This window comes from Domibacillus enclensis (genome assembly GCF_900156125.1).
Classification (GTDB): Bacteria; Bacillota; Bacilli; order Bacillales; family Domibacillaceae; genus Domibacillus; species Domibacillus enclensis.
In genome coordinates this window covers 113,600-228,942 of sequence record NZ_FTLX01000002.1, presented here as the reverse complement: position 1 = coordinate 228,942, position 115,343 = coordinate 113,600, and the positions used below count along the sequence as shown (strand labels likewise).

Annotated in this window: 91 protein-coding genes (2 of these 91 running past the window's edge); 15 read left to right on the top strand and 76 right to left on the bottom strand. The window is 45.8% G+C overall.

Features of this window, described 5'->3' with window-relative positions; all coding sequences use genetic code 11:
• The 14 genes from BW952_RS05030 to BW952_RS04965 all read right to left on the bottom strand — a co-directional run.
• Nucleotides 1–109, bottom strand: the start of a protein-coding gene (locus BW952_RS05030) for a response regulator transcription factor (RefSeq protein ID WP_045849391.1). Its footprint begins 1,445 nt before the window's first position; 109 of the gene's 1,554 nt are visible here — the first part of the coding sequence; its start codon is at nt 107–109; the stop codon falls past the left edge of the window.
• A gap of 37 nt (nt 110–146) precedes the next feature.
• Nucleotides 147–785 carry a YesL family protein gene (locus BW952_RS05025; protein ID WP_045849390.1) on the bottom strand — a complete coding sequence of 213 codons (639 nt, stop codon included), beginning with the start codon at nt 783–785 and terminating at the stop codon, nt 147–149.
• Between the two features lie 440 nt (nt 786–1,225).
• Nucleotides 1,226–2,530, bottom strand: a complete 1,305-nt coding sequence (locus tag BW952_RS05020; protein ID WP_045849389.1) for an ABC transporter permease — start codon at nt 2,528–2,530, stop codon at nt 1,226–1,228.
• Nucleotides 2,527–3,174: an ABC transporter ATP-binding protein gene (locus BW952_RS05015; RefSeq protein WP_082084531.1), complete on the bottom strand. Its 648-nt coding sequence runs from the start codon at nt 3,172–3,174 to the stop codon at nt 2,527–2,529. The genes BW952_RS05020 and BW952_RS05015 overlap by 4 nt, the downstream gene beginning before the upstream one ends.
• Before the next feature lie 431 nt (nt 3,175–3,605).
• Nucleotides 3,606–5,063, bottom strand: coding sequence for a flagellin N-terminal helical domain-containing protein (locus BW952_RS19555; protein ID WP_045849387.1), 1,458 nt, complete (start codon nt 5,061–5,063; stop codon nt 3,606–3,608).
• Between the two features lie 861 nt (nt 5,064–5,924).
• On the bottom strand, nt 5,925–6,314 hold the full coding sequence (gene gloA2, locus BW952_RS05005) for an SMU1112c/YaeR family gloxylase I-like metalloprotein (RefSeq protein WP_045849386.1): 390 nt from the start codon (nt 6,312–6,314) through the stop codon (nt 5,925–5,927).
• A 3-nt stretch (nt 6,315–6,317) separates the two neighbouring features.
• Nucleotides 6,318–7,268, bottom strand: a complete 951-nt coding sequence (gene manA / locus BW952_RS05000) for a mannose-6-phosphate isomerase, class I (protein ID WP_045849385.1) — start codon at nt 7,266–7,268, stop codon at nt 6,318–6,320.
• Nucleotides 7,269–7,366: 98 nt separating this feature from the next.
• Nucleotides 7,367–9,268, bottom strand: a complete 1,902-nt coding sequence (locus BW952_RS04995; RefSeq protein WP_045849384.1) for a PTS fructose transporter subunit IIABC — start codon at nt 9,266–9,268, stop codon at nt 7,367–7,369.
• 95 nt (nt 9,269–9,363) lie between these two features.
• Nucleotides 9,364–11,259, bottom strand: a complete 1,896-nt coding sequence (locus tag BW952_RS04990) for a BglG family transcription antiterminator (RefSeq protein WP_045849383.1) — start codon at nt 11,257–11,259, stop codon at nt 9,364–9,366.
• 69 nt (nt 11,260–11,328) lie between these two features.
• Entirely contained in the window at nt 11,329–12,189 is an 861-nt protein-coding gene (locus BW952_RS04985) for an ROK family protein (protein WP_045849382.1), read from the bottom strand.
• A 37-nt stretch (nt 12,190–12,226) separates the two neighbouring features.
• Nucleotides 12,227–15,349 carry an alpha-mannosidase gene (locus BW952_RS04980; protein ID WP_045849381.1) on the bottom strand — a complete coding sequence of 1,041 codons (3,123 nt, stop codon included), beginning with the start codon at nt 15,347–15,349 and terminating at the stop codon, nt 12,227–12,229.
• 18 nt (nt 15,350–15,367) lie between these two features.
• Nucleotides 15,368–16,156, bottom strand: a complete 789-nt coding sequence (locus BW952_RS04975; protein WP_045849409.1) for a carbohydrate ABC transporter permease — start codon at nt 16,154–16,156, stop codon at nt 15,368–15,370.
• A gap of 64 nt (nt 16,157–16,220) precedes the next feature.
• Nucleotides 16,221–17,114 (bottom strand): carbohydrate ABC transporter permease, encoded by an 894-nt coding sequence (locus BW952_RS04970; protein ID WP_052698349.1) that lies wholly within the window; start codon nt 17,112–17,114, stop codon nt 16,221–16,223.
• A gap of 100 nt (nt 17,115–17,214) precedes the next feature.
• On the bottom strand, nt 17,215–18,603 hold the full coding sequence (locus BW952_RS04965) for an extracellular solute-binding protein (RefSeq protein ID WP_231581260.1): 1,389 nt from the start codon (nt 18,601–18,603) through the stop codon (nt 17,215–17,217).
• A gap of 233 nt (nt 18,604–18,836) precedes the next feature.
• Here BW952_RS04965 and BW952_RS04960 point away from each other — a divergent pair, with 233 nt between their 5' ends.
• Nucleotides 18,837–19,982, top strand: a complete 1,146-nt coding sequence (locus tag BW952_RS04960) for a GntR family transcriptional regulator (protein ID WP_231581259.1) — start codon at nt 18,837–18,839, stop codon at nt 19,980–19,982.
• 56 nt (nt 19,983–20,038) lie between these two features.
• On the opposite strand, the gene BW952_RS19325 is transcribed toward BW952_RS04960, so the two are convergent.
• The 19 genes from BW952_RS19325 to BW952_RS04870 form a co-directional block, all read right to left on the bottom strand.
• The gene (locus tag BW952_RS19325) at nt 20,039–20,197 is read right to left on the bottom strand and encodes a hypothetical protein (RefSeq protein ID WP_156149404.1); all 159 of its coding nucleotides are present in this window, start codon (nt 20,195–20,197) and stop codon (nt 20,039–20,041) included.
• 123 nt (nt 20,198–20,320) lie between these two features.
• Nucleotides 20,321–21,694, bottom strand: coding sequence for a hypothetical protein (locus BW952_RS04955; protein WP_045849379.1), 1,374 nt, complete (start codon nt 21,692–21,694; stop codon nt 20,321–20,323).
• Between the two features lie 97 nt (nt 21,695–21,791).
• Nucleotides 21,792–23,180: a sugar phosphate nucleotidyltransferase gene (locus tag BW952_RS04950; RefSeq protein WP_045849378.1), complete on the bottom strand. Its 1,389-nt coding sequence runs from the start codon at nt 23,178–23,180 to the stop codon at nt 21,792–21,794.
• Between the two features lie 12 nt (nt 23,181–23,192).
• Nucleotides 23,193–24,524: a UDP-glucose dehydrogenase family protein gene (locus BW952_RS04945; protein ID WP_045849377.1), complete on the bottom strand. Its 1,332-nt coding sequence runs from the start codon at nt 24,522–24,524 to the stop codon at nt 23,193–23,195.
• A gap of 17 nt (nt 24,525–24,541) precedes the next feature.
• On the bottom strand, nt 24,542–25,786 hold the full coding sequence (locus BW952_RS04940) for a glycosyltransferase family 4 protein (protein ID WP_045849376.1): 1,245 nt from the start codon (nt 25,784–25,786) through the stop codon (nt 24,542–24,544).
• A complete protein-coding gene (locus BW952_RS04935) occupies nt 25,776–26,324 on the bottom strand; it encodes a putative colanic acid biosynthesis acetyltransferase (RefSeq protein ID WP_269430718.1) in 549 nt (182 codons plus the stop codon). Before BW952_RS04935 ends, BW952_RS04940 begins: the two co-directional genes overlap by 11 nt.
• A 197-nt stretch (nt 26,325–26,521) precedes the next feature.
• On the bottom strand, nt 26,522–27,769 hold the full coding sequence (locus BW952_RS04930) for an oligosaccharide repeat unit polymerase (protein WP_045849374.1): 1,248 nt from the start codon (nt 27,767–27,769) through the stop codon (nt 26,522–26,524).
• 201 nt (nt 27,770–27,970) lie between these two features.
• Nucleotides 27,971–29,077, bottom strand: a complete 1,107-nt coding sequence (locus BW952_RS04925) for a glycosyltransferase (protein ID WP_045849373.1) — start codon at nt 29,075–29,077, stop codon at nt 27,971–27,973.
• A 24-nt stretch (nt 29,078–29,101) separates the two neighbouring features.
• The gene (locus BW952_RS04920) at nt 29,102–30,034 is read right to left on the bottom strand and encodes a glycosyltransferase (RefSeq protein WP_045849372.1); all 933 of its coding nucleotides are present in this window, start codon (nt 30,032–30,034) and stop codon (nt 29,102–29,104) included.
• A 63-nt stretch (nt 30,035–30,097) separates the two neighbouring features.
• Nucleotides 30,098–31,219, bottom strand: a complete 1,122-nt coding sequence (locus tag BW952_RS04915; protein ID WP_045849371.1) for a glycosyltransferase family 4 protein — start codon at nt 31,217–31,219, stop codon at nt 30,098–30,100.
• Between the two features lie 55 nt (nt 31,220–31,274).
• Nucleotides 31,275–32,714, bottom strand: coding sequence for an oligosaccharide flippase family protein (locus BW952_RS04910; protein ID WP_139325415.1), 1,440 nt, complete (start codon nt 32,712–32,714; stop codon nt 31,275–31,277).
• The gene (locus BW952_RS04905; RefSeq protein WP_045849369.1) at nt 32,698–33,507 is read right to left on the bottom strand and encodes a hypothetical protein; all 810 of its coding nucleotides are present in this window, start codon (nt 33,505–33,507) and stop codon (nt 32,698–32,700) included. The genes BW952_RS04910 and BW952_RS04905 overlap by 17 nt, the downstream gene beginning before the upstream one ends.
• Before the next feature lie 24 nt (nt 33,508–33,531).
• Entirely contained in the window at nt 33,532–34,611 is a 1,080-nt protein-coding gene (gene gmd / locus BW952_RS04900; protein ID WP_045849368.1) for a GDP-mannose 4,6-dehydratase, read from the bottom strand.
• Between the two features lie 28 nt (nt 34,612–34,639).
• Nucleotides 34,640–35,581 carry a GDP-L-fucose synthase gene (fcl, locus tag BW952_RS04895; protein WP_045849406.1) on the bottom strand — a complete coding sequence of 314 codons (942 nt, stop codon included), beginning with the start codon at nt 35,579–35,581 and terminating at the stop codon, nt 34,640–34,642.
• 29 nt (nt 35,582–35,610) lie between these two features.
• Nucleotides 35,611–36,237 carry a sugar transferase gene (locus tag BW952_RS04890; protein ID WP_414735771.1) on the bottom strand — a complete coding sequence of 209 codons (627 nt, stop codon included), beginning with the start codon at nt 36,235–36,237 and terminating at the stop codon, nt 35,611–35,613.
• Between the two features lie 37 nt (nt 36,238–36,274).
• Nucleotides 36,275–37,168 (bottom strand): UTP--glucose-1-phosphate uridylyltransferase GalU, encoded by an 894-nt coding sequence (gene galU, locus BW952_RS04885; RefSeq protein ID WP_045849366.1) that lies wholly within the window; start codon nt 37,166–37,168, stop codon nt 36,275–36,277.
• A gap of 430 nt (nt 37,169–37,598) precedes the next feature.
• The gene (locus BW952_RS04880; RefSeq protein WP_045849365.1) at nt 37,599–38,354 is read right to left on the bottom strand and encodes a tyrosine-protein phosphatase; all 756 of its coding nucleotides are present in this window, start codon (nt 38,352–38,354) and stop codon (nt 37,599–37,601) included.
• Between the two features lie 98 nt (nt 38,355–38,452).
• Entirely contained in the window at nt 38,453–39,160 is a 708-nt protein-coding gene (locus BW952_RS04875) for a CpsD/CapB family tyrosine-protein kinase (protein WP_045849364.1), read from the bottom strand.
• Entirely contained in the window at nt 39,150–39,896 is a 747-nt protein-coding gene (locus BW952_RS04870) for a YveK family protein (protein WP_045849363.1), read from the bottom strand. The genes BW952_RS04875 and BW952_RS04870 overlap by 11 nt, the downstream gene beginning before the upstream one ends.
• Nucleotides 39,897–40,267: 371 nt before the next feature.
• Between BW952_RS04870 and BW952_RS04860 the strand changes: the two genes are divergently transcribed.
• On the top strand, nt 40,268–40,858 hold the full coding sequence (locus tag BW952_RS04860) for a TetR/AcrR family transcriptional regulator (RefSeq protein WP_045849361.1): 591 nt from the start codon (nt 40,268–40,270) through the stop codon (nt 40,856–40,858).
• 233 nt (nt 40,859–41,091) lie between these two features.
• Here the strand turns inward: BW952_RS04860 and BW952_RS04855 are convergent, their stop codons facing one another.
• Entirely contained in the window at nt 41,092–43,230 is a 2,139-nt protein-coding gene (locus BW952_RS04855; RefSeq protein ID WP_045849360.1) for an S-layer homology domain-containing protein, read from the bottom strand.
• A gap of 233 nt (nt 43,231–43,463) precedes the next feature.
• Between BW952_RS04855 and BW952_RS04850 the strand changes: the two genes are divergently transcribed.
• The gene (locus BW952_RS04850) at nt 43,464–44,378 is read left to right on the top strand and encodes a hypothetical protein (RefSeq protein ID WP_052698347.1); all 915 of its coding nucleotides are present in this window, start codon (nt 43,464–43,466) and stop codon (nt 44,376–44,378) included.
• 35 nt (nt 44,379–44,413) lie between these two features.
• On the opposite strand, the gene BW952_RS04845 is transcribed toward BW952_RS04850, so the two are convergent.
• The 5 genes from BW952_RS04845 to BW952_RS19120 form a co-directional block, all read right to left on the bottom strand.
• Nucleotides 44,414–44,761 (bottom strand): DUF2500 domain-containing protein, encoded by a 348-nt coding sequence (locus tag BW952_RS04845; RefSeq protein WP_169714083.1) that lies wholly within the window; start codon nt 44,759–44,761, stop codon nt 44,414–44,416.
• Nucleotides 44,762–45,229: 468 nt separating this feature from the next.
• Nucleotides 45,230–50,506, bottom strand: coding sequence for an InlB B-repeat-containing protein (locus BW952_RS19125; RefSeq protein WP_052698346.1), 5,277 nt, complete (start codon nt 50,504–50,506; stop codon nt 45,230–45,232).
• A gap of 23 nt (nt 50,507–50,529) precedes the next feature.
• On the bottom strand, nt 50,530–51,492 hold the full coding sequence (locus BW952_RS04790; protein WP_045849358.1) for a dockerin type I domain-containing protein: 963 nt from the start codon (nt 51,490–51,492) through the stop codon (nt 50,530–50,532).
• A gap of 62 nt (nt 51,493–51,554) precedes the next feature.
• Nucleotides 51,555–53,552, bottom strand: a complete 1,998-nt coding sequence (locus tag BW952_RS04785; RefSeq protein ID WP_045849357.1) for a cadherin-like beta sandwich domain-containing protein — start codon at nt 53,550–53,552, stop codon at nt 51,555–51,557.
• Nucleotides 53,553–53,647: 95 nt separating this feature from the next.
• Nucleotides 53,648–55,525: a putative Ig domain-containing protein gene (locus tag BW952_RS19120; RefSeq protein WP_052698345.1), complete on the bottom strand. Its 1,878-nt coding sequence runs from the start codon at nt 55,523–55,525 to the stop codon at nt 53,648–53,650.
• A 196-nt stretch (nt 55,526–55,721) separates the two neighbouring features.
• Here BW952_RS19120 and BW952_RS04770 point away from each other — a divergent pair, with 196 nt between their 5' ends.
• From BW952_RS04770 to BW952_RS04745, 6 genes are all read left to right on the top strand, one after another.
• Nucleotides 55,722–56,726 carry an S-layer homology domain-containing protein gene (locus BW952_RS04770; protein ID WP_045849356.1) on the top strand — a complete coding sequence of 335 codons (1,005 nt, stop codon included), beginning with the start codon at nt 55,722–55,724 and terminating at the stop codon, nt 56,724–56,726.
• Nucleotides 56,727–57,074: 348 nt separating this feature from the next.
• Nucleotides 57,075–57,989: an NERD domain-containing protein gene (locus tag BW952_RS04765; RefSeq protein ID WP_045849355.1), complete on the top strand. Its 915-nt coding sequence runs from the start codon at nt 57,075–57,077 to the stop codon at nt 57,987–57,989.
• Between the two features lie 441 nt (nt 57,990–58,430).
• Nucleotides 58,431–59,453 (top strand): S-layer homology domain-containing protein, encoded by a 1,023-nt coding sequence (locus BW952_RS04760; protein ID WP_052698344.1) that lies wholly within the window; start codon nt 58,431–58,433, stop codon nt 59,451–59,453.
• Between the two features lie 47 nt (nt 59,454–59,500).
• Entirely contained in the window at nt 59,501–60,205 is a 705-nt protein-coding gene (locus BW952_RS04755) for an SH3 domain-containing protein (RefSeq protein WP_045849354.1), read from the top strand.
• Between the two features lie 142 nt (nt 60,206–60,347).
• A complete protein-coding gene (locus BW952_RS04750; RefSeq protein ID WP_052698343.1) occupies nt 60,348–60,860 on the top strand; it encodes a hypothetical protein in 513 nt (170 codons plus the stop codon).
• 11 nt (nt 60,861–60,871) lie between these two features.
• The gene (locus tag BW952_RS04745) at nt 60,872–61,123 is read left to right on the top strand and encodes a ribosomal protein L7/L12 (protein ID WP_045849353.1); all 252 of its coding nucleotides are present in this window, start codon (nt 60,872–60,874) and stop codon (nt 61,121–61,123) included.
• A gap of 15 nt (nt 61,124–61,138) precedes the next feature.
• On the opposite strand, the gene BW952_RS04740 is transcribed toward BW952_RS04745, so the two are convergent.
• The 3 genes from BW952_RS04740 to BW952_RS04730 all read right to left on the bottom strand — a co-directional run bounded on the left by BW952_RS04740 (nt 61,139) and on the right by BW952_RS04730 (nt 66,548).
• Complete coding sequence (locus BW952_RS04740; RefSeq protein WP_045849352.1) at nt 61,139–61,855, bottom strand: hypothetical protein; 717 nt, start codon at nt 61,853–61,855, stop codon at nt 61,139–61,141.
• Complete coding sequence (locus BW952_RS04735) at nt 61,848–65,534, bottom strand: DEAD/DEAH box helicase (protein ID WP_045849351.1); 3,687 nt, start codon at nt 65,532–65,534, stop codon at nt 61,848–61,850. The genes BW952_RS04740 and BW952_RS04735 overlap by 8 nt, the downstream gene beginning before the upstream one ends.
• Before the next feature lie 282 nt (nt 65,535–65,816).
• On the bottom strand, nt 65,817–66,548 hold the full coding sequence (locus tag BW952_RS04730) for an HI0074 family nucleotidyltransferase substrate-binding subunit (protein WP_420809993.1): 732 nt from the start codon (nt 66,546–66,548) through the stop codon (nt 65,817–65,819).
• A gap of 189 nt (nt 66,549–66,737) precedes the next feature.
• Here BW952_RS04730 and BW952_RS04725 point away from each other — a divergent pair, with 189 nt between their 5' ends.
• Complete coding sequence (locus tag BW952_RS04725; protein WP_052698342.1) at nt 66,738–68,357, top strand: S-layer homology domain-containing protein; 1,620 nt, start codon at nt 66,738–66,740, stop codon at nt 68,355–68,357.
• A 193-nt stretch (nt 68,358–68,550) separates the two neighbouring features.
• On the opposite strand, the gene BW952_RS04720 is transcribed toward BW952_RS04725, so the two are convergent.
• From BW952_RS04720 to BW952_RS04690, 7 genes are all read right to left on the bottom strand, one after another.
• The gene (locus BW952_RS04720) at nt 68,551–70,617 is read right to left on the bottom strand and encodes a family 10 glycosylhydrolase (protein ID WP_231581258.1); all 2,067 of its coding nucleotides are present in this window, start codon (nt 70,615–70,617) and stop codon (nt 68,551–68,553) included.
• Between the two features lie 238 nt (nt 70,618–70,855).
• Complete coding sequence (locus BW952_RS04715; protein ID WP_045849350.1) at nt 70,856–73,729, bottom strand: S-layer homology domain-containing protein; 2,874 nt, start codon at nt 73,727–73,729, stop codon at nt 70,856–70,858.
• A 738-nt stretch (nt 73,730–74,467) separates the two neighbouring features.
• A complete protein-coding gene (locus tag BW952_RS04710) occupies nt 74,468–75,562 on the bottom strand; it encodes a glycosyltransferase (RefSeq protein ID WP_045849349.1) in 1,095 nt (364 codons plus the stop codon).
• Complete coding sequence (galU, locus tag BW952_RS04705; RefSeq protein WP_045849348.1) at nt 75,559–76,434, bottom strand: UTP--glucose-1-phosphate uridylyltransferase GalU; 876 nt, start codon at nt 76,432–76,434, stop codon at nt 75,559–75,561. The genes BW952_RS04710 and galU (BW952_RS04705) overlap by 4 nt, the downstream gene beginning before the upstream one ends.
• Nucleotides 76,435–76,449: 15 nt before the next feature.
• On the bottom strand, nt 76,450–77,721 hold the full coding sequence (locus BW952_RS04700; RefSeq protein WP_045849347.1) for a nucleotide sugar dehydrogenase: 1,272 nt from the start codon (nt 77,719–77,721) through the stop codon (nt 76,450–76,452).
• A gap of 6 nt (nt 77,722–77,727) precedes the next feature.
• Nucleotides 77,728–78,447 (bottom strand): WecB/TagA/CpsF family glycosyltransferase, encoded by a 720-nt coding sequence (locus tag BW952_RS04695; RefSeq protein WP_045849346.1) that lies wholly within the window; start codon nt 78,445–78,447, stop codon nt 77,728–77,730.
• A gap of 183 nt (nt 78,448–78,630) precedes the next feature.
• Nucleotides 78,631–79,560 carry a nuclease-related domain-containing protein gene (locus BW952_RS04690; protein ID WP_045849345.1) on the bottom strand — a complete coding sequence of 310 codons (930 nt, stop codon included), beginning with the start codon at nt 79,558–79,560 and terminating at the stop codon, nt 78,631–78,633.
• 288 nt (nt 79,561–79,848) lie between these two features.
• On the opposite strand from BW952_RS04690, the gene csaB reads away from it, so the two are divergent.
• Together csaB and BW952_RS04680 are read left to right on the top strand one after the other, a co-directional pair.
• Nucleotides 79,849–80,970 carry a polysaccharide pyruvyl transferase CsaB gene (gene csaB / locus BW952_RS04685; RefSeq protein ID WP_045849344.1) on the top strand — a complete coding sequence of 374 codons (1,122 nt, stop codon included), beginning with the start codon at nt 79,849–79,851 and terminating at the stop codon, nt 80,968–80,970.
• A complete protein-coding gene (locus BW952_RS04680) occupies nt 80,967–82,133 on the top strand; it encodes a glycosyltransferase family 4 protein (RefSeq protein ID WP_045849343.1) in 1,167 nt (388 codons plus the stop codon). Before csaB ends, BW952_RS04680 begins: the two co-directional genes overlap by 4 nt.
• A 142-nt stretch (nt 82,134–82,275) precedes the next feature.
• Here the strand turns inward: BW952_RS04680 and BW952_RS04675 are convergent, their stop codons facing one another.
• The 23 genes from BW952_RS04675 to BW952_RS04565 form a co-directional block, all read right to left on the bottom strand.
• Nucleotides 82,276–82,908 (bottom strand): bifunctional 4-hydroxy-2-oxoglutarate aldolase/2-dehydro-3-deoxy-phosphogluconate aldolase, encoded by a 633-nt coding sequence (locus BW952_RS04675; RefSeq protein WP_045849342.1) that lies wholly within the window; start codon nt 82,906–82,908, stop codon nt 82,276–82,278.
• Nucleotides 82,909–82,923: 15 nt separating this feature from the next.
• Nucleotides 82,924–83,880: a sugar kinase gene (locus BW952_RS04670; protein ID WP_045849341.1), complete on the bottom strand. Its 957-nt coding sequence runs from the start codon at nt 83,878–83,880 to the stop codon at nt 82,924–82,926.
• 20 nt (nt 83,881–83,900) lie between these two features.
• A complete protein-coding gene (locus tag BW952_RS04665; protein ID WP_045849397.1) occupies nt 83,901–84,725 on the bottom strand; it encodes a fumarylacetoacetate hydrolase family protein in 825 nt (274 codons plus the stop codon).
• A gap of 18 nt (nt 84,726–84,743) precedes the next feature.
• Nucleotides 84,744–85,703, bottom strand: a complete 960-nt coding sequence (locus BW952_RS04660) for a C-terminal binding protein (protein ID WP_045849340.1) — start codon at nt 85,701–85,703, stop codon at nt 84,744–84,746.
• An 18-nt stretch (nt 85,704–85,721) separates the two neighbouring features.
• Nucleotides 85,722–86,672, bottom strand: a complete 951-nt coding sequence (locus tag BW952_RS04655; protein WP_045849339.1) for a U32 family peptidase — start codon at nt 86,670–86,672, stop codon at nt 85,722–85,724.
• On the bottom strand, nt 86,669–87,583 hold the full coding sequence (locus BW952_RS04650) for a dihydrodipicolinate synthase family protein (RefSeq protein ID WP_045849338.1): 915 nt from the start codon (nt 87,581–87,583) through the stop codon (nt 86,669–86,671). Before BW952_RS04650 ends, BW952_RS04655 begins: the two co-directional genes overlap by 4 nt.
• 14 nt (nt 87,584–87,597) lie before the next feature.
• Nucleotides 87,598–88,746 (bottom strand): galactonate dehydratase, encoded by a 1,149-nt coding sequence (gene dgoD, locus BW952_RS04645; RefSeq protein WP_045849337.1) that lies wholly within the window; start codon nt 88,744–88,746, stop codon nt 87,598–87,600.
• Between the two features lie 25 nt (nt 88,747–88,771).
• Nucleotides 88,772–90,238, bottom strand: coding sequence for an alpha-ketoglutaric semialdehyde dehydrogenase GucD (gucD, locus tag BW952_RS04640; protein ID WP_045849336.1), 1,467 nt, complete (start codon nt 90,236–90,238; stop codon nt 88,772–88,774).
• A gap of 26 nt (nt 90,239–90,264) precedes the next feature.
• Entirely contained in the window at nt 90,265–91,422 is a 1,158-nt protein-coding gene (locus BW952_RS04635) for a UxaA family hydrolase (protein ID WP_045849396.1), read from the bottom strand.
• A 4-nt stretch (nt 91,423–91,426) separates the two neighbouring features.
• A complete protein-coding gene (locus tag BW952_RS04630; RefSeq protein ID WP_045849335.1) occupies nt 91,427–91,726 on the bottom strand; it encodes a UxaA family hydrolase in 300 nt (99 codons plus the stop codon).
• Nucleotides 91,727–91,738: 12 nt separating this feature from the next.
• A complete protein-coding gene (locus BW952_RS04625) occupies nt 91,739–92,629 on the bottom strand; it encodes a fumarylacetoacetate hydrolase family protein (RefSeq protein ID WP_045849334.1) in 891 nt (296 codons plus the stop codon).
• A gap of 33 nt (nt 92,630–92,662) precedes the next feature.
• On the bottom strand, nt 92,663–93,430 hold the full coding sequence (locus tag BW952_RS04620; RefSeq protein WP_045849333.1) for an IclR family transcriptional regulator: 768 nt from the start codon (nt 93,428–93,430) through the stop codon (nt 92,663–92,665).
• 61 nt (nt 93,431–93,491) lie between these two features.
• Nucleotides 93,492–95,696 carry a dihydroxy-acid dehydratase domain-containing protein gene (locus BW952_RS04615; protein ID WP_045849332.1) on the bottom strand — a complete coding sequence of 735 codons (2,205 nt, stop codon included), beginning with the start codon at nt 95,694–95,696 and terminating at the stop codon, nt 93,492–93,494.
• 18 nt (nt 95,697–95,714) lie between these two features.
• Nucleotides 95,715–96,962: a nickel pincer cofactor-dependent isomerase, group 22 gene (locus BW952_RS04610; protein WP_045849331.1), complete on the bottom strand. Its 1,248-nt coding sequence runs from the start codon at nt 96,960–96,962 to the stop codon at nt 95,715–95,717.
• Nucleotides 96,963–96,977: 15 nt separating this feature from the next.
• Complete coding sequence (locus BW952_RS04605; protein WP_045849330.1) at nt 96,978–98,255, bottom strand: TRAP transporter large permease; 1,278 nt, start codon at nt 98,253–98,255, stop codon at nt 96,978–96,980.
• A gap of 30 nt (nt 98,256–98,285) precedes the next feature.
• Nucleotides 98,286–98,834 (bottom strand): TRAP transporter small permease, encoded by a 549-nt coding sequence (locus tag BW952_RS04600; protein WP_045849329.1) that lies wholly within the window; start codon nt 98,832–98,834, stop codon nt 98,286–98,288.
• 67 nt (nt 98,835–98,901) lie between these two features.
• Nucleotides 98,902–99,930 (bottom strand): TRAP transporter substrate-binding protein, encoded by a 1,029-nt coding sequence (locus BW952_RS04595; protein WP_045849328.1) that lies wholly within the window; start codon nt 99,928–99,930, stop codon nt 98,902–98,904.
• Nucleotides 99,931–100,041: 111 nt separating this feature from the next.
• Nucleotides 100,042–101,307 carry a TRAP transporter large permease gene (locus BW952_RS04590; RefSeq protein WP_045849327.1) on the bottom strand — a complete coding sequence of 422 codons (1,266 nt, stop codon included), beginning with the start codon at nt 101,305–101,307 and terminating at the stop codon, nt 100,042–100,044.
• Between the two features lie 15 nt (nt 101,308–101,322).
• Nucleotides 101,323–101,865 (bottom strand): TRAP transporter small permease, encoded by a 543-nt coding sequence (locus BW952_RS04585; protein WP_045849326.1) that lies wholly within the window; start codon nt 101,863–101,865, stop codon nt 101,323–101,325.
• Nucleotides 101,866–101,932: 67 nt separating this feature from the next.
• Nucleotides 101,933–102,982, bottom strand: a complete 1,050-nt coding sequence (locus BW952_RS04580; protein WP_045849325.1) for a TRAP transporter substrate-binding protein — start codon at nt 102,980–102,982, stop codon at nt 101,933–101,935.
• 695 nt (nt 102,983–103,677) lie between these two features.
• Nucleotides 103,678–104,751, bottom strand: coding sequence for a Gfo/Idh/MocA family protein (locus BW952_RS04575; protein ID WP_045849324.1), 1,074 nt, complete (start codon nt 104,749–104,751; stop codon nt 103,678–103,680).
• Nucleotides 104,744–105,880, bottom strand: a complete 1,137-nt coding sequence (locus BW952_RS04570; protein ID WP_045849323.1) for a Gfo/Idh/MocA family protein — start codon at nt 105,878–105,880, stop codon at nt 104,744–104,746. Before BW952_RS04570 ends, BW952_RS04575 begins: the two co-directional genes overlap by 8 nt.
• Nucleotides 105,881–106,720, bottom strand: a complete 840-nt coding sequence (locus tag BW952_RS04565; protein WP_052698341.1) for an AraC family transcriptional regulator — start codon at nt 106,718–106,720, stop codon at nt 105,881–105,883.
• A 234-nt stretch (nt 106,721–106,954) separates the two neighbouring features.
• Between BW952_RS04565 and BW952_RS04560 the strand changes: the two genes are divergently transcribed.
• A complete protein-coding gene (locus BW952_RS04560; RefSeq protein WP_175607564.1) occupies nt 106,955–108,094 on the top strand; it encodes a Gfo/Idh/MocA family protein in 1,140 nt (379 codons plus the stop codon).
• Entirely contained in the window at nt 108,091–108,939 is an 849-nt protein-coding gene (locus BW952_RS04555; RefSeq protein ID WP_045849321.1) for a sugar phosphate isomerase/epimerase family protein, read from the top strand. The genes BW952_RS04560 and BW952_RS04555 overlap by 4 nt, the downstream gene beginning before the upstream one ends.
• 109 nt (nt 108,940–109,048) lie before the next feature.
• Here the strand turns inward: BW952_RS04555 and BW952_RS04550 are convergent, their stop codons facing one another.
• The gene (locus tag BW952_RS04550; RefSeq protein ID WP_045849320.1) at nt 109,049–109,981 is read right to left on the bottom strand and encodes a nuclease-related domain-containing protein; all 933 of its coding nucleotides are present in this window, start codon (nt 109,979–109,981) and stop codon (nt 109,049–109,051) included.
• 206 nt (nt 109,982–110,187) lie between these two features.
• Nucleotides 110,188–111,972, bottom strand: a complete 1,785-nt coding sequence (uidA, locus tag BW952_RS04545) for a beta-glucuronidase (protein ID WP_045849319.1) — start codon at nt 111,970–111,972, stop codon at nt 110,188–110,190.
• A gap of 116 nt (nt 111,973–112,088) precedes the next feature.
• Between uidA and BW952_RS04540 the strand changes: the two genes are divergently transcribed.
• Nucleotides 112,089–113,225, top strand: a complete 1,137-nt coding sequence (locus tag BW952_RS04540; protein WP_045849318.1) for an AraC family transcriptional regulator — start codon at nt 112,089–112,091, stop codon at nt 113,223–113,225.
• A gap of 148 nt (nt 113,226–113,373) precedes the next feature.
• On the opposite strand, the gene BW952_RS04535 is transcribed toward BW952_RS04540, so the two are convergent.
• Together BW952_RS04535 and BW952_RS04530 are read right to left on the bottom strand one after the other, a co-directional pair.
• A complete protein-coding gene (locus BW952_RS04535) occupies nt 113,374–114,879 on the bottom strand; it encodes an MFS transporter (protein WP_045849317.1) in 1,506 nt (501 codons plus the stop codon).
• 247 nt (nt 114,880–115,126) lie between these two features.
• On the bottom strand, nt 115,127–115,343 hold the final stretch of the coding sequence (locus BW952_RS04530) for a YesL family protein (RefSeq protein ID WP_045849316.1). It continues 416 nt past the right edge of the window; 217 of the gene's 633 nt are visible here — the last part of the coding sequence; its start codon lies beyond the right edge, outside the window; its stop codon occupies nt 115,127–115,129.

The following is a 115,343-nucleotide window of genomic DNA, read 5'->3' as shown; positions in this document are numbered from 1 at the left end:
TGTCTGCTTCCGCACATACTTCAAATCCACAAGCTTCCCAGTCAATGAGGTTAATCAGGCCCTTTCGCACGTACCGGTCATCATCTACTAAAAACACTTTGAAGGCCATTGCAGGCTCCCTCCATTCCATTTAGGATCAACAGGATTTAATTGCTTACCGCCATACGCTGCTTTTGTTCCAGTCTGTGAAAAACGATCAACGCACTGCTCATCAGAATAAAAGCGACCGAGCTTGTCGTAATAAACGGAATCAGGCCAGGGATGGAGACAAGAAGAAGATACAAGCCAGCTAAACCTGCCAGCATTAAAAGCGTGATCACCGGGCTGACGATGCCAATCAACACCGCATGTCTGAAATATTGAAAAAAGCTCAAATCATAATGAACATAAACGGGGACAATGTACAAAAGCGAAATGACATACACGAGGCTGATGAAAATCAATCCGGTAAACAGAATGTAGTAAACAACACCCGACATGTTTTGGATAAACAAAAAATCTAAATAAAGAACTAAGCCCATAGCGGCAACAATAAAGCCAATCAAATTGGACTTTACAAATTCCTTTTTATACATCGAAACAAAGGTATGGAAGATCTTGTTTTCAGAAGAATCTCTTTTCAGCAGCCCGCGGATCACCGCAAACATCGAAACCGTAGCCGGAAACAAACCGAGCACAAACAGCCCCGCTGCCAGTCCCCCCATCCAAAGCAGGTTCAAATAAGCGAGCCACATAATCCATTCCAATAAACTGTAAAACTTACTAGCATTAAAAATCTTGCTCATGTTACCCCTCCTTGATTTTTACCCACTATATAAAGCGCTTTCATTACAGGCTGTGAATTTCCCAGCTCATCTTAATGTCTTTAGACCAAACAAAATTGAATTTTTTAACTGAATGTTAGTTTTTCCATTAAACAAACTTTATAAGGTTATTCTAAATCATTCCAATTTACATTTCAACCTTTTCTGGGGAATTGATGAGAAGCGGCCAATCCAACAGAAAGAGCCTGTTCAAGCGATTTCCTTGAACAGGCTCTTCACTTTGATCCGTTGTACGTGCAAGTTTCACGAAAACAGTGCAACCCCAGCCTAAGCGTGCAACTTTCCAGAAAACTGTGCAACCTCAGTCCAAGCGTGCAACTTCCACGAAAACTGTGCAATCCCAGCCTAAGCGTGCAACTTTCTCGAAAACTGTGCAACTCCACCGCTAAACCGTGCAGCCTTTACTCAAACCGCAACGCTTTACTCGGCTTCATCCGCGCTGCTTTCAACGCCGGATAAACCCCAAAAATCCCACCAATAACAGCCGTCACGCCAAGCCCAAGCTGAACCGCCCACATTGGCAGCGATAGGGCAAAAATAGTCACATTCGCATTCCACAATTCGATAAACGCGTATCCACAAGCAATCCCGATCGCGCCGCCCACAAGACAAAGCAGCAGCGTTTCAAAGAAAAACTGAAGCAAAATCTCAAACGTCGTCGCACCGAGTGCTTTACGGATGCCGATTTCGCGTGTCCGTTCACGAACGGACATGACCATGACGTTCAAAATGCCCATGCCGCTAATGAGTAGTGCAGTCGCTGTAATCCCGGCGAGCATTACCTGCAGCACCGTCGTTACTTTCCCAACTGCGCCGAGCATTTGCTCCTGCTTCACGACGCTGAAGTCGATTTCAGAATGCTGGGCGGCAATGGCGGAGAACACCGCTCCGTCCACTTGATCGATCACGTCCAAACTGTCCGCTTCCACGATCATTTTGTTTAAATACGTCATGTCCGTGTTAGCCAGCGCCGTTTCAATCGGCATCACAACGGTGTTGTCTGTGCTCGACCCGAGTGTCGCATTCGGCTCAAGCACACCGGCTACACTATATTCTGTTTCACCGATCATAATCGTTTTGCCAACAAGCATTGGTTCACTGGCTTCTGCCGTCAAGCCGGACAGCCACTTTTGCCACCACGGCTTGTCCTCTCCGCCAGGCGCAGCTTCTCCGCCGCCGCCATCCTGCTGCGTGATGCCAAGCAGTCCGTCATGCACATTGCGGCCGAGCACCACCACATTTTTCCCTTGATCCTCTTCAGCAAAAAAGGACCCTTCTGCCACCGCGGCGTGCTGCACCTCCGCATAGCCGGTCGTTGTGCCGACGATCATGCCCTGCACACGCGTGTCACCGTAATCGATGTTCGCCACTGTTTCCAGCTGCGGCACAACGCGCTCTACACCAGGCACTGCCCGCACCGCTTCGGCATCCTCATACGTCAGCGTACTCGGCACACTCGTCAGCCCGCTCAATAAATCCTTTTGTCCATTGGCATCATCGAGCACGCGGCCCGGCATGACCAAAATCTGCTCCGCGCCGAGGTTGCCCATTTGCCGCATCAGCATGTCCTTCGCTCCGACCGCAATCGAAATCAGCACCATCACCGCAAACAAACCGATCACAATACCCATCATCGCCGACAGCACCCGGAACTTGTTCGCCCAAAGCCCGAGAATCGCCAGCCAAAACGCTTGAATCACCTTCATTCAAGCACCCCATTTCGCAGATGCACGACCCGCTCCGCACGCGCCGCCACTTCCGGATCATGCGTAATCATCACAATCGTGGTGCCGCGCGCATGCACCTCATCAAACAGCGCCATAATCGTTTCTGTCGTTGATTCATCCAGGCTGCCGGTCGGCTCATCCGCCAGCAGCATCGATGGCTCATTCACAAGCGCCCTCGCAATCGCGACGCGTTGCTTTTCGCCGCCCGACAAGCGGCCCGGCTTCTGTCCTTTTTTCTCAAGCAAGCCAACATCCTCAAGCGCCTTCAGCACACGCCCCCGCTTGCCGCCCAGCTTCTTCCGCCCATACGTCAGCGGCAGCTTCACATTTTGATAAACCGACAAATTCGGAATCAGCTGAAATTGCTGAAACACAAACCCGATCTCCGCATTCCGAAGCGCCGTCCGTTTCCGCGCGCTCATTTTATGTACATAATGGCCGGCGAGCTGATACCGCCCATCGTCCGCATCCTCCATCGCACCCAATATATTCAGCAGCGTGCTCTTCCCCGAGCCCGACTTCCCCATGATCGCCACATACTCACCCGGCGCCACGTGAAGAGAAGCCCCGCGCAGCACATCCTGCTTGCCAAACGCCTTCCGTACCTCCTGAAACTGAATCACCCGCATTCCTCCTCTACTCTCACCTAAACTTTACAGAAATTAGATGAAGCCGTCAAAAAGGTTGTAGATAGAAATCACGAATAGAGCGCCCAACTGTGCAAGTTTTACGGAAACCGTGCAACTTTTGGAGAAACTGTGCAACTCACTACCCAAGCGTGCAGCTTTAGCGAAAAGCGTGCAACTCTCTGCCCAGGTGTGCAACTTTCCCGAAAACTGTGCAACCCACTGTCCTAGCGTGCAACTTTCCGCGAAACCGTGCAACTCCACCGAAAAGTGTGCAACCTTCCTATGAGCGTGAAACGTTAAACAGCCCCCTGCCTAACTTGAGGCGAGGGGCTGACACTGTCATCATTTATTTTTTCTTCATCTCTGACTATAGTCAGAATCAAGGACAACACAATGCAGCAACGTTTACGAAGAAAAAAAATATATTATTTCAAAAGCTGCAAAATCCCCTGCGGCAATTGATTTGACTGAGCGAGCATAGCTTGCCCGGACTGGATAAGAATATTTCTTTTCGTGTACTCTGTCATCTCCAGTGCCATATCTGCATCCGAAATACGGGATTCTGCTGCTGTCGCATTGACACTGGCATTTGTGACATTAGTGAGGATGTACTCGAGCGCATTTTGATAAGCGCCGTACTTAGACCGCTCCTTTGAAACCATGTGAATCGCTTGATCGATTTGAACAAGTGCTGCCACTGCATCCTCCACTACGTCCAAATCCTCGATATTCAAGGCGACTGCTCTGGCGTCTGTTAAGTCCATGTGGAAAACATCTGCCTCATTCGCTCCGACTTGAAGTGTGATAGGCGGCTGCACTATTTCCGTTTCACTCGATGCGTCATCTTTAATACTTTCCGCCAATTCATTCAAACTTGTTCCAAAGTCACTATAAATATCTAAATACATCCCGCCCGTTTCATTAGAAAGCTGGCTCAGCTGTTCACGTTGAATACTGTCTATCATACTACTGACCACAGAAACTTGAACGTCAGATGCATTTAAGGTCGTAGCTACTTCATCTGCCTGATAAGAATAATGACCTGCGTGTTCTGAACCGTCTCCCTTTTCATGTACAGGTGCGTCTGTAATTAACACAAAATGCTTTTTTGCATGATCACGAAAAGAAAATGACATCGCCCCGGTACTCGGGTCCATGATTCCCTCTAAACCCGTTTCAGGTCCATCTCCACCGCCGTACATGTGATTTTCTCTTAGATCTTGAAGGTTGCTTTCAAACATCGCGACATCACTGGTAAATGCCCACTTCTTCATCGGCTCCTCGTATCCTATATCACTGTACTGAACCAATCCAAATTGCGCGTCAACGTCTCCCAGTCCATTCGCAAAATGCTGCAAATTGGCTTTCACATTATCAATAACACCCCCCATGCTGCCGGATGTATCGATGACAAACACCACATCTACTTTTGCTTTTTGTCCATTTGCCGCTTCCTTTTCTGTATAAACGGAAGTAAGCGGATGAGTTCCATTGAAGTCCGTTTCATAAGCGACTGAATCAATTCCTTGCTTTAACTGGTCGACTTCGGCTTGAATGGCTTCCTTGTCCTCTGCCGCTAATGTACCTGTTGCCGCTTGAACAGACAGCTCCCTCATTCGCTGAAGCATCGTGTGAATCTCTCCAAGCCCGCTTTCTGCTGTTTGCACCAGTGAAATGCCGTCCAGTATATTTCGCTCTGCTTGATTGAGTCCTCTAATTTGGCCTCTCATCTTCTGTGAGATGGTTAATCCTGCTGCATCATCCGACGCCCGGTTAATTCGAAGCCCCGACGACAATTTCTCTAACGTTTTGGATAAGTCCGTCTGGTGAGCCGAAACGATTCTCTGTGAATGAAGTGATGCTATATTATGATTAATTCGCATTCCCCAACAACCGCCTTTAACATTCTGACTATACATCTCCACAGCCAAATTCTATATTATGTAAATTATATTATTTCATAGTAACAACATAATTGCCACATAAAAACAGATAAAAACACATAAAGTTTCAAGCCTTTAGTCCTTTTATATGGATGAGAGAAATGCATTGAAGAAGTTACCGAGGATTCATTCTATTAAGGAGAACGATAGTGGAATGTTTTTTTCGTAAAAAACGTGAGGGCATAAATAATTTAATCCCTGAAAAGCTTCCAGCATTTCTCATCATCGACCGGATTTTCTAACTGGTGGACCGGAATACGGGGAAGGATGACCGGATTCTCACTTTTCCGGCTATCTGCATACGGAATTCGGTCATCCACTGGATATTCCGATCATGCATGGTCACTTTTCAGTCAATTTGCGATTACATCAATTTAAAAAGACCCAGCCATTTAAGACTGAGTCCATTTATCATGATTATAAAATTCCTACAAAGAGTTTAATCCAGCCAAAAAAAGAAAGCCAAAGCGGTATACTGAGGCCAATTCCCCATCGCAAGCCTGTCAACAAATCGTTTTCATTGTATAGTTGGTTCATGAGGTATCAACTCCCTCTCAGTTATGAAAGCGTTTTATTTATTATACCCTCATACCCAACAACTATACATTAAATTTTTTTCACACCATTTGTTTAAGTATCCCGACCCAGCCGAAGAAAGAAATCCATAACGGAATACTTAGTAGAACGCCAAGACCGAGCCCTTTTATCAAATTACGGTCTTCATGATCATGATGCATTCTTCTCACCTTCCAGCATATGATTCTGCCAGTATACACTGCAAAAGTGAAAAGAAAATGAAAATTACGCCCGCTCGTACAGCTCTAGCAGAAGGCCGTCTGGATCATTGAAGAACGTGAATCGCCGTCCGGTACCTTCGTCCACTCGAACTTGCTCCACCAAGACACCTTGTTCCTCAAGTTCTTGGACTGCCACTTCAATATCCAACACCTCGAACGCCAGGTGACGCAGCCCTTGGGCCTCTGGGTAGTTCGACCGCGCTGGTGCATTAGGAAACGAAAACAATTCAATTTGATCCCTGTCCCCCACCCGCAGGTCCAGCTTATAAGAATCTCTCTCTGCCCGGTAAGTCTCGGACAGAATTTCTAGCTTTAATACTTCCGTATAAAACTGTTTGGAGCGCTTATAATCTGAGCAAATAATCGCAGCATGATGAATTTTCCGTATATCCATTCTTTACTCCTTCCATGAAGCAATCAATGTCAGCTGACCTTCCAGCGAAAATTCATCAAATCCGTTTGGAAGGATAAAGTGAGCGCCCCTTTTGATTGGAGAATGTTTTCCTTCTTTCTTCAGCACTCCTTCTCCATCGATTACGCTAAATAGCATAAAGGGCTTGTTCTGTTGAAAATCTGCTGTTCCGCTTACTTCCCACTTTTCAACTGAAAAAAAAGAAGAATCAACGAAATGAGTGATCCGAACACCGTTCATTTCCCGAGAAATACTTTCTACTGGTGCATCGACATGCGGAATCGTGCTGACATCAATCGATTTTTCAATGTGAAGCTCGCGTTTGTTGCCTTCTGCGTCTATCCGGTCATAGTCGTACACGCGGTAGGTCGTATCCGAACTTTGCTGTGTCTCAAGCACAAGCGTACCTTCACATAGCGCATGAACAGTTCCGCTTGGCACAAAGAAGAAGTCCCCTGGCTGAATAGGTACTCGGCGAAGCAAACTCGTCCATTCGCCCTTTTCCACCTTGTCAGCAAACTCCTTTTTCGACTGCGCTGTATGTCCGTAAATCATTTCAGCACCTTGTTTACAGTCGATAATGTACCAGCATTCCGTTTTACCAAGTTCCCCGTTTTCATTTATGCGGGCATATTCATCATTTGGGTGAACCTGTACCGATAAGTCTGTACTCGCATCCAAAATTTTGGTTAAAAGCGGAAAGACCTCTCCCTTCATGCCACCAAATAAATCCCGGCGCTCCTCCCAGAGCTCTGCAACTGTTTTGCCGGAAAACGGACCATCTTCAACCACCGATGGTCCATTTGGATGCGCAGAAATCGCCCAGCATTCCCCTGTATGATCCGATGGAATATTATAATCGAATTGATCCCGAAGAGCAGTGCCTCCCCAAATTCGTTCTTGAAAAATAGGTTTTAGAAAAAGTGGCTGATTCATATTGAAAAGTCTCCTTTAGTATTCATTTACGTTATTAAAAAAGAAAGAGGGCTCTCCAAATGTTCATCTAAACGAACGCTTTGGAGTCCCTAATTTCTTTAATGAATGGTATCAAGCAAGCGGTAAGCTTCTTCCTTTGACTTGGAAGCCAGAAGCTGCTCTCTGAATGATTCATCCATCAGCTTTCGTGACAACATTTGCAAAATCTTCAAATGATCATTTCCAGCCCGCTGCTCTGGAACGGCGATCATAAACACTAATTTTGCATCGGTTCCGTCAAAACTGCTCCAGTCTACACCCTTCTGTTGAATCCCAAAGGCTACAGCTGGCTTGATGACAGCATTAGACTTTCCGTGCGGAATCGCAATATTAGTACCAATTCCGGTGGTACTTTCATTTTCACGGTTTAAAATTGTCTGCTTGAACGTTTCTTTTGACGTCAATGCACCCTCGCGATGCAGTTTTTCAATGAGTTCATCTATGACCTCATCACGTGTATCCCCAGATAAATTCACATCAATCAGCTGTTCGTTTGTAATATCTGTAAGCTTGTGAATAGTTATCTCGGTTTGTGCAGCTGGCTTCACTGGTGGAATATCGCCTTCAACTTCAGCATCTTTTTTCACTAGATTTACAAGCAGCGCCGTAACAAACACACCGACAATAACCGCGATAAAAAACATCAACACGTTATCAACCGCTCCGAGAACAGCTACAATCGGACCACCATGTGCTACACGGTCACCTACACCACTTACCATTGCAATTACAGCTCCTGTCATGGACCCTGCCATAATGCTCGGGATCACCCGAAGCGGATCTTGTGCAGCGAATGGAATTGCACCTTCTGTGATCCCAAATAGACCCATCGTAAAAGAGGCTTTTCCAGCTTCCCGTTCAGATGGCTGGTACTTGCGCTTATTTAAAAATGTAGCTACACCCATGCCAATCGGCGGCACACAAATCGCGACCGCAATTGGTCCCATAATTTCATAATTTCCTTCCGCAATCATTGCTGATCCGAATAGAAACGCAACTTTGTTGACAGGTCCGCCCATATCAAAGGAGATCATCGCTCCTAATATAAGCGCCAGCAAAATCGAGCTAGATCCTTGCATGCCTTCAAGCCATCCTGTTAAAGACATAAACACTTGCGCAACCGGGGCGCCGACAATATAAATTAAGATTAGTCCGACTACGAGTGAGGCCAAAATCGGAATAATAATAATCGGCATAATTGGCATAAGCGCTTTTGGGACTTTCACTCGCTTAATAGCCAGTGCCACGTAACCTGCTAAAAAGCCGGCAATAATACCACCGATAAATCCGGCACCTGCTTCACTTCCATAAAAGCTTCCGTTCGCAGCAATATACCCACCGACGATCCCCGGCGCTAGCCCTGGCCGATCCGCAATACTCATCGCAATAAAACCGGCTAAAATCGGCACCATAAATGTAAAAGATGCGCCGCCAATCGCTTCTATATCTTTCCAAAAGGAGCCTTCTGGAATGACAATGCCACCAGGTGTCTTTTCACCGCCAAGTGTTAGCGCAATCGCAATCAACAACCCGCCAATGACGATAAATGGAATCATATAAGATACACCATTCATTAAATGCCGGTAGATTGGATTTTCTTTGTTTTGCCGTTCCCGCTTAATATCCGCCGTGGATCGTTCCTCCGGCTTATACACTGGCACACTTCCGTTGTGAATCTCCTGAATCAGTGCTTCAGGCCGTCGAATGCCATCCTGCACCCCGGTTACAAGCACACGTTTCCCACCAAACCGGTCCTTTGTGACAGTTTTATCCGCTGCAATGATAATGCCATCAGCTTCTCTTATTTCCTGTTCGGTAAATTCATTTTCAACACCGATTGACCCCTGCGTTTCTACTTTCATCTCCACGCCAAGCTGGTCCGCCGCTTTTTGAAGGTTTTCTGCCGCCATATACGTATGGGCGATCCCATTCGGACAAGCAGTAATCGCTAAAATCTTCACTATGCCTTCCTCCTTTTTTCCTCTTGCTTTTACTATAAAGGACAAAGGACTAATGAATAATTTTGTTTTTTACCGATCGTTCCGGCAAAATCAGATTATTTATGCAAGCGTTTTAAAAACGAGGATTGGTCTACGGATTCAGCCAGCTGCTTCACAAGAAAAGGCTTTTCACTAATGAGCGAAAGCTCTTGAAACAGCTGCTTCATCACGCCGTCCTTCTCACCAGAAACGGCCATCAGAAAAACGACTGATACCCATTCATTTTCCCAATCAATTGGCTTGTCCAAAACAGCGACTGCAATACCCGAACGCTTAATATCATTTGGATTCCCATGCGGAATCGCAATGCCCGAGCCAATCGCTGTGCCGGACATCCGTTCACGCAGCAAGGCAGAGTGAGCATATTCTTTTTCAACAAATCCCTGATTATAAAGAGCGTTCGCCAGCTTTTCAATGACTTCATAACGGTGATCAAGCTTCACACCCAGAAAAATGGATGGTTCATTAATAAAATGAAGCAAAGCAGATGATCCTGAAGGAAGTGCTCCTTCTTCATTAATTTCTTTTACCACTTCTCTCACCTTTTCCTTGTCTTGTTCATCAAACAAAGGCGAGACGACCACAACCGGAATCTCTGCCTCCACCTCCACTGTCGATATGATCAAATCCACTTTTTCCGATAGAAGATAGTCCGCAAGATTTGCTTTCGCGATACAATCCACAACATCTAAATGGTTTATATGCTGCTCAAGGCGCGTTCGGAGAAGCTGTGACATGCCAATGCCCATATGGCAAACAACAATTGTTTTTTTCTTTTCATCGCCGATTCTCTGTCTTCGTTCCAGTGCCGCTTGAAAATGCAGCAGCAAATAAGCCGATTCTTCTTCTGGAATCATAAGACCAAAAGATTCCCTGATCTCCTCAAGAGCGAGAATAATTAAGCCAAATAAATGAGGGTACATGCGCTTGATCTCGGTTAAAAGAGGATTGGTCATCGTAAGCCCATACGACACGCGGTGAATGACGGACTGCAAATGAACAGAGAGACCTTCTTGAAGCGTTTCATCCTGACGGAAATTCACACCAGTTAAGCTGCTCATTTTACTCACCAGCTCCAACATGACACTGGCTGTCGCCAGACTATTTTCCTCACTCAATCTTCGCCGCTTCCCACTCATTAAATGCCACGCGAAATAAATCACTTCATCGTCTGGAAATCGCAACAAAAATAACGGTCCTATCTCACTCAGAAGCTTGTTTGCCTGCTCGAATTCCGTCCGCTCCAACACCGCTTCCCGTTCCTGCTCTGTCACTTGAATCGGGCATTTCAGCTTGGTCCGCCTCATCATAATAAGGATATGAACGAGCAGACGGTCCAGCGTATCATCTGTAAATGATTCATCAAGCGCTGAAAGAGCCTTCTTGACCGCTTTCACTTCGTAATCGGGAAATAAGTTCGTAATGGAGTGCTCTCCCAGATCGCCTGTCCCAAGCAGTTGCGGCAAATGTGCAAGGGCGCTCCGTTTTTTCAGTTCGGACCCTTCCAGTATAAAGCCGACCCGCTGCCTTGATTCAATTGACAGCCCAAATGAAGAAAGCCACTCATTAATGCAGTCTATATCCCGCTTAATCTGAGTCCTGCTTACATAGTAACGATCAGCCATTGATTGAATTGTCACGGCTTCTTTTGCCATTAGCAGCGTATAGGCGATCTCCATCGAACGCTCTTGTTCTGAGACTGTTTCTACGTGAAAAAACAAAGAAGAAAGCCTGCGACGCTCTTCCTCCTCCGTTTCAATATAGACGCCTGAACCCGGCTTTCTGACTAGCAGAGCGGTACTGTTCTCAGACAAATAATCCGTTATCGTTTTTAGATCATTGCGGATCGTTTTTTCTGAGCAGCCGAGTTTTTCCGCCAGGGCATTTACTAAAAAGGGACCTTCCAATTCCTGAAGCAATATTTGCAGGAGCTCTTTTTGCCTTTCATTCATCCTTTACACCTACTCATTTTGACTCATTAGGATAATTATAACAAAAAGCGCAACAGAAAACGATTCCACCTATTTCTCTACTTCGTTTTTCGCCAGCATCAGTGCGCCTGTAATCCCAGCGTGGTCACCAAGACCCGGCGGTACAATAAAGGTCTCAAGCTCTGGCAGCGAGATATATCCATTCAGAAGAGTAGCCACTTGCTTTCGAACGAGCGGAAACAGCTGCTTTTGCTTCATTACCCCTCCACCCATGACAATTCGCTTCGGTGATAGAATCAACATATACTGCATAATCGCCTGTGCTAAATAGAAGGCTTCCATCTCCCAGACTTCCTGCTTATCCGCAAGCTCAATACCCTTCTTCTCCCAGCGCCGCTCGATTGCAGGTCCTGCCGCAAGACCTTCCAGACAATCCTTGTGATATGGACAAGTTCCTTCATATGGATCCTCCGGGTGTCGCCGGACCAGAATATGACCCATTTCCGGGTGCGACCAGCCCTGCAAAAGGGAGCCGTTCACAACCGCACCAGCTCCGATCCCTGTACCGACCGTTATATATAAGCAGCTGTCCAGGCCTTTTGCAGCACCAGTGAACGACTCTCCAAGGGCAGCCGCGTTCACATCCGTGTTAAAGCCGATTGGTACATCGAACATTTCTTTCATTACATCGACAATTGGATAATTCGCCCACGTAAGCTTCGGTGTTGAAGTAATTGACCCGTAGTCTGCATGATCTTTATTTACTTCAATGGGTCCAAATGAACCAATTCCGATTGCCTTCACATGATGCTTTTGAAAAAAAGAAATGACTTCTTTCATCGTTTCGTCTGGAACCGTAGTTGGAAACTGTGCCTCATCGATAATATCTCCTCGATCATTTCCAACTGCACAGACAAATTTTGTTCCGCCCGCTTCGATTGCTCCATACATCTTATCCATCCCTCCGATTCGAAAAATGACACAGGGGTTACCCCTGTGTCATATCTAAAATAAATGTTTTTATCTCATATGGCTGTAATTCGAACGACAGCGGATTTCCTTCAACTCGATCCGCCACTGGCTTCTCAAGCAGGTTGCACTCCTGCCACGCTGTAATGGACAGATCGCTGTTTATCGTGGCCTTTTGGCTGCTTCCTGAGAATTCATGGACACGAAGAATCACCTTGTCGCCATCTTCCGCTTTCTTCACCGCATCGATCATTACGTGTTCAGCCGTGCAGCTGAAAAGGGAAAAAGAGGCTTGATCCGAGCTTCCCGCTATAGCGCTCATTGGATTATTCAGCTTCCAGGCTTCCTGAACCGTTTCACCCTTTACCCAGTCGCCTTCATGCGGAAGAAGCGAATACGTAAAGAGATGCTCTCCTTGATCCTGAGCATAGTCAGGGTACACGGATGATTTCAACAAGGACAGTCGCATTACATTCCCTTTAATGTCATACCCATACTTACAATTATTCAACAAGCTTACGCCATATCCTCTTTCTGATAAATCCGCCCATTGATGTCCGACAGATTCAAACCGGGCATAATCCCAGCTTGTATTCCAGTGGTTCGGACGCTTTACATTGCCATATTGAATATCATACGTTGCTTCTGTTGTGCGAATATCCACCGGAAAGGCTGCTTTCAGCAATTGGTTTTGTTCATGCCAGTCCACTTTAGTCTCGAAATCAATCCGACGGCTGTGAGAATAAACAATGAGATCCTGCTGAAGACTGGAGTCTAAAAATGTCCACTTAAACCGGACGACACTTCGAATAGCATTGGATTCTATTAGTTCGACTGATTCGAGATCTGTGATTTCTTTCATCTTTTGCTGGTAATATAAATCGATATCCCAGGCATCAAATCGGAGCGGCTTGTCTTCAAACACTTGAAGAACATTCCCCTTCTCGCCTTCAGCCAGCACTTCCTTTTCCGCTTGACTATCATAAATGGAAACTAGCTGTCCAGCATCATTCCATTTAAGCTGATAGAAAGGCGTATGAAGTTCATTGGATTTGAAATCGAAAACTGCCTGCTCTTCTTTTGCCGATTCCTCTGCACTGAACTGGATTTCACTATAGCCCATCGCGGGAATATTCTTTGCTTCTACCAGCCACTTGCCGTCTTTTTGAACCGCTTTCAGCACATTCCCATCCGGCCCCTTCCAGACGCCCGCTTGCTTTTCGTCAATCTCAATAACATCTGTCCGGCTCCACGGGGAAGAATTCAATACGGTATAAACCGGCTTTTCATTATGCACAAGAACGCCAGCACCATTTGCCCATGAATCAATCATTAGCTGCTCAGACTGCTCGTATTCCAGCTTGCTGTCTTCATACACTTCACGAATGGACGAGCCGGGAATAATGTCGTGGAACTGGTTGCGCAAAATGATTTTCCAGCCGTCACGGATGGCCTGTTGCGGATAGGTGCTCCAGTTTGTTTTCAGCACACTGGCCATCACGTTCAGCCATTCCGTCTCGCGGTATTTCAGCTCCAGGGTCCGATTCATTTTTTTATTATATGCCTGACTCGTGTACGTACCGCGGTGGTATTCAAGATACAATTCTCCATCCCACGTATGTACATACTGATCTGTTTCATCGACCCGTTTATGAAGCTCTTCGAAAAACTCATCTGCCCGTCCTGTTTTCACTTTCGGCAAGCCTGGAATATCATCTAAGCGTCTGCGCATTTCAAGCATTTCACGATTAACGCCGCCCCCGCCATCACCATAGCCATATGAAAGCAGCAGCTCTTGATTAAACGACTTATCGCGGTATCCATCCCAAATGCCCTGCACCGTGTCTGGACGAATCTGGCCATTGTATGTGTAAAACCACCAATCCTGATTCGGCTCAGGTGTTGTAATGAAGTGTGTTAATATTTCCGTTCCGTCGATGCCCTTCCACTTAAACGTGTCATGCGGCATACGATTATACTGATTCCAGCTAATCTTTGTGGTCATAAAGGTTTCAATGCCGGATTTCTTTAGAATTTGCGGAAGAGCCCAACTGTAGCCAAATACATCTGGAAGCCATAAATACTTGCACTCTGTTCCGAATTCATCCCGAAGAAACGCGGTTCCCATCAGCAGCTGGCGCACAAGGGATTCGCCAGACGTCACGTTACAATCCGCTTCAAGCCACATCCCGCCTTCCGCTTCCCATCTGCCTTCTTCCACACGCTTTTTAATTTGCTCATAGATTTCCGGATAATCGGTTTTAATGTATTCATAAAGCTGCGGCTGTGTTTGCAAAAAGACATAATCAGGGTACTTCTCCATCAATCGAAGCACAGTCGAAAATGAGCGGGCTGCTTTTTCTCTCGTATGCTTCAGGCGCCAGAGCCAGGCAACATCAATGTGCGTATGGCCGATGCAGCGGACTGTCACAGGATGGTGCTTCTCCATTTCATTCAAGCCGTCTCTTAAAACTCGCTGTGCTTCGTACACAGATGAATAAAACGTGTCTGTTCCTGGTTTCGACCAGTCAATCAACTGGAAAGACCGGTCCAGCAGCTTCAGCAGCAAATGATATTCTGGACGGTTTTCATCCATTCCTTTGACGGTTTCAACAATGGCTTTTCCAGTAAAAAACAAATCATCTACCGTATGATCCATCCATGCCAGTTCCGCCTGTTTGATCTTATGCTCTTGTATAACAGGCCGGCCTCCGCCTTCAAGACCCGACCATAAGCGAAAAGTAACTTCAAGTGGAGATCCAGCAGTACCATCAGGAAAGAAAACTTCAGTATGATTAGAATCCACACCTTGAAAAGGAGCACCGTTCAAATAAAGAAGAGATTCAAACCCTGAATTATTTCCTTCTCCTGTCCGCCCGAAGTCAAACAAACCGACAATTTCTTTCCCTGCCCATTCAGACGGAACATCCACCGCTGCTTTCAGCCAGGCGTAGACATCCCATCCAGACCAGTACTCTCCTGTTTTAATCGAGTCCCATGAAGCGTTTTCCGGGGGGCGTGTCCCAATCTCGCCCTCTTCATCAAGCAAAAAATGAAAAGAAGGAATCTTAATCCGCTCCCGGTACCGGTATTCTCCTAATTCCTTCACTCGCGCTTCAAGCTTTTCAACAGTCCAAAACATTCTATCGTCCCCTCTCTATTATCCTTTCGACGCGCCGCCCATGCTAAACCCTTCAGACATAAAGCGCTGGCTGAAGATATACAGCACAACGGGCGGAATCGTGTAAATAAGTGAAAATGCTGCTAATTTCCCGTACTCAACCATTCCATACTGACCGAAAAACTGATAAATAGTCACCGACGCTGGCAGCTTTTCCGGACTTTGAATCAAAATATACGGAACGAAAAAATTACCCCAGCTCGCGGTAAAGGTAAAGATCGCTACAGTAAACAGACCCGGTAGCATCAACGGCGCTACGACCTTTCGCAAGCCGGTAAAAACAGAAGCACCATCCACCCAGGCGGACTCTTCTAATTCAACAGAAACGGCGTCCATATAATTCTTCATCATCCAAATCGCATAAGGGAGCGCAGCCGCTGACAAAAAGAGCATCGTCCCCCATAAGGAGTCCTGAAGCTTTAAAATGATAAACAGCTGGTAAACCGGCACCATGACAGCCGTAATCGGAAGTGCCGTCATAAACAGTACCGTATACATGAACGGCTTTTTATACTTCAGCTGATACCTTGATAACGGGTAGGCCGCCAGCCCCGCTACAATAACGGTTAAAAACGCCTGTCCTCCCGACAAAAGCAGTCCGATCACAAAAGCACGCTGGTTCGCCGGATCAGACACAACAGATTGAAAGTTTGACATCGACGCTTTTTCCGGCAGCTGAAGCGATACTTTTGCATTTGGATCGATTGATGCCAGAATGACCCACAAGAGCGGCAAAAGAAACAACACTCCGATCAGCGTTAAGATCATATACGGGATTACTTTCTCTGATGAGAACTTCTTTTTTCTTATCTCCACCTCATTCCAACTCCTTTTAAATTTTCACTTTCAATGCGCGAATATAAAGGACGCTGGCTGTTACACCGATAAGAAGCATAACCAGTGAAATAGCAGTGCCATAGCCAAGCTGATAATTTACAAAGGCCTGATTATACATATAAATAGGAAGTGTCTGCGTATCCATTCCAGGACCTCCGCCAGTCAGCGCATAAATGAGCGTGAACACACCTAATGTTTGAAGAGTAACGAGAATCATGTTTGTCACAATCTGCCCTTTAATCATTGGCACCGTAATCTTCCAAAGACGCTGCCACCGGGAAGCCCCGTCAATAACCGCTGCTTCTTCAACTGATTTCGGAATATTATCAAGAGCCGATTGAAACACAAGCATTGAAAAAGCCGTTCCATGCCATACGTTGGCAATGATCACACTCACCATCGGGAACGTGTACAGCCATGTAATCGGCTCAATGCCGATCATGCCAATAATTGAATTAAGCGTTCCCTGATCGTTAAGAAAAGCGAAAAAAGTAAACGCAACGACAATTTCAGGCGTTACCCAGCCGGCCAGCACGATCATCCCAATCACCCGCCTAAAGGCACGATTCCGCTCCCTCATTAAAATCGCAATGATAAAACCGAGCACCTGCTGTCCGACAACAGCAGAGAAAATGAGGAAGACAATTGTTTTCATGACACTTAAACGGAAATTGGGATCCGCAAACATGGAGGTGAAATTCTGAAAGCCTACAAACTCGACATTTTGAGCAGCCGCACCCGTTAAGGACATATTCGTAAAGGCGAAATAAAAAGTTAATAAGATCGGACCTACAAAGAAAATTAACAGCAAGATCCATGAAGGAAGTAAAAAGAAGATGGCCCGCAGCGATGAATTGTTCCGATTCTTATTAAAAGAAGCCCCGCTCATCTTAGCGGCAGACTTTGTATTCTGAAGACGTGCATTCATAACATACTCCTTTCTTGATCAGAATGTAGCTGCTCTGCCGAAGCAAAGCAGCCCGCTGCCATTACTTCTCCATCACCTTGTCTTCACCTACAAGGCGGGTGACTTCATTCGCATACTGCTCCATCGCTTCTTCCGGGGACTGACTGCCGGTTACAACGGATTCCACAGCTGCCTGGATCTTCGTTGACACAGCTGGATACTGATCCACACTCGGTCTGAAGTGAGTGTTATCAATGAGCGCAGTGGCCTCCTTCGCCACACTGCCCGGCTTATCAACAATTTCCGGATCTTCAGCAAGGTCGGTTCTCGTTGTTAAATCACCCTGCTTCAAGATATACGTTTTGCTGTGCTCTTTATCCGTCGCCATTTGGATGAATTCCCATGCCAGATCCTTGCTGTCCGACTGCTCCGGAATAGAGAGAGCCCACCCGCCAGACATAGAAGTGGAGCCCGGCTCCTGCCCTTCTTGTGTAGGCATCGGCGCTAACTTGTAAACGTCTGTCCCTTCAGGCCAAGGTGCAGGACCGTCTTCACGCCAAACCCCCGGCACCCAGTTTCCATTTAATACAATCCCGACCTGCTCATTCGGCATCATCTCCGTCTGAACGATATCTCCGGCTTTCCCTGTTAATACTTGAGACAGTTCCGGCCCAAGGTCATTTTGGTAAATATCATCAATAAAGGCCAGTGAATCAAGGAAGCCCTGACTTTTGACAATCCACTTCTCGCTTTCCTGATCGTACAGTTCATCCTCTGTTCCATACAAAAGCATCTCAAATGTTTGCATTGTCGTTGCTTCTCCTGTTGCTTTACCGGAATTCGCCCAGAAAGGAACAACCTCCGGCACCTCTGCTTTAATCTTCTCCGCTGCCGACATTACTTCTTCCCATGACTTCGGCTCCCAAGGAACAGGAATTCCTGCCTGCTCGAATAAATTAGTGTTATACCATAATCCACGTGTATCCGTACTGTACGGGACGCCGTATACACTGCCATCACTAGCTGTAACGCCCTGCTTCACCGTTTCATTAAAATTCGACCAGTCTTCCCAGCCTTCTATATACTCATCAAGCGGCGCAATGTTGCCTGCCATCGCATCTGAATTGATCATAAACGTATCTTCTGTCACAACATCCGGCGCTGTTTCGCTGGACTTTACCATCAATGCCAGCTTCGCAAAGAAATCGCCTTCCGATGCCTGAATCGGCATGAAGTCTACTTGAGCATCCGGGTTTTCCTCTTCGAAGTCTGCCTTTACCTCATCCATCCATTCTCTTAAGCCTACATTCGCGCTGCCAAAATCCCGGTATGCAATTTCAATCACTTCTTTGCCATCTTCCGTTTGTGTCTCTCCCCCAGATCCAGATTCACTGCTCCCACAGGCAGACACGACCAGAGTCAAAGGAAGCAACAACCCCATTCCTAACTTCTTGCGCGTTGACTTTTTCAAAAAAATCTCCCCTTTTCGATTTTCTTTCCCATCTTGAACGCAAAAGCTTCCATTGAACATACAACCTAAACAACTTACTACTTGTATGTTCAACTTGTCATACATCGAATATTACCATCTAATTTCAAAAATGTAAACGCTTTATTTTCAAAAAATCAGATTATTTACAAAATAATATTTAAGTTGTATATTTGTTATATTACAACTAGTCATTAATCGAAGGAGGTCATTTCATGATCCGTACTCCCTTATATAAGCAGGTGCAACAGTACATTTTAGATTTTATTCAAGAAAAAGAATGGAAGGCTGATCAAAAGATTCCTTCTGAAAACGAACTGGCCGATAAATTCAGCGTCAGCCGAATCACAGTTAAAAAAGCATTAGACAGCTTAGTAGAAGAAGGACAGATTTATCGGATTCAAGGCAAAGGGTCCTTTATCTCATCCAGTACACTTGGAGAGCCTTCCATTTATGAAGTGACGGCAACAGCTAAAAAAAAGCCGCAATTTAAGTTAATCGCCTGTCTTGTGCCCGTATTGAACAGTGAGTTAACAACAGCGATCTTTGCAAGAATCCAATCGTTGCTTTCAAAAGCAGGCTATCAAATGCTTTTATTTCAGACAGATGATTCACAGGAAAACGAACAGCAGATTGTTAAACGAGCGATGGAAATGGGTGTGGATGGGATCATCATTTACCCGGTTGAAGGAGAAACATACAATGAAGAAGTGCTCAAGCTTACTTTGCAGGATTTTCCACTCGTTTTAATCGACCGGTATTTTCGTGGAATTGAAGCAAACAGTGTGTGCTCTGATAATTTTCTTGGCTCGTATGAGGCCGTTCAATACTTACTAAAGATGGGCCACAGTCAAATCGGTCTGGTATCCACACATCACCTGGGAACAACCAGCATAGAAGACCGGATTCAAGGGTACGAAAAAGCACTCACCGACGCCGGAATTTCCATTGACCATAAACTGCAGCTTCTTGATTTATACCGGTCAGAGGACAGTCCAGAGCAACGAGAAGAAAACAAACGGAAGGTTCAGGACTTTATCGAAAAAAATCCAGAGATGTCCGCCATCTTTTCCGTTTCGCCTCGTCTTGAAATTATAGAGACTGCATCAGAACTCGGTCTCCGTATCCCGGACGACCTGTCTTTAATCCTATTCGACGATTACGCACAAGCCGATCTCTTTGCTACACCACCATCCTGTGTCCAGCAGCAGGGACACTCTATTGGTGAAGAAGCCGTCAAGCTATTAGTGTCTGCTATACAAAACCCGGCTCAAAAGCGCAAAAAAGTCTTTATCTCACCAAAGCTGATCATTCGTAAATCGACCGCTAAAGCAAAGTACTCAGATTCACCACGCGTATAACACAAAAAAAGAAGCGAATCATCAACAGATTCGCTTCTCATGCATTTGAAAACTGGTTACATAGATGAATAGTCCTCGTCGCCTGAATCGTTCTGCTCCGTTGAAATAATATCTTCCGCTTCTCTCTGCGTAATCGTTACACCTACATAGTCATAAATCTCGCGCACACTGATTTTACGGTTTATCCACTTATACAGAAGCTCACCGTATAACATTGGATATCACCTCATTCGTTCTTATAAAAGAATCTTACTGCTTTTTTCATTCTCTAACAAGAACAAGCATTGGGAATGATCTATTTTGCTTCATTTTTATTTCAAAGCCGTTTCTGTGGCTGCTCATTCTTTTTCTTTATACGATAGGTAAGAAGCAATAGACAGCGTAATCAATGATAAACTGACAATCAGCTGGACAATATGGACAACTTCAAACAGAAAAGGGTCACCTGTTGAATAAGATATATTAAACGCTGCCACTGCAATACTGGAAAAGAACTGCTGAAGTGCCATAGTGAAAACCCCCACCGGCTCTAGCATTTGCTTAAGATGGATATATTCAATTGTAAGAGTGTGACCAATTCGGATTACAGTCACAAGAAGAACCATTTCCAGCAAGCTGTGAATAGCCAATGAAAGCCGGTCCTTTCCATCCAGGCTTGTTTCCTTCGTTTCTTTGGATAATACATCCCCAATAAACGCTTTTACAATTTCAAAAGCCCGGGCAAAAAAACGAAGCACCATAAACCAAGTGAAAATATTGAGCACGGTCGTAATAGAAGCCGTAAAGTTCTCTACACTTGTATTTGTATAAACCAGAAAAAAGGCATACATATATAAGCCGGAAAACAGAATCATCAAAAGATAAAATGATAATCTTACGTTTGTCCGATTCCGATATTGAATGTATGAAGCAAGTTTTTTCCTTCTCAACTCATTATTATGTTTAAATTTCATCCTAATTTCTTGTTTTCCTTCTTCTGCACTTTTTAAAGTCAAGCGAAGGGCCGCCATTCCTAATACAAATAGGATGAGTATAAATTCAAGCAATAGAAATACCAGTAACAAAAAAAGGCCAAATAATTCAACCGACCAGTTATCCGAAATCGTCAGGAGGACAGCCCCTATGAGCAGTACAGGAAGATGAATCAAGCGAGTCCAATAAGTCGAACGATTTATTAGAAAGGAAAATCCTTCTTGTTTATAATTTATAAAGAAGATTAAAGCCGTCATACCTAAATAAACTAAAACCAAATAACAAAGTACAGATTCATTTTGGATGAATTGAAACCAGTATCCAACAATAATCATTCTAACCATAAAAAAAAATTCATCTGAAAATAGTCTCAAAACCGCTCCTTCATCAATTTTTGAGAGTCTTTCTTTATTCAAGAATAAGAAAAAACCTATCAGGAAATTGAAAAATACAGCATATAGAACAATAAACAGCAGACGAAAAACCACTTCAGCCATGGAAACGATATAATTCGTTAAAAAGACACTGAATGTTTCATACTTGATACGGTGAGATAAAACCTCTTTTATAAACCCCGAAAAAGCGTCAAGATCTATTGAAGGGAACGCATGAGAGATCCCTGAATTCATTCCGAATAAAATTAATAAGAGAACAATGATATAGACTTTAGAAAATTCAAAAAGAGGTAAGTATATAATGCTTGGTAAATCCCTCAACCACCTTTTCTTCTTCTTGCGCATAATCCACCACCTTCATGTTCAATGATTCACATTCAGTTGTAAACTCTTATCTCCTTTCTATATAGAAAAGAAAGTGAGAGGGGCCTCGCATTCCCTCTCACGTAAAGATTCTAGGCTCAGACTGGTTGATATGCTTAATCACATCGCCCCACTCAAAATAAAGACGGAAAAAGTCTTCATCGCTAATCCCTGATCCTGTCTGCACCTCAATAAACTCTAATTCCTTAATCGCACGAATACCATGCTTCTTTCCTGCTGGAAGATGAACAATATCGCCCGCCTTCACACGGACAAGTGAGTCATCCAGCGCAAGCTCTCCTTCACCGCGCACAATGGTCCAGACTTCATCGCGCAAGTTATGATAATGATACGTCGAATTCTTCCCTTTTAAAATGCAAATACGCTTCGTCACCATTTCTTCGCCATCTTCATACTTTGCATAATCCAGTGTGCGCGACCAGCCCCACAAACGCTCTTCATACATCGGTGGATGGTCAAACGCACTGATCAGCTCTTTGATCTTTGGACTGGATGCTTTATCCGCTACCAGAATTCCATCAGGGCTCGCTGCGACAACGATATCTGTTGTCCCAATCACCGTGACCGGAATATCCAATTCGTTGACCAGATGTGTATTTACCGAATCTTTACTCAGTACACCTTTACCGATCTGAGTTGTTGCCATTTCTTCTGTAAGGGTATTCCAGGTACCAAGGTCCTTCCAATACCCTTCATGAGGGAGCACTGCAATATGCGCAGCCTTCTCGACTACTTCATAATCAAAGCTGATTTTCGGAAGCTCCGCATACATTGCAAGCAGCGCCTCATACTCTACAGGCCATTGTTTGGCTCTTAAAATATCCAGCACATACCCGAGCTTAAACGCAAAAACACCGCAATTCCAAAACGCATTCTGCTCAATCAGAAGCTGCGCCTCTTCTTCACTCGGCTTTTCCGTAAAACAGCTTACTTTATAAAATTCTTCACCAAGCTTTGCTTCTTCCGGAATAATATAACCATATTTAGATGACGGATACGTTGGTGCCACACCAATCAATGCAAGATCTGCACCCGAACGATCCAGTACACCCTCAAGCTCCCTCACGCGGCTAAAAAATGCGTTTTCCACGTAAGGATCAACCGGCAAAATCGCCACCGCTTCTTCCTCGTCCATCTTAACCACAGAGTGCAAATAAGAAGCAGCCAGCGCAATCGCCGGAAACGTATCGCGGCGTTCTGGTTCTATAATTAATGGTGTTTCTTCTCCCACCTGTGCATGAATCATATCCCGCTGCAGCTTCGATGTCGCAATTACACAAGCCTCAGCCAGACCTTCTTCTTCCAGCTGGCTCCATACACGCTGCACCATCGACTGCTTATCTCCATGATTCCCTTCAAGCACCTTTAAGAACTGCTTGGAACGCGTATCATTTGAAAGCGGCCATAGACGTTTGCCAGAGCCCCCAGATAATAAAACAAGTTTCATACTGACGCCTCCTTATTTTACATTTCCTACAGCTTCATAATTTAAAACGGGCTGGCGCCCGATAGAGTGATATTCAATCGAATGCTTTCGAACTTCCTTAAGCGCGTAACAGTTACGGCCATCGAATAACACGGGTGTCTTCATCCACTTAATGTACGAAGCTAAAGGAATTTCTTGAATTTCCTGCCACTCCGTTACAATAAAAACAAAATCCGCCTCTTTTAATGCTTCTTCAGGACTCGAAACAAATTGAACATCCTCTGGAATCACCTTACGAGCGGTGTCCATCGCAACGGGGTCATAGGCTTTTACAGCTACCCCTTGATTTAATAGCTGTTCACATAACACAATGGACGCGGCCTCACGCATATCATCAGTATTCGGCTTAAACGCCAGTCCAAGCACTGCTGCTTGCTTACCAGCCAGCTCACCGAATCTTTCCTTTGCCTGATTCATCATAAACGCCTGCTGATTGTTATTTACTTTAATAACGGACTTCAATAGTTCAAAGTCGTGATCGATATTAGCTGCTATCTGCGTTAACGCTTTTGTATCCTTCGGAAAACAAGATCCACCGTAACCAATTCCCGCATTTAGAAACATGGAGCCGATTCTCTTATCCATACCCATACCATTCGCAACGCTTTCCACATCTGCCCCGAGCTTCCCGCAAATATTTGCAATCTCATTGATAAAACTGATCTTCGTTGCTAAAAAGGCATTGGACGCATATTTAATCATTTCTGCACTTTTAATATCCGTTTTAAAAACCGGCACACCAAATGGCTTATTGATTTCTTCAATTACATCAGCTGCTTCCGAATGATCAGCGCCAATGACAATACGGTCTCCGTTGAATGTATCGTAAACAGATGAGCCTTCCCGCAGGAATTCCGGATTAGACACAACATCAATTCGGACACCTTCTCGAACCTGGTCATCCAGAAGTTCTTTTACATAATGGTTTGTTCCAACCGGCACCGTACTTTTCACCACAACAATTAGGTCATGATCTACATGTGCCGCAATGTCCTTCACAACCTGTTCAATGTACATTAAGTTTGCAGACCCATCTTCTTTTTCTGGTGTGCCGACTGCAATATACACAACCTCTGCTTTAGAGAAGCCTTTAAGATGATCTGTTGTAAAAAACAAGCGTCCGGCTTCCGTATTTTCGACCATTAATTCTTCCAGACCCGGTTCAAAAATTGGTGATATGCCCTGGCGCATTTTTTCTACCTTCATTTCATCAATATCAATACATGTCACAGTATGGCCAATGTGTGAAAGTGCCACTCCCGTCACCAATCCAACATATCCAGTACCAACAACGGAAATGTTCATTCTATCCCTCTCCAGTCTTATAATTCTTTTAATAGCGTTCTATATTTATCAATCGATAATTCTCGCTTTAAGTTTTCTTCTAAATACCTTCTTCCCGAAAGCCCCATCGTTGTCCGTTCTTCCTTCGTCATCTTATAAAAAAGTTCAATAGATCCTTTAATTTCATCGTAGTTTTGCGGTTCAACGACAATACCTGCACCGCTTCGGTCTATCAACATCTGCGCTTCACTTTCTTGCTCAAGCACCCCCAGGATCGGTTTACCCGCAGCCATTACGCCGTAAATTTTACTTGGAACTGAAACACCTTTAATCCCTTTCTGATTGACGACTAAATGAACATCCGCTGCATTCAAAGAGTATTTAATGAATTCCTTCGGCTGATAAGGAAGAAAATGAACATTCGGGATTCCATTGTCCACCACATACTTCTCCATTTCCTTCTTCACCGCGCCTTCTCCGATAAAAACAAAGGCAATGTCAGAGTGCTCCTTAAAATGGTTTGTTACATGAATGATATTTTCCAAGTCGTAATAAAGCCCGATATTCCCCGAATACATAACAATAAATTTGTCATCTATCCCTTGATCAATTAAAAATTGCTTGATCTGCGTCTCTTCTTTTGAAATAGGTACAACTTCTTTTTCATCTGTCCAGTTATTAATGATCGAGTGAGAAGGAACTTGTTGATGGGCAAACCGATTCTTTAATGTTTGAGCCATATCATTTCCCACTACGATAATATGGTCTGCGTAACGACAGTTGAGCTTATCTACCCACTTTGCGGTTTTAAAGATAAATTCCTTATTTGTATAGCTAACCGCCTGCGCCTGCTCTGGATTAAAATCTTGAATATTATACACATGCTTGGAACGTTTAAAGAATTTCCCAATCGTTCCGATTAATCCACCCAATACGGGTGGCTGAGATATCGTATAAATAATATCGGTCTTTTTCTCTTTTAATAAAGCAATATTCGCTAACACAAAATAAGAGAATATATAAGTAGCACGACTTACCTTCGAGGTCTTATCCACCTCTGGCAAACGAATTCGCACTACTTTTATATTCTCCAAGTAATCAGTTTCAAATAGTTTTGATTTTTGTTGTGCTTCCCCTGCATACCCAGGCTGAGCAGCAATAACCGTCAGGTCAAAGTCATGCTGCAGATCCATGCATAGCTCCGTCATAAGCTGGCCGGTGGATGCAAGGTCCGGATAAAAGTAATTAATGACAAATGCAACCTTTTTTTTCTTATTCTTCATACAATACCTCTTCTCCAAACCGCTTCTTCACATACTTCGCAGGAGACCCTGCGTGCACTTCATTAGCTGGGATATCTTTCGTCACTGTACTCCTCGCAGCTATCACTGCCATTTCATGTATGGTTACACCAGGATACACAAAGACATCACTCGCTACCCATGCCCCATCTTTCACTACAATCGGCTTCGTGATTAAGCCAAAGTGAGGATCTTGAATATCATGGCTGCCTGTACATAAGTAGGACTCCTGTGAGATTACACAATTGCTGCCGATTGTAATCTGATCCAATGAATAGAACTTCACATCATCTCCGATCCAGGAATAATCACCGATTGACACTTTCCACGGATAGGTGAATTTGGCAGATGATCGGATTTGAACACCCGTACCAATTTGCGCACCAAAAAGGCGTAATAGAAAGTTACGCCACTTGTACATATTATGGATTGAAAATCTGAATATTGTTCCTTGTAGGAACCACCAAGTCAAAACAACCAAATTAGATCGACCTCTAGAATACTCACTTTGCTTGTATATTTTTATATTAACGATACTTCTAATAATTAGACCCTCCTATCATTATATCAATAACCCAAAATGTATTTTCTCACATCAACAAATAATTAGCCCTAGAAACTATTACTTATCAAATAAATTACGTATTCAAATAATATATAATTATGCTTCAATCATTAGATTATTGACCACCGACAGATTTCGACTATAAGATTCATTTAAGAATTCAAACCAAACCTCAACTTTCTTTTTTGATAGGTATAATTATAAATTCTAAACCAAAGATAAAGAGTTATGAAATTACCCATGCTAAATAACAAGTTCTCGAACATGGAATACATAAGTAAGCTTAAAATACATGAAAAAGTAAAAACTCTATATTGCTTTTCCATGTTTATATTGGCTCGCATAATAATTTGAAGAGAAATTAATAACAAGAATAATAATACTAACGCTAAACCTATAATTCCTGTTTGATAAAACAATGTAACAAATCCATTATCAACCGCTAACCCCAAATTTTGTTGAGAACCGTTAACATAACCGCCAGTGCCACTTAAACCATAGCCAAAGAAGAATCTTACCTTATCCTCAAAAAGTTTACTAAATACAATTATCCAACTATCTAACCTTACGCTAACACTATTAGATTGATCTCCTAACGTAGTGTTAATAATTAAGGAAAAAAATTGATAAATACTGATGCTAAATAATATAAACATAAAATAGAGTTGTATTACCTTAAAGTAACTCAAGTTCTCTCTCATTCTACTGACTAAATGATATATCAAGAAAAATGCGATTAATGTAAATAAAGCAGTTTTAGAATCTGAAATGAGAATGTTAAACACAAAAAAAATTAAGATGAAATAATTCAGGAAATGGATCTTTAATTTTTTCTCTCTCATTTTTCTTAAATTTTCAAATAATACTATCGCGCCTAAAAAGCAAGTCATTGCCATACTATTCGGATGTCTAAATAACCCTTTCACCCTATAACGCCCATCTCCAGTAAAAACATTTATAAAGTTAAGGTACTCCTGAAAAGAAATAATCGTTGAAAATAAAATTACCACAAATATTGAAATATATATAATTTTATTAATTTCAAAGATAGTTAATATTCCTCTAGTAATAATAGTAGACAGTAACATAAAAAAAACAAATGCGAGGACTATAACCGATAGAGTTGCGATACTAGTTAGCTTACCCACAGAAAATAAAATATTAAGAAATGATACAGCGATTATAAATGATATTATACTTAAATTATCATAGGAGTAATTGATAGTAGGCTTTTTAATTCTTAAAAGTAAAATGAATAAGCATACAGTTAGAAACAAAAATATCCATTTCACTGAAGATATCATTGGGTTTTCAAATGCAACATCAAAGTAACTTATAGTATATGAAACACTCAATAAGTACAACATAAGAATAGTTAACGGTTTAGAACGAATGTTCATTTAAAACAAACTCCTCAAAACTCAATAATTTAAAGATTTCACGTCTTTCATTGGACTCAAGCTTTTTAACTATCTAAAACTAAAAACTTCACATTGCAATTCTCACTTCACTCTTAAATAACTATTTAGATATAGCTATTTATAAGAAAATATTTGTGTTAAAAGCCAATCAAAAATTGCGGATGCCCACACTCACACCATTTATTTTAACGTTTGATTGTAAAACACTTCCCATGTATCAGATAGATTGGAAAATTCATAATTATAAAGTTCATTATTGTTTTCACTTTTACAAAAATGGATTATTTCTTTGGCCCACTCATTTGCTGACATAGAATTTACAAATGAAGCCCCTTTATATTTACCAATTACTTCTCGAGAATACTCCTCGTCAGCACATATAATTTTTTTGCTATAGTTAGCGGCTTCAATTAACGGCAAACCAAACGTCTCAATATAACTAGGAAATAAAACAGCATCAGCTTTTGAATAGTTTTTCAAAACCTCAGAAAAAGGTATATTACCCAGAAATTTTATTTTTTGAGTTAACCCCAATCGTTCAGCTTTAATAAATACGTCACTTTTATCATCTAGCGTGAATGTTATTTTAATTTGTCTATACAATTCGCAATCAATATCTTCTATTATTTTCAATGCTTCTAAGAGTACTGTGTGATTTTTATAAACATAATCCATAGCGGGATAAAAAAAAACTTTTGTTTTATTTCCTTTTTTAAAATTAATTATTTTTTCATCCATATTTTTTTCTATTTCAACATTTGGTCGAATAACTTTTATATTCTCTAAATTAATGTTCAATTTCTTGTTTAGGGCTTTTTTTAACCAATTGGTTTGAACTATAAAAAAGGTATTTTGATTCTTATAAAAAGTTATAAAATAAGGGTAAATATTTTTATAAAGCCATAACTTAAGTTCATTTTTTTTGAAAAATTTCCACTTATGATTAACAAAAGGTATAGGAGTATGAAGGTAAACAATTTGCTCCACTTTTTCACTATAATTTACAGTAGTATTTTGTAGGGAAATTATTTTATCTGGTATAATGTCGTTTCTTTCAGACCATCTTTTTAATCCATACGAGTCCCATATTATTCTTTTAATCCACCTTTTTTTATTTACATTAAGAACCTTAATTCCTTTGAAATTAAAATCTATATATTGCTCTGTGCTAACAAATACATAATATGTATTACTATCGTTCTTATTTTTTATGAATGTCAAAAATTGATCTACAATAGTTTTTAAACCGCCTTTGTCAGCAGCAGTAGCGTTTACAAATATGATCATATTCCACTTCCTTTAATTAAACTTTCACGAAATTTTTTTAACAAAACTTTTAACTAATTTGTAAATACCTATTTCTCTAGATAATTGACCTAAATAGTTAATCCATGTTAAATTATATTTTGCTGAAAATTCTTTAATGATACTAGGATTTTGCATTTCATCAACAATCAAGTCAATAGGGTATCTTTTCGCTAAAGTTACTTCAAAATTTCTTGATAGTGAACCGTGAGTGCTGCTATTTTTGAAACCTATATTTTCTATATAGGAATATCTTGGATATATTGTAAGAGAGTTATTTAAAAATTGGTTATAGCACCATCGAATCGCCCATGAATCTATATAGCCTTTCATTTGATTCCTTAGCATAAATGACATGTCATTTCCTTGTCGGTTGAAAGCTTTTTTTTGTTTCTTGTCTTTTTTAAATGAACTATAGTTACTAATATCCCAATCAATTAGTTTCCATCGTGAATTCCATGTAGCCCACCCCCATGAACACGCCCTACCCGTCAAATATAAATCATTGTTATAATCTTCAGGGAAATTTATAGCAGGAGAATACCCTGATATTGACCATATCTTACTATTATCCTCGTATAAATTTAATGTGTCATTCATATATCTCAAAAACCAAGGTGATGTAATTAAATCATCCTCTAAGACAATCACTTTTCCCTGGTTTTCCGCTACCTTTGTCACTCCATCTATTATAGAATTCGCAAGACCTTTATTTTTTTCTTCGATTTTCAAGTGCACATTTTTGAATCCATTTACATCATGTATAATTTTTCTAACTTCATCGACTTTTTTTTTCTGAGACGTGTCTTTTGCAGCATCTGAAAAAATATAAAGCTCACTTTCTTTTGACAACTCATTTTTTATTAATGCTTCAATTGTTTTTTTTGTCGTATCTGGACGGTTGTAGACAAATAAAAGAATTGGAGCTAGGTTTTCCATTTTCATTCCACCTAGATAATTATTGTTAATTTTTATTTTCTAACATTGTGAATGTTAAAAAATCTACCACTGTGAATTTAGAAAGAATTTCTGATATGAATAACTGAAATTCTTAATGTCTATTTCTTTTTGATAATTTTCTGCACCCTCAAAAGTTTGGTTTTTAACATTATTTATATTCGATATTAAAAATTCTATCTTTTCTTGCAAATCATTTTCATTTTCAGAAATGAAAGTAATGCCCAAATTATATTTTTCAATGGTATAGCCTACCTCTCCACTTGAAGGTCCTAATATAACTTTAGATCGATTAGCACCTTCAGTTAGTGGGCCGCTTTGTCCTGAAAAATATTTTCGATAAGGAAGAACCACTACATCAGCAATTGTAAAATAAGCGTCCAACGCTTCTTCATCAATAAACTGGATATCTAGAATGACTTTATGTGATATTTTGTTCGCTTCAACAATTTTAATAATTTCATCTTTTTTAAAATCACTTTCACCACCAGCAATAATTAAAGTAAAAGGTAATTTAACTTTTTTTAATGCCTCTAGTAGTATGTCAATGCCTTTATCACGTCTAAGGCCACCAAACGCTAAAAATATAGGCTTCTCTTTATTTTCTAGTTTGTGTTGTACTCTTTTTAAGGTGCTTGCCTCAGCTTTTTTAGAGTGTAAATATGGGTAAGTAATTGAGAAAACGCTATTTTTTCTTTTAACTAAATTTTCAACTTTTTGTTTAGTATAATTCCCATGGACTACAATTTTTTTAATAACACTTGATTCTATCAAATTTTTCAATAATTTCTCTTTAATTTTTTTATTAGGATACCAATGCATTGTTGCAGTGATATCGATGTCTTTAAAAAAAACCCAAAATACAGGTGCATAAATCAAATCACTATCTAAATAAAATAAATGGAGCTTATTTATTTTATTTTTCTTTAGGTACATTCTTAAATATAGAAGTTCAATAATAAGAGGGAGTCCTCGACTACCTTCAGTTCTAAAGTTCCTATTCACAACATTTAATTGCTCAAGTTGATCAATCTGTAAATCATCGTTGAATTTAGAATAATAATGAACTTCTATACCTTTTTTTTCTATAAGGGTCTTCATCGCTTCTTTATTGTAAATATAGTGATGTCCACTATTAGTTTTGTCGAAAAACAGGATTTTATTCATAAAAACTTATAACCTCATTTCTCATTATCCATAATTCAACTTTAGGAAAAATTATTCATTTAAACACTATCTTTAAAAAGTATTTGATTTTATCTAGTAATATAAAAATTATTTTTTCTTTAAAGATAAATAAAAATACTAAATAAATTAAAATACCTAAAATAATTTCAACTATTAAAGACGAATTCACAAGAAATTTAATTAGCAAATACATTGCAAAACCAGAAAGTATAATTTTGTATTTATTCACATTCAAAAAAAGGTTCTCATAGCCAATTATACCTTTTGCTTTGATGGCACAAAAAGCTAGCAAACAAATTTCACTAATTATATAACCAAGAACAGCAGCAAATACATTTAATTCGTCCACAAATAGAATCAATATCGAAACCCTTATTATTGTGGCTATTAAAAGAGCCTTATTATAAATTTTTTCCAAATTATTCGGAAAAATAATTTGTTGGACAATAATATTTGAAAAACTACCTGTAATAATCAAAATCAAACCAAATTCGAAAAGGAAAACATAATTTAAAAATTCAATTCCATAAAATATAGGCACAAATTCTTCTGATATACCTAGCAAACCAAAGAATATAGGTATACATAATAAAAAAATAAAATTTGAGCTATAATAGACTATCATTTCCTTTTTCTCGCTGGTGTTTGATAATCGAGGCATGAGGATAGTTCCAAGAGATGTTATAGGTGCTAGAAATACACTGTAAGATTTAATAAATTGGCTGTATAATCCAAGTTCATAAATATATTGCTTACTCTCTAAAATTATCTTATCAATATTCATATACACTTGAGTAACAAATCCTATGATCATGAATGGATAAATTCCCCGAAAAAGAATGTTAAAATATTCAATTTTAAAATATTTTTTTTGGGGCATTCCAATTTCTTTAAAGAATAAGATAAGTAAACTAATATTTGGTATAACGATGGTTAATGCGTTTATAGAAACATATATCCATAAATCCTTTTCATCTTTTACACAAATCAAGATCAATCCTAAACCAATGACTTTGATAAATAAGTTTCTAAAGATTATTATTTTAAATTGTTCTTTACCTATAAAATACCATGTGCAATCTAAAAATGTGCTTCCTAAAAGGAAAACGGCCTGAATCAAGAATATGTTTTTATAATCTAGTTCATTGATCGTTATAATAAATAAAAGCATAGATATTATTGAAAGCAGGATTCTTAAAAGAAAAATACAATAAACTTCCTTCTTTAGTCTCTCAATATCATTTTTTATGAAAGCAACTTGTCTCGTTGAATATACGTTAGTACCTGAGTTGACTAATGAAATAAATATACTAGTAATTGATAAAGTATACACTTCTATTCCGATATTACCAGGACCTAATACTCTCGATAAATATGGAATTGAAATGAACGGAATTATTAGTGTTATGAATTGATACCCTAAATTCAAAGTATAATTTTTGAAAATTTCTTTCATTTCATATCCTAATTCCAAAACCTAAGGTATCTTTTATTTTCTCTTTTAAACTAACTTTCCACCATTTTTCTTTCCGATACGACAATGTTATCTGCGGATAATTAGAATTCTTATAATTTTTTATACAGAAGTCTCTCTCTTTTGTAATATATTGAAATGGCCTAATCCCATACTGAGAAATATCTCTAAATCCCTCTATACCTCTTAACTTACAAAGTAGACTCAATAATGACTGATCATGCCGATGAGAAATTAAAAATTTATTATTTTTTTCGTTTTTCACATCATTTAACAGGCTATACCGGTTACATAATTCTATGTAATCCCAAATGAATTTAAGAGTTTTTTTATTCTTTTTAATTAGTATATATGTAGCTTGTATTTGATTAGTATATAAATATTTTTCTTCGTAACAATCCAAAGCTTGAAAGCATTCTTCTTTCGTCCATTGATATTCAAGTAAAGGTACTTCTGTCACAAATAAATCTTTATCTGCTCGTTCCATCTCGTTTATTACATGGTCAATAGTATTTAAAAATAAAGACCCTGAATCGCAGTAAAACACATAATCACCATCTTGTGCATGATTACATAATGCATCCCAAATGATATAAGGCTTCCAGATCCAGTAGCCTCCTCCACGAGGATTACTTTCAATAAAAGACCCGTGCTTTCTTTTAAACTCTTCACTCATTTTATCGGGGCCGTATTCAACTACTTTATCAAACCCCCCTATGGACATACCTGATTTAGAATTTTTTTTTTGTTGTTTAATAAAGTTTGAATCTGAATAATTTATAAGAATCTTCATTTTAATAGTCACCTTATTAACATTTTAATCAAACATTTTTCTGTTAAATAATTCTTTTCCCACTTTTTCAGTGTCGGATTCTACCATTACTTTAACTAAATCTTCAAATGACGTTTTCGTCGGATTCCAGTTGAGCAATGTCTTTGATTTTTCTGGATTCCCTAACAACTGCTCGACTTCTGCAGGACGGAAGAATTTCGGATCTACTTCAACAATGACTTCACCTGTTGCTTTGTTAATTCCCTTCTCCTCTACACCTTCGCCCTGCCACTCGATCTCGATGTCAACATGCTTAAATGCCAGTTCGACAAATTCACGGACAGAGTGCATTTCTCCTGTGGCGATGACGAAGTCTTCCGGCTTGTCGTGCTGCAGGATTAGCCACATGCATTCAACATAGTCTTTTGCGTAGCCCCAGTCACGGAGTGAATCCAGGTTGCCAAGGTACAGTTTGTCTTGCTTTTGCTGGGCAATGCGTGCTGCGGCGAGTGTGATTTTTCGCGTCACGAATGTTTCGCCGCGGCGTTCGGATTCATGATTGAAAAGAATGCCGTTTACGGCGAACATATTATACGATTCACGGTAGTTCTTCGTAATCCAAAAGCCATAAATTTTGGCGACACCATATGGAGAGCGTGGATAGAATGGTGTCGTTTCGGATTGTGGTACTTCCTGTACTTTGCCGAACAGCTCAGACGTAGATGCCTGATACACGCGAGTCTTTTCTGTTAAGCCAAGAATACGAACAGCTTCTAGAATGTTCAGGGTGCCTTTTGCGTCTACATCGAGTGTGTAGCCTGGCATGTCAAACGAAACACGAACGTGCGACTGTGCGGCCAGGTTGTAAATTTCGTCCGGCTTGATTTCTCCGATTAAGCGGGTCACGTTCAATGCATCTGTAACATCTCCATAATGAAGGTGAAAGTTTTCATTGTTTTGAATCGCTTCTGCTTCTTCTGCAGACATGATATCTTCTAATCGTTCCTGGTTATAAGAAGAGCTGCGGCGGATAACGCCGTGTACTTCGTAGCCTTTTTCTAATAGAAATTCTGCAAGGTAAGAGCCATCTTGCCCTGTTACACCGGTAATTAATGCTTTTTTCATCATATCCTCCACTGTCTCTTGATCGTTTTTATTTTGATTTTGCTGTTTCGTTTTCCAGGAACCAGTTGTATGCCTGTACAAGTCCTTCGTTTAATGGTGTTTTTGCTTTCCATCCGAGGCCATTCAACTTGGTGACATCGACTAGTTTGCGCGGAGTGCCGTCCGGCTTGCTTGTATCGAACTGCAGCTTGCCTTCGTAGCCAACCACGTCTTTAATCGTTTCAGCTACTTCTTTAATGGAGATGTCTTCTCCCACTCCAATATTGACCATTTCATTTCCTTCGTATGTATTCATTAAATACACACATGCATCAGCCAAATCGTCTGAATACAAGAATTCCCGTTTCGGTGTGCCTGTTCCCCACACTTCAACAATCGGGGCATTTGTTTCTTTTGCTTCATGGAATTTCCGGATCAAGGCCGGTAGTACGTGAGACGTGTGTAAATCAAAATTGTCGTTCGGTCCGTATAAGTTCGTCGGCATAACAGAAATGTATTTTGTGCCGTACTGGCGGTTATAGGATTCACACATTTTAATGCCCGCGATTTTCGCGATGGCGTATGGCTCATTTGTCGGCTCCAATTCACCCGTCAGCAAGTATTCTTCCTTCAGCGGCTGTGGTGCCAACTTCGGATAGATGCACGTACTGCCAAGGAAAAGCAGCTTTTTTACACCGTTTTTATATGCGGAATCAATCACATTCGTTTGAATTAGCAGGTTGTCACGGATAAAGTCAGCCGGGTATTCATTGTTCGCTACAATTCCTCCTACTTTCGCTGCTGCTAAAAAGACATAATCAATTTTTTCCTGCTCAAAAAAAGAAGCGACCTGATTTGGATCACGCAAATCAAGCTCGCTGCTCGTTCTGTATACTAGGTTTGTATAGCCCTGCTCTTTTAGGTTTTTTAAAATCGCTGACCCAACGAGTCCACGATGGCCAGCGATGTAAATGGTTGATTGTTTATCCATCATAGGAATACATCCTCACTTTATTAAAATTAAAATGCGTTTTTCGATCCGAACAAAACAGCAATGGTTTTAAGAATAATAATGATATCCAATTGAATGCAGCGCTTGCGGATGTATTCAATATCTAATTCAACCATCTCATGAAAGCCGACACTATTTCGGCCGCTTACTTGCCAGGGACCTGTACAACCCGGTATGACCGTCAGGCGCTGCTTATCGTAATCAGTGTACTCGACGACTTCTCTCGGAAGCGGCGGACGCGGACCGACTAAACTCATCTCTCCCTTGACCACATTCCAAAGCTGCGGAAGCTCGTCCAGGCTTGTTCTTCGAATGAACCGACCGATCTTCGTCACACGCGGGTCGTTTTTCATTTTAAACATAGCGCCCGATACTTCGTTTTGTGCCAGCAGTGACGCCAGCAATTCTTCTGCATTAAACACCATCGAACGGAATTTATACATATAAAATTCTTTTCCGTCCTTTCCGACCCGCTTCTGTTTAAAGAAAACAGGTCCCTTTGGATCTTCCAGCTTAATGAGAAATGCGATCATCAGAAAAACGAATGAGAGGAACAGGATGCCAAGTCCGGCACCTGCTACGTCCATCGCACGCTTCATCATGATATAGCTTTTATTCTCCTGTGAATATGCGATGGCACCGGCTTCAACTTTGGATGTTGAGGTTTCCGAATTATCCAATCGTCTCCCTGCCTTTCACTGATTCTACTTTTTCAAGCAAATAGGTTAATAGCTCTTCGTTTATATCGTCATCCTGCAGTGCAAATTCAAGTGTTGTTTTAACGAATCCAAGCTTTTCTCCAACATCGTACCGGTCGCCTTCAAATTCATAAGCGAATACGCGCTGGATTTCATTTAACGCTTGAATGGCGTCGGTCAGCTGAATTTCTCCGCCTGCTCCTGCTTGCTGCTTGTCGAGGAACATGAAGATTTCCGGCCGAAGGATATAGCGCCCCATGATTGCCAGGTTGGAGGGCTGTGTGCCTCGTGCAGGTTTTTCTACGAATTCATTCACCTGGTAGCGCAGACCTTGCTTTGAAGAAGGGTCTACGATTCCATAACGGTATGCTTCGTGCTCAGGCACCTGCTGCACACCAATGATCGATGATTGAGTTTGTTCATACTGGTCAATAAGCTGGCGCAGGCAAGGCGTGTCGCTTTGAACGATGTCGTCGCCTAACAGGACAGCAAACGGCTCATCTCCAATGAACTTCCGTGCACACCAGACAGCGTGGCCAAGTCCCTGCGGCTCTTTCTGACGAATATAATGAATATCAGCGAGATTCGAAGAGTGGCGGACTTTCTCAAGCAGGTCATCTTTTCCCTTGCTCGCCAGATTGCGTTCAAGCTCCGGTGAACCGTCAAAGTGATCTTCAATTGCCCGTTTTCCTTTCCCGGTGACAATGATGATATCTTCAATCCCGGATGCAATGGCTTCTTCTACTATGTATTGGATCGTAGGCTTGTCAACGATCGGCAGCATTTCTTTTGGTAATGCTTTAGTCGCAGGGAGAAAACGTGTCCCGAGTCCCGCTGCTGGTATAATGGCTTTTCTTACTTTTTTCAATGTATTCTCCCCTTTCGATAGTAAATAAGGAATGGAAACACACAGCGGATATATGTGTTTTCATTCATTATTTAATGCACATTGTAGCTAGTTTTTAATAAAACCGGGCATTTAACCCGTCCTCACACCGCGCGCCTGACGACAAGCGTCTAAGCATCCCGTTTCCCGGAACACCACCGCACGGCCGAGTGCCTCAAATGATAACGGTATACGAGACATAACCGATCAGAAAAGCGGAAGGCGTCGTTTATCGGCGACAAGCATAAGATGAGCACTGGCGGAGGCGGGTTATGCCTCCAGAAGTGATTAGCTTATGACCTCGAGCCGATGACGCCTGCAGCTAGACAGATAGAAAAGCAGAGGGCGCTCCGCTTAAATAACAATGAAAATAGATGAAGGACGAGTTAAATCCACAGGTTACTCACAAGTATCAAAAAAGTCCAAGAAACCTTTTTTTTCGGGTGATGTGAATGGGTGCTTCTTTCTGGACATATTGCCCGGCTAAAACGGCTTCTGCGTTTTCTTGGAAGTAGTCCGCGTAGTCCGGATCGATTTCGTTGTAAGCGGCGGCTAAGCCGAAGCCTCTTGAAGTGGTGTTGTGTGCGTCCGTGGCGATAAAGTGGGTCAGGTTGGATTCGATCAGCTGCATCGACAGAGCCTTCGCTTTTTTTCCGAATTTTCCGTTAACGGATGCCGCCGTGACTTGTGAAAGTGCGCCGTTTTTAATGAGCTTGTACAGACGGTTCGGGTCTTCGGCAATCGCTGCGTTGCGCTCCGGATGCACGATGATCGGCGTGATGCCTTTCATCTGAATGTCGAATAACACCTGCTCCGCAAAGGCGGGGATGGTGTTGGACGGGAATTCCACCAGCATGTAGGCAGACTGGTGGATGACGGCCAGACGGTCCTGCTCGTAATCTTCAAGCAGCTCGCCGTACAGGCGGATTTCCTGTCCGGGCACGATCTCCACGTCGATGCCCATGTTCTTGATCTGTTTGTTCAGGACATCCACATCATAGAGGATCGCTGATTTTTCATTTTCGTACGTGCCGTTTTTATGGTGCGGGGTCGCCACGATTGTGTGAATCCCTTCTTCTTGTGCTGCCGCAGCCATCTCAAGGCTTTGCGCTAAATCCTGTGCGCCGTCGTCGATGCCCGGCAAAATGTGACAATGAAGGTCAATCATCGGCTATACCCCTTTCCCCATTTTGATAAACGTAGTATACCATACAAAAGTAGGGTATTGGTGAAAAATTTTGAAGGATTTACACTATTTTTACAGAATCACTCATTTCCGTAATAGTAGTAATAGGCAGAATCCTTCAATTTTTGATTATTTAGGACAACACCGAGCAGCTTGGCTTTCGCTGACTGCAGCAGCTCCTTTGCTTTCTGGGCGCCTTCGATTTCGGTTCTGCCGCTGTCGACAACGAGCACAACCCCGTCGCACTGATTCGCCAGCACCTGCGCATCCGTTACGGCGAGAACAGGCGGTGTATCGAACAGTACGTAATCGAATTGCTCCTGTGCATGAGCGAGGAATTCCTTCATAGACAGCGAGCCTAGCAGCTCAGCCGGGTTTGGCGGAATCGGACCGCTTGAGAGAGCAGACAGATTTTCAATACCGGTTTTCGCTACCGCATCCTCAAGGAGTGTTTGCTTCGTCAGCACGTTGGTCAGCCCAACGGTGTTTTGCAGGCCGAATGTGTAGTGCATGGTCGGCTTGCGCAGATCGGCGTCGACGAGCAGCACCTTTTTACCTTGATTGGCGAACACAACAGCCAGGTTGGAGATGGTCGTTGACTTGCCTTCTCCTGGGCTGGTGGAGGTCACGAGAATCGAGTGCAGCGTTTCATCAACGGATGAAAACAGGATGTTCGTCCGGATCGTCCGGTACTGCTCGGAAATCGGCGACTTCGGGTCCGTATTGGTAATGAGCTTCCGCTTTGTGGAGCCCGGTACGTTTTTTTGCTTATTGCGCTTAAGAGCCAAGCGTTTCACCTCTTACTGCTTTTTTTTGGACGGGTGTTTTTTTAGCCGGGCGGTTCGAGCCTGCTGCAATTGTTGTGACGCCGCCTAATACAGGCAGATCCAGCAGCTTTTCGATATCCTGCTCGGACTTGATTGTGTTATCCAGGTATTCAAGCAGGAAGGCCAGTCCAACGCCTGCCATCAAGCCGACGACAATCGCAATGGCGATGTTCAGAAGCGGCTGCGGCTTTACAGGAGACGGGTTTTCACCGAGTTCGGCCGGTGCAAGAATGCTGACGTTATCGACGTTCATGATCGTCACGATTTCTTCCTGGAAGACGCGGGCGGTTTCATTGGCGATGTCCGCTGCGAGTCCCGGGTTTTCATCCTGAACGGCAATGTTGACGACCTGAGAGTCCTGCTCGCTGGCGACAGTAATCTTAGACGACAGCTGCTCCGGTGTGAGGTCAAGTGCCAGATTCTGAGCGACTTTCTCTAAAATGGCCGGTGACTTCATAATGACGTTATATGTACTGATTAACTGAAGGTTGGTTTGCACTTCAGCCGGATTATACATTTGCTGTTCGGTTTTCGCCTGATTGACGAGAAGCTGTGTTGATGATTGATAGATAGGCGTCAGAACAAAGTAACTGATGATTCCACTGATAAGCGCTGCTGCAATTGTGAGAAGCACAATCAGTTTCAGCCTCTTTTTCAGTGTTTGCGCTAATTCCTTCAGGCTGATCGTTTCTTCCATGCTTTTCCTCCTGTGCCGTAAAGTAGTCTTCGTCATTATAGCACAGCCATTTGTCAAATTTAATGTTAATTTGGTAAATTTTCAGCCAATAATTCCAAAATAAGAAGAAATTTCGACTAAAAATTGGCGCTGCGTCCCTATAATGGTCCTATCGTCGAGTATGAGGGTGTATTTCTCCTTTTTGATAATGTATAAAACATCTATTTTTATCGCATCTATTAAGCTGGCGTAAAGTGGCTCACATTTGGCTGTGACTATATTTCTCGCGAGTAGTATATTATTCCAATTCATAATAATCCTGTTCCCAAGGTATGATATTTTAGTATATAATCAAAAAGATTGGATCATAGCGGTTAGGGGAGATAGAGAACATGGCGCAACGAGGGAGAAAAAAAGGGTCCGACGGCGAACTGAGCCGCGCACTTTTACTAAGGATTGCAGCTGATGAATTTGCAGAGCACGGCTACTATGAAACGAAGATTAGCAATATTGTTAAAAAAGCAAATGTCACACAGCCTACCTTCTACTTGTATTTCAAAAGCAAGGAAGCGATCTTTCAGGAGCTTGAGGAATTGTTCCGCAAAAAACTTGCGTGTTTGACGATCGACAGCCGGCTGGAAGAAGGGCTTGACGAGCAGGCACTGCCAGAGCGGATTGCGGGCGGATTAATTGGCGTCTTTCACTTTTTCACCGAGCATCCGAGCCTCGGGAAAATCGGCTTTTACCTTTCTCCAAGTGCGGCCGACACAAAAGCGGCGATGGCCGCTCAGATCGAGGATAATCTGCTGTCAGAAGTAGAAGCGGGCTATTTCCACCAGAACGTCGACATGAGCATCGTCGCAAACGGCCTCGTCGGCATGATCGACCAGCTCACTGTAGCCAAGCTCTGGACCGGGAAAAACACCGCTGACGAGCTGGCAAAGGAAATCGTGGCAATTGTGCTGAACGGGTTGAAGAAATAAGGACTGGCCTTCTTTTTTTAAGCTCATTTTGTCGATTTTTGGCGAATGATGAGGGGTTGGCGCAATTCTCATGATTAGGGCGCATTTCCCAAGATTACGGCGCATTTCCCAGAAATAGCGCGCAATTCTCGACGTTAACGCGCAAATAAGTCCGAATTGCGCCGTAATGACCATAATTGCGCCAAAAAAAAGCCTCCTCCGGCCGAACCGGAAGAGGCTTTTCTTATTGATTCTTATTTAATGTCCTGCATCAAGTCTGCTTTCATCAAGAACTCAGCAAGGATACGCGCCATTTGATCACGTTTCGTGTAATCATTCGGGTTGAATTCTCCATTGCTCGTGCCTGACATAATGCCCGCTTGAACGACTTTCAATACTTCCGCACGAGTAGATGCACCGATTTCTTTCGCATCTTTAAAGCCTGCAAGTGTTTTCGATGTATCAAGCTGTGACTTATCAAATTCGATAAAGCCAAGCTCCATTGCGCGCCCGATCATTGCGGCTGCTTCCGCACGCGTTACTTTTTCATCCGCACCGAATGTTCCGTCTGTTTTACCAGCGATCACGCCGTATTGCACAGCCGCCATAAATTCGCCGTTCGCATTGAACCACTCGTTGCCTTTTATATCAGAGAAACGTCCGTCATACGCTGTTGTACCTGGAAGACCAAGTGCACGGCTTAACAGAAACGCAAACTGTGAACGCGTCATGTCCTGGTCAGGCTTGTACGTGCCCGCTGTTGTACCAGAGATGATGAACTTAGAAGAAAGAGACTCGATGTACTTCTCTGCCCAGTTTTTGCCGCCGTCGATATCAGGGAATGTTTGGTTCGTTTCAAGTACCGTGTACGTGTCTGCTGAATTGTATAATGTTTTCAAGACAGCAAATTGTGTACCTTCAACTGTTTTAAACGTTGTCGGAATAGCTTTCACCGTACCATCCGCTGCGATCGTCGCGCCTGTTGTACGATTTGTATCCACCGCACCTGTTAACGGGAATTCACGCTCGATGTAAATGTCGCCGAATGTTGTCACCGGCACCGTCTGGCCGCTGATTGTTGCTGAAATGCTTACGTTCGTCGCAGGTGCCGGCATTTTCACGTCACCTACAAGTGCTGCTGCTTTTGTTTCAGATGAAGCTGAACCTGTTCCGCTTCCAAATCCATTAAGTCTATTTGTTACCTGGCTCAATAGACCTGTGCGCTCAGAAAGGGTCGCTGGTTTCATTGTTAGATTAAGGGTTCCGCTGCCGAAACCACTGCCAAAGCCGCCGGCTAGTTGACCAAGAGGAAGATTGATGCTCGCACCGCTAGGACCTGTGACTGTAAGCGTAGCTGATTGTGTAACACCAAGAATTCCTTGAACAAGTCCTCCTGGAATGGCTAGTGTTGCTGCGCCTCCTGAAGTAACTTGAGGAAGTGTAATTGCTACTCGTGGTGTTTGTACGGTAACAGCACTAACGATTTGCGCTTGAAGTGCCTGCGGAATCGTTGCTGTGACGTTGCCGTTGTTTTCTGTTACGATCGCAGGTGTTACTTCTACTTCTGCGCCTGGTGTTGCTGGAGGCGTTACTTCGCCGTTATCTACTGGTGGTGTTACTACGCCGCCACCATTACCATTGCCTGGTTGCGGTGTATATCCATATTTAGTCAACCACTGGGCTCCAAATTGTGCCGCAGCACTCTTAACCTCTGTCGAATCAGCGCCATTTTCTAGCAATCTCAATTTGAGAATTTCGACAGCATCTTGTACAGATTGATCGTCAATTTTAAGCGTCCGGATAATTTCAGGCTTGATTGTTCCACTTGGATCTTCAGCATTTCTCGCTGCAACTAGGACACCTTTTACTAGTTCAAAATCCGGGTTTGAAATTATTGCTGATTGGTTTGCAGAATAATACTCATAGATTTCTTCTTCCACATTTTCAAGGTATTGCAAGTAATCCACTTCTTCAGCTTGGTTGAAGTTGTCTTGCGTAGCTGCAATGAATAGATCAATATTTTCAACCGTTAACACGCCCGTTTGCTTGTTTAGAAGAAGGTTTAAAAGAGCAGCAGCTCCCATCACTTCTTGATCGTCTGAATTTGTATCCATAACAGGACCAGCAATTGCAAACCACTCTGAAGCAGTAATCCCTTTCAATGCAGAAATAGTAGCTACTACATCTTCATCACTTCTAATTGGATCATAAACAGACTTAGCATAATTAATTAAGTTTTGTTTTGAACTAAAGTGCACATCGTACTGTACTTGAGCAGCTTCTACTTTGTCTGCCCCAAAAACGCCTGCAGTTGTTGCTACTGGTGTGAAAGCGATTGTTGCGGCAATCATGGCTTTTGCTGCTTTTGTGCTGAATGGGTATTTTTTTACCAAAATCGTCACCTCTTCTAATTTAGTATTTATATAATTCCGCTAGCGCAGAATTTTTATGTATTCATAGGTAAAATCATACAGAACCCTCCTACTAAAAGCAATAGGTCTTTACAATAATGTAATATTCTATAGACTATTTTCATAATTTATCAGATTATTTTGTGCTATTAATTTCTAAATTTTGCGTGTTATACTACAAATATGAATATATCTGAAAAGGGAGGCCTATTTCTTTGCGAAAGTTTTTTAAGATTGCGATAGCGGTTGTGCTGCTTCTGGCCATTGCAGGCGGCGGAGCGCTTTATTACTTTACGAAGGTTAAAACCTATGATGTGGCGGATGAAGAGGTCGATAAAATTGTCGAAGATCCGTACTCGATTTCCTTCCCGGAAGGAACACCTCTTCCTGAAAATGTGCAAAAGGATGACGAAGGTCTTGTCATTGTAGATGAGCAGGGGGATTTTGTTTTGTCCGACGGATCGACGATGACGACGGATGAATGGTTCAGCTCACCTGATTACCAGCAGGCTGTCACGGCGGCAGGATCTTCTGGCGGAACGGGCGGAGCTGGAACGGGTTCAGCGACTGGCGGTTCAGATGATACAGCGACGGGTGGCACGTCTGGTTCATCCAGCTCAGGAGATACGGCTTCTTCCGGCGGCTCCACTTCTGGCGGCACTGGCACGACGGATTCAACCGGTTCTACTGGCGGTACTGGTGGTGGTTCCACTGGCGGAAATACTGGCGGCTCTTCCGGTTCAGGCAGCGGCGGCGGAACAGATTCAACGGGCGGACGCACAACAGCAGCCGATATTAAGTCACGGTATTCCGGGTCATTCGACAGCCTTCAAGGGCAGGCCAAAAGCCAGCTAAACTCGTTAATCGGCCAGGCGAAAAGCGAATATGACGCGAAAAAAGCATCCGGCGAAACGATCAATCCAGCGTACTTTTACCAAAAATACAGCGGCGCTGCTTCCAGTGTCGAAGCAAAAACCGACTCAGCGTTTAACTCTTTGTACAAATCGATGACGAGCGAGTTGAAGGCGAACGGACTGAGTACAACAGCGGCTGATGAATACAAAGCGCAGTACGAAGCGACAAAAGAAGGCATGCGCAGCGAATTAATGAGCAAGGTTACAGGTGGATAACGAAGGGACCCGTCATTTTTTGAGCGGGTCTTTTTTTATTCTGTCCCTCTCTCAAAATCCTTGTAGCGCGTTCCTTGATAGGTTAGCACACCCTCATCCCGCTCAGCGATCAAGCCGTATGTCCGCGCAGGAACCTTCAGCTCCATCCGCTCCCCTGTTTCCTCCTTTTCAAAAGTGATGAAATAGTTTGTGCGGGACGGCGAATCCCCACCACTGTAGACATGTGTCCGTTTGGCAACTACCCTTGACGGCGTCGACACTACCTCTGAATTGTTGTTATTTACCCAGGTCGCCCCGCCCTTCGCTGCCGAAAATAGAATTAGCCCCGCCACGATACAGAAACCGGCTCCCACGATAAGCGGGATAATCTCAAAAGCATCCATTTTTCTCATCTCCTCTTTCTTATATAGTGTTATACGGTTAAATGGAATATTTTGTTTCAATTAAATTGCTGAGGAGTTGCACACTTGGGCGGGAGGCTACACGCTTTTTCCGAAACTTGCACGCTCAGGCGGGGGTTGCACACTTTTCTCAGAACTTGCACGCCCGGGCAAAGGTTGCACACTTTTCCTGAAACTTGCACGCTCGGACGGAGGCTGCACACTTTTCCTGAAACTTGCACGCCCGGGCGGAGGTTGCACACTTTCCCTGAAACTTGCACGCTCGAGCGGAGGTTGCACACTTTTTCTGAAACTTGCACGCTCGAGCGGAGGTTGCACACTTTTTCTGAAACTTGCACGCTCGAGCGGAGGTTGCACACTTTTTCTGAAAGTTGCACGCTTCTCATCGAAACTTACACACTCCACAGCAAAAAAAAGCAGCCGGAGACCGAATCTCCTGCTGCTTGCTTTTTATGGTAGTAGTTGTTCATTCCCATTTTGGTCAATTTCATAATCATGCGTTGTCGCGGCTTCTTCGATTTCTTTAAACGCCCAGTGACCGGCTGGGACGTCTGAGAATGTTGGCTCGGACACGCCGTTTAGCGGTCCGCGTTCGAAGAGTCGGTTGAGCATGACGACGGCCTGGGCCCGGGTGATGGCTTGCTCTGGCTTGAAGCTGCCGTTTCCGAAGCCGTTGATGATGCCGACGGATGATGCGTGTTTAATGGATGTCGCTGCCCAGTGATCGGCGGCTACGTCTGTAAACGCGGCGGCTTCTTTGGACGGTGTGCAAAGCGCTGAATCCGGATTTTCTTTACATACGTTGCCGACCCAGCGGCTTGCGATAGCGGCAACCTGCGCACGCGTGACGGCCTGATCCGGACGGAAGGTGCCGTCCGAGAAGCCCAAGATCACACCTGCTTCACGTGCCATTTCGATTTCTTTCATTGCAAATGATGCTTTCGTATCTTTGTAGGATACTTTTCCGTTGTACGTCATATCCAGGTTCCGCACGAGCATTGCGGCGATTTGCGCGCGTGTCACGGTTTCGTCTGGACGGAAGGTGCCATCCTTAAAGCCGTGGATGTACAAATCATGCGTGCCTGTTTCTTCTGTTGCTGCTTCTTCAAGGTAGAGCATCGTAAAGGTTGAGAAATGGTCGACGTCAAATTGAACGCCCTTCTGTCCATTTTTCCACTCCACGACTGTGCCGCGAATGACTTGTTTTGTGCCGTTGCTATGTTCAATAAAGATGGCCAGGTTGTCGATCATTTCCTGGGAAACATTCGCCGGCAGCGGCAAGGTTAATGTGACGGGCCGGTTTTGCATATTCGTTTCGATGGTCATTGGACGGCCCAGCACTTGAATCGTCGCTGTGTTATTGCCTGTTACTTCTTTTACTTTTTCTTCTTGCTTGGCGCGTGTTTCAATCGCTTGTTTTTCTTCTTCTTTTTTCACTGGCACGACGCGGAAGTACAGGTCGTCGCCAAATCCTGTGATAGAGTCAGATGGAACGAAAATACGAGCGTTTTCGGTGTCAATTTCAAGGTTGGCCTCGCCGTTCGCCAGTGCGTTCATAGCGGATTGCGGTACGCCAATATTCGTTTCAGATACTTTATCGTTCGCATCCGGAATGACAATACGGGCTGTTTTGTTTTCCGCATCCTTCAGCTTTTCCACGGATTCTGCTGCTTTGTCCGGTGTAAATGTCACGTCGTCGTTCACCGTTCCGTCCGGGTTCGTTGTCCGCTTGATTGGTGTCTGCACAAGCGTTTCGTCACCGGATACCACATCGACGACGATGTCTTCGGTCGTTGGCTGCGGTGCAGGTGACGCGTTCGATGACCAGCGCGCGTAAAGCGTCAGATCGCCTGTAATCGGTGTTGTAAAGTCAAATGTGGTTCGCAGCTGCTCATCGGTATACCAGTTAACAAATGAATAGCCCGGACGCGTCGGATTCTCCGGCTTCGTGATCATTGTGTTGTAAACAGCTGTTGCCGGTGCTACTTCTGAGCCGCGGTTTGCACTGAATGTCACCGTGTAAGAGTTAATGTCCCATTTTGCATAAAGCGTCACATCTTCTGTGACAACATCCTCGTCAAAATTCCATTCCGTTTCCAAGGCTTCATCTGCATACCAGCCGGCGAAGGTATGGCCCGCTTTGGTCGGCTGTGACGGTTGTTGTGCTTTTTCGTTATAGGTAACTTCCTGTGCTTCTACTTCTGATCCATCATTTGAATCAAACGACAGCGTATACTCATTGATTTCCCATCGAGCAGTCAGCGTCATGTTTCCTTTAACGAAGTCCTTGTTAAAATCCCACTCTTCACTGTCCATCAACCAGCCTTTGAACGTATGGCCCGCTTTGGTTGGATCAGATGGTTTCGTGATTTTGTCATCATAGGCAACGGTGTCATCGGCAATGGCAGAACCGCCAGCCGTGTCGAACGTGATGGTTTGCGGGTTCGCTGTCCACTTCGCGTGCAGCGTCAAATCGCCTGTCATCGTATCTTCATCAAAATTCCATTCGTCCGTCAGTGCTTCATTCTGGAACCAGCCGGCGAATGTGTAGCCGGTTTTCGTCAGGTCAGCTGGCTCGGTGATTTTGCTGTCATATGGAACTGTCGCCGGGTCTACTTCTGTATCCGTGTTGGATTCAAATGTGACCGTGTATGGAATCGGCGCCCATTTTGCGTAAACGGCGGTATCAGCTGTGATTTTTGTGTCGAAGCTGAATTCAATTTCACCTTCTGCATCACTGTACCAGCCTTCGAACGTGTAACCTGTTTTTTCAGGAGCTGTCGGTTCGGCTGCCTGCTTGTTGTATTCGATGCTTTGTTTGCCAACGGCCGTGCCGCCATTTACATGGAAAGTCACGTCGTACTCGTTGATCGTCCATTTGGCGTACACGACTGTGTCTTCTGTAATCAATTGATCAAAAGAAAATTCGGTATCGGCATCATCGTACCAGCCGGCAAATGTATAGCCAGTTTTGGTTGGAGCATCAGGCTCTGCTGCTTTTTTGTTGTATTCAATGCTCTGGGCATTTACAGCTGTGCCGCCGTCAGTGTTGAATGTCACGTCATACTTGTTGATGGTCCAGTTCGCGTAAATGACCGTGTCTTGTTTGATCGCTGTGTCAAAATCAAACTCTGTTTCAAACGCGCCGTCGCTGTACCAGCCTTCAAATGTGTAGCCGGTTTTCGTTGGTGCTGACGGTGCTGTCGCTTTTTCATTGTGCACAATACGTTGCGCACTTACCGCTGTTCCGCCGTCTACATCAAACGTGACGTCGTATTCGTTTAGCTCCCATTTTCCGTACAGCGTTTTTGCTGCTTTTACTTGCGTGCTGAAATCATATTCGGTTTCCAGCTGCCCGTCAGTGTACCAGCCCTTGAACGTGTAGCCTTCTTTTTCAGGATCTGCTGGTTTTGTTGCTGTATCCCCGTGGTCAATTGTTTCATCGTTGACGGCTGTGCCGCCATTTGAATCAAACGAAACAATATATTGCTTGATCGTCCATTTGGCGTAAAGCGTAATGTCGCTTGTAACCGATGTGTTGAAATCATACTCGTTTTCAAGTGCAGCTTCTGTAAACCAGCCGCTGAAGATGTACCCTTCTTTTTCAGGAGCATCCGGCTGCGTTGCTTTTTGGTTGTAATCAATGGTTTGATCGTTTACGGCGTCTCCACCGTCTGATTCAAATGAAACGGTGTATTCGTTGATTTTCCATTGCGCGTACAGCGTAGTATTTGCTTCGATGGTGAAGGTGTCCGCTGCTGCGTACGCTGTTCCTGTTCCATCTGCTTTTGTGTTCCACCCGTTGAAGGTGTGGCCTGTTTTCGCCAGTGATCCCGCGTTGCCTGAAACAGTGGCTGTGTCATCCGGATTGTACTTGCCGGCTTTCGGCGCAGCTCCTTCATCCGCTCCATTGGCGTCATATGAAACCGTGTAGCCTGCAAGAGCCGGGAGCGTCAGCGTGAATGTTTTCGTTTCAATTGCCTCTCCCTTTTTGATTGACGCAGTTAACGTAATCGCCTGGTCTCCGTCTGTGAACAGCGGACGTGTGACGGTGCCACTGCTTGAGACAAAATCTTCGTCTGAGCTTTGCCATGTGATCACAGAACCCTTTCCGCCGCTCACTGGCAGTGTGACGTCTTTCGTAACGCTCGATGCGCTGTCACCCTGCGCATAGCCAATCGCCAGCGCTTCTTTATCCTCTGCTGCGAGTGCATCGTCTGACTGGGCTCTTGTAATGGTGATCGTATACGTTTCTGTCGTCACACCATCTTCCGCTGTAACCACAACCGGGATGACGTTTTCACCGACAGACAGTGTAACCTTTTGGGCTTGTCCGCTTACCACGGTTTTCCCTTCAACTGTAACGGTCGCCAGCGCATCGGCTATGGTCGGTGTCACATCCACTTCCGTCACGCTGTACGGCGCATTCAGCGTGTAGCTTGTGGTCCCCGGGTCGAATGTTGATGGTGTCAACGTGGCATTTTGAACTGTCAAATTCGATAATTTAGCGTTTGTTGAATACGCCTGCCACTGCGCATACAGCGTGATGTTTTCCGTTCCGACCGTCAGAGTATCTCCTGCATCGTATGCCTTTCCGGAGCCATCCACTTTTGTATTCCAGCCTGTGAATTTGAAGCCTGTTTTCACTAAGCTGCCTGTATTTCCTTTAACGGCGACTTCAACCGCTTCCTGGTATGTGCCGCCTTCAGGAGCTGTTCCTCCCGTTGAGCCGTTTTCGTCATACGAAACCGTGTAGCCTTGAAGGATTTCGATTTCGCCTGCTGTGTACGTGCTGGCCATTGAATTCAAATCCAAATTAACCGAATACGAATCGTCCTCTATAAAATCAAGGTTCACAACGCCCGCAGCCGCTTCTTCCTTCACCTTGAAATCAATCGTGAACAAATTCTCCGTATAAGCGCCCGTCAGCGGTTTGTCGCCGCCGGTTGAGTCCACCCATGCCGCTGAAACTGTTCCGTTTTTATTGTCGATGTGTGAGACAAAACAGCCTTCCTCAGCCTCTTCATTACATGCATCTGATGCGTCACCGTACATAGGTGTGACGCTGACCGCTTCAAGGACTGTTTGATCGAAGGAAAGTTTGCTTCCATACGCGCCCATGTTTTCTGACAGGCCGTTGTAGGATACAGGAATCGTCGCTGTCTCACCCGGCATCGCTGCATCTGTGCCGGCTTTCCAGTTGATGGTTCCTGGTGCAGGTACTGAAACCGATCCACTCTCATAAGCATCGGTAAGAATTGTATTGTTGACGTCTTTAAAAGAAGAGTCCCCTTGTACAAAATTAATTGATGATGACATACCAGCTTTTACTGAATCTTTAATTTTAAATTTCAATAAAAATATTTCTCCTGGCACACTAAGCAGTTCTTCATAATCATCTCCGATCACTAGGTTCAAACCAAATTCAGTAAAATCCGTTTGAACAAAATTGTCACTATTTTTTTTATTTATAGCTTCAATAAAAGTTAAGCTCTCTATGTCGTATTGAAATGCAAGTACATAATTATCTATCCCAACAGATAATTCATCAATATATACCGGTACTTCAACCGTACTACCTACAGCTCCACTAACAGTCCCAATTGATGCCTTAATATAGCCTTCTGACAGAGGTTCCGCCTTTACAGGAGCAGCATACGGCAGAATCGACGACACAACCAAAAGACAAACCAGCAACAGATTCAGCCACTTTAACCTATTTTTCATTCTCATAGTCTCCTAAACTATTTTTATTTTCCTACAGCAGCTTTCATAATCAGGTTCGCGTCGATGGCATTCACCTGGCCATCGCTGTTCAGATCAAGTACTTTTTTCTGAATAGCAGTCAGCTTCGTTTTGTTGGCGATCGCTTGATAAACCATCAGCGCGTCCGCGGATGTTACCTTGCCATCCCCGTTCCCGTCTCCAGTCAAAAACCAATGCGCATATAACGTTTCATTTGAAGCACCGATGGTAAATGCGGCGCCTTCTTCATGTGCTGTTCCGCTTCCGCTTGCTGCTGTGTTCCAGCCGACAAAGGTAAATCCATTTTTGACGAGTGTTTCTTTACCCGGGAGAGTGATGGATGCCCCTGCTTTTCCAGACATCGAATCAGGGGCTGTCCCTGCGCTTGCACCGTTCGCATCAAACGTCACGGTGAAGTTTGAAACTGGTTCGTCCACGGCAATGTGGTTGATTCCATGCCAGCTGGCACGCTCCGAATAAAGAAAGACGGTATCCACATTATCAAACGTTTCATCGAGCTCAACGTTTTTGGATTCAAATTCGTTTACCCTGTGGTCCGTGTGAAAGGACGCTTCAGCGACCTCCTGGTGATCCCGGTAGCCTTTTACTTGAATCTCAATAGAAGCCCCTTCTCCATAGTTAGAATAAAAAAAGCTGTTCAGTTGAAACTCGCTTCCGTCCGGTGACGTCATGCCCATTCCTGTCCATCCATTGTTTGACAAGTTCTCTTCATAGCTTGAAAGAGCCACAAAACCATCGTCCAAAAATGAATCTCCGTGAACGAGCTGCTTCTCTATGAGCGTCCCGCTTGTATCGCTAATATTGTAAAATTGGAGAGTGAAATCTTGAATATTATCGGAACCCCCATCTCCGTCCTCTGCAATCCCGTCCACCCAAACCGCTTCTTCATTAGAAGAAAAGGAAATCGTTGTCGGTGAAATAGCCTCGGCCGTTTGAACACCTGTCAATAACAGAACGGCACCTATACACATGAATAATTTTTTAATGAAACTCACCTCTCTTGAACGGACTATTTTCCAACAGCAGCTTTCATAATCATGTTTGCGTCGACGGCATTCACCTGGCCGTCGTTGTTCATATCAAGCGCTTTTTTCTGAAGGGCGGTCAGCTGAATTTTTCCTGACGTATACTGGTACACCATTAGCGCATCTGCTGATGTCACCTTGCCATCTCCGTTTCCGTCCCCTTTTAGCAATTCTCTCGTCACGTTGACCGTATAGGTTTTAACGGTTCCGTTTTCCGCTGTCACTTCGACCGCGATCGGGTTGCTTCCAACAGTAAGGCTGACTGGATTTGCTGGCGGCTGGCCATTTACCGTCACGGCTGCATTTGCATCAGACACAGTCGGTGTGACGATGATGCTTGCCTGGCTGTTGTCGACACTGACTGCGTACTCCATTGTTGCCGCATCGAACTGCGGATCTAGTGTCCCTTCGCTTACCGCAAGACTGGTTAAATCAGCGTTTGAAGAGGCCGCTGCCCGGGTAATGGTCACTGTGTATGTTTTAATCGAACCATCTTCTGCTGTTACTGTCACTGTGATGATATTTGCGCCGACTTGAAGTGGAACGCTGGATGAGCTGCCACTCGCCACGCTTGTTCCATTTACCGCTATCGTTGCTTTCGCATCTTCAGCAGAAGGGGTTACGTCAATCGCAGCGACGGAATGACCGACACTTGCTGTATAGCTTGCTGTTGCTTTGTCAAAAGTCGGCGATAATGTGCCATCGCTTAAGGCAAGGCTGGCTAAATCTGCATTGTCTGACAGCGATTGAATTAAGCCGAAATCATTGCTTGTCCCGTAAAGCGTGCTGATATTTCTTAAACCTCCATGCAGCATGGCAAGTGTGAATGACCCTTGCGCATCGACCATATACGTTAATTCATCGGCATAATCTACAATGAGCTGAGAGACTACCTTTTTACTTCCAGTAATCCATCCGCCTCCATAGTTGGCCATTGCGAAAAAATGACCCTCGGCCCAGTCAAGAGACCACGAATCGACTAAAGCATAAAGGGCTGATCCGTTAGAATAAAGACCTGTAAAGTAAAGATCTCTCCCAGCTCCTTCATGAAGCGTCTCCCGTTTCCAGCTGCCTGACTGATTGGAATGAACGTACAGATTGGTTCCTGTTTTTGTATCACCAGAGTAGATTCCCGCATCGTATCCGACATATGCTTTTCCATTTTCATCAACGATTAGAGGTGTGTAGTAGTAGTACTGCTCCTCAGCAATAGCGTCAATTATTTTTTGAGCCGCTGGAAAACTGGCATCATTCAGTGCTTTTTTCGTGTAATAGTAATTTCCATAATAAGTATTCTGATGATCTTCTTTTACATAAGAAAGGTGGACGACATCCTGCCCATCTACTCTTACAATGGGGTCATGAACCTCATCGGTGCCGCTCGTGCCCGTCGCAATCACCTGGGTTTGCCACGATCCAGATTGATTCGTAGCGTATTTCGCGTAATACTGGGTATCGACGTATTTATATACAATGTGCGCATTCCCATTAGAGTCGACAGCAAGTGTCGGATCATAAAAATTCCTCCACCCATTTGGATGGCTGTAGCCCTCTACTTCTGAGAACGTCCATTTCGTTCCATCGTAAACACCGTATTTTACTCCGCGGTGGCTCGTGACTCCTGATCCAATATAATGCTTGTAAACCAGATGAACTTTTCCATCCTTGTCCACTTCCAGGTCCAGCGAGTCACTAAAGCCAGTGTCGCCAGTCAATGCGGTTGTCACACTCGGCAAAGAGTCCCAGCTGCTTCCATTCCACTTTTTCACCGCGATAGCTGTTGCACTTACTTTATGTGTTAAATAAATCTCTCCATTCGGTCCTTCAGCCAGTGCATTCCACGCCCATGTATTCTGGCTGTAGGTATGAACCGGTGATTCTTGAACCGTTCCCGCCGCTTTCGCTTGAAAAGGTACTAGCTGAAGAAGCAGTAAAACAATGAGAGAGATTGATAGTAAATTACTTTTTCTCTTCGACTTCACAATTGATCCTCCTTGTTGACCACCTGAAAAGGAATAGGTCTTTTTTAATATCGGCTGGTTTATTTGAATTATTTAACTTTTCTAATAATAAAGATTTAAGGCGTGTGTCTGCCCATAAATTGAAACGTTCCGCTCGGGTATCGGTCCCATTCCCCAAGAAGCTGGAAGGAGCCGGAGCCCGTTCTGATCCCTAGCTTCCTCGTAATCGTTCCGCCGTTCATGAAAATAGGCGCCGGACCTGTTCCGTTTGGATCGCCGATCACGTCCATCACCTGGCCGTTCTTTTTCAAAACGAAGGCAACTGGGTACTGGCTCGGTCCCCAAAGGTTCCATTCTTCGTTGTAGTACCAGGCACTGGTCAAGTCAAAGTAGTCATAAAAAGTGGAGTTAATGATGTTGTACGTATTTCCCGGCCATGTATCGAATAAGGAGCCCGAATGAACAGTTCGCTTGCCTGCGGTTTGATCCCACAAGTGGGCTTCAAGCGTATATCCAGCCGTTTTTTCTGAAGAACTATTGTAGATTTCCAGTGCAATGCGTCCATTTCCGCCGTCCAAATATTCAGAAAAAAAGAACGAGCTTCCCGTTTGAGCAACTACGTGGATGGTGATGCGCACCGCTTGATGCTCGGATGAAATCACCCAAATTTGTTCAGTACCGGCGGCTCCTGGCAAATAGGTAACGACTTTTCCCGATAGCGCGCTTGATACGCCATTTGATCGCAGTTCAATAGCAGTCGCTTGCGGAAAGTACGGTGAAATATCCACTACAACACTGGAGGCACCCTGCTTGGTTGTTACATCGATCCATCCGCCCGGTACGACCTCCACGGAACGGACGTCTATAAAGGTTTCGGCTGACGCTTTTCCGTCACTGGCGATAACTTTCAGCTTTGTCCTGCCAATGCCTTCCGGCTGAATGGCTACGTCACTTCCGTTTACTGCTGCGGCTGCGATGGATTCATCCAGGGAGACCGCTGTAAACGTTAACGAGTCGCCATCCGGATCACTGAACAAACTGGATAAATCGATGGAATCACCCGGCACGTTCAAAACAGCCAGCTGCTCCGGCACTTGTCCGGTCACTTCCGGTGCTTGATTGACCACTTTTTCTTGAATCGTAAAATCAATAATCGTTTCAGCTGTTTCATTTTCCGCGTCCTTCGCTGTTACTTTCACCTTCAAGGCGCCGGATTCTGCCGGTGTCCCGTGAAAGGTCTGGTTCGTTTCGTCAAACGTAAGCCAATTTGGCAGCGGCTGCCCGTTTTCTAATGAAGCGGAATGGGTGAGTGCATCGGCTTCGTCAATGTCGGCGAATGTATTTTCCGGCAGCGTCCATGAATATTCTTCATCCGTCACTGCCTGCTGCGGATCGGGCGCTGAAATAAGCACAGGTGCATCGTTCACATTGCTCCATTCCACGACGAACTTCGGTGCCAACGACTGCCCACTGCTTCCGCTCGTATACGTTTTCATCATGAGCGAAGCGTCTGCAGCGGTCAGCACACCGTCCCCGTTCATGTCGAGTGCCTTTTTCTGTGTCTCAGTTACCGTAACTTTTCCATTAATCACCTGATACACGAATAAAACATCCGCCGGGGTGATCAAGCCGTCGCCATTGCTGTCACCAAGTTTGGTCACCGTTGCCTGGAAACGGTCGGCTAAGCGGCTCGTTCCATCGTCCCCCTCCACCGTTAAAACCGCAGCACCGCTGGTTTTCGGCTCAAAATGAACTGTAGTGCCTGAAGCAGCAGCCGTTATCACACCGGCATTCGAAGACGAAGCGGTTACCGTCAGCAGCTGCTCGTTTAAAGCAGAGAAATGTGCGGTTACGTCTGCCTCCATCTTCCCATTTTCCTGATGGAGAGAGGATTCCAGCCAGTTCATGTCTGCGGCGTATGAAAGGTTTGGCGCTTGAGTAAGAGTGAAGACGGACAAAAGAGCCATACAAGACGCTAATTTTTTATTTCCCAAATGGTCCTACCTCCATTTTTCTATCTTATAACACATGAAAAAGGGACTATTATCTTTAAACATCCTAACAGAACATTCGACAAATTTCTACAAAATTTTCATGATCCTTTCACTTCATAAATGATCTTGAAAATAAGGTAATGATTGGATGAATATGCTATACTTTTGTGTAACTACAATTAAAGGAGATTATAAAATGACTTTTAAAAAGAAAGCGATGACAGCGGCGATCACACCCGTTCTAGCTGTCTCTATTTTCACCACTTCCGTTTCAGCTGCCCAGTTCCCGGATGTCAAAACGAGCCACCGGGCGTATGAAGCGGTGGAAGCGATGTCGAAATCAGGCATTATTTCCGGATTCCCGGATGGCACATTCAAGCAATATCAAGCCGTCACCCGTGCCGAAAGTGCTATTCTGATTGGCCGCGCGCTCGGTGTCAAAGTAACGACACAAAATGCTGTATACTCCGACCTGCCATCAAGCTCACGCGCTTATCCGTATGTCGCAGAGCTGATGGACCGCGGCATTTTCAGCGAAAGCACTCGTTTTTATCCAGAGCGACCGCTTTCCCGTTCGGAAATGGCGATTATTTTAACACGCGCCTTTGAATTGCCAGCCTCTTCTGCTATGCCGTTCAACGATGTTTCTGCCTCTCACGGTGCCGCATCCTACATTTGCGCACTGGCAGCGGCGGGCATCACGTCCGGTGTCGGCGATGGGAAATATGACCCGAATGGCATCGTAACACGTGGCCAGCTAGCGATCTTTTTGAACAATGCGCTGAACTATGAAGACGTACCAGGCGAGGATGACGGTGAAGTCGTCGATCCAGGAACTCCAGCTCCAGGCCCAGGTACTCCGGGCGGCGGCGAAACAGCGGCTAGCATTAAAGCGGAGTATAGCGATGATTTTGCTGATTTGCAGGCAGAAGCAAAATCGGACTTGGATGTACTGGCTGGTCAAGCGAAAGCAGAGATCGCATCCGGGGCAAGCTTGACAGCAGTTTACGACAAGTACTATCCGCAGGCGCTTCAAGCAGAGCAAGAAACAGATGCTGCGTTTGAAGTGATTTACGCTCAGCTGGTTGCTGACCTGACAGGTGCTGGATTCAACGCAACCGAGGCGCAGTCGTTCCGTACGCAGTATGAAGCGGCGAAGAAACAGTTGAGAGAAGACTTGATTGCTCAAATTTTAGGGTAATTGTTGTTTGCTTTGGTTGGGGGAGTTGCACGCTTTGGCCGGGGGTTGCACTCTTTTCTCGGAAGTTGCACGCTCGAGCCAAAGCTTGCACACTTTTCTCGGAAGTTGCACGCTGGGCCGGGGGTTGCACTCTTTTCGCTGAAGTTGCACCCTCGGCCCGGAGTTGCACACTTTTCCCAGAAGTTGCACGCTCGAGCCAAAGCTTGCACACTTTCTGAAAAATTTGCACAGACATTTACAAAAATTTAACATTTCAGATGAAGGAATTGGAATCCTTGATCAAGAAGTTTATTTTATAGCCTAAAAAGGAGGTAACCTACTATTATTCAGCATCGCGAAAAACCTATTTTGATTGAAAAGCTGGAAATCCTTTTAAGCCGTCTTCCAGCCAGTCACCCCTCCATTCCCTTGATTGAAAGTGAACTTCAGCGGACCCGCGCAGGATTTCAGGGGGAAAAGGATGTTGATTACCACTTGCGCGAACTGAACCGTCCGGGTATTTTTATTCTTCATGATTTGCGATTGAAAACGACGACTGGATCGTTTTTTCAAATGGATACGCTGATTTTGACAGAATCCTGCGCTACTATTTTGGAAATTAAAAATTATGCAGGCCCCATCACGTATGATACTCATACTCGTCAACTGATTCGGGACCACGAAGTCTTGTCCAACCCCTTTCTTCAAGCACGCCGCCAGCAAAATCATCTTCAAAATCTTCTATTAAACGAACACCTTTCACATTTTCCAACCAAGGCATTTGTTATCATAGCGAATCCGCGAACACGGCTTGTCGTTGAACCACCTGATGAGAAAATCTCTCAAATGCTTCTTTATCCTTCAGAAGTTTCTTCCAAAATAACCTCTTCATCAAAACGACTGACCGGAACGGAACTCTCCAGATTCGTGACACGATTGAACAAATTAAACCGTCCTTTTGATATGGATTTATTTTCGCATTTCAAAATTGAGCCCACTGTCATTATAAAAGGAATCCGTTGTCCGCAATGCGGCACCTTTGAGATTCAGCGGGAATATTCCGGTTGGCGGTGCCGAAGCTGTTATTCCAAATCGAAAAGTGCTCATTTCCAGGCACTGTATGATTATTCCCTTTTATTCGGGCAGCCACTGACTGTGAAAAAAACGCTGGATTTTTTACAAATGACCTCACGCTTCACAGCTCAACGGCTGCTTTCAAAAGTAAGCCACCGGGACGGCTATCGCTATTATCTAAATTTGAGTGTTCTGAAGCAGCATAAATAAAAGAAAGTTGCACTCTTTGGCATGGGGTTGCACACTTTCCACGAAACCTGCACGCTCGGGCGGGACTTGCACACTTCCCACGAAACTTGCACGCTCAGGCGGGACTTGCACACTTCCCACGAAACTTGCACGCTCGGGCGAGACTTGCACACTTTCCATGAAACTTGCACGCTCGGGCGGGACTTACACTCTTTCCATGAAACTTGCACACTCGGGCGGGACTTGCACACTTCCCACGAAACTTGCACGCTCGGACGAGACTTGCACACTTTCCACGAAACTTGCACGCTCGGACGAGACTTGCTCACTTCCCACGAAACTTACACGCTCACCCCCGAAACTTGCACACTTTCCTGCCATTTCTTTAACAATCTTCCTCAACTCCCTATTTTCCGCCAAAACCACATGCTATTATAGTAGAAAAAGAAATGGGGAGATTGTGTGAGAAAACATTTTGCGATTGCGACGGCGCTGCTTTTATCGGCTTCGCTTTGGAGCGGTTCTGCGGAGGCGGCGGCTTTTCCGGATGTGCATCCGAATGAGAAGGCTTACGATGCGGTGGAGGAAATGGCGGCGCGCGGATTAATTTCGGGCTTTCCGGATGGTACGTTTCGTCAGAATGAGCCAGTGACACGGGCGCAGAATACGATTTTTCTTGGGCGCGTTCAGGGTGTGAGCGGCTATGAGAAGGTGGAGCTGCCGTATTCGGATGTGGCGCCGAGCCAGGCGGCGTTTCCGTATATTGCGTTTTATGCGTACAACAATGTGTATGAACTCGGCAGCCGTTTTTATCCGGATACGGTGGTGACGCGGGCGGAAATGGCGCGGACGGTTGTGAAGGCGCTGTATTTAAACGGTACGCCTGAAACGGGCTTTTCGGATGTTCCGGCTTCTCATCCGGATGCGGTTTACATTAACGCGCTGGCGGCGAATGGGCTGACGTCCGGCGTCGGCAATGGTAAATATGACCCGAACGGGATTGTCACACGCGGGCAAATGGCGATTTTCATGCTGAATATTGATGAGTTTATTGGCGAGCCGGAACCGGTGGAAGAGCCGGAGCAGCTGTATGACATTGACCCTACCTTTGAGCCGAGCGCGATTGAACGTGAAATTTGGACTATTGTTAACGAGGAGCGGGCAAAAGAAGGACTGGCTCCGCTAAAGCTGGCAAAGGATCTCAGCTATGTGGCACGTGTAAAGTCTCAGGATATGAAGGATCTTAATTACTTTGACCATCAGTCGCCGACGTACGGAAGTCCCTTCAGCATGATGAGCGATTTTGGTCTGACCTTTTCCCTTGCAGGTGAAAATATTGCCGGGGGCTACACGGACGCAGAGGATGTTATGAACGGCTGGATGAACAGCCCCGGTCACCGAACGAATATTTTAACGCCAGAATACGAGGAAATCGGCATTGGTGTATACGGGCGCTATTACACACAAATGTTTATTACGCGGTAAGAAAACTATAGTATAATAGACCCGAATCTATTGAAGGGGGAATTTTTTTGAAAAGCAGCAAAGTTCTTTATGTACTCATCTCTTTTATTGTGGCATTCTGTTTCATTTCTCCTGTCCAAACGGAAGCAGCGCCGAGCGTCGGCTATGTGGCGATTGACAGCGGCTCGCTAAATGTCCGCAGCGCACCGAGCACGAAAGCAAAGGTGATCGGCTCGCTGAAAAACAATGTGTCGGTTTCCGTGTATTCTCAGTCGAAAACAGGCTGGAGCGAAATCGGCTACAAGGGAAAACGCGCGTATGTTGCGTCTCAATATTTGCGCATGTACAGCTTCCTGCCGGACAAAACGAAAGCGTACACGTATAAAGCAGACGGGGAGCTGTCAACAAACGTTTACGTTGGCAAGTACAACGGCTGGGATGAGTGGATGGACGTCGACAGTGAAGAATCGTATCTTCTGTATGAAAATCAAAAGGGCCTTTATGTCGGCTGGCCGGAATCTGAATACTACACAGATATTGCGTACCCGGTGAAAATCGGCAAAAAGTGGACGGATGCCTTTGACGAATCACTCACGTATACGATTACCGGATCCGGAAACGTGCTGACGACAGCAGCCGGCCGGTTCTCAGGCGTTGTGACGGTGAAATCATCAGACGGGTACATCAGCTACTACGCGAAAAATCATGGCTTTATCAAGGGCACCTACAAAGGAAAAACAACCTCTGAGCTTGTGAAGATCACCAAAAAGTAATCGGAGAGCCGCTTTCGTAACGGAAGCGGCTTTCTTGCGTTTATATTTCAAAATATGACATTTTATACATTTTAACAACATCCCTTTCTTTCTATATTTATCCTGTTATACTGTCACTAAATTGGGTAAAGGAGGAAAAAAGATGCAAAAAACTATATGGGCTCGTTTTATTGCCATAACAACTGCCATTGTGATGGCGCTGCTTCCCTTTCACTCCCCGGCGGTTCAGGCAGCAGAAGCCCCAACGATTTCGGAGGAGCGGGCAGATGAGCTGGCGCCGATTTTAAAAGCGATTGAGGACATTCCGGATGAATTATTGGAGAAGGAAGATCCGGACGCGATTAAAGCATATTTTTTGGAGAAGGATATTGACATGAATGTGGTCGAGCAGGCACCGCCGGCAACTGATGGCATGGTGGAAACACAGGGTGCCTGGGACTGTTCCCTCGCCATTGCGGAGATTGTCGTGCTGAACGCCATTCCGGTGGCACGCATTGCCAAAATTAAAAAGTATATTAAGGATTTAGGCGGCTATTACGAAACAGCAAAACTGCTCGTCGGTGCGACCAATGCCGGGGAAAAGTTCGCCGCTTTGTCTGCACTGATTGCTGAATTATCCGGCTTTACGAAGGTGAAAAAAGACTGTAACTTATAGGAGGAATGAACATGTCCAGTGCGGTTCTGTCATTTGTAATTATTGCAGCCCTGGTCGCGATCATCGGTGTGCTGCTCAGCCGCCGTCAAAAAACGCATCCGACGGTGTTGACGGATGCGGGGCTTGAACAAAAGGTGCAGGCGATGCTCCAGCAAGGCGGCAACAAAGTGCCGATCGTGAAATTTGTCCGTGAACAAACGGGCGCCGGCCTGGTAGAAGCCAAGCAGTTTGTCGACCGGGTTGAACAGGAGCATACGCATTAACAGTGAATGGCCGGGTCAATGCGACCCGGCCATTTTTCGCCAGTCCAGCTGTTCGTGCTCTTCGATTTCACCCTCAAGTACACGGTCCCATTCACGCAGCGCGGTATTCCAGACGCGGCAGTAATACACATCCTGTTCCTGGTTGTAAAGCTGGTACTCCTGGCAAAGAACGCGGGCTGTATCTTTTTTCTCGGCAGCGATTATGTCGGATACGACCGTTTGCAGGCCGTCTTCTAACCGGCCTTCCTCCCGTTCCGCCAGCACCTGAAGCATCGTTTCCATATTTGGCGCCCGGTCCTCGGCATAGCGGTACGTGTCTCCTTCCGCCTCACCTGCTTCCGGCCAAAATCGATCATGTGCCGGGCTGTAGATCAGCTCCGTCTGCTCGTCATCGAGTTCTTCTTCAAAAATTCCTTCGTTTAACTGGGTCTGTCCTTTTGGCGTCAGCTTTACGCTTCCCTTTTCCATCCGGATCAGGCCCATTCGCAGCATTTTCTCCATTAAATCTGCGATAAATAACTCTTCTACTAACAGCATTTCTGCCAAATTCGCTGCCCGGCGAATCTCGGTTTCCTGAAAGGTCAGCAGCATCATTTTCATTAAAATGTCCATTTGGGCGCGCTTGACCCGCTTAAAAGACACCGCGTACCGGTGAACGGGCAAGACCCATTCTGCCGAGTGCTTCAGCTCCACGGCTGGGTTCTCGAGCAGCTGCTTGAGCCGTTTATCCATGCAGACTCACCTCCCGCAGTCCATTGTGTGTTTTCACCGTGCGGAGGACATGCTTGTACATGTCCGCCTGCTTTGTCCGCTCGGTAAACATGGTTGTGCTGCCGATCAACACGAGCAGCTCCTTCGCCCGTGACAGCGCGACGTTCAGCCGGCGGTAGTCCTTTGCAAAGCCGATGTCTTCGTTCCGGTTGGCGTGATTGCGCACCATGCTCAGCAAAATGACGTCCATTTCCATTCCTTGAAACCGGTCCACAGTTCCAGTGCGGACGGTTAAATGAGGCAGCCGCAGCTCCTGGCTCAGCAGCCGGTCAATCCGCTTCACCTGCTCGCCGTAAAAGCTGATGACGCCGACACTTTTCACGATGCCGGCTTTTTCGGCTGCCGCATTCAGTTCCGTCAGCATTCCACTCACCTCGCGCAGCTCCGCCGGGTTAAACAGACTTTTGCCGCCCTTCATTTTTTCTTCAAAAAAAGCAGGCTCATTCGGCATATCCACCCAGACTAGATGATCGCCGCGCTTGATGGTGGGCGACTCGAGCTTATGGTCACGGTCGGCATCAGAGTCCGTCAACCCGCATTGCAGGCGGTCTTTTTCCCCTTCGTAAAACGGGCTAATCGTTTCCATAATGTCCTCGTGCATCCGGTATTGAATCGCGAGCATTTGCTTGTGCGTATCGGGCAGCGTGTGAAACAGCCGTTCAAACAGCGATTCCTTCAGCAAATTCTTCAGCTCCGCTTTTCCGTCAAAATCGTCGCTTTCCTTGACGACCTCCTGAAGCGTTTCCTCCAGCGTATCGTTTCCAAACAAAGGCGGCAGCTGGTGATGATCCCCGACTAAAATGACTTTTTTCCCCTTCAGCATCGGCAGCAACAGCTCCGGCGGGGTCGCTTTTGACACTTCATCAATGATGACGACGTCAAACACCGGATACTGCTCGATAAAATCTTTCCGGGCGGAGGCAACACAGGTCGTGCCGATGACGTTCGCATGCTTCACATACAGCTTGCGGATTTCATCAAGGTCGTGATCACTTGCGTCTTTCAGCATCGACAGCCATTTTTCCTGTACAGACTGCAGCAGCGGCCAGCGTTTTTTCTCCTGCTTCAGCGTTTCTCTCTGAAACGAAAGCCGGGCCATTTTTTTCAAAAGCGCTTCGTGCTCCTGCTCGGGGCTTCCGGAAAGAATCTCCTGCAGCACAGCGAGTGCTTCTTCTTGTTCGCGAATATTTTTTTGTACGGTTTCAAGCTCGATATCCAGCTGCGTCCGCTTTTGCTCGGCCGTCCCGATCTGTGCGTGCTGCTTTGCTTTTTCTTCCCGGTTTGTGTCGAGCTGCTGCTTTAATTTCTTTACGTGCTCTGCGTTTCTTTTCCATTCGGCCAGAGATGCTTCTGCTTTCTTCAGCTGCTCCGCGGCATCCGGTACGTATGACACAGCCGCGGCCAGTTCATTGTGCTGCGCCTGCAATGCCTGCAGCTCCGTCTGCGCCTGTTGAATCGACTGCTTCGCCTTTTGGCACGATGTTTCATGAGCGTACTGCTTTTGCCAGAGCTGCTCGGTGACCTCCTGCTTCAGCGACTGAAACGTATCGCGCGCCCGCTCCTTCACCGCATCGGAGGCTTTGACGCGCTTTGCCCGCTGCCAGACGAAATATTTCCGGCTGTACAAGCCGCTGAGATACGACGTGAGCGTACGCGGATCGATATGGCGAATATTTTCACGCAGATCGTTCAAAAAGTGATCAATCTCTTCTGATGTATAGGAAGCGGGGGTGCTGACAGCGCGCTGCTTCAGCTGCACGAGCGGCACCCGGTGCGGCACCAGCAGCTTTTCCACATAGTCAATCGCCTTGCTCAGCTGGTCATTGTAAGTGCGCAGCCTGGCCGACTGGTCCAGCTCCGTGCGCAGGTCGTCTAGTTCATTCATAAAATACACAATCCGTGACGTGCGTTCAATGTTTTGCTCCAGCATGAGCCACTTTAATCCGTCGATCCGCTTGACGCCCGCTGCTTTTTCAGCAATAAGCCCGGTTTGCTGGAGGGCTTCGGACTTCTGTTCGTACGCTTCTGTTTCACGTGCGATCGCGTCTTTCTTCTTATTCATATGCTCCTTTATTTCATCCAGCTTTAACGATTGGTTTAACCGATTGATCGTCTCTTGCAGCTGTTCACCAGTGGCTTCATCGTCCGGCTGTTCCCGGAGAAAAGCTTCGTCCTTTTTTATTTGTGCCGTCAGCGATTCATACGACTGCTCCATTTCCGTAATCTGCTGGTGCAGAAGTGCTCGAGCCTGTTCTGCGGCTTGCTTTTGCTTGTTCAGCTCCTGCAGCATCGGCTCCATTTCCTGCTGCTCGCGTTCGGCTTGTTTTTTCGCCTCTACAGCTTCTTCTGACTGCTTGAGGAGCGGCTCGGTTTCTTCGTACGCTGCTTCATTCGCTGTCCATTCCGCATCCATCGCTTCCTTGCGCTTAGCCCGCGCATCGAATTGCTCGGACACTTCCTCCAGCGTATGATCCTTCCAGTACTGACCGACGTTTTCCTCAATAAACTTTTTGCCTTCTTCTTCAATACTTTCCGTCCGGCCGACGCGGAGAATGCGAATATCCTTATGGGCCAGCAGGCGGCTCAACGCGTTATCCACCGCAAGATTCGACTGCGATGCAACAAGCGTCCGAAGTCCGGCTCGTGCATTTTGCAGGCAAATTTCCGAAATGACCGTCGTTTTTCCCGTTCCCGGCGGCCCTTGAATCACATACAAATCCTCCGCTGCCATCGCACCGGTAACGGCTTTTTGCTGAAATTCGTTCAGCCGGTTGTGAAACGGCAGCTGGACGTTTTTTTTCGGCTCCTGCACCGGCGGCTTGTGTTCAAACAGCAGCTTTTCCAGTGCCGGATTCGCTGCCAGCCCGTCTTCCAGCTGCTTGAACCCTTGCCGGAGCCGCTTTACCTGGCTTAATGCCGCAAAGTTACTGAAGGTGACTTCCTTTTGTGCGGTATCGAACCCTTGCTTCCGCGCACGGTCTGCCATCTGTACACTCAGCTCGACCTCCACCGTGCCGGCCACCCAGTTCGCCTTCAGCACCTTGCCAATTTCCTTGTCGATGCCCTTTAGTTTTACACTTAAATCCTTGAGGGACTTCCATTCTTGTTCCTTTAGCTGACAGCCCGTTAACGTCGCCCGGCTGAAACTGCTATTAAAGGTGATGCCGCCAAAGCGCGCCGTCATATCGGGAATATCCGCGTGGCGCTCCTGGATTTTCAAATAGCCTTCCCAGCTCGCGATCCGTTTTTTCACATAATCCGAGCTTTCCTGCGCCACCGGCATGTCCTGGATAAACTGGAGAAGTCCAGCTGGGACCTGATACAGCTTCTGGTCAATGGTGAGATCAAGCGGCCGCCGCCAGTTGGTGCCCACCGCCGCATGCGCAGCCCTTGCCGTCACATTCACCACAATCAGCTGGGTGCGCTCCACCGCGCAGTGCAGCACAAGCGTCCGTCCATCCGGCAACTGATTTTCGAAAAACAGCGCCACGGACGGGGGAAGACCCGGATACTTTTCCATCCAAACCGAATAAGACGTCTCTAACGAAAAAAAAGAGCGCTCCTCCAACCCGAGCTCTCGCCATTTCCCCTTTGCTTTTTTCGTCAGCGTCAACGGGCTGCGAAATGTTGTTTTGTTCATGTGTTCACCTATCCTCAAGCAAATTGTATCATATTTTCCGGTGTTTTTTACGAGCCGGACACTTCTACAGCTAGTATGTGAATATATCGAAGATCAGAGCCAGTTTTACAAACAAAATAACATTCCTTCTAAAAGAGACGGCTCATTTTCGGCGCAATTATCTCTCGTATGGCGCAATTCGGCTTTTATTGCGCCGTAACTCTGGGAAATGCGCCAACTTCACCGTAATTGCGCCGTATTCCCGATAATTGCGCCAACTTCAAAAATGACTATTTCCAAGGTTCAACTGCCTTCATCAGCTAACCGCTGCCCCAACTCCTTCTGTAAGCTGTCGAAAAGGTGAATGTATCTACTCTTAATGTTTTCATATATGGCAAGCGCAGTTTCGTGATCATACGTATGCGAAGTCCGGTTGCGGTCTTCCAACATATGTATCCATTCTGTTCCCTGTTCAATCAGCTCTTCTTTAAAAGCTGTTTTCACCGTTTGTCTTGGGCTCGTAACGGACTGGTGGCCATTGTATTCCAAATAAGCCTTCATTAATTTCCAGGATAGCTCGTACGTGAACTCAAAACGCTGTATGACACCATCCAGCACGAGGTCATCTGTTGCCGCATCCCTTTTCAAACTCTCGTGGAGCTTTGTCAGTGCTTTTTTAAAATCATCAAATTTATAAATGATTTTATTCATGTTATCGATCACCTTTCCAGAGGAATCGGTCAAAAATATAGTTTTTCCTTCTTCATCAATTTTTTTCTTTAACAAAGCGTTTGAAATCTGATCGTAGTCAATTAAATCCACCGTGTAAATGAACGGAAGTTGATCCATTTCATCTTTTAACGAAAGCAAAAAAGAAGGATCTTTTAATAGAACGGCCAGATCAATATCAGACGTATGTTCAAAATCTCCTCTTGCCCGGGAGCCAAATAAGATCACTTTCCGAACCACTTCTCGATGCTTTTTAAATAAATTGACCAGCCCGTAAAATTCAGCTTCTTTTAATCCGTACAGCACCATGGTTCCTCCCATCTTTTTCTTTTTATTTTTATTTTAACATAAAACAAAGGGCGTCAGTCCGTTCCTATAAAAAGGAAAAACCTATGCCGATGTGCTTCTTTTTAGAAAAACGCTTTCTAACTTTCATATCCGTGACGATAAAAGAGTTGTAGGATTACGATGATAGTCAAGGAGGAGCTTTTACACATGAAAAAATGGACCCCGCCCGCTGCAGCAGTTTTGGCCACAAGTGTTTTATTCTCAGGCGTTACTTTCGCAGGAGCCGCCCCGTCCGAAACCAGCGCTGTACCGTTTAATGTACTCGCTGAACAGCCGGAAGCAAAGGCCTTTGCTCGTATCGACAGCCAGCTCGCAAAAATCGAAGAAAAGCTCGCCTTCTACCAGGCAAAGCTCGCAAAAATCGAGCAGGAAGAGCTAGATGATGATGACGACGATTTGGATGACGAAGATGATTCAGATGATGACAACGACGACTCGGACGACGATGATAATTCAGATGATGACAACGATGACTCGGACGACGATGATAATTCAGATGATGACAATGACGACTCGGATGACGATGATTCTGATGATGTGGACGATGATCAAATTTTCAGAAGCGCAGATTCGGATGATGACGACGATAACGATTCAGATGATGACTCGGACGAAGACGATGATGATTCCGACGATTCAGATGATGACTCGGACGAAGACGATGATGACGACCTCGACGATGATTTAGATGATGAGCCGGGCTACCGGGGCAAGTTCAATGCGCTTCAAAACCGCTTGAACGCTGTTTCCCTTCAGCTCGACAAGCTTGAAGCTAAAGGCGGTGACGCAGCAGCGATTGATTCGCGCCGCGCTCGGCTAACTGCGACAAGCGGCCAGGTCACCGAGGCGCTCGCCGCACTTGGACAAATTGAGCAGGAGGTCCGCCGCGATTTTGAAGACGATGACGTTGAGGAAAAAGCAGCAAAACTGGGCGTGTCCCTTGCGAAGGATTGGACCATCACCTTTAACAAAAAACTTGATGAAGCGGCTTTGTCCACGCTCGACATTGTTGTTCTGAATGCAGCGGGCAATCTCGTTGAAACCGAGTTTGTTTACAATGACGCCACGAAAGCCATTTCCATGCAGCCTTTGCAGCCGTATACACCGGGTGAAACGTATACGCTGTACGTAAGCAAAGGGGTGGCCAGTACAGATGGCGCCCGTCTGCAAAGCGCAGTGAAAATGACCTTTACCGTAACCGCCAGCACAACAGCCGCAGCGGCAGCACCTGCTTTCGGAGATGTGCCGGACCGGTATAAAGATGCGGTAGATCAGCTGGTTGGCCGCGGCATTACGTCCGGTGTGGGCGGCGGCCGCTTCGGCATCGACCAGCAGATCAAGCGCGTGGATGCCGCTGTGATGCTGGCCAAAATGCTGAACTTGCCACTGAACGCGCCGGATGCCGGATTTAAAGACGTGCCGCAACGTGCCCAATCGGCTGTAAATGCACTCGTGAAAGCCGGGGTTGTATCAGGCAAGACAGCTGTCACATTCGGCTCCGATCAAACATTGACACGCGGCGAGCTGGCGATCATTTTGACCCGCGCACTGAAGCTGGAAGGAAGCGGCTCAACCACGTTCACCGATGTGCCGGACCGCTATAAAACGGCTGTTCAAGCACTCGTTTCGAACGGCATTACAAATGGAAAATCAGCTTCAGCCTTTGGTACAGCTGACTCGATCAAGCGCGGCGACTTCGCTATTTTCCTGCACCGTTCAAATAGCGGCTCAGACAGCAGCTCGCTGAAGGTACTCGATATTTATTAAAACAAAAGCCGTCCTCACACCGAGGACGGCTTTACCTTGTCTACTATTTATGGCGCAATTATCTCTCGTATGGCGCAATTCGGCTTTTATTGCGCGGTAATCCCGGGAAATGCGCCGTATTCTCGGGAAATGCGCCAACCACATCGTAATTGCGCCGTAATCCCGATAATTGCGCCAACCTCAAGCTGAAGGGTTACTTCTGAACCCGCAAGCTCGGATCAAGTGCCCGTGCCAGGAACACCGCAAAGTCTGCACGAATGATGCTGTACTGCGCACCAAACTGGCCGTCCGACATCCCGAGTGCAATGCCTCTGGACATTAACGCCTGCTGGGCAGCGGACGCGGAATTGTTGTATTCATAGCCAAACGCCCGGCTGATCATGAGCGCCATTTCGCCGCGTGTAATATGACCGTATGGCTTAAACGAGCCGTCTTTATAGCCGGAGAAAATTCCACGGTCCACCGCTGACTGAATGTAGCCTGAGGCAAACATGCCCGGTCCGACATCCGTAAACACGCTGTCCCGCTTCGTTCCATTCAAATTCAGTGCCCGTCCGAGCATCGCCGCTGCTTCTGCCCGCGTCACCGTCTGTCCCGGAAGGAAAAGACCGTTCGCATCTCCCTGTGTAATGCCCTCTTTTGCTAAAAAGCTGACTTCCTTGTACGCACGGTGCGAGGTCGTCACATCCGCAAACGAGCCATCACCCGCTTCTCTCACGACAAATGCGGTGCTGCTTTCCACACCTGTTGCCGAAAGTGACCGGATGCCGTACGTGTAGCTGCTTCCAGCCGAAGCTGTTTTGTCCGTAAACACGGTTTGGCCTCCAGTATTGTACACGACATCGACAATATTGCGCGGATCTTCATAAGAGCCTTCCGCATTGCCGTTAAACCGGTAAATCACATATTTTCGCGCCTGCGTAACATTTTGATCCGTAATCGAAATCGTTCTGCCCGCCGTTTCTTTTTTCACTTGAACAGCTGTCGGCTTCGCGGGCACAGAGCCATTTTTCCACGGAACCGCCGGCGTCACCGCTTTTGTATTGTACAGCTGCTGTTTGATGATCGACATATAGCCGAGCTTGTTTGCTTGAATGCTTCGGGTAGAAAAATGCATCTGCCCGTCCGCTGTGCCGTTTGCGCGGTTGGAGGAAATCTGATTCGGCAGCTCCATCTTGTCGTTCCACGTCTTATCGACCGTATCCGTCGCGACCTTATAATCCGCCACCCCAAGGTACAAATTGACCGGGTGGGTGTTCGCGTACGTGTTTACTTCCTTGCTCCACCAGTTCAAAAGCGTATTGTAGCGCGCCGCCGCCATGTTTTTGGACCAGTAAACCTGCGGCGTAATGTAATCAATCGTTCCATTTTTAATCCACGTTCTCGTGTCCGCGTACAAATCATCGTAATTGTTCACGCCAGCTGTCGTCGCACTGCCCGTCGGATCAAGCGACTGGTTGCGCCATACACCAAACGGCGAAATCCCGAACTGCACGTGCGGCTTGGTCGCTTTAATGCCATTATACAAATTCTTCACCAGCTGATTCACATTATTCCGGCGCCAGTCGGCAACGTTCTTATAAGAGCCGCCGTACTGCTTGAACGCCGCTTGATCTGGAAACGTTTCATTCGCAATTTTGTACGGATAAAAATAATCATCCATGTGCACCGCATCCACATCATACTTCGCCACTAATTCCTTCACCGAATCTACCAAATAATTTTGTACAGCCGGAAGACCCGGGTTTAAATAATACTGCTTTCCGTACTTCACAACCCAGCCCGGATTTTTCCGCGCTGCATTGTTCGCCGCCAAATCCGGCAAGCTCTGGCTCGGCATCGTCACACGGTACGGATTCATCCACGCGTGAAGCTCCATCCCGCGCTTATGTGCCTCATCAATCATGATCTTCAGCGGATCGTAGCCCGGATTCGTCCCCTGCTTTTTCCCCGTAATGTAAGAAGACCACGGCGCCAAATTGGACTCATACAGCGCATCACTCGTCGGCTTCACCTGAAAAATGACCGCATTAAATCCATTTCCTTTTAAGCCATCTAATGTCTGACGCGCCCATGCCGTGTACTGTGACGCCGTCATGCCCGCCTTCATATCTCCATTGCCAACCGTCACAATCCACGCCGCCCGCATCTCCCGTTTTGGAAGCGGAGCTGCTGCTTCTGATTTCTGCGGAAGCAGCGATATACATAAAATTGCGATCATCATCATTGCCAGTATTGCTTTTACTCTAGTACTCTTCACACCTGCACCCCTGTTAGTTTAATATTTTCCTTCATTTCTCTTTTTCTATTATACAATAAATCACATGGAAATATGAAAGAATTGTAAACCATTTATAGTTTGATATGAAGCTATAGAGTAAATCTAGTTCCAAGTGTTCTTTAAGTCCTTTCTTACTTTCTCATTAAATTAGGTTATTGAACAATTAAAAAAAGGGAAAATCCTATTGGATTTTCCCTTTTAAAGATACATTTATATTTTAGCGTTCTTTAGTTGTAGCTGTTACAGAACCAGCTGTTAATTTGTTATTCAATGTGCTTGCATCCGTAACATTAATTGTTGGATTCAATGTTGTATCAGTTTCCACTGTAATAGTTGCAACTTGCGCAACATTTACAGACTCACCTAATGTAAGCTCTAATACATTATCTCCATCAATGTCAGTAATATTTGTAACAGCAATCTTTTTGCCATTTACTACTACTGCAAAGTCATCACGGTGAGCCGCATCATCTACAGCCAATACGTTCTCAGTGAATGTCAAACGGAGATTATTAGAAGTCGTTGCATCATTACTTGGAACTACATAAGCAGCTGAAGAAAGCTTAGGTTCAATGTTATCATTGATGTCAGTAGCACCGAGTTTGATTACATTCTCATCTCCAGTATTTGCATTAGCATATACTTTTTTACCTGAATCAGTTTTCACTTCACTAGAAATAGTGATTAAAGCTGTTGTATCAATTGAGAATGTATTATCCGGCAATGTGATTTCTACAGTTTGTTTGTCAGTACCCCACCCAATAGATGTACCTGCTGGGAAAGCACTACCATTGAACTTGTAATTCGCTAATTGAATTGCACTTGAGTCCATGATCTGACCATAATCGATTGTGATTACATTATTTGCAATCGACAATTGACGGTCTCCAGCTGGAGTAGCACTATAAACAACTGGCAAACTAACACCGTCAGCTACCGATGTAGTAACTTTTGAAGTCAATGTCCCTGTGTTTTTGTTTCCATATGCATCTTGGATAGCACCTGCTGCAAATTCTACAGTATATTCAGTAGAGCCAAGTGTAGGAAGATCTGCACGAACATACTCAGTTGTCCCTGTTTCACCTTTACCTTGTGATACACCATAAGAATTTGGAACTATGCGTACGCCTTCTTTATCACGAACAGTAATTTTAGTAGCATCCGCAATTGTAACATTCTCATCGAATTTAACGAAAAGATCTGAATTATTTGAATCAGCATACGCTAAACGATTGTCTTCTAACTTAGGAGCAGTTACATCTTTAGTTAGAGTTACAGATCCAGTAAATGCATTACCAATATAACCAGCAGCATCACGGTAATCTTTAATTTCTACTGAAAGGTTCGCTGAATTTTCATTAGTTTTGTATAGCGGGTTTAAAGTATCTGTTCCCGCGGCATTAGTATCTACTGTTACCGTATAAGATTTTTCAGTTGCATTATATGCACCTAGAGAAATATCATTTGTAGAGTTAAAAGTGTATCCACCTTTACTTACTGTGATATTTCCTGCGGTAAAGCCAGCAAGTGGTTCAGATACAAAGATTTTAAATTGATCTTGCTCTTTAGCCTCTAGTTTAGAAATTGATGGTGCTTGAGTGTCATTTGAAACAACGTATTGTGTAGCAGAATACGTTGTAGAGTTGCCTGCTGCATCATTTACGAAATAAACTTCCACTTTATGTGTTCCAACTTTACCAAGGTCTGTTGCTTCTCCACCAGTTAAATCCAACTCGTACTCATAGTTACCAAGGCTATAAGAGCTTGCTTGCGCTAGAGTTACATCAGTAATTTTTACACCATCAACGTAAAATTCAGTAGTGCCAGTGTTTGAAACTGGTTCGTTAAAAATAACTTTTAACTTTGTTCCATTTACTTCAGCGCTTAATAACGAAGCAGCAATTTTATCGTTAAAGACTTGAGCTGATGATTCATATTTAGGAACGTCTTGTAGATCTGAAGTTCTAACTTTATCAACAATTACTTTGAATGAGTTTCCATTGGCTAATGACGCATTCAATGGAACGATTACTGTCTTTTTATCTTCTTGTAATTCAGGTGTTCCTGTAGCAACATCAACGCCAGTAACACCGTTAACATTTACTACATAGTTAGCAGCGTCTTCTGCAGATGTTTCAGATAGTTCTTTGTTGAAAACTACTTGAATTTCATTAGCATTAAGCGCTGTAACACTCTGAACTGCTGCAGGAATTACTGATACCGTAAAGTTTGTTTGTGCACTTTCTTCTCCCACAGTTACTTTTGCAGTGTGTGTACCAGCTGGCAATTCATTGAATGTCGCATTAACTTTTCCATCTACAACAGCTACCTCTTGAGTAGCTGCTACAGTTGAACCACCATTTGCGAAAATTTCAACTTTTGCATTTGCACCAGCTTCAGCATTTGCAACATCTGCAGTTACTGTTGCAGACTGTTGGTTTACCGCTACAGATACATTAGAAACTTTTAGCTCATCGCCAGTTTCTGCACGGTATAAGAATAGTGCGAATTCACCGCGAGTAATTTCTTGTGTTGTACCAAAAGAAGTTGCTGTTTTACCAAAAGTAATCCCAGCATCAACTAGAGCTGCAACTGCATCTTGGTAACGTGGAGCTACATCTGTAAATGGAAGGTCGCTTCCGTCGCCTGTTAAATCATAAGCTTTAGCAACAATCAAAGCCATTTCGCCACGAGTAATGTTCTCAGCGGCACCAAATTCAGTAGCAGATTTACCGTTGACAATACCTTCCGCTTTCAAAGCATCAACGTATACTGCTGCACGCTCAGGCACGTCAGAAAAACCAGATGCTGGACGATCAGAAAGATCAAGATCAAGTGCTTTTGCAATCATCACGGCTGCATCAACACGTTTAATGCTCATAGTTGTACCAAATTGAGTATCAGTATAGCCGTTTGTAACCTGATTTTCTAAAAGGTAATCAACTGCTGTTTGGTAACGCTCAGGTACATCTGTGAAAGTTGCTGCTGCGCCAGTTTCTGCTGCGAATGCAGGAGTTACTGCTGATGCCACTAGAGTAGCTGTTGCTGCTGTTGCAACGAATTTACGGTAAGACTTTGGTTGGTAAGCCATGTAATAAGTTCCTCCTGTTTTGTATAGGTTGTGGTTTTTTTATGAAAACAAACAGCGGGTAGCTGATTGTTCCGTATAACGTGATGTTGAGTTCCTAGCTGCATTTTCCTTTAGATGAAACGTTATGTATTGCAAGGAGAATTTAACAGGTTTGTAACTCAAGTAATATTCTATCAAACAAGGGGTTTTTTTCAACCGTTTTTTAACTTTTTCCATAAATTATTCAAAACGTAATGTTTGTAACACTGACGTAAAAATAGTGGAAATGTTTTCATCGGTTGATGCCGTTTGTTTCATAGCTTATTCATTATATACCATATGCTAGACAAAATTAAAGTTTTTTCCGGAATAAATTTTGTCATATTTGTCGCATAACTGGTTTTACTGCTTGTACAGGCGATTCTGAATCATTACAAATAGATTTCATCCGTCTTGATTCTGTTCATATATCGGCTCCTGCTACTAAACTTTAAGGTTATTTTAACAATTGAGCCTTTCTCCTCATCTATTTGTCTTTGCTTCTTAATCGATCTCCTTCTAATCCACTATTCTTTTTTATATTCTTTGTCGACTATTGAAGAACGCATACAAAATTAGGATGAAAATCAGAGAGAAAAGTCACTGATTTGTTATTTTATGAAAGAGCAGCACTTTTTCTAGTTCTCTCTTATTCAAAGGATGCCGCTTTTCTTGCAACAAAAAACACCCCGGCCGTTTCGAAACGGTCAGGGTGCAGGTTTAGTTTTCGTTAAAAATCGAAATCAGCTTCGGCTGAATCGCGGATTCTTCGTACTCAAGCGCCGTCTGATAAGCGGCTTCAGCAACGGCATCGCGCTCAGCGTCAGACAATTGGTCAAAGGCGATGAGCTGGTTCTTGAGTGCTTCGGCGCTGCCGGGCTCGAACAGCCAGCTGTTTTCGCCTGGCTTCACGTAGTCGAGAATGCCGCCGATGGCACTGGCGATGATCGGTGTGCGGCAGGCCATCGCTTCCAAGCCGACTAAGCCGAGGCTTTCCCCTTTACGGGTGGTCGGGAACACAAAGGCGTCGATCGCGTTGTACACGCTGGCGAGGCCCGACTGCTGCATGAGACCGTAATGAATAAGAACGTCTTCGATGCCGAGTTCGGCTGCGAGCTGCTTGAAGGCGGCTTCGTCCTTGCCGGAGCCGACTGCGATGAATTTCGTCCGGTGCGACGGGTTTTCATCAGTGTACAGCTTGATGGCGCGCAGGTAATGATCCCAGCCCTTGCCGACGTCGAGACGGCCGACGTAGCCGATGTAGCGGTACGACGGGTCAAGCTGGAGCTCTTTACGTGCTGCGGCTTTTTCTTTCGGATGAAAAACAGCCTGATTGACGCCTCCTGACGGGAAAACAGCAATGGGTGTGTCGACGCCGTATTTTTCTTTTACGAGTGATTCGTAATAGTGCGAAGGCGTGATAATGAGCGATGACTGCTCGAGCAGCTGCTTCACATACGGCTGGTATTTTTCCTGAGAAGCCACTTCCGGCACGACGTCACTTCCGTGCACGTTGGTGACGATGCGGACGGTCGGCTTCATTCGCTTCAGCATGAGCAGCGGCAGCGCGTTGTGCGAGGCGTAGTGAACGTAAATCGCATCGTAATGGCCGTACAGCCCTTTTCGAAGCAAATTCGCATAATACGTAGCATAGCCGATTGCTTTCGCCGGCTTGGATGTTTTTTTCTCCAGCACGACGCGATCAACTGAGAAGCCGCCGTTTGTCAGGATGCGCTCGGTGTTCTGGACAAACACGCCATAGCTCGGGAATTGCTTGTTCGGGTACATGTTGGCAGCAAGCAGAATTCGCTTCATTTCCGGTACTCCCGCAGCTTTTCTTCCATATAAGTAAGCAGTCCTTCGCGAAGATCCGGACGCTGAAGGGCAAATTCGATTGTCGTTTCAACAAAGCCCTGCTTTTCGCCCACGTCATACCGGTTGCCATCAATCTCGTAGCCGTAAACGGACTGAATCGTGTTCAGCTTTTCGATCGCGTCGGTCAGCTGAATTTCGCCGCCTGCGCCGATTTCCATTTCACTCAAGTATTGGAAGATTTCCGGCGTGAAAATGTAGCGGCCGATGATCGCCATGTTGGATGGTGCAGTGCCCTGCTTCGGCTTTTCGACAAATTTGCGGACTTTGTAGCGGCGTCCTTCCTGCTCGGACGGGTCAATGATGCCATACCGGTGTGTTTCCGATGGCGGCACTTCCATAACCCCGATCACAGAGGATTCGATCGCTTCGTACTGGTTGATCATTTGCTTTAAGCACGGTGTATCTGCCTGCACGATGTCGTCTCCGAGCAGGACTGCAAACGGCTCGTCGCCGATAAATTTACGCGCGGTCCAAACGGCGTGGCCGAGACCGAGCGGCGCTTTTTGGCGTATGTAATGAATATCGACCTTGCCGGAGTTTTTCACTTCCTGCAAGAGCTCGAATTTCTGCTTTTCTTCTAATGTATGTTCAAGAAGCGGCGCCGAATCAAAATGGTCCTCGATGGCACGCTTGTCCTTACCGGTGACGATGATGATGTCCTCGATGCCCGATGCAATCGCTTCATCGACGATATACTGGATCGTCGGCTTATCGACGATCGGCAGCATTTCTTTCGGCATCGCTTTTGTTGCCGGCAGGAAGCGGGTGCCGAGACCCGCGGCCGGAATGATGGCTTTCCGTACTTTTTTCATATGGCACCCTCCCCTTTAATTTTTCGAATCGCCGAGCACGTAAACGTCAAAGCCCGCTGCTTCCCACTTGGCGCGGTCAATGCAGTTTTTCGTATCGATGACAACCTTATCCTTCATGTTTGAAATCGAGGAAGGATCGAGGTCCTTGAATTTATTATGGCTCGTTAAAATTAAGATCGCGGACGCATCCTGCAGCGCTTCTTCTTGAGACTGCGTTTGTTCGTCGATGTTGTTTTGCTTAATGTGCGGGTCAAAGGCGCTCAAGTTCACCTGACGGCCGCGCAGCGCTTCGATTACGTCCATCGACGGACTTTCGCGCATGTCATCGATATTGCCTTTGAACGCGAGGCCAAACACCGCCACTTTCGGGTCTTTAATGCCTTTTGCGTCTAAAATGCTCGCCGTCATTTGGGCTGTGTACGCCGGCATACCATCGTTTGTCTGGCGGGCGAGGTGAATCATTTTTGCCGTTTCCGGTGCAAGCTCGACTAAAAACCATGGATCAACCGCGATGCAGTGACCGCCGACACCAGGACCTGGCTCGTGCACATTCACACGCGGATGATAGTTCGCAAGCTTAATTGCTTCCCAAATGTTCACGCCGAGCGAGCCGGCAAGCTTGGCAAGCTCATTCGCAAACGCGATGTTAATGTCGCGGTACGTGTTTTCCATGACTTTGACCAGCTCGGCTGTTGTTGCATCGGTTTCATGCATTTGCCCCTGGACGAATGATTGATACAGCTCCGTTGTCTGGCGCGCAGATTCCGGCGTGTAGCCGCCGATGATGCGGTCGTTTGACACAAGCTCTTCAAACACACGGCCCGGGATAACGCGCTCCGGTGAATGGGACACAAATAAATCTGTGCCGATTTCAAGACCCGCTTTTTCAAGCTCCGGCAGCATCACGTCCTGCACGGTGCGCGGCGGTACGGTTGATTCAAGAATGACAAGATTGCCCTTTTCAAGGTATGGCACAACGGATGCCGTTGCCTGGCGAACGTATTCAAGGTTCGCTGTTTTGTCCGGCATAATCGGGGACGGTACCGCGATGATGAAGACGTCTGCTTTTTGCGGTGTGGTTGAAACCGTGAACGCGCCGGAGTCGATCGCTTTGTCGAGACGCTCCTGCAAGCCGTTTTCTTCGATATGCAACTGCTTTTCACTAATCATGCTGACTGCTTTTTCATTGACGTCCACGCCGTGTACAGAATGGCCGTGGTTCGCGAACATAACCGCTGTCGGAAGACCGATGTAGCCAAGACCGACAACACAGATTGATTTTTTCATGACAAATTATCTCCCTTTATTTAATAACACGCGGACTAAAAAGCGTGGTAAATTCATTTGGCGTTTAATTCGTTTCGGGTCCGAGCCGAGCCGGTAGAGCCACTCAAGCCCCGCTTTGCGGAATGCGGCAGGCGCCCGTTTGACCGTACCGGAAAACACATCAAAGCTGCCGCCGACGCCTTGAAAGACAAGCACGTTCGGCACATTCGGCATGTTGCGCTGAATCCACAGCTCCTGCTTCGGGCTGCCGAGCGCAACGAACAGCAGACGCGCCCCGCTTTCGTGAATGCGGCGGACGAGTGCCTGCTCGTCTTTTTCATAGCCGTTCGTGTACCCCGCGACGACAAGTCCCGGGTTTGCTTCCTTTATATTCGCGATCGCTTTCGTCACCACTTCTTCCTTGGCTCCATAAAAATAAACCGGATGGCCTTCGGAAGCAGCGAATGTGAGCAGGCGCGCCATCATATCAACGCCGGTAACGCGTGACGTGATGCGCCCCTTTTGCAGCTTGGACGCAAGCAAAATGCCAACCCCGTCCGCAATCTGGAACGTGGACGAATTGATCAGCTGCTTCACCTGCTCGTCCTTGTTCGCCGTGATCACCTTTTCCGGGTTTACGGCAATGATCGTGGACTGCTCGTTTTCGCTCATCCGCTCGCGCAGTGACGCAATAATTTGTTCATATGTTAAAGGCGACACATCGACGCCAAGATACGTTTCCTTCATCGTTTTAACCAGCCTCTATTCGTATGCTTTCAATTTTCTTAGTATAGCAGATTTTTGGGAGCGGTGCATACTTTCCTATTGCCTGTGATGTGACCGGTAAACTGTGTGATTTGACCGGTATTGGAGTTGATCCGACCGGTAAAATCGAATTACCGGTCAGATCTTTGTGTTTACCGGTCACTTTTACTCCCTCATCCACTGCTCCGGCATCTGGTACGTCCTTATTTTGAATTCCCCCGTATGAGATACGGCCCATTTTTGAAGCAGCTTTTTAGCAATCGTTTCAGAATGAATGCCAGCGAATGCTCTAATTTGCTGATTTGTAATATCGCGTCCAAACAGCCGGGTATAATCCTTTAATGCCAGCAACGCACCGTCCACAGAAACGGCTTTACACCTCGTACAGCGCCATCTTTTCCCCTTTTTTTGAACCGTCCAGTGATCGCACCCCTCACAAAGGATTCCTTGTTGAAGCTGCTCGTTCCGAATATGGAAATGCTGCAGAATATTTATGTTCAGAGGGCGTTCAGCTGCCTTCAGTTTTATGGCGAGCGTCGCTAATTCCTGTTCAGTTAATAATGATTTTTTAGAGGCGAGGCATTCATCCAGCTTTGATGTGATTTCAGAAGTAAACAGAAGGGTTTGGCGGTCTGCAGAATCAGGAGGAATGAAATCAATTTGAGCATTCGGGTGAGTCATCACAACAAAAGGAATGACCGGAAGCAGATGATCAAGCCATTGCTCAAGCCCTGTTTTGTGACGAAACACTTGCGTGAATGGATCATCAAAAACTTGTTTCCCTCGAATGAGCTGCCTTGTGTTTCGATTGAAAATAAGGTGGCCTTGGATGTATTTCGCTTCTAAAATAAAAGCGGCGAACCGGGTTAAAACGAGGATGTCAATCTGAAAGTGTCCGAATCGGTTCGGAAGAGGAAGGCGAATGTCATGAAGAAGATGGAACGGAGTGGGGGCTTGCTTTAACATATTGTATATGGTTGCTTCTCCTTTTAAACCGGCGCTGCATCTGGCAAGCTCCTGCTTTATTTCCTGATTCGGGTGAATGAGTCTGCGGTCGAGTGATTCTAGCTTTGCATGAAAAATTGATTTTTGCACGTTTGAACCTCCTTGGTTGTCTTTCTAAATAAATCAATTAGCTTCACCGGCCTCAAATTCCTTCTTTTTTCGGATGTACTATTTTAATTGAACGGTAAACAAGCGGATTTGACCGGTAAAAGCCCATATGTGACCGATAAAGATCGTTTATCAGTCACTTCTCCCCGTTTACCGGTCACTTCACTGAATTTACCGGTCACTTCGCCCCATTCTCTCGGATAATGATTGTACTCACCGGCTAAGTAGTGATAAAATTTTACGAGATATAGTCTCGAGGAGGAAGAACTTTTGAAAATAGTCATTTCCGGCTTCTACGGCCTTGGCAACACGGGCGATGAAGCGATTTTGAAGTCGATTGTCGATAATTTGCGCACGGAGCTCGACAATCCTGATATTACGGTGTTTTCCCTTTCACCGGACAAAACAGCGAACGAGCATCGCGTCAAGTCGTTTTACCGCGGCTGGCGTCATGATAATAAAGAAAAAGTCAAAGCGCTCCGCAAAGCCGATTTACTGATTTCCGGCGGCGGCGGTTTGCTGCAGGATTCGTATCCGACGAAGTTTTTATTCGGTCCGCTTCCTTATTATTTACTGATTGTGTTTTTAGCGAAATTATGCGGCGCGAAGGTGATGTTCTTTTCGCAGGGCATCGGCCCGGTTACGTCCACATGGGGCAAAATTTTGATGAAGGTGTTCGCCAACATGGCGGATTTTGTGACGGTGCGTGACCAGTATTCAAAGGATTACCTTCATTCGTTAGGCGTTAACCGACCGGAGTCGGTTGTCACGGCGGATATCGTGTTTGCGTTTCAGTCGAAGGAAGAGGATGTTGCGTACAGGACTCTTCCATTAACAGGCGACGAAAAAATTGTCGCTGTGACGGTGCGCCCGTGGTTTGACCACCCGGATTACATTGAAAAGATGGCGTACGTGCTGGATGAGCTCATTGAGCGCCGCGGTGTCACACCGGTGTTTGTGCCAATGGAGGGCAAATACGATGTGCCTGCTTCACAGGACGTCATGGCAAAAATGAAGCATGCGGACAAAACGATGATGCTCGGGTCGGATTTTTCGCCGGAGGAGTTTTTAAACTTTATCCGCCGCTCGGATTTAACGTTCGGTCTTCGTCTGCACGCGCTTATTTTCGCGGCGCTGTCGAATGTGCCGCACCTTGGGCTCAGCTATGATAAAAAGGTGGAAAGCTTCCTGCAGCGCTCCGGCATGTGGGACTACTCGTTCCGTCTCGGGGAAATTGATCAGGAAAAAATGCTCGAAAACGCGCTTTACCTGCTTGACCATAAGGAAGACGCACAGGCGGTGATGGCGCCGAATGTGGCAGAGCTGCGTCGTGAAGCCTTGCGGAACCTGGATTTGCTGAAAGAAAAATTCGGAGGAGACCAAAAACTGTGAAAATATTACTTGCAACCTCGTATGATTACCCGCATCTCGGCGGCTTGTCGACGCACATGGCGACGCTGAAGATCGGTCTTGAAGCGCGCGGACATGAAGTGGATACACTGTCGTTCAGCGATGTGCCGAAATGGAAGCGTGACTTTATTGCACGCGGTCCATCATTTTTGTTAAATAAAGCGTCTCTCGGTGCCGGCTACGTATGGACACTGAAGCGCCGCCAGGCTTTTTTAGAGGAAATGATGAAGCGCCCGGATTTCCCGAAATATGATATCGTCAACGCGCAGGATGTGTTCGCAACGCTCGCTTCGATTCAAGCGGGATTCCCGACTGTGACAACGGTTCACGGCTACTTGACGTATGAAGGCATTTCAAAGGGCTCAGTGGAAGAAGGGTCCAAGCACGCCGATACGTTAATGGCCGTGGAACGGGACGGCTACCGGAAAACCCGCGCGGTCATTACCGTGGATACACGCATTAAAAATTACGTGAAAAAAGAAGCCGGCATTGATGGCACGGCGATTCGCAACTTTATTAATGTCGATGACTTTAAGCCCGATTCAGAAAATAAAGCGGCTTATCGCGCTAAGCATAACGTAGATGCGACGGCACCGGTCTTTTTTGTCCCGCGCCGGTTAACGAAGAAAAACGGCGTCATTTACCCGATTCTTTCCTTCCCGGCTGTGCTGGAGAAATACCCGAACGCGCAGCTGATTTTCGCCGGAACGGGTGAAGCGATGGACGAAATGAAAAAGCTGATCGCCGAACGCGGCATCGGGAATAATGTTCACCTGCTCGGAGCGGTTGATCACAGTGTCATTAAAGAATATTACGCACTGGCTGATGTTGTGCTCGTGCCGAGTGTATTCTCGGCGGGCGTCGAGGAAGCAACGTCGATCTCCGCTTTGGAAGCGATGGGCTCCGGTTCTCCACTGATCGCCTGTGCCGTCGGCGGACTCAAAGAAATCGTCAATCACGGCGTGGACGGTCTGCTCGTAGAAGAAAAAAGTGTCGAGGAATTGTCTGAAGCGATGATTGAGCTGCTTGATCACCCGGACAAAGGCGCCCAGTATGCGGAGGCGGCTCGAAAGAAAATCGAAGACGAATACTCCCATACAGCTGCTGCCGAAAAATATGAATCAATTTATAAAGCTTCCCTTTAATGGGGAAGTTTTTTTCATGCCTCACTTATGATGATGGCGCGTTTTTAAACAGGTATGGTGCAATTCAGAGAGAATTGCACCATACTACTGGTTATTGTGCCTTATTTCTGTGAAATGTGCCGCACAGCCGTTTATACTAAGCTTAATGACCTGCAACTTTCTCTACAAAAGCAAGAGCAGTTTCGGTCAATCGTTGGTAATCCTCTTTTCCTAAAAGCTTCTCTGGGTTCACAAGCGCGCCGCCCAGTCCTGCGGCAGCGGCACCGGCTTGAAAATAATCAGCGATGTTATCGATGGTGACGCCGCCTGTTGGCATAAGCGGGATATGCGGCAGCGGTCCTTTTACTCCTTTGAAATACGCTGCCCCCATCGCATCGGCCGGAAACACTTTAATTAAATCGGCTCCATGTTCATAGGCGGTTAAAATTTCCGTTGGTGTCAGGGCGCCGGGAATGCTGATGACGCCGTACCGTTTAGCCATTTTGATCGTCTTTACGTTAACCGTTGGCGAGAAGATAAATTCCGCTCCCGCCATGATAACGGCTCGGGCGGTTTCCGGGTCCAAAACGGTTCCTGCCCCTACGATGACGTCATCGCCGAACGTTTCTTTTACTTGCTCGATCACGGAGCATATTTTGGGCGTATCCGCCGTAATCTCAAGGGAAAATATGCCGCCTTCTTTGAGCGCCTGCGCAATCGGCACAACCTGCTCCGGCTGGGCACCGCGAATCACCGCGACCAGCTTGCCCTGCTTTAATCGTTCCAGTTGATTCATGTGAAGCGCTCCTCTCTATCTCTTTACATCATCCAATCCGCCGTCCATAAATGAAACCAGATCAGCACGGTTCGGCAGCCCTTCTACATCTCCATTCACCATGGTGACGAGCGCGCCCATCGCGTTGCCCCGTTTGGCGGCTTCTGCCATAGACAGTCCATCCAGCAACCCTGATAAAACCCCGGCCGCAAACGCATCACCTGCTCCGACCGGATCGATGACACGCTCCACGCGAAAGCCGGATACGTGATCTACCGCTCCACCTTTTTGCGATACAATCGACCCTTTTTTTCCGATTTTCATGATAACAGTCTTGGCCCCAAGCACGTGAAAGTCTTCCGGATAAGCCTCAGCTTCTTTTTTGCCAAACAAAAATGCAGCCTCTGCCTCACCCGGCAGGACAATGTCACTCTCGGCAATGAAGTGTTTCAACTGCCGGCGCGCCTCTTCTTCACTTTTCCAGATTTTCAAGCGCACATTGGGATCAAAGACGATTTTCACACCGTTGGCCTTCGCTAAGCGAATAGCTTTATCCATCACGGACTGGCACGAATCACTAAGCGCCGGCGTAATGCCGGTCAAATGTAAAAAAGCCGCTCCTTTAACCGCTTCTTCTTTTATATAGTCAGCGGTCATCCGGCTAGCGGCTGACTCTTTCCGATAATAATAAACACGCGTGTCATTCGGGCGCCGAAACTCTTTGAAAAACACACCGGTCGGGGCTGTCTCGTCACGTGTGACAAACGAAACGTCTACGCCTTCCCCACGGATAAAAGCTTCCATCGCGTCACCAAATTCATCCTCGCCTAAGCGGCTGATCCAGCGTGTTTTATGGCCGAGACGGCTCAGACCGATTGCGACATTTGATTCCGCACCGGCAAACTTCATCGAAAAAGAATGAGCATGGCGCAGTTGGCCGTGCTCATTCGGTGAAAATAAGGTCATGGTTTCGCCCACGGTTACAACGTCCATGTTCGTTCTCCCCTTTTTTGTTAATGGCCTCGGACACGATTAGAAAGCGTGCCAATTTTTTCAATCGTCACTTCCATCTGGTCACCATTCTTCAACCATACTTTCGGGCTGCGTCCCATGCCGACGCCCGGCGGTGTTCCGGTTGCGATTAAGTCACCTGGCTTCAATGTCATCGACTGCGATAAAAAGGAGATAATTTGCGGGACGGTGAAAATTAAATTGCTCGTATTCGAATCCTGCATTATTTCCCCATTCAATGTCAGTGATATAGACAAATTGTGCGGGTCTCCGACTTCATCACGCGTGACGACATACGGACCTGTCGGCGCAAAGGTATCCGCCGTTTTGCCGCGTGACCATTGTCCGTCGGCAAACTGCAGGTCCCGCGCACTGACGTCATTCATGATCGTATAGCCGAAAACATATTCTTCCGCTTCTTCCTCCGATACCCGTTTTGCTTCTTTGCCGATCACAATGGCTAGCTCCGCTTCAAAATCAACTTCCTTTGAGTTCACGGGAATTTCGACATCGCTGTTGTGTCCCGTTAACGCATTTGCGTATTTCGAGAAAATAACGGGTGATTTCGGCGGCTCCATCCCGGTTTCTCTGCAGTGATCAATGTAATTCAAGCCGACACAAATGATTTTTTCCGGTGCTGCTATCGGAATATGCACGGCCACATCAGCCAAATGATGCGAAGGCCGTCCTTCTAGTGAAGGAATCGACTCTCCGCTTTCAATAAATGATTTTACGCACGGCGGATATTCCGACAGAAGGAATACTCGATCTTCCTGAACGGCACCAAGTTGTTTTGTTCCGTCTACTGAAAATACAGCTAATTTCATTTCCAACCACCGCCTTCTTTAAGTAAGTGCATACGGCGTTTTTTCGCCTTTCAGCACCTGCACAATGTTTTTCGCCGCTTTTTGGCGAAGCTCCACCATTGCTTCTTCTGAATACCAGGCACTGTGTGGTGTAATGATCACATTATCCATTTGAAGAAGCGGGCTCGTTTTGCTGATCGGTTCTTCTTCTACAACGTCAAGAGCGGCACCAGCGATTTTCCCTTGCGCAAGTGCTTCCGCAAGCGCAGCTTCGTCAATAATCGGCCCTCGCGCTGTATTAATGATGACGGCGTTTTTCTTCATTTGGCTGAACCGTTCAGCATTCAGTAAATGATGTGTTTCTTTAATAAGCGGAACGTGGACGGACAAATAATCTGATTCCCTGATGATTTCATCCAGCTCCAGTTTCCGAACGCCCACCGCCGCCATGTCTTCTGCTGATACAAAAGGATCGTACGCAGCGGTTTGAAACCCGAGCGGCTTTACTTTCTCAATGAATCGGCGTGGAATACGCCCAAAGCCTAGTACGCCGACGGTCTGCTTATCAAAACGGTGGATCGGCACACATGCTTTAAAATCCCAGTTCCCCTGCTTCACTTCATTGTTTAACAGGGTGACTTTTCGGGCCCACGACAGCAGCAAGGCCAGCGCATGATTCGATACTTCTTCCATACCGTAATCTGGCACGTTGGCAACGGTAATGTTTTTCGCCTGAGCGGCGTCAAGGTCGATCGTATTGACGCCGACACCGTAGCGGGAAATAATTTTTGTCTGCTCCAATGAATCGATGACACGCTTGGAAATTGGTGCGTATTGGTTCAGCAACGCATCCGCTTCTTTCGCCTGCTCGATGACGTCTTCTTCCGTTTTGCATTGTGCCTTTATAAATTCAATGTCCAGGCCACTTTCTTTGAAAACTTGTTCCTCATAATCAAGATGGACAAATTCGTAGTCCGTCAATAATACTTTAAATGACATTCCGCTCCGCTCCCTTTCTTAATTTACTGATGCTTCTTTGTCTGTTTTCGCAATGCCGAGCCCTTCTGCACCGAGCTTTGATGTTTTCGCATCCGGACAGTAGCGCTCAATCATTTGAATGCCGAGTGAGGCACGCCGGGCACGCTCTTGTGTTAATGAAATATTCGTGCTTTCCCACTGTTTTCCGGACGGATACACATCCGGATGATTACGCAGGCCAAATTTAATATATACCGGCGCGAGCACGCGGATGATTTCAGGAATTTCGTAATAGCGGAGAAAGCCGCCGAAATTGTCCGGCACTTCGACGTACATGTCAATCGGAATATCAATCGCTTGACGAATCGCCGCGAGCTTTGACAGTGTCAAGCCTGTTGGCACGTTGTATGTATCCGCTCCGATATCCTGCATAAGCTTCACGGATACAGGATTGGCCGATCCCATCTGCACGGAGACTTTTACCACAAAATCCTCCGGCAGCTGCCCTTGTTTTTTCATTTCTTTAGTCAGGAGCAAAAGGCCTTCGTCGGCAACAAGGGCTCCGCGAAGACCAAGTGCCGCACCCCGCTTTAAATCTTCCATCGCATACACGAGCTGGTTCGCGCCTTCATGGCGGAGTGCCTGGGATTTGCCACCGGCTGTCAGTGGCCCTGCGCTAATGTCCCACGTGCCACGTGGACCGACGAACAAGCTTAATTCGATACCGCGCTCAGCTGTAAGCTCGCACATTTCTTTAATCTCTTCATCCGTCTGGAGCATAATGCCGCTACCCTGTGAAATGCGATGGATCGTTAAGCCGAGCCGATCTATTTCCGCGAGCGTTGCTTTTAATGCTTCCGGTCCTTCCACACTCGGAAGTTCGATCCGGTACTGCGCTCCGTCCGGAAACGTTTTCGTTGACGTCGGGAGCTCCCCTGGATCGGCTGATGGGTAGCCCAGGCCCTCTAAAAATTCACGTGTTTCTTTCATAACTTGATCCCTTCCTTTTCATTTATTTTTTTTAAAATAGCAGACACTTCTTCAATTAAATCTGCTGAACAAACATCAAAAGGTGCGCGGTGTCCTGCTGGCTGGCCGTTGAACCAACGCTGATGCACTGCTTCTTTCATCGCCGTAAAAAACGTCGGGCTGAGCGTGTAAATGTCCATTAGCTTGGAAATCCGCTGATGCTGGCGCTCTGCTTCATGCAGCTCACCCTGCTGGTACGAATTGTACAGTTCAACAGAAATTTCCGGCATAAAAACAGCGCTTCCATTTATGCTTCCGTCTGTGCCAATCATCTGCCCTGGAAGCAGGTGTTCATCAAAAGCCGTGAACACGAAAAAATCCGGTTTAATTTTTTTAACTGACGATATGACCTGCCTGATATGGCTGAAATCACTGATCGTTTCTTTAATGCCGGCAATGTTCTTGTGAGCGGCTGCCAATTTCGTAATGAGCTCGACGGATAACGTCTGGCCAGTCAGCATCGGAATATTGTATAGAAAAACCGGCAGGCTCGTTTCAGAGGCGAGAATTGAAAAAAAACGGTACAGCTGCTCATCTGACAGCTTCCAATAATATGGACTGACCGCCAGAACCCCCTCCGCTCCCTGCTCCTCGGCATAGTGCGTCAGTTCAATGACTTCTTTTAATGCCGAATGGCCGACACCGACCATCACCGGCACGCGGCCGTTAATGTGCTTGATCATCTCGCGCACATATAACTTTCGCTCTTCAATCGTCAGAGAAGAAAACTCACCGGAGCTTCCCATTAAAAGAAGTCCGTCCACCTGACGTGAAAGAAGCTCGTCCAAATAGCGCTTATTCAGCGCTAAATCCAGGTTGCCCGCTTCATCAAATAACGTAACAACCGGTGGTATAATGCCATGGAATCTCATCTTTTTTCGCTCCTTTACCATTCGGCTATGCTGCCATCTTCATGGCGCCAGATTGGATTTTTCCAGTCGTGGCCGATGACAGCGGCTTCTTTCACTTTTTCTTCATTAATATGAATACCAAGGCCCGGGGAATCTGGAATGTTCACGTAACCGTTCTCATAACGGAAGACCTCCGGATTCGTTATATAATCTAGAATGTCCATGCCTTCATTGTAATGAATACCCAGGCTTTGCTCCTGAATGATAAAGTTCGGCGTCGTCGCATCCAGATGAATCGAGGAGGCAAGTGTCATCGGACCAAGCGGACAGTGCGGTGCAATGGCCACATCATATGCTTCAGCCATAGCGGCGATTTTTTTCCCTTCTAAAATGCCGCCCGTATGCGACAAATCCGGTTGAATAATATCCACATATCCATCCTGAAGCAGCTGCTTGAATCCCCATCTTGTGTACATTCGTTCCCCCGTTGCAATTGGACAAGTCGTATGCAGCGCAATATCACGCAGCGCTTCATTGTTTTCCGGCAGCACGGGCTCTTCTATAAACATCGGGCGGAACGGCTCCAGCTCTTTCACAAGTGTTTTTGCCATTGTTTTGTGAATACGCCCGTGGAAATCAACACCGATCCCAAAGTCTTTGCCAAGCGCTTCCCGAATCGACGCGACCCGTTCAATGACAGCTTCCACCTTGGAAAAATCATCAATGTAATTCATTTCTTCTGACGCATTCATCTTAATTGCTTGAAACCCTTGCTGCTGCTTTTCAATGGCAGCAGCAGCGACTTCTGCCGGACGGTCCCCGCCAACCCATGAATACAGCTTGACCTTCTGGCGTGCTTTCCCACCTAGCATTTCGTAAACAGGGATATTGTAATATTTCCCTTTAATATCCCAAAGCGCTTGCTCAATGCCTGAAATCGCACTCATAAGAATTGGTCCACCTCGGTAAAAGCCGCCTCGGTACATCGTCTGCCATAAATCCTCAATATCATTCGGATTCCGGCCTATCAGCAGGCTGGAAAGTTCTTCTACCGCTGCTTTGACTGTTTCCGCCCGCCCTTCAACAACCGGCTCGCCCCAGCCTGAAATGCCTTCATCCGTTTCAATTCTTAAAAACAGCCATCTGGGTGGTACTTTATATAAGGAAAGCTTTGTAATTTTCATTGCATACCTCCTTCATAAAAGTTGATCAAGAGCCTTTTACAAACACTGTTTTGATCGCCGTGTAAAATTCCTTCGCTGCTTCCCCCTGCTCGCGGGACCCGGTGCTTGAGGCCTTCATTCCGCCAAATGGCGCTTGCAGCTCCACACCGGCGCTTTCTGCATTGATCCGGACAAGCCCTGCTTCGATTTCATCGATGAATTCAAGAAGGGAGCTGATGTTTGACGTAAAGATGGATGCGCTCAAGCCATATTTTGTGTTGTTCGCTATCTCGATGGCTTCTTCTAAATCTGATGCCTTTAAAAGAGCGATGACCGGTCCAAAGATTTCCTCTTGTGCAATTGTCATATCTGTCGTCACATGCTCGAAAATGGCCGGTTTGATAAAAAAGCCGTGATCGTATTCGCCACCAGTCAGCACGTCCCCGCCATGGATCAGAGCTGCGCCTTCCTGCTTGCCTTTCTCGATATAATCCTTTACCGTGTTAAACTGACTTTCGCTTGCACAAGGCCCCATCCAGATCCCTTCTTGCAAGCCGTTCCCGACTGTGATTTTCTCAGACGCCAAAACAAGCTTTTCTTTAAACTCATCATAGACGGCTTCTTCCACGATGACGCGGCTAGAAGCTGTACATTTTTGGCCGGAGGAGCGGAACCCGCCGCTAATCACGGCTTCTACTGCCTGGTCAATGTTGGCATCTTTCGCCACGATCACCGGGTTTTTGCCGCCCATTTCCAGCTGGAACTTAATGCCGCGTGCTGCTGCTGATTTTGCGACGCCCTGACCGACTCCTTCTGAACCTGTGAAGGTAATGGCGTTTAACTTCGGATGATCGATTAAGCCCTGGCCGACGACTGAACCGGAACCTGTGATAAAGTTGAACACCCCTGCTGGAAACCCTGCCTGCGCGAAACATTCAACGACTTTCGCTGCGGTTACAGCCCCTTCTGTTGCCGGCTTGAACACAACAGTGTTTCCGTAAACGAGAGCAGGCGCAAGCTTCCAGATCGGAATCGCTACTGGAAAGTTCCATGGTGTAATAACGCCCACAACCCCGAGAGGAGTACGTTTTGTGAACATAAGCGCAGCTTTATCAGATGAGGGAATCACGTCACCGTCTTTACGCATGCCTTCCCCTGCATAGTAACGCAAGATTGCGATGCCACGTGCCGTTTCGCCTTTTGCCTCTGGAAGTGTTTTTCCCATTTCACGCGTCATGGATTCTGCGATTTCTTCCAGGTTTTCTTCCAAAATATTCGCTGCTTTAAACAAAATCTCACCACGTGCTGCCTGCCCCATCCGGCGCCATTCTTTTTTCGCACTATGTGCTGATTCAACCGCTTTATTTAAGTCAGCTTCTGTTGATTTTTGCACGAGTCCGACGATTTCTTTTGTCGCCGGATTAATGCTTTCGATTGTTTCACTTGCAGAACCTTCTGCCCATTGATTGTTAATAAAGTTTTTATATGTTTTCGTTTCAAATGTAGTTGTCATTTTTTCTCTCTCCTTTTAATTTTTTATCAAAATGTAGGACCGATGCGCCAAATGCCAAAATCATGCTGCTTGAGAATTTCTGACTTTGTCAGTTTGCCGTTTGAAACTGACTTGATTTCATCCATTATCCGCATGCCAACCTCCCCAACCGTTTCTTCTCCATCCACGATGGTACCGGCATTTAAATCCATGTTCTCATTCATGCGGTCAAACATAGGGGTGTTCGTTGAAATTTTTATAACCGGTGCAATCGGTGAACCCGTCGGCGTTCCGCGGCCGCTCGTAAATAATACAATCTGGGCTCCGCCTGCTACCATGCCAGTCAGCTGTTCAATATCATGACCGGGTGTATCCATCCAGACGAGTCCCTTTTTCGTCGGCTGCTGTGCATAGTCAATTACTTCTTCCAGCCTTGTTGTCCCTGATTTGGTCGATGCGCCAAGAGATTTTTCTTCCAGCGAGCTAAGGCCGCCTTCTATGTTTCCAGGACTCGGGTTGCCCGTCCGGATATCAACGCCCATCTCAATTGAACGGTTTTCCATCATTTTAATGACGGCATACGCTTTCTTCGCCACCTGATCATTCGCTGCACGTTTTGCAAGCAGATGTTCAGCGCCTATTAATTCAGTTGTTTCAGCCAAAATAGCCGTGCCGCCCTGCTCAACAATCATGTCGCTTGTTCGGCCTACAGCTGGATTCGCAGAAAGACCTGAGCATGCATCAGACCCGCCGCATTCTGTTCCAACGATCAATTCACTGAAATCACATAGCTCGCGCTGCACCATCGAGGCGTCCTGCACCATTCTCACTGCAATTTTTGCGACTTCCGCAATCGTTTGAAGTGTACCGCCATGATCTTGAATCGAAATCGTTTCAACCGGCTTTCCGCATTTGGCAATTTCGTCACCAATCCTGTGCGCCTGATGCGTTTCACAGCCAAGCCCAAGAACAATGACACCGTATACATTTGGATTCATACCAAATCCTGCATATGTTCTCGCTGTTTGATCATAATCTGTGCCCACCTGTGCACAGCCATGCTGGTGAATAAAGGTGACTGTTCCGCTAACGAGCTCCGTCACGCGCTGAGCAGTTTGCGTAGCACATGTAATCGTTGGCAATATTAAAACGTGATTCCGTACACCGACGCGCCCGTCTGGACGACGGTATCCCCAGAATTGCATTTTCTCATTTAGCAATTTTGTCACCCCTTCCCCGTTTTCCTTCTAAATTGTGTACATGCACATGCGCACCTGCTGGTATATCTGTTACGGCAGCGCCAATCACTTCGCCGTATTTAATAATGTCATCCCCTTGACGAATCGCTTTTACCGCGAATTTATGCCCAAAACGGATCGGTTCCAAAATGGTAATCCCCAGCTCGTATTCATCCGCTTTCAATATAACGTCAGCTTGTGCCGGAAGCTCAGATAACGCGACGGCTACACTGTCTTTGCTGCTCAAATATAACGTTTTATATTCGTCCATTTTGACACCTCGTTAGTTTACTTGGACCGCTGTTTCACTTTGCTTAACCGGATTGCTTAAAACACCGATACCCGGAATCTCAATTTCAATATGGTCCTGGTCCTGCAGGGTGAATTCATTCGGGGGAACCACACATGTCCCCGTTAAAAGAACCGTTCCATCAAAAATGCTATTATCTCTTATTAAGTATTGAACGAGTTCATTCAATGTCCTCTTCAGCTGATTCACAAAAGCAGAACCTTCGAAAACGAGCTCATTTTCCCGGAAAATGCGGCATTTAATTTGCAGTTCATATGGATCTTCTACAGCTTCTTTTAATAAAATCGCCGGTCCGATTGAGCAAGAGCTTTTCCATACTTTGGCTTGCGGCAGGTAAAGCGGGTTTTCACCCTCAATATCACGGCAGCTCATATCATTGCCTATTGTGTAGCCAAGTACATTCCCATGTCGGTCGATCACAAGCCCGAGCTCCGGCTCAGGAATCTGCCAATTTGAGTCGGAACGCAAGTATACTGGATCATTCGGTCCTACTGTCCGGGCAGCCGTTGATTTGAAAAAAATCTCCGGCCGTTCAGCATCATAAACTTTGTCATAAAAGGTTTCCCGGTCAAGCTTTCCTTGTGTTGCTTCATAATTACGCGCTTCCTTGCTTTTTTTGTATGTCACACCGGATGCCCATACTTCCGGGGCATCAATCGGGGTCGTTAAAGTCAAAGAATCAATTGGTTTTCCAGCCGTTTTCAAACTTATTTGTTTTATAATATCAAATGCTGTTTTGTTATTTGATTGTGCGGCAGCCACAAGCGACATAAAGTCCGCATATGGCAAATCTACCACTTGATTATCTTGTCCGACAGCAGCCAGCTGTTTTTCTGTGCCTTTAATGTATCGAATCACTCTCATCGTTTTATCCTCCTGAAAGATGACTAGCATCCTTTATATTTTTTGATATTCATAGCCAAGCTCCCGTGAAATGTTGGCTGTGCACTCTTTCAGCATTGCTACGTATTTTTCCAGCAGCTCTGCATTCATTTTTGAAGCGGGCATGGACATCGAGATCGCTGCAATAACCTTTCCCGAATAATCTTTAATCGGAACTGCCATGCAAAAAATTCCCGGCTCGTTTTCTTCATTGTCGACGGAATAACCAGCAATCCTCGCCTGCTTAATGACGGATAAAAATTCTTCCTTGGACCGAATGGATTTTTCCGTCGGGGTTGTGTATTCATACCCTTCAAGCAGCTGGTTCAGCTCCTGGTCTGACTTTGTCACGATAAGTGACTTTCCTACAGCACTCGTGTGAAGCGGCACTCGGCGCCCCACTCTTGAGTACACAACGGTGACTCCGCTGCCCTCCACTTTGTCGATATAAACGCCTTCCTGTCCATCAAGGACAACTAGGTGTACCGTCAGATTTGTCGTCGCTGAAAGCTCTTCCAGATGCTTTCTGGCAATGATTCGTAAATCCAGTTGACCTATGACCAGGCTGCCTCGTTCAAAAAGCTTAAAGCCAAGAGAATATTTTCCTGTTTCATCATTTTGAGCGATGTACCGCTGCACTTGAAGTGTCTTCAGTAAAGAATGAACCGTGCTTTTATGCAAATTCATTCGTTTACTTATTTCTGTAATCGTTAACTCACGGTCCCGCTCGTCAAATAAATCCAATATTTTTAATGCTCTTTCCACTGACTGGATAATTGGCATTTTGTTCACTCCCGTTGTCATTTGCTTTAGTTTACCGGATTTTTGACGAGCCCGCACATGATTACTTTATCGAAACGTTCTGTCCGGTCAGCAAAATGTCTGTTTCATAATCAAGAACCGCATCTTCCACGACGGCTATCGGCACAACGCCGTTTGCTGCATCCGTGTGGCCGTACATCCGGTTGCTGGCCGCCACCATTTTCTGACGACCTTTCATGCGTTGCTTTCGTTCTGCTGCAAGGCTGCTTCGTTTCTGCTGCAGGTCTTCATCGAAAGAATGAACTATTTCACCAGCCAGCAGCTTGTCCACTTGAACGAAATCAATGCGCCTTTCCCGAAGCTGCAAATGAACCACATCGCCTGTTTGAAGCAAGCCGATTCCGCCGCCTTCATACGCTTCCGGTGTCATATGGCCAATAGCTGCTCCATACGTGACGCCTGAATACCGTCCGTCGCTAATGATCGTCGCCACTTTTTTCATAACGCGGTTTGCATTAATGTGTTGCATTGGTGTAAACATTTCTGGCATCCCAAATGCCACCGGTCCTTGTCCAGCAATGACCACGCTGATTTTCAAGATTCCTTCCTCCGCCATGTAATTAAAAAGATCGTTATACGGTTTGTTATAATGTTCCTGCCAATTTTCATTGCTGTTGTATTTTAATGAAGCAATGAGAAGCTCATGGGCGAATAATCGCTGGTCGCGAATGCTGGACAGCAGTGCTGAATCAAGTAGGCTTTTATTCGCATCATCTTCGTTTTCATAATACAGGACGAACGCAAGCTTATCGTCGAACAAATCGAGCTGAGGTGTCGGCATTCCGCTAATTTTCACAACCGCGCTTTCAAAAAAGTTCCCTTTCAATACATCTACTCCGCTAAAGCTGCGGCGTGGGGTATCTAAAATAACCTTGTTTTCTTTCACATTCGCTGCCTGGAGACTTCTCGTAATGACTAGCCGCTCACGCCACGTTTTTGCCGCAACGGTTGGCGCATCCTGATCCATTGGAACACCATGCTCCAGCAATTCGTAAAAGAGTGTTTCCATTCCTCTGCTCGTCCCACTGCAGCATTGCATGGCAAGCGAGTAAATATCGCGGCCTTCTGTCAGGCTGTAATCAAATAGGTCAGGGATAGGGTGCTCGTGATGAATTTTGTCTAAATCCCAAAGACTGAATTTGTATCCTGCATACAGCATGCCAGCCACCATATGCATCATCAAATTAGTTGAGCCGCCCGATGCGCTGTGAATCCGGATTGCATTTTTAATGTTGGCGCCAACAATATTGGCGACCCCATATTCTTCTTTGTTGATCATTCCTGCGAAGCTGTCCAGCACGGAGTTGATCTGGCGCTGTGTCGGCGGGTCTGTCAGTAATTCCACTGCCGGGTGAACAAGACCCATTCCTGCCACTAAATGACGCGAGCTGTTGCCGGTTCCATTAAACGCACATACGCCGCCCTGCCCATCGCACGTAGCAACAGCCAGACGCATTTCAAAATATTTGTGCTGCTCTTTTGTTAAAATTCCCCGTTCATACGCTCGCTCAAATACTCCTTGAAAGGCAGTGTTTGATGAGCATTGTAAAATGTACGCCATTGTATCACGCAAATCGAGTGCTACATCTGCTGCCCCTTCTCCTTCCGCTTTTTTAGCCAGCACTTCTAGCTCTTCCATGACATCATCTGGAATAGATCCGCCTTCAAGGACATGTGCCGGTGCGAATGTAGCGAAAAATGGTGCTTCACCTCGATCCCGGCGGACACGGTCCACATGTGCTAATGCACTGACGACGCCGAGCGGCTGCTTGTCGCACCCTTGAATAACGAAAGCACCATGATAGCTGTGCGCTTCCAGCTGATTGACGACCATTTGAGCAACTGCGTTCCGGCTTTGAAGAGAGTAGCTCATGCCCTGGTTGCTTTGAGCCGTCCCGTCACACATGACAGGTGTAGAGAAATAAAAAGGAACGCCTCCATTTTGCCAGATGCGGATCGCCGCCCGTGCAGACGTCTGGTAATCCATAATATGAGCAGGATGGTCAGAAGAGCCGCCAATAATGGCGATACGCGGCGCATTTTTTTCGAGACGCATGTAGATTTCCTCCAGCGTCCAGTCCGGCTTACTTCCCTCGTATGTTGAACCGAGAGTCTGTTTAGATCGATCAAGAAGTCCGGCTACCGTAATCGGTTCATTCGCTTTCCCCTGCACATTGTCCCGGTATGGATTAACATGGTTATCAATTAACGGATATAAATGAGTCATAAATGGGCTCCTTTCTTTTTAAAGCACCAGCGGTTCTGGAGCTGAGAGAATATCTAGATTCGTATTTTTTTCTGCTTCTTCAATCATGCTTTCTGAAATCCATATATGGCCGATTTCCAGTGTGTTTTTAATTCTTACTAGCCGCACTTTTGATAAATCAAAAGCATTGCACGTTTTAATGGCTGCCTGAACGGCCAGCTTTTTCGTCTCCAGCACCATCGGCAGCTTGATTACATCAATGACAGTGCTGGTCAGTGCATTAGCATAGCCTTTTTCCCAGGAAATTTGATTAACGACTTCTTTTGTTGTCATATGAGCTAGGCCAATTCCATTTGCATTTCCATTTGTTTTTTCCGTTAATCCAAGCACCACGGTCCGCGTTACTTCAGGTCCTCCTGATGCATAAGGCGTTGCAAAATTTCCGGTAATATTCGGGTCCATTCCATCACCGGATATGTCTTTGCCGAGTTCATCTACAACGAGCACATCAAATTGGTCAAAGTGGATTTTTGGCATTAATGACTTTGCTTCGATCAGCAAATCCGGCTCTGCATTTTCAAGTTCCTCCGCCGGCACCGCAATAATTTTCGCCGGACGGTCGTACGCGTTTTCTATTGTAGCGAGACCAAAAATAATTGGTGCTTCTGACAAAGAAATCTTCGCCATTTCCGGAACATGCTCTGCCATATATTTAAAGCTGTAGGCATGAGCCGCTTCCGCCCCTTTTTGTTTACCGAGGCCGATGGTGATCATCTTCATCAATCCGCTTTCAACCGGCCCGCGAAAGGCCGTATGTGGCTTAATCCGATTAATGACAACAATTTTGTCCGCTTCATACGCATTTTTATCAATATAAACCGGAAGGCCGTTTGGAAGCTCCCCTATTCTCTTAACATCCATTGAGGAGTGAATGGGCGCACCGCAGGCAGATTCTGTTACCCCTAATTGCTCAAGCACATCCTTCTGTCCTTCACCGGTCGCACCCCCATGACTGCCCATTGCTGGAACAATAAATGGAATCCCTCCGGCTTTTTTGATTTCGGCTGCCGTTTCCCGTACAAGAACAGGCAGATCAGCTACCCCTCTGCTTCCTACCGCAATAGCGACTGTATCCCCTTCATTAATGCGGTTCAACACGTTTGTTTCGTGCAACGTTTTTCTTACTTCTCCAGCGACATCTTCCAGTTGAGGTGCGTGAAAATGCTGCCTGACTTTCACCATTTTCGGCATTGGGATGTCTGTTAACATTTGATTTAATATGTTCATATCCGCTTTTCCTCCTTACTCACTCATCCATTCAAGCGGGGTTATAATAATTTGCGGGAATAGAATAAGCAATGCTAAAACAATTGCATGGACCAGCAAAAATGGCCAAATACCTTTTGTCAAATCCCATAAACTGATTTTGCTTATTCCGCAGCCAACGTACAATACCGTGCCAACCGGCGGCGTAATTAAGCCAATACACAAATTGATAACCATGACAATTCCAAAATAAACTGGATCAATACCGGCCATCTTGACCAGAGGAAGCAGAACAGGTGTAAAAATAAGAATAGCGGGTGTAAGATCCATGACTAAACCAATTAGAAGCAGCAAAATCATAATAACCGTCATCAATAGCAGTGGATGATCGATCATCCCGCCCATTAATCCGGCAATTTCTGTTGGAACATTTGCCACTGTAATCAGCCAGGCAGATACCATCGCAGCTGCTGCCACTAGCATCACGACACTTGTCGTTTTGGCTGAAGCAATTAATACCTCGTACAAATCTGTTAACTTCAATTCTCTATAAATGAATAGACCGACAAAAAGGGCGTAGAATGCTGCGACTACGGCAGCCTCTGTTGGGGTGAAAACACCTCCGCGCAGACCGCCAATAATGATAACCGGAAGCATAAGTGCAAAGCTCGCCTGCTGAATAGCCTGGAGAATCTCTTTTATTGATTTTCTCGGCGGAAGCTCACTTTTGTCTTTTCGTGACATAAAGAACCAAGCAACCATTAAGCCCAATCCCATCATGATACCGGGAATAATTCCTCCCATAAATAAGTCTGTAATAGATACGCCAGCTGTTACACCAAATAAAATCATTGGAATACTAGGCGGAATAACCGGTGCAATAATACCTGATGCACAAATAATTCCAGTTGACTGGTTTACGTTGTACCCTTTTGCAATCATCATCGGAATGAGGATTGCTCCTAGTGCAGCCGTATCGGCAACTGCTGATCCAGACAAGCCAGCAAATAACACACTGGCAATAATAGCCACAAAACCGAGACCGCCTCGTATGTGTCCCACAAGTGCCATGGCGAACTCGACGATTCTTTTCGAAATTCCACCGGCATTCATCAATTCACCTGCCAGTACAAAGAAAGGAATGGCCATTAACGAAAAGTTATTTGCTCCATTAATTAAGTTTTGAGCAACAATCTGGCTGTCGAATATTCCCATAACAAACATAAGAACAACACCACTTGCCAAAAGAGCAAAGGCAATTGGAACACCTAATGCCAGACTTCCAAACAATGAACCAAGAAAAATACCTACCATAAAATCTCCCTCCTCTCCTTATTACGGCACCTATTTTGCCTGGGCTTTTGTTTCGTCAGTCGCGCTATCCGGTATCGCTTCTTCCGTCGAAGCAACCAGCACGAATTCATTCGATTTACCTTTAAACGCTTCAACTATGTTAGAAATAATCAAGATCATCATCCAAATGCTTGTGACAATACCAATGCCAAATAAATAAGATAATGGCATACCAGTGACCGGTCCCGTACTGTTCTTATTTAAGATCGTCATCTTCCAGCTTCCTTCTAACAACAGCCATAATAAGTAAAGAACAATGCCATTGCTGATCAGGAAGAAAACCTTTTGCCCTTTCGTAGGTAGCGCTTTCACTAGGATATCAACACCGAGGTGCATTTTATCTTTCATAGCTGCAATCGCTCCTAAAAACACCATCCATACAAAGAAATATCTCGACATTTCTTCGGACCAAACAATCCCTGAATTAAATACATAACGGAGTACGACATTTCCAAATACCGCAATCGACATAGCCGCCAATGAAAAAGCTATCGCAACATTTAACAGATTATGAGAGAAAGAACTTATTTTCTTAATCAAGGTTTTTTCCTCCTTGCGTTAAATAGTTGGTCTTGAATAATGCACGTATTATTCAAGACCAACTGAGTTATTCAGCTTCAGCTCGAATTCGATCAGCTAAATCCTCTGCCCAGTCATATTCGCTGTAAATGTCTTCGTAAAGCGGCTGTGCAGCTTCTTCCATTTGCGCAGCAAATTCATCTGAAGGTGTTGTGAATTTCATTCCATTTTCTTCTAAGAATGCTTTATCGTCTTCGTAGCTTTTTTCCATAAGCTCAAACTCATAATCTGCTGTTTCTTTTGATGCTTTTTCAATAAGCTGCTGCTGTTCTTCAGTCAAACCTTTGTAGAAATCGCTATTAATAATAAACAGGTTTGGACTAAACATGTGCTTCGACTCGAGAATGTCGCTTTGTACTTCATACCAGCCGGAAGCTCGTACTGTTGCAATCGGGTTATCCTGTCCGTCCACTACTTTTTGTTCCATGGCCGTAAAAATCTCAGAGATGGCAAGAGGCGTTACATTCGCTCCCAGAAGTTCCCCAAGCGTAATATAGTTCGGAATGTTCGGCATTCTTAACCGAAATCCTTCGAAAGCTTCCATGCTGTCGATTGTTTTGTTGGATGAAAACATCCTAAAACCATTGGCACTCCATGCAAGTGGTTTAACACCATGAGTAGATTCAAGATCAGCCGTCAGTTCTTCTCCAATGGATCCGTTCAACACTTTTTGGACATGCTCATAATCTTTAAATAAAAATGGCCATTCCGGCACACCCATTTTTGGAATATCCGCTTGCATGATCAATCCTGGGATCCCCATTTCAATTGTGCCATTACGAACACCATCGTAAAATTCTTTCTCAGCGCCAAGGGTACTGTTCGGGAAAATTTGAACTTCTAATTCGCCGTTGCTCTCTTCTTCAACCATTGTTTTAAATTTTTCTTTTAATGCAACATTTTGTGGATGATCTTCTGCAAAGTAATTCGCTACTTTAATGACTTTCGTTTCACTACTTCCTCCAGAAGCACTCTCGTCGGAACTTCCACACCCGGCAAGAAGTAATGCACTTGTTAAAGAAGCGGTCATGAAGCCTAAAAATTTATTCTTTTTCATTTTGACGACCCCCATTTGTTTTATATTATAAAACTAAGTTTTTCAATATAAAATCAACTATAGTGTAGTTCATTTATGAAACCGCTGTCAATAATTATTTGATTATTCTGTTTATAAAAATATCAGTGAAAGCTGAGGAATGACAATGACGATGAACAGCGTTAACAACATTGCAATGAAAAATGGAATAATCGCTTTGGACAGCTGCTCCAATGACAGGCCGGATATACCAGCACCGACAAACAAGTTGACGCCAAGCGGCGGTGTAATAAAGCCTATGGCCAAGTTGACGATCATAATGATACCGAAATGAATCGGATCATAGCCAATTTGCAGTGCTACAGGCAATAGAATTGGCGTCAAAATTATAATGGCTGCAATTGTGTCCATAAAACAGCCTACAATAAGCAGCAACAATGTAATCAGCATAATGATGACAATTGGTTCGCTTGAAACGGACAGCATGGCATTGGCGATTTTGTTAGGAATTTGTTCAATTGTCAATAAACGTCCAAATGCTGTTGCAGCACCCACAATCACTAGAACAGTTGCTGTTGTCAATGCGGAATCAACAAAAATTTGCGGCAGATCTTTTAGCTTCAGCTCTTTATATAGAAGAAGACCAACGAATAGCCCAAACACAACCGCAACTACTGCTGCTTCTGTAGGTGTAAAAATACCACCGTAGATGCCTCCTAAAATAATCACTGGAATTGCCAATGCCCATTTTGCTTTCCATACCGCCTGACCGATTCCTTTAATAGATGCTTTATGATCTGAGCCTGTGTACCCCATCTTTTTCGAATGGATATACGCGTACACCATAAGTGCAATCCCGACCAAAATCCCTGGCAGAATACCGGCGATGAACATATCGCCAATCGAAACGCTTCCGGACACTCCATAAATAACCATTGGAATACTAGGAGGAATGATGACACCGATGGAACCGGCCGATGCAACAACAGCTGTAGCAAATCGTTTGTCATAGCCTTTTTCAACCATAGCCGGGATCATGATGCCCCCAATGGCTGCAACCGTCGCCGGGCCGGACCCAGAGATAGCGGCGAAAAACATACATGTAATAATGGTCGCCATCGCAATGCCACCTGTTTTGTTTCCGACAATTGAATCGGCTACATCAAAAAGGCGCCTGGATATTCCGCCTTTCCCCATGATTTCACCAGCTAGAATAAAATAAGGAACAGCTAGGAGCGGGAATGAATCAACCGATGTGGTAAGCTCCTTCATTAAAAATTCAATCGGAAGAGCACCTGTATAAATAATTGTGAACAGAGTCGCTAGACCAATAGCAATTCCAATCGGAACGGTTAAAAATAAGAAAGCTGCAAACGAACCAAACAATACACCAGCCATGAATGCTCCCCCTTTCTAAATTTTTTCCTGGCGCGGGCTTATGTAAGGTTCCGCATCTTCTGGCAGTTCTTGTGTTTGATCGAACGTTCTAATTGCTTGAATATCTTTAATAATGTTTTGAATAAGCCGGATACCTGCGAGTCCCATACCTACAGGTGCTGCCATGTAAACGATGCCAGTAGGAATTTGCAATGCCGGTGTTGTCTGGCCGAATGCAAGCAATTGTGCTGCAATCCCATAGCCATATCTGACGACAAATACACAGAAAATCAAAAAGAGGACATTTGATAAAACGGAAAAATAGATTTTTGTTTTATCTTTAAACAGTAAAAGAGCAGCGTCTACCTTAATATGACGATGATGCTTAACCGCATAGCTAATGCCGATGTAAATAAGCCAAATAAAGCAGTACCGGGCCAGCTCCTCTGACCAGGAAAGTGAGTTTGACATGACATACCGCATGAATACCTGGACAAATACAACGACGACCATAACAGTAGTCAGAAAAAACAAGATATACTTTTCCAAGTTTTCATCCAGCCATTTTACTGCCTTCATTCTTTATCGCCTCTTTTCTTTTAAGAGTAAGCCGGTCATCTTGTGACAACCGGCGCATTCCACAAAATTATTTAGCACTTTCGATCGCTGACAAGTATTCGTCGACAATATCGGCGCCAATCGATTCTTTATGCTTCTCAATTACGGGCTGTACAGCTTCTTGGAATTTTGCGAATTCTTCTTCCGGCACTTCAGTGAATGTCATTTGTGTTTTTAATTCTTCAAGAGATTCATCCGCTACTTCACGTGTACGCTCGCGATTAAACTGTCCAGCTTCAACCGCAGCTTTTGAGATGATATCCTGCTGGTCAGCTGATAGCTCTTCCCAAATAGATTTACTGAATAGGAAGATAAACGGTGTGTATACATGGTTCGTATTTGAAATATGCTCCTGCACTTCTGGGTAGTTGCTAAGCAAAATGGTTGGATACGGATTTTCCTGACCATCAATTGTTCCCTGCTGCATCGCTGTAAATAATTCTGTAAACGCCATTGGTGTCGGGTTCGCACCAAGTGCTTTCCATGCATCAAGGTGAATTTCGTTTTCCATCGTACGGATCTTTAGTCCTTCCACATCTTTCATAGAACCAACTGGACGAACATCATTTGTTAAGTTACGGAATCCATTTTCCCACCATGCAAGGCCTACAAGTCCTTGTGAATCAACCATTTCAAGCATCTTTGTTCCAAACTCCCCATCCAGCACTTGATCTGCTACTTCTTCATTTGGAATAGTGAATGGAAGATCAAATACACCATATTCAGGCAAGAAGTTGACAAGAGGTGAAGTCGATGGAATGGTGATGTCCAATGTTCCAAACTGCAGCATTTCAATCGCCGAGCGGTCATCGGCAATTTGCCCTGAATGGTATACTTCTACAGTTAAATCATCTGTTTCTGCTTCAACAAGCTCTTTAAATTTCATCGATGCTTCGTATTCAGGGTGCTTATCATTTACACCAATGCTGACGCGAAGTGTTCGTTTTTCTCCAGACCCTTCATTTCCTTCAGCAGCCCCGCTTTCTCCTGAGCCGCTTGAGTTCGAGCCACCGCATCCCGCTAGAAATATTGCACTGATCATGACTGCACTGAGCATTACCATCAACAATTTTTTCATTTTTTCTCCCCCTGATTGTAAGAATGTATTGCGATAAAACTATTCTTCATCCCCTTACTGTTTTACATTATAAAACTAAGTTCTTTAATTTATCCGAATCCCTTGATCTTACTTGCTACTTTGATATAATGATTTTTAAAGCGCTTACATTAAGTAGATAAGGAGAACGGCGTCCGAAGCAAATAAAGTTGTCTGTTTTATATTATAGAACAGTGTTTTGCATTGAAGAACTTAATCCGATTATAAACGGATTTTTAAGACGAAGTCAATGATTTTTTGACTTTTTCCTTTTAATAGGCAAATACCTTTGGAAGAGGGCTGGATTATTTACATGGGCGCTGATTGGCGAGATGGGCTAAACTATTCGGGGCATAAGGATGGTAATGGTTTTGGAATTTTGCAGCAAGCGCATGGAGTTGACGTTTTGTGAGAAAGGATTTTTTCTCATCAAGGAATTCACCCATCTTACCGGGAAGTTCTGGGGCATAACGGATGTACGTATGATCTGGAGAGTTTTTTGGAATGATCTCAACGCGGACAATCCAGTGCTTTAAGCTTAGCAAGCAGGATAGATTGTCTCACAGAGACAGCTCTTTTAGAATAGACTACATGATTACTATACGACACTCCTTTTTTAAAATGCAGACGGCTGGATTCCCCTAATGCTAGCAGGGAATCCAGCCGTCAGCTTTTTTTTACGCTAATCGAACCGCTTTTTCCTGGGCAATCAAGCAAAGCTCTGCCGCTTTAAAGGCATGCTCCTGGGTCATGGCGTTTTCGGTCCGGTTTAAGCAGTCCAGGATCAAGTCACCGAAGAACGGGAAGCCTACTTTTCCTTTAACGGCTTCGTGGAAGGTGCCTTCTCCATTTGCCCAGTAGACGTGGTCGCTCTCACCATCGCGGGCGATGTCGATGTATTTACGGACTTCGATGTAGCCTTCTGTGCCTTGAATAAAGGCGCGGCCGTCTCCCCATGTGCCGAGTCCGTCCGGTGTCAGCCAGTCGACGCGGAAGTATTGGGTTGAGCCGTTTTCCCCAACGAGCATGCAGTCGCCGAAGTCTTCAAGCTCCGGGTAGTCCGGTGCAGTGTAGTTGGCCACCTGGCTGCGCACGACTTCTGCGTCGGTGTTGCCTGTGTAATATAAAAACTGTTCAATCTGATGGCTGCCGATGTCGCACAGGATGCCGCCGTATTTTTCTTTTTCAAAAAACCAGTCCGGGCGCGACGGGGCATTTAATAAATGCGGCGCAAAGTTGGATACTTGCAACACGCGGCCGATGGCTCCCTGTTCGATCAATTGACCGGCGTATACGGCGCTTTCAACGTGAATGCGCTCAGAGTAGTACACCATGTATTTCTGGCCGGTCCGGGCAGCTACTTCCTTCGCCTGCTCCAGCTGCTCCATTGTGGTAAATGGAGATTTATCAGTAAAGTAGTCTTTGCCGCTTTCCATTACCTTGCAGCCAAGCGGGCCGCGTTCGTTTGGAACCGCCGCAGCTGCGACAAGCTTCACTTCAGGGTCGGCTAAAATTTGTTCTTCGCTTTCGGCTGCTTTTGCTTCCGGGTAGGCTTCGATAAATTTCGCGACACGCTCCGGATTCGGGTCATACACCCATTTCACCTCAGCGCCTGCTTCCGTTAAGCCGTTGCACATACCGTAAATGTGGCCGTGATCCAGGCGCATGGCAGCGATAACGAATTCTCCTTTTTCAACCACTCGATTTGCATTTCCTTTTGGTGCGTAATTCATTCCGTCTTTTTTAGACATGATTGTCCACTCCTTTAAATGTCGATGTATTCATTTTTTTCTCTAACAGCTGGCTGTATAACTCTTCATTAATCGGCAGCTCCACCCGCTCGTCCAGCCAGGCGGATAAATAAACGGCGTTCGTGACCATCAAGCTGTGAATGCCCTCCTGCCCCGGCGCGACAAGCTCGGCTCCGGTTAAAATGGCGTCTGCCCAGTTGGCCATAATCCCGGTATGCTCCGGTGATTCGCCCAAAATCGGAATGTCCACCTTCCAGCATTCCGGCTGGCCGAACATAGCGGTGCAGCTCTCGTTAAATTCTGATTCCGGCTGACGGAGACGCCAGAAGTGCAATTCGTTATTCTCAACAACGATTTTGCCCCGGTCTCCGGTTACTTCCAGCCGGTTCGTGCCCGGCGCTTCCGCAATGGAGGTGACGAACAAGCCGCTGGCGCCGTTCGCATACTTGACGTAAGCGGTTACCTCATCCTCTACCTCAATCTCCCGGTGGCGGCCGAACGAGCAAAAAGCGTGCACACTGACAGGCATCATGCCGGTTGCCCATACCCACAAATCCAGCTGGTGCGGAGCTTGATTAAGCATAACGCCTCCGCCTTCTCCTGCCCAGGTGGCACGCCAGCCGCCGGAATTGTAATAGCTTTGCGGCCGGTACCAGTCGGTCACAATCCAGTTGGTCCGCTTGATTTCGCCGAGTTCACCGGACAAAATCAAGTCTCGTACCTTTTGATAAACAGGGTTCATCCGCTGATTAAACATCATGCTGAACACCTTGCCGCTTTTCATGGCAGCTTCGTTCATGAGCCGCACAGACTTTGTTTCTACACCCGCTGGCTTTTCGCACAGCACGTGCAGTCCCTGGTCAAACGCTTTGATGGCGATGTCCGGGTGGCTGAAATGCGGTGTTGCGATTAACACTCCGTCCATGTCAGCCCGCTCCAGAAATTCATCCACCGACTGAAATAGCTCGATACCCGTGCCGAACTCGTTTCTGGCCCATTGCAGCCGCTCCGGTCTCGGATCACATACAGCGGTTAAAACAGCACCTGCCACTTTTCCTTCTGCCAGTGACCGGGCATGATGAGATCCCATGTTGCCAAGGCCGATCACACCGGTTTTCACACACTCCATTCAGCTCTCCCCTTTTCTTCGCCGGTATTCAGATGGCGTGAGTCCGACTTTCTTTTTGAAAAAACGGCTGAAATGAGCGGGGCTTTCAAATCCGGATTCAACCGCAATATCGTAAAGAACGCGTTCCGGATTCATCTCCAGCTCATATTTCACTTTATTCAGCCGGCAGTCCATCACATACTCCATAATGGTGATGCCGGTTACTTCCTTAAACACACGTGACAAGTAAAATTTGCTGATGGATAGAGCGGCCGAAATGTGGTCGAGTGTGATTTTTTCGTGGAAATGCTGCTGAATGTACGCAGCTGTTTTTTCCACATGCACATCCTTCTCGCTTTTCGGCATCGCAAGCCGGTCGTTGGCGCCCTTGCTCAGCTTGAAAATGTTCAGGAGAATCGTGGCCGTTAACAGCTTCAGCTCTGCTTCCGCCTCTACCCGTTCCTCCGTCAGCCGGACAATTTCTTTGATCGCACCGTAAATCTTTTCCCGCTCCGGCCCGTCGCCGCCCCGCAGCAGGCTGTTGTTCATTTCCTTAAACGGAGCCAGCCATTCCGGTGTGCCAATCGACTCGATCAGCGGCTTGATCCACTGAGCGGAAAAATGAACGATGCTTCGCTCATACGGAACACCCAGCGCCGGATTAGCGCGATGTGACGTGAGACCGTCCATTATAATAATGTCTCCCGGCTGCAAATCGTATATAGCATTGCGAATCAAATATTTACAATCTCCGCTGTGGAAGCAATAAATTTCAAACTGTGCGTGTGAATGGAAGTCGAATGTATTTGCTTCCATGCCAATTGTTCGGTGCCGGTAATTCGCGTACAGCCAGTCATTCATGTCTTCCACCTCGGTTTTCTTTTTTATTGTAGGGGATGCACGACGGATTTACAGTAGCCTGTCATGCTCAATCTCCGCTATTTATTGACTCATATTGCTTTTTTGAAAGCACTTCTTTTTACATATAAAATCAATTTGAGTCAATTTTATCATGAAATGAAGCACGTCCGGGCAGTGAGGTTTCCTTTAATATGGGCTACACTAAATGTAATGAAAAAAAGGAGGCCACATTTGATGAAAAAAGTACGTTTAGGCATTATTGGACTTGGTACTCAAGGGAGCACGTATGCGGGATTTATTGCCGATGGAAAAATTGAGAATATGACGATTGGCGCCATTTGTGATATTGATCCGGCGAAAAAAGACGTTTATCCGGATGTTCCTTTTTACGACAATTATATCGATATGCTTGAAAGCGGTGACATTGATGCTGTTGTCACGACTGTGCCTCACTACCTTCATCCGGAAATGGGGATTGAAGCGCTCAAGCGTGATGTTCATGCACTCGTTGAAAAGCCGGCTGGTGTGTATGCAAAGCAGGTGCGTGAATTGAACGAGGTTGCTGCTTCGAAGCCGGATGTAACGTTCGGTATTTTCTTTAACCAGCGGACGAACCCTCTGTACCGCAAGTTAAAGGAATTAATCGATCAGGACGAGATTGGCGCCATTCGCCGGACAAACTGGATCATTACAACCTGGTGGCGTCCGCAAAGCTATTATGAGCAAAGCGCATGGCGTGCGACGTGGAACGGCGAGGGCGGCGGCGTGTTGGTCAACCAGGCGCCGCACCAGATTGACCTTCTTCAATGGATTTGCGGCATGCCGAAAAAAGTGTATTCGAATGTGAAATACGGCTATCAGCGCAACATTCCGGTTGAAGATGAAGTGACCACGCTGCTTGATTACGGAAACGGAGCAACAGGCGTTTTCATTACGTGTACGCACGACATTCTTGGCACGGACCGGTTTGAAATTTTAGGTGATAAAGGCAAAATTGTCGTCGATGACAGCAAAACGCTGACCATTAAGCGTCTGCAAAAGCCCGAGCCGGAATTAAACGGTACGATGACGATGCAGGATGTGGCCGAAATTATGAAGGGCGGCGACGTGTCTAACATTTACACGGAAGAGGTCATCGAATTTGAAAGTGTATGGGGCGGCCAGCATATGGAAGTGCTGCGGAATTTCGCGGCCAACATTTTAGAGGGTGAGCCATTAATCGCACCAGGCAGTGACGGCATCCATGGTGTGTCGCTGGCCAATGCGATTCACCTGTCAAGCTGGCTGGAAAAAGAAGTCGAGCTGCCGATTGATGAAGAGCTGTACTTCGCTGAGTTAACGAAAAAAATCGAAGCGGAAGCGGCTGTGAAATGACAAAGGGCAAAATTGGCGTTCAAATGATGATGCTCAAGGGCAAAGTGGAGGAAATCGGTGTATACGAAACGATGCGCCGCATTTATGATCTCGGCTACCGGACCGTGGAAGTGTCACAGATTCCGATGACCGAGGAAAACGTCGCAGCGTTAAAGCAGGCATCGGCTGATTTTGGCATCGACATCGCAGCACTGACCGCCGCCGTCGAGCCAATGGTACCCGGAGCAGGCGGTGAAACATTAACAGACGATTTCGACAAAATTGTTCAAGACTGCAAAACGCTCGACTGCCGCTTTTTGCGAATCGGCATGATGCCGCTTGCGTCAATGGAAACGAAAGAATCCGTGATGGCGTTTATCGAAAAAGCCGAAGCGTTTGCGGAACGATTAGCTGAACAAGGCATCAGCTTGTATTATCATACGCACCATATTGAATTTCAAAAGCACGACGGCGACTACTTGCTCGATATCATCAAAAACAACACGACCCGGCTCGGCTTTGAGCTCGATGTGCACTGGATTCAGCGCGGCGGCGCCAACCCCGTCGACATCATTCGCCAGTACGCAGGCCGCGTGTCCCTTCTTCATTTAAAGGATTACCGGATCGGCTCCTTGAAGATGCCGGATGACATGAAGGACTTCTTCACCTCCTTTGCCAACTTGATTGAGTTTGCTGAAGTGGGAGAAGGAAACCTCGACTTCCCGCCGATGATTCAAGCCGGACTCGAAAGCGGCGTGGAATATTTCTTCGTCGAGCAGGACGACACGTACGGCCGCGATCCGTTTGACAGCTTGAAGATTTCAGCTGATCATTTGCGGAAGCTCGGCTACGGAGACTGGTTCTAACCTTTTGACGGTTTGGCGCGATTATGGAGGATACGGCGCAATTCCATGTGAATTGCGCCTTACCTTTGGGAAATGCGCCGTAATCCCGGGAAATTGCGCCGTCATCTCATCAGGAGGACGGCTTTTTCATCATGTGAACAAACCCTTTTGTTGTTCCGATCGAGTCTTCCCGGCACTTCTTCAATAATTTTTCACTAACAGAACGCGATTCGACGTTTAAAAACCGGCGCAGTTGCTGGTTGGTGATGGCTGTGCCGACAAGCAGCGTGTAGTCATGGAGGGCTTGGATCGGGGCTGTTTTCGATAGAAGCTGGCATCGGCTGCATTCCCAGTGCCGTTTAACCTTGATGACGGTCAATGTTCCGCATTTGGGACAATGAATACCCGGGAGAAGATCGGACGGCTGAATGTGAAATACGTGGAAGATGTCTTGGTCAAATGGCTTGTGGGCGGCGGCTAGTCTTTTAGCGAATTCGAACGTTTCTTTTTTCGTTAACATGGCTGGCAGGCCGTTGATTTTTTCCTCCATGCGCTGGCGGATGTCTGTTGGATAAAGTACGTATGCACGATCAGGAGAATCCACCGGCTGGAATTCCACCTTTGCCTGCGGATGGCTGAGAACAACGACGGACAAGACCGGCATCGGCTTCGGCAGCCACTCGGCAAAAAAGTGTTCCTGGCGCTGAACCTGCGTAATCGGATCGCCGAATACTTGATCATTTCTGGTCATTTGATTCGTGTACCGGTTGAATAGGAGTGTTCCTGAGATGTGTTTCACTTCGAAGAGAAAGATGATGGATGGACAAATGACGATGGTGTCGATTTGCACATGTGTGGTGCCGTTCGCGGATGGAAGACGGATGTCATGAAGAATTCTGTAGGATTCGTTGATTTCGGATAAAAAATACAAAAGCCGTTTCTCTCCCTCCAGCCCTGCATTGCACTTGGCCAGTTCCTTTTTTACTTCTTGAAAACGAGGATGGGCTGGCGGCAGCCGGTGATAAAGGGCCTCAACTTTTTGATGCCAGATGGACTTTCTCACATTTCCACTCCTTTCCTTTTCTCTTACTATCACACAGATTCCATTTCTTTTCAAACAAAAATAATGGCGCAATTATATGGAATAGGGCGCAATTCCTTGTGAATTGCGCCCTAATTTGAATAATTGCGCCATACTGAGCTGGAATTGCGCCGTAATCTCGGGAAATGCGCCATAATCCTGGGAAATACGCCAAACCAGTCAAATGGCTATTTCTTGTAGCCAAACTCCGGAATCTCTGTCCAGCGTCGGCGCAAATCTTGAGCGACGGCTTTTGGCTTGCGGTCGCGGGTGAAAATACCCTTTTTGTTGCCTTGCACACGCATGACGCCCTGACTTGTCGCAAAGTCGGCAAAGTTCCACACTTGCTCGCCGATAAATTCGTTGTACTCGTCACAAATTTCGTGATTGACGCGGTAGTACTCGACCTGGAATTCTTCGGTGAACATGACCGGGTCAATGTCGTGAAGGCCGGCGACAGTGTCAGCTCCATATTCAGTGAACATGATCGGCTTGCCCGGACAGCGCTTCCGCCAGCCATCGAATTCCTTCCGCATGTTGAGGCGAACCATGTCCCAATCCCCGCTGTCTACGTACCAGCCGTAATAGCGGTTCAAGGCCAGCACGTCGATGATTTCCGCAATTTTATCGGTTTCCGGTGTCGACCATAAGTGCGTGACAATGGTGACCGGACGTTTTTGCGGATCGAGTTCTTTTGTTAGCTTCACGAGCGGTTCAAAGTATTCAAGCGCCCCTTCTTCTTCGGAAGCGGGTTCGTTGGCGACGGACCACATCACAACGCACGGATGATTTTTGTCACGGGCAACGAGTTCACGGATCACCTTTTCATGCGCTTCCTTCGTACCGATGTGCGCCCACGTATTGCGCTTTTCTGCGGCCCCGAACAGCGTCGCCGCGAAATTTAAGTGAACGCCGACCGCCGGTGTTTCGTCGATGACGACAATTCCTTCTCTGTCCGCCAGGCGCATCATTTCCTCGGAATACGGATAATGCGCGGTCCGGAATGAGTTGGCGCCGATCCATTTGATCAAATTGAAATCCAGGACATTCGCCGCTTCATCAAAGCCGCGCCCGTGAATTGCTGTATCCTCGTGCTTGCCGAAGCCTTTAAAGTAAAATGGCTTGCCGTTAATTAAAAACTGGCTATCCTTTACTTCAACCGTACGCACGCCAAACGGCTGCTCATACACATCAACGGTTTCTCCCTTTTCTGTAATCCGAATCTGGAGTGTATATAAATAAGCATTCAGCGGCTCCCATAGTGTGACATCAGGAATGTGAACGGTCCCTTCAGCACCGGACGCTTCCGCTACTGTTTTTCCGCCTTCGTCCACTACTTGAACGGTGACATTCCCATCCGCTTCCACCTGGTAGTGAACCGCTCCATCCAGTTCTGTCACAACCGTTACGTCTTTTACAAACGTTTTCGGCGTTGTGTACAATTTAACCGGGCGGTGAAGACCTGCGTAGTTGAAAAAGTCGAAATTCGGGCTGTTTTTCACGACCTTGCCAATGCCTTCCACTTCCTTTTCCGTGTAGTGGCCGACGGGCAGTGTCGTTTCATCGACGATATTATTCACAGCGACCGTCAGACGATTTTTCCCTTTTTGCAGCAGGTCATTGACTTCCGCTTCAAACGGCGTAAATCCGCCGGTATGCTCCATCGCGAGCTCGCCGTTTACGTATACTTTCGCTTTGTGCGTAGCAGAGCCGAACCTTAAAACGATTCGCTCCTGCTGCAGGGCAGCGGGAACGGAAAACTCACGCTCATACCATACCCAGCCGACGTGGTTGCGAATGTCCGCCGTTGCTCCGACGTCGTTGTAGGACGCCGGAACCGTCATGCTCATTGTTTCCTTTAAGCCACCTTCAAACCATTTTTCGTCAAAGCCGGACCCGCTGTCGAGCTTAAAGGACCAGATGCCATTTAAATCAATTACTGCACGGGTTTCCGTTAAAATTGGGTACAACATACCGAGCACTCCCTTTTTTGTAAGTGTTTACATTCGTGATTATACGTTTTATACTGAAGATGAAACAGAACGATACTTGCATTTCTTATACAATTTTAACTTCGAGGTGATCATTTATGAGTGATACGTTTCCATTATCGTCTGCTGTTATGACCCTTTTTCAGCTGACTCATTTAAATATATTTGCGCTCGACCCGTCTGGCCGGCTGTTGATGCTTCATGCGCCGCACGACATTCCCGACCGGCTGAATGAAGATGCCTTTCAGTCATTATCAGCTGCGGTAATTGAACAGCCGGCTGTTTGTCACTTTTGGCATGACGAGCCTTTTGCTTACATTGGCGGCTACTACGATGCCGGTACGGTTCTTGCGGCCGGTCCTTTTTTAACGCAGATGCCGGACCCTTCGGCCACACATTTAAATCAGCAAACGATGCGGGGACTGCCGATTTTAAACCGCGCCACGCGGCAAAGCATCGCCAATGTGCTGATGCACTTAAATAAAATGGAGCCCGTCACTCTTTCATCCATTAATGGCGGCAGCGCTCCGTCTGATTCCCCTTATTCGGCTGATGAGACAGCGGCAGCTTCCTTAATCAACCTCCGCTATGCCGTCAGCAATGAGATGATGCAGGCCATTGAAGACGGCGATGCCGCTGCCCTCGTCTCGGTGACTAAAAAAGCAGACAGCTTATTTGATTTCTCCAACCGGTTTCCGAACAAGCCGCTGCGTGTCGCAAAAAACAGTTTAATTATTTTAAATACAACGTTCCGGCTGGCCGCAGAACGCGGAGGGGCACCGCCGGTTTTGCTGCACCAGCTGTCTGAAAAATTCGCTATCGCCATTGAACGGCTGAACAGCCTGCATACGCTGGACCAGCTGCAGGAATCGATGGGCGACGAGTACTGTCAGCTTGTGGCTGAAAACAAGCTGGCCGGCTATTCGATGCTGATCAAAGAAACCATTCGCTATTTGCACATACACTATGCTGAGCCGTTCGATGCCGCTGCGCTTGCTCAATCGCTGCACATCCATCCGTCTCATTTAGCGAGGCAGTTTAAAAAAGAAACCGGCACGACGATGGTTCAGTATGTTCACAGTCTTCGTGTGCAGGAAGCGAAACGGCTTTTGAAAAAGGACACCGCTTCGATTGAATACATTGCCGGCCAGTGCGGATTTGACGACGCTGCTTATTTTGCCCGCGTCTTTAAAAAAGTGGCTGGTATTTCCCCCGGCAGCTGGAGGAAGCAGTAAAACCCCTCGATGATGGCGCAATTATATAGATTACGGCGCAATTCGGCTGGAATTGCGCCGTAACTCTGGGAAATGCGCGTTATTTTCGGGAAATGCGCCGTAATCCTGGGAAATACGCCTTAATCACGGGAAATGCGCCGTTCCGAGGTTACTTTTCATCTACCGGAATGGAAATTTCCTTTTTATCAACGAGAATTTGTTTTACACCTGCGATTTCTTCTTGAATTTCAGCCATCCGCTTATCGTCGAGCTCGTAAAATCTCATGGCGATGATGGATGCGATCCAGCCGAGCATCGGAATGCCGAGCATGAAGAACAGTCCGACCCAGAACAAGCTGGGTGTGAGTGGCGTGTCCACTTCCGGGAATGCTGTTTTAAAGCCGATCACCGCAAGGATCAATCCCACAATTGTTGTGGCAAGAGACGAAATCAATTTATCCACAAACGAGAAAATCGTCCCGATCATGCCCGGAATGTAGCGGCCGGTAATGTGTGATTCGTAGTCGGTCGTATCGGCGATCATCGGAATGACCATGTTGCCTGTAACGCCCATAAACGAGTTGCCAAGTATATATAATAGAAGAAACGCAATCGTCATGAATCCCCAGTTTGACAGGGAGATGTCGGTCGGCGTGCCGATCACGAGAAGAAGAAACAGCAGCGCGTAAGTAATGAGCGCTCCCCACGTGGCCCCGACAAACGACATTTTCAGTCCACGGCTGCGGGCAACGCCGATTCCGATAAAGGTAAGCAGCAGCGTGGGGCCGACGGTGATCAGTGAGATTGTACCGCTCAGTGCATAATCGCCCATAATCAAGCCGAAAAACAGGACAGGTACAACCGGCTGCCGGATCACTTGTCCAGCCAACTTATCCGTTGCAGCTGCGATCACGAGCATTTGCAGCGGCCGGTTGCGTCGAATGACTGGCCAATAGTCTTTAAACGTTGTTTTCACATTTTTTTCTGCAAAGCCGAAATATTCGAGTCGGTCTTTTTCCCAAATACCGATCACCGCTAAAATGGTGAACACAGCAGATGCGATAATGGCGATCGTGTTAAACTCTGCGAAAAAGCCCGCCGTGAAGCCGCCATGCTTCGGAACTAAAACCGACGCGATTAAAAACTGTCCGCCGACGAATAAAATCGTGTTGAATGTTGCGTCAAAGGCGGAAAAAACCGGCCGCTGCTTCGGATCATTCGTAAGGACGGTTTGTGCCGCTTTGGTGCAGGCGGTTTGAAAGGTGTAGCCGACAATGTGCACAGCGTAAATCAGGATGAAAAACGGAAGCCGCCATGCTTCTGGAAGGGCGTGGGTGATATTAAACATAAGCAGCACCGTCACAGCCAGAATCACATTTCCTAAAATCATAAATGGCCTGAACTTGCCGAACTTCGATTCTGTTTTGTCAATAAAATAGCCGATAATCGGGTCTGTGATGCCATCAAAAATGCGCATGGCGGTTAACAGAGTGCTGATGATCACCACGGTCAATCCGGCGATACCTGTCGCATAATACGAAATAAAGCCCATTGCAAACATATACAGGTTTGTGGCCGTGTTATTTAAGGCAAAAAAGCCGATCTGCCATAGCTTTGACCGATTCACAAACTGGTTCCTCGATGGTTCTGCTGTCCTATTCGATACTGCTGACATACAATCGCCTCTTTTCTTCATGCAGGATTCTTTTAGCTAAAATGTAAGCGCTTATAAAGTGATTATAAAGGATTCTCATTTTATCAAAAGAACAATTCTTGCACTTTTAGGACTTAACTGATTCAGAACAAAAAAGACCCCTTTAAAAGGAGTCTTCTATCGCCGATATATTTTCTGTTGCGCTGATATCCATTGGGCTAACGCTGATATCATTTTTTACCGGCGTTAGCGGGGTGTTTATCGGCGTTTATTTTATTTTTCCGGCGATCGGCCATGTTTTATCGGCGATCACCCTTTCCGTGTAAAACCATACCCACATCGCCAGTGAGCTGGCGGCGCAAAGCAGGGCAACAGCCGGGATGGTGATGAACAAAAGCAACAGCGCCGCCGCACTTCCCAGTCCGAAAATCGTTTTAAACGGTGCCTGCAGGGCGAGGAAACCTGCTTGTTTAAGCGCCCGGCTC

What these genes read in the sequence shown, in the direction of transcription:
- BW952_RS04540 (WP_045849318.1), top strand. Translation starts at nt 112,089, where the DNA reads ATGAGTGATACGTTTCCATTATCGTCTGCTGTTATGACCCTTTTTCAG.
- BW952_RS05025 (WP_045849390.1), bottom strand. Translation starts at nt 785, where the DNA reads ATGAGCAAGATTTTTAATGCTAGTAAGTTTTACAGTTTATTGGAATGG.
- BW952_RS04700 (WP_045849347.1), bottom strand. Translation starts at nt 77,721, where the DNA reads ATGAAAAAATCAATCTGTGTTGTCGGTCTTGGCTACATCGGTCTTCCG.
- BW952_RS04725 (WP_052698342.1), top strand. Translation starts at nt 66,738, where the DNA reads ATGAAAAAATGGACCCCGCCCGCTGCAGCAGTTTTGGCCACAAGTGTT.
- BW952_RS04745 (WP_045849353.1), top strand. Translation starts at nt 60,872, where the DNA reads ATGTCCAGTGCGGTTCTGTCATTTGTAATTATTGCAGCCCTGGTCGCG.
- BW952_RS04665 (WP_045849397.1), bottom strand. Translation starts at nt 84,725, where the DNA reads ATGAAATTAGCTGTATTTTCAGTAGACGGAACAAAACAACTTGGTGCC.
- BW952_RS04610 (WP_045849331.1), bottom strand. Translation starts at nt 96,962, where the DNA reads ATGAACATATTAAATCAAATGTTAACAGACATCCCAATGCCGAAAATG.
- BW952_RS04670 (WP_045849341.1), bottom strand. Translation starts at nt 83,880, where the DNA reads ATGGACGTTGTAACCGTGGGCGAAACCATGACCTTATTTTCACCGAAT.
- BW952_RS19125 (WP_052698346.1), bottom strand. Translation starts at nt 50,506, where the DNA reads ATGAAAAATAGGTTAAAGTGGCTGAATCTGTTGCTGGTTTGTCTTTTG.
- fcl (WP_045849406.1), bottom strand. Translation starts at nt 35,581, where the DNA reads ATGGATAAACAATCAACCATTTACATCGCTGGCCATCGTGGACTCGTT.
- BW952_RS04955 (WP_045849379.1), bottom strand. Translation starts at nt 21,694, where the DNA reads ATGCGCAAGAAGAAGAAAAGGTGGTTGAGGGATTTACCAAGCATTATA.
- BW952_RS04575 (WP_045849324.1), bottom strand. Translation starts at nt 104,751, where the DNA reads ATGTCTAAAAAAGACGGAATGAATTACGCACCAAAAGGAAATGCAAAT.
- BW952_RS04570 (WP_045849323.1), bottom strand. Translation starts at nt 105,880, where the DNA reads ATGGAGTGTGTGAAAACCGGTGTGATCGGCCTTGGCAACATGGGATCT.
- BW952_RS04950 (WP_045849378.1), bottom strand. Translation starts at nt 23,180, where the DNA reads ATGAAACTTGTTTTATTATCTGGGGGCTCTGGCAAACGTCTATGGCCG.
- BW952_RS04960 (WP_231581259.1), top strand. Translation starts at nt 18,837, where the DNA reads ATGATCCGTACTCCCTTATATAAGCAGGTGCAACAGTACATTTTAGAT.
- BW952_RS04940 (WP_045849376.1), bottom strand. Translation starts at nt 25,786, where the DNA reads ATGAAGAATAAGAAAAAAAAGGTTGCATTTGTCATTAATTACTTTTAT.
- BW952_RS04740 (WP_045849352.1), bottom strand. Translation starts at nt 61,855, where the DNA reads ATGGATAAACGGCTCAAGCAGCTGCTCGAGAACCCAGCCGTGGAGCTG.
- BW952_RS04615 (WP_045849332.1), bottom strand. Translation starts at nt 95,696, where the DNA reads ATGACTCATTTATATCCGTTAATTGATAACCATGTTAATCCATACCGG.
- BW952_RS05020 (WP_045849389.1), bottom strand. Translation starts at nt 2,530, where the DNA reads ATGAAGGTGATTCAAGCGTTTTGGCTGGCGATTCTCGGGCTTTGGGCG.
- galU (WP_045849348.1), bottom strand. Translation starts at nt 76,434, where the DNA reads ATGAAAAAAGTACGGAAAGCCATCATTCCGGCCGCGGGTCTCGGCACC.
- BW952_RS04630 (WP_045849335.1), bottom strand. Translation starts at nt 91,726, where the DNA reads ATGGACGAATATAAAACGTTATATTTGAGCAGCAAAGACAGTGTAGCC.
- BW952_RS04715 (WP_045849350.1), bottom strand. Translation starts at nt 73,729, where the DNA reads ATGGCTTACCAACCAAAGTCTTACCGTAAATTCGTTGCAACAGCAGCA.
- BW952_RS04635 (WP_045849396.1), bottom strand. Translation starts at nt 91,422, where the DNA reads ATGCAATTCTGGGGATACCGTCGTCCAGACGGGCGCGTCGGTGTACGG.
- BW952_RS04975 (WP_045849409.1), bottom strand. Translation starts at nt 16,156, where the DNA reads ATGATCTTAACGCTGATCGGAGTGTTGTTTCTTTTGCCGCTCTTGTGG.
- gucD (WP_045849336.1), bottom strand. Translation starts at nt 90,238, where the DNA reads ATGACAACTACATTTGAAACGAAAACATATAAAAACTTTATTAACAAT.
- BW952_RS04710 (WP_045849349.1), bottom strand. Translation starts at nt 75,562, where the DNA reads ATGAAGCGAATTCTGCTTGCTGCCAACATGTACCCGAACAAGCAATTC.
- BW952_RS19555 (WP_045849387.1), bottom strand. Translation starts at nt 5,063, where the DNA reads ATGCGAATTAATCATAATATAGCATCACTTCATTCACAGAGAATCGTT.
- BW952_RS04565 (WP_052698341.1), bottom strand. Translation starts at nt 106,720, where the DNA reads ATGAATGACTGGCTGTACGCGAATTACCGGCACCGAACAATTGGCATG.
- BW952_RS04845 (WP_169714083.1), bottom strand. Translation starts at nt 44,761, where the DNA reads ATGGATGCTTTTGAGATTATCCCGCTTATCGTGGGAGCCGGTTTCTGT.
- gmd (WP_045849368.1), bottom strand. Translation starts at nt 34,611, where the DNA reads ATGAAAAAAGCATTAATTACCGGTGTAACAGGGCAAGATGGCTCTTAC.
- BW952_RS04695 (WP_045849346.1), bottom strand. Translation starts at nt 78,447, where the DNA reads ATGAAGGAAACGTATCTTGGCGTCGATGTGTCGCCTTTAACATATGAA.
- BW952_RS04985 (WP_045849382.1), bottom strand. Translation starts at nt 12,189, where the DNA reads ATGTATGGAGCAATCGAAGCGGGCGGAACAAAATTTGTCTGTGCAGTT.
- BW952_RS04580 (WP_045849325.1), bottom strand. Translation starts at nt 102,982, where the DNA reads ATGAAAAAATTGTTGATGGTAATGCTCAGTGCAGTCATGATCAGTGCA.
- manA (WP_045849385.1), bottom strand. Translation starts at nt 7,268, where the DNA reads ATGAATCAGCCACTTTTTCTAAAACCTATTTTTCAAGAACGAATTTGG.
- BW952_RS04750 (WP_052698343.1), top strand. Translation starts at nt 60,348, where the DNA reads ATGCAAAAAACTATATGGGCTCGTTTTATTGCCATAACAACTGCCATT.
- dgoD (WP_045849337.1), bottom strand. Translation starts at nt 88,746, where the DNA reads ATGAAAATTACAAAGCTTTCCTTATATAAAGTACCACCCAGATGGCTG.
- BW952_RS04650 (WP_045849338.1), bottom strand. Translation starts at nt 87,583, where the DNA reads ATGAGATTCCATGGCATTATACCACCGGTTGTTACGTTATTTGATGAA.
- BW952_RS04920 (WP_045849372.1), bottom strand. Translation starts at nt 30,034, where the DNA reads ATGGAAAACCTAGCTCCAATTCTTTTATTTGTCTACAACCGTCCAGAT.
- BW952_RS04880 (WP_045849365.1), bottom strand. Translation starts at nt 38,354, where the DNA reads ATGATTGACCTTCATTGTCACATTTTGCCGGGCATCGACGACGGCGCA.
- BW952_RS04770 (WP_045849356.1), top strand. Translation starts at nt 55,722, where the DNA reads ATGACTTTTAAAAAGAAAGCGATGACAGCGGCGATCACACCCGTTCTA.
- uidA (WP_045849319.1), bottom strand. Translation starts at nt 111,972, where the DNA reads ATGTTGTACCCAATTTTAACGGAAACCCGTGCAGTAATTGATTTAAAT.
- BW952_RS04915 (WP_045849371.1), bottom strand. Translation starts at nt 31,219, where the DNA reads ATGAATAAAATCCTGTTTTTCGACAAAACTAATAGTGGACATCACTAT.
- BW952_RS04990 (WP_045849383.1), bottom strand. Translation starts at nt 11,259, where the DNA reads ATGAATGAAAGGCAAAAAGAGCTCCTGCAAATATTGCTTCAGGAATTG.
- BW952_RS04555 (WP_045849321.1), top strand. Translation starts at nt 108,091, where the DNA reads ATGACAAAGGGCAAAATTGGCGTTCAAATGATGATGCTCAAGGGCAAA.
- BW952_RS04860 (WP_045849361.1), top strand. Translation starts at nt 40,268, where the DNA reads ATGGCGCAACGAGGGAGAAAAAAAGGGTCCGACGGCGAACTGAGCCGC.
- BW952_RS04905 (WP_045849369.1), bottom strand. Translation starts at nt 33,507, where the DNA reads ATGAAGATTCTTATAAATTATTCAGATTCAAACTTTATTAAACAACAA.
- BW952_RS04590 (WP_045849327.1), bottom strand. Translation starts at nt 101,307, where the DNA reads ATGGCTGGTGTATTGTTTGGTTCGTTTGCAGCTTTCTTATTTTTAACC.
- BW952_RS04735 (WP_045849351.1), bottom strand. Translation starts at nt 65,534, where the DNA reads ATGAACAAAACAACATTTCGCAGCCCGTTGACGCTGACGAAAAAAGCA.
- BW952_RS04595 (WP_045849328.1), bottom strand. Translation starts at nt 99,930, where the DNA reads ATGAAAAAGAATAAATTTTTAGGCTTCATGACCGCTTCTTTAACAAGT.
- BW952_RS04560 (WP_175607564.1), top strand. Translation starts at nt 106,955, where the DNA reads ATGAAAAAAGTACGTTTAGGCATTATTGGACTTGGTACTCAAGGGAGC.
- BW952_RS04605 (WP_045849330.1), bottom strand. Translation starts at nt 98,255, where the DNA reads ATGGTAGGTATTTTTCTTGGTTCATTGTTTGGAAGTCTGGCATTAGGT.
- BW952_RS04970 (WP_052698349.1), bottom strand. Translation starts at nt 17,114, where the DNA reads ATGAGCGGGGCTTCTTTTAATAAGAATCGGAACAATTCATCGCTGCGG.
- BW952_RS04585 (WP_045849326.1), bottom strand. Translation starts at nt 101,865, where the DNA reads ATGAAGGCAGTAAAATGGCTGGATGAAAACTTGGAAAAGTATATCTTG.
- BW952_RS04675 (WP_045849342.1), bottom strand. Translation starts at nt 82,908, where the DNA reads ATGAATCAACTGGAACGATTAAAGCAGGGCAAGCTGGTCGCGGTGATT.
- BW952_RS04870 (WP_045849363.1), bottom strand. Translation starts at nt 39,896, where the DNA reads ATGGAAGAAACGATCAGCCTGAAGGAATTAGCGCAAACACTGAAAAAG.
- BW952_RS04535 (WP_045849317.1), bottom strand. Translation starts at nt 114,879, where the DNA reads ATGTCAGCAGTATCGAATAGGACAGCAGAACCATCGAGGAACCAGTTT.
- BW952_RS04655 (WP_045849339.1), bottom strand. Translation starts at nt 86,672, where the DNA reads ATGAAAGAAACACGTGAATTTTTAGAGGGCCTGGGCTACCCATCAGCC.
- BW952_RS04660 (WP_045849340.1), bottom strand. Translation starts at nt 85,703, where the DNA reads ATGTCATTTAAAGTATTATTGACGGACTACGAATTTGTCCATCTTGAT.
- BW952_RS04980 (WP_045849381.1), bottom strand. Translation starts at nt 15,349, where the DNA reads ATGTTTTGGACTGTTGAAAAGCTTGAAGCGCGAGTGAAGGAATTAGGA.
- BW952_RS04925 (WP_045849373.1), bottom strand. Translation starts at nt 29,077, where the DNA reads ATGATCATATTTGTAAACGCTACTGCTGCTGACAAAGGCGGTTTAAAA.
- BW952_RS04945 (WP_045849377.1), bottom strand. Translation starts at nt 24,524, where the DNA reads ATGAACATTTCCGTTGTTGGTACTGGATATGTTGGATTGGTGACGGGA.
- BW952_RS04620 (WP_045849333.1), bottom strand. Translation starts at nt 93,430, where the DNA reads ATGCCAATTATCCAGTCAGTGGAAAGAGCATTAAAAATATTGGATTTA.
- gloA2 (WP_045849386.1), bottom strand. Translation starts at nt 6,314, where the DNA reads ATGGATATACGGAAAATTCATCATGCTGCGATTATTTGCTCAGATTAT.
- BW952_RS04625 (WP_045849334.1), bottom strand. Translation starts at nt 92,629, where the DNA reads ATGAGAGTGATTCGATACATTAAAGGCACAGAAAAACAGCTGGCTGCT.
- BW952_RS19325 (WP_156149404.1), bottom strand. Translation starts at nt 20,197, where the DNA reads ATGTTATACGGTGAGCTTCTGTATAAGTGGATAAACCGTAAAATCAGT.
- BW952_RS04930 (WP_045849374.1), bottom strand. Translation starts at nt 27,769, where the DNA reads ATGAACATTCGTTCTAAACCGTTAACTATTCTTATGTTGTACTTATTG.